The 94,325-nt window shown below is 62.9% G+C and carries 86 protein-coding genes, 1 tRNA gene and 3 pseudogenes; 37 read left to right on the top strand and 53 right to left on the bottom strand.

All coding sequences use genetic code 11. The features are described 5' to 3' along the window. Nucleotides 1-231: pseudogene (locus O7A61_RS02950) on the top strand (aldo/keto reductase); the annotation flags it as partial. A 27-nt stretch (nucleotides 232-258) separates the two neighbouring features. Here the strand turns inward: O7A61_RS02950 and O7A61_RS02955 are convergent. Together O7A61_RS02955 and O7A61_RS02960 are read right to left on the bottom strand one after the other, a co-directional pair. Continuing rightward, complete coding sequence (locus O7A61_RS02955) at nucleotides 259-1,230, bottom strand: glycosyl transferase family 90 (protein ID WP_337128277.1); 972 nt, start codon at nucleotides 1,228-1,230, stop codon at nucleotides 259-261. A gap of 250 nt (nucleotides 1,231-1,480) precedes the next feature. Beyond that, nucleotides 1,481-2,452: a glycosyl transferase family 90 gene (locus O7A61_RS02960; protein ID WP_027146690.1), complete on the bottom strand. Its 972-nt coding sequence runs from the start codon at nucleotides 2,450-2,452 to the stop codon at nucleotides 1,481-1,483. 198 nt (nucleotides 2,453-2,650) lie between these two features. Between O7A61_RS02960 and O7A61_RS02965 the strand changes: the two genes are divergently transcribed. Next, complete coding sequence (locus tag O7A61_RS02965; RefSeq protein WP_337128278.1) at nucleotides 2,651-2,797, top strand: hypothetical protein; 147 nt, start codon at nucleotides 2,651-2,653, stop codon at nucleotides 2,795-2,797. Between the two features lie 60 nt (nucleotides 2,798-2,857). Here O7A61_RS02965 and O7A61_RS02970 read toward each other — a convergent pair whose 3' ends face one another. Both O7A61_RS02970 and O7A61_RS02975 read right to left on the bottom strand, forming a co-directional pair. Next, nucleotides 2,858-3,241, bottom strand: coding sequence for a DUF982 domain-containing protein (locus O7A61_RS02970; protein ID WP_246684179.1), 384 nt, complete (start codon nucleotides 3,239-3,241; stop codon nucleotides 2,858-2,860). Further along, a complete protein-coding gene (locus O7A61_RS02975; protein WP_337128279.1) occupies nucleotides 3,222-3,887 on the bottom strand; it encodes a GntR family transcriptional regulator in 666 nt (221 codons plus the stop codon). The genes O7A61_RS02970 and O7A61_RS02975 overlap by 20 nt, the downstream gene beginning before the upstream one ends. Nucleotides 3,888-4,003: 116 nt before the next feature. On the opposite strand from O7A61_RS02975, the gene O7A61_RS02980 reads away from it, so the two are divergent. Beyond that, a complete protein-coding gene (locus O7A61_RS02980; protein ID WP_337128280.1) occupies nucleotides 4,004-5,263 on the top strand; it encodes a multidrug efflux MFS transporter in 1,260 nt (419 codons plus the stop codon). A gap of 36 nt (nucleotides 5,264-5,299) precedes the next feature. Beyond that, nucleotides 5,300-5,665 (top strand): DUF423 domain-containing protein, encoded by a 366-nt coding sequence (locus O7A61_RS02985; RefSeq protein WP_337128281.1) that lies wholly within the window; start codon nucleotides 5,300-5,302, stop codon nucleotides 5,663-5,665. A 15-nt stretch (nucleotides 5,666-5,680) separates the two neighbouring features. On the opposite strand, the gene O7A61_RS02990 is transcribed toward O7A61_RS02985, so the two are convergent. Next, on the bottom strand, nucleotides 5,681-5,830 hold the full coding sequence (locus O7A61_RS02990) for a hypothetical protein (protein WP_337128282.1): 150 nt from the start codon (nucleotides 5,828-5,830) through the stop codon (nucleotides 5,681-5,683). Between the two features lie 56 nt (nucleotides 5,831-5,886). Next, entirely contained in the window at nucleotides 5,887-6,030 is a 144-nt protein-coding gene (locus O7A61_RS02995; protein ID WP_337128283.1) for a hypothetical protein, read from the bottom strand. Between the two features lie 166 nt (nucleotides 6,031-6,196). On the opposite strand from O7A61_RS02995, the gene O7A61_RS03000 reads away from it, so the two are divergent. Further along, nucleotides 6,197-7,273, top strand: a complete 1,077-nt coding sequence (locus O7A61_RS03000; RefSeq protein WP_337128284.1) for a LacI family DNA-binding transcriptional regulator — start codon at nucleotides 6,197-6,199, stop codon at nucleotides 7,271-7,273. A gap of 18 nt (nucleotides 7,274-7,291) precedes the next feature. Here O7A61_RS03000 and O7A61_RS03005 read toward each other — a convergent pair whose 3' ends face one another. Continuing rightward, nucleotides 7,292-8,533 (bottom strand): OpgC family protein, encoded by a 1,242-nt coding sequence (locus O7A61_RS03005; protein ID WP_337128285.1) that lies wholly within the window; start codon nucleotides 8,531-8,533, stop codon nucleotides 7,292-7,294. A 201-nt stretch (nucleotides 8,534-8,734) separates the two neighbouring features. On the opposite strand from O7A61_RS03005, the gene O7A61_RS03010 reads away from it, so the two are divergent. After that, complete coding sequence (locus O7A61_RS03010) at nucleotides 8,735-9,397, top strand: alpha/beta hydrolase (protein WP_337107521.1); 663 nt, start codon at nucleotides 8,735-8,737, stop codon at nucleotides 9,395-9,397. An 86-nt stretch (nucleotides 9,398-9,483) separates the two neighbouring features. On the opposite strand, the pseudogene sthA reads toward O7A61_RS03010, so the two are convergent. Next, nucleotides 9,484-10,860 (bottom strand): annotated as a pseudogene (gene sthA / locus O7A61_RS03015) (Si-specific NAD(P)(+) transhydrogenase); the annotation flags it as partial. Between the two features lie 202 nt (nucleotides 10,861-11,062). On the opposite strand from sthA, the gene O7A61_RS03020 reads away from it, so the two are divergent. From O7A61_RS03020 to O7A61_RS03030, 3 genes are all read left to right on the top strand, one after another. Then, nucleotides 11,063-11,533 (top strand): RDD family protein, encoded by a 471-nt coding sequence (locus O7A61_RS03020; RefSeq protein WP_140506561.1) that lies wholly within the window; start codon nucleotides 11,063-11,065, stop codon nucleotides 11,531-11,533. 139 nt (nucleotides 11,534-11,672) lie between these two features. Next, nucleotides 11,673-12,431, top strand: a complete 759-nt coding sequence (locus O7A61_RS03025) for an arginyltransferase (RefSeq protein WP_015318275.1) — start codon at nucleotides 11,673-11,675, stop codon at nucleotides 12,429-12,431. Between the two features lie 133 nt (nucleotides 12,432-12,564). Continuing rightward, on the top strand, nucleotides 12,565-13,455 hold the full coding sequence (locus O7A61_RS03030; RefSeq protein WP_337128286.1) for a DMT family transporter: 891 nt from the start codon (nucleotides 12,565-12,567) through the stop codon (nucleotides 13,453-13,455). A gap of 15 nt (nucleotides 13,456-13,470) precedes the next feature. Here O7A61_RS03030 and O7A61_RS03035 read toward each other — a convergent pair whose 3' ends face one another. Then, on the bottom strand, nucleotides 13,471-14,688 hold the full coding sequence (locus O7A61_RS03035; RefSeq protein ID WP_337128287.1) for an AI-2E family transporter: 1,218 nt from the start codon (nucleotides 14,686-14,688) through the stop codon (nucleotides 13,471-13,473). A 250-nt stretch (nucleotides 14,689-14,938) separates the two neighbouring features. Then, the gene (gene parC / locus O7A61_RS03040) at nucleotides 14,939-17,191 is read right to left on the bottom strand and encodes a DNA topoisomerase IV subunit A (RefSeq protein WP_337128288.1); all 2,253 of its coding nucleotides are present in this window, start codon (nucleotides 17,189-17,191) and stop codon (nucleotides 14,939-14,941) included. Between the two features lie 331 nt (nucleotides 17,192-17,522). On the opposite strand from parC, the gene O7A61_RS03045 reads away from it, so the two are divergent. Beyond that, entirely contained in the window at nucleotides 17,523-18,713 is a 1,191-nt protein-coding gene (locus O7A61_RS03045; RefSeq protein WP_140507228.1) for a hypothetical protein, read from the top strand. 110 nt (nucleotides 18,714-18,823) lie between these two features. On the opposite strand, the gene aspS is transcribed toward O7A61_RS03045, so the two are convergent. Beyond that, a complete protein-coding gene (gene aspS / locus O7A61_RS03050; protein WP_337128338.1) occupies nucleotides 18,824-20,614 on the bottom strand; it encodes an aspartate--tRNA ligase in 1,791 nt (596 codons plus the stop codon). Nucleotides 20,615-20,836: 222 nt separating this feature from the next. Between aspS and O7A61_RS03055 the strand changes: the two genes are divergently transcribed. From O7A61_RS03055 to rnd, 3 genes and pseudogenes are all read left to right on the top strand, one after another. Continuing rightward, on the top strand, nucleotides 20,837-21,211 hold the full coding sequence (locus tag O7A61_RS03055; protein WP_337128289.1) for an avidin/streptavidin family protein: 375 nt from the start codon (nucleotides 20,837-20,839) through the stop codon (nucleotides 21,209-21,211). Nucleotides 21,212-21,225: 14 nt separating this feature from the next. After that, nucleotides 21,226-21,498: pseudogene (locus O7A61_RS03060) on the top strand (MFS transporter); the annotation flags it as partial. 75 nt (nucleotides 21,499-21,573) lie between these two features. Then, complete coding sequence (rnd, locus tag O7A61_RS03065) at nucleotides 21,574-22,725, top strand: ribonuclease D (protein ID WP_337128290.1); 1,152 nt, start codon at nucleotides 21,574-21,576, stop codon at nucleotides 22,723-22,725. Nucleotides 22,726-22,777: 52 nt separating this feature from the next. On the opposite strand, the gene O7A61_RS03070 is transcribed toward rnd, so the two are convergent. The 5 genes from O7A61_RS03070 to O7A61_RS03090 all read right to left on the bottom strand — a co-directional run bounded on the left by O7A61_RS03070 (nucleotide 22,778) and on the right by O7A61_RS03090 (nucleotide 26,214). Beyond that, the gene (locus tag O7A61_RS03070) at nucleotides 22,778-23,197 is read right to left on the bottom strand and encodes an MAPEG family protein (protein WP_337128291.1); all 420 of its coding nucleotides are present in this window, start codon (nucleotides 23,195-23,197) and stop codon (nucleotides 22,778-22,780) included. A 25-nt stretch (nucleotides 23,198-23,222) separates the two neighbouring features. Next, nucleotides 23,223-23,765, bottom strand: a complete 543-nt coding sequence (locus O7A61_RS03075; RefSeq protein ID WP_337128339.1) for a hypothetical protein — start codon at nucleotides 23,763-23,765, stop codon at nucleotides 23,223-23,225. A 31-nt stretch (nucleotides 23,766-23,796) separates the two neighbouring features. Next, nucleotides 23,797-25,299 (bottom strand): IMP dehydrogenase, encoded by a 1,503-nt coding sequence (gene guaB, locus O7A61_RS03080; protein ID WP_140507237.1) that lies wholly within the window; start codon nucleotides 25,297-25,299, stop codon nucleotides 23,797-23,799. 229 nt (nucleotides 25,300-25,528) lie between these two features. Next, complete coding sequence (locus O7A61_RS03085; RefSeq protein WP_337128292.1) at nucleotides 25,529-25,978, bottom strand: PIN domain-containing protein; 450 nt, start codon at nucleotides 25,976-25,978, stop codon at nucleotides 25,529-25,531. Then, nucleotides 25,975-26,214: a type II toxin-antitoxin system Phd/YefM family antitoxin gene (locus tag O7A61_RS03090; protein ID WP_337128293.1), complete on the bottom strand. Its 240-nt coding sequence runs from the start codon at nucleotides 26,212-26,214 to the stop codon at nucleotides 25,975-25,977. The genes O7A61_RS03085 and O7A61_RS03090 overlap by 4 nt, the downstream gene beginning before the upstream one ends. Nucleotides 26,215-26,425: 211 nt before the next feature. On the opposite strand from O7A61_RS03090, the gene O7A61_RS03095 reads away from it, so the two are divergent. Beyond that, nucleotides 26,426-27,847 (top strand): MFS transporter, encoded by a 1,422-nt coding sequence (locus O7A61_RS03095; protein WP_337128294.1) that lies wholly within the window; start codon nucleotides 26,426-26,428, stop codon nucleotides 27,845-27,847. Between the two features lie 38 nt (nucleotides 27,848-27,885). On the opposite strand, the gene O7A61_RS03100 is transcribed toward O7A61_RS03095, so the two are convergent. Together O7A61_RS03100 and O7A61_RS03105 are read right to left on the bottom strand one after the other, a co-directional pair. Further along, complete coding sequence (locus tag O7A61_RS03100) at nucleotides 27,886-28,599, bottom strand: RlmE family RNA methyltransferase (RefSeq protein ID WP_337107507.1); 714 nt, start codon at nucleotides 28,597-28,599, stop codon at nucleotides 27,886-27,888. Between the two features lie 25 nt (nucleotides 28,600-28,624). Then, a complete protein-coding gene (locus tag O7A61_RS03105) occupies nucleotides 28,625-30,046 on the bottom strand; it encodes a Ppx/GppA phosphatase family protein (protein WP_442921036.1) in 1,422 nt (473 codons plus the stop codon). Nucleotides 30,047-30,403: 357 nt separating this feature from the next. On the opposite strand from O7A61_RS03105, the gene O7A61_RS03110 reads away from it, so the two are divergent. The 3 genes from O7A61_RS03110 (at nucleotide 30,404) to O7A61_RS03120 (ending at nucleotide 31,572) form a co-directional block, all read left to right on the top strand. After that, complete coding sequence (locus tag O7A61_RS03110) at nucleotides 30,404-31,336, top strand: lysylphosphatidylglycerol synthase domain-containing protein (RefSeq protein WP_337128295.1); 933 nt, start codon at nucleotides 30,404-30,406, stop codon at nucleotides 31,334-31,336. Nucleotides 31,337-31,350: 14 nt separating this feature from the next. Then, the gene (locus tag O7A61_RS03115) at nucleotides 31,351-31,488 is read left to right on the top strand and encodes a hypothetical protein (RefSeq protein ID WP_337128296.1); all 138 of its coding nucleotides are present in this window, start codon (nucleotides 31,351-31,353) and stop codon (nucleotides 31,486-31,488) included. Between the two features lie 10 nt (nucleotides 31,489-31,498). Beyond that, nucleotides 31,499-31,572, top strand: a tRNA-Gln gene (locus tag O7A61_RS03120). Nucleotides 31,573-31,972: 400 nt separating this feature from the next. Here O7A61_RS03120 and O7A61_RS03125 read toward each other — a convergent pair. After that, entirely contained in the window at nucleotides 31,973-33,346 is a 1,374-nt protein-coding gene (locus O7A61_RS03125; RefSeq protein ID WP_337128297.1) for a calcium-binding protein, read from the bottom strand. Nucleotides 33,347-33,585: 239 nt separating this feature from the next. Here O7A61_RS03125 and O7A61_RS03130 point away from each other — a divergent pair, with 239 nt between their 5' ends. Both O7A61_RS03130 and O7A61_RS03135 read left to right on the top strand, forming a co-directional pair. Further along, nucleotides 33,586-33,774 carry a hypothetical protein gene (locus tag O7A61_RS03130; RefSeq protein WP_337107503.1) on the top strand — a complete coding sequence of 63 codons (189 nt, stop codon included), beginning with the start codon at nucleotides 33,586-33,588 and terminating at the stop codon, nucleotides 33,772-33,774. Between the two features lie 71 nt (nucleotides 33,775-33,845). Beyond that, entirely contained in the window at nucleotides 33,846-34,475 is a 630-nt protein-coding gene (locus tag O7A61_RS03135) for a hypothetical protein (protein ID WP_337128298.1), read from the top strand. 39 nt (nucleotides 34,476-34,514) lie between these two features. Here O7A61_RS03135 and O7A61_RS03140 read toward each other — a convergent pair whose 3' ends face one another. After that, entirely contained in the window at nucleotides 34,515-34,907 is a 393-nt protein-coding gene (locus O7A61_RS03140) for a hypothetical protein (protein ID WP_337128299.1), read from the bottom strand. Between the two features lie 70 nt (nucleotides 34,908-34,977). Further along, nucleotides 34,978-35,664, bottom strand: coding sequence for a D-lyxose/D-mannose family sugar isomerase (locus tag O7A61_RS03145; protein WP_337128300.1), 687 nt, complete (start codon nucleotides 35,662-35,664; stop codon nucleotides 34,978-34,980). 186 nt (nucleotides 35,665-35,850) lie between these two features. Here O7A61_RS03145 and O7A61_RS03150 point away from each other — a divergent pair, with 186 nt between their 5' ends. After that, nucleotides 35,851-36,909 (top strand): D-TA family PLP-dependent enzyme, encoded by a 1,059-nt coding sequence (locus tag O7A61_RS03150; protein ID WP_337128301.1) that lies wholly within the window; start codon nucleotides 35,851-35,853, stop codon nucleotides 36,907-36,909. A 4-nt stretch (nucleotides 36,910-36,913) separates the two neighbouring features. Here the strand turns inward: O7A61_RS03150 and O7A61_RS03155 are convergent, their stop codons facing one another. From O7A61_RS03155 to hutI, 8 genes are all read right to left on the bottom strand, one after another. Next, nucleotides 36,914-37,675 carry a heme ABC transporter permease gene (locus O7A61_RS03155; protein ID WP_027143103.1) on the bottom strand — a complete coding sequence of 254 codons (762 nt, stop codon included), beginning with the start codon at nucleotides 37,673-37,675 and terminating at the stop codon, nucleotides 36,914-36,916. 217 nt (nucleotides 37,676-37,892) lie between these two features. Continuing rightward, nucleotides 37,893-39,665, bottom strand: coding sequence for a glucan ABC transporter ATP-binding protein/ permease (locus O7A61_RS03160; protein WP_337128302.1), 1,773 nt, complete (start codon nucleotides 39,663-39,665; stop codon nucleotides 37,893-37,895). Nucleotides 39,666-40,037: 372 nt separating this feature from the next. Continuing rightward, the gene (locus O7A61_RS03165) at nucleotides 40,038-48,626 is read right to left on the bottom strand and encodes a GH36-type glycosyl hydrolase domain-containing protein (protein ID WP_337128303.1); all 8,589 of its coding nucleotides are present in this window, start codon (nucleotides 48,624-48,626) and stop codon (nucleotides 40,038-40,040) included. A 287-nt stretch (nucleotides 48,627-48,913) separates the two neighbouring features. Continuing rightward, complete coding sequence (locus O7A61_RS03170; RefSeq protein WP_337128304.1) at nucleotides 48,914-49,492, bottom strand: HutD/Ves family protein; 579 nt, start codon at nucleotides 49,490-49,492, stop codon at nucleotides 48,914-48,916. Nucleotides 49,493-49,503: 11 nt separating this feature from the next. Beyond that, nucleotides 49,504-51,177 carry a urocanate hydratase gene (gene hutU / locus O7A61_RS03175; protein WP_337128305.1) on the bottom strand — a complete coding sequence of 558 codons (1,674 nt, stop codon included), beginning with the start codon at nucleotides 51,175-51,177 and terminating at the stop codon, nucleotides 49,504-49,506. A 25-nt stretch (nucleotides 51,178-51,202) separates the two neighbouring features. Continuing rightward, nucleotides 51,203-52,018: an N-formylglutamate deformylase gene (hutG, locus tag O7A61_RS03180; protein ID WP_337128306.1), complete on the bottom strand. Its 816-nt coding sequence runs from the start codon at nucleotides 52,016-52,018 to the stop codon at nucleotides 51,203-51,205. Then, nucleotides 52,015-53,550, bottom strand: coding sequence for a histidine ammonia-lyase (gene hutH, locus O7A61_RS03185; protein WP_337128307.1), 1,536 nt, complete (start codon nucleotides 53,548-53,550; stop codon nucleotides 52,015-52,017). The genes hutG and hutH overlap by 4 nt, the downstream gene beginning before the upstream one ends. After that, nucleotides 53,547-54,779, bottom strand: coding sequence for an imidazolonepropionase (gene hutI / locus O7A61_RS03190; protein WP_337128308.1), 1,233 nt, complete (start codon nucleotides 54,777-54,779; stop codon nucleotides 53,547-53,549). The genes hutH and hutI overlap by 4 nt, the downstream gene beginning before the upstream one ends. 98 nt (nucleotides 54,780-54,877) lie before the next feature. On the opposite strand from hutI, the gene O7A61_RS03195 reads away from it, so the two are divergent. Together O7A61_RS03195 and hutC are read left to right on the top strand one after the other, a co-directional pair. Next, a complete protein-coding gene (locus tag O7A61_RS03195) occupies nucleotides 54,878-56,242 on the top strand; it encodes a formimidoylglutamate deiminase (protein ID WP_337128309.1) in 1,365 nt (454 codons plus the stop codon). Nucleotides 56,243-56,244: 2 nt separating this feature from the next. After that, nucleotides 56,245-56,985 carry a histidine utilization repressor gene (gene hutC, locus O7A61_RS03200; protein ID WP_337128341.1) on the top strand — a complete coding sequence of 247 codons (741 nt, stop codon included), beginning with the start codon at nucleotides 56,245-56,247 and terminating at the stop codon, nucleotides 56,983-56,985. Between the two features lie 51 nt (nucleotides 56,986-57,036). Here the strand turns inward: hutC and O7A61_RS03205 are convergent, their stop codons facing one another. After that, a complete protein-coding gene (locus O7A61_RS03205; protein WP_027143113.1) occupies nucleotides 57,037-57,381 on the bottom strand; it encodes a RidA family protein in 345 nt (114 codons plus the stop codon). A 229-nt stretch (nucleotides 57,382-57,610) separates the two neighbouring features. On the opposite strand from O7A61_RS03205, the gene aztA reads away from it, so the two are divergent. From aztA to O7A61_RS03225, 4 genes are all read left to right on the top strand, one after another. Continuing rightward, nucleotides 57,611-58,423 carry a zinc ABC transporter ATP-binding protein AztA gene (gene aztA, locus O7A61_RS03210; RefSeq protein WP_337128310.1) on the top strand — a complete coding sequence of 271 codons (813 nt, stop codon included), beginning with the start codon at nucleotides 57,611-57,613 and terminating at the stop codon, nucleotides 58,421-58,423. Beyond that, nucleotides 58,423-59,298, top strand: coding sequence for a zinc ABC transporter permease AztB (gene aztB / locus O7A61_RS03215; protein ID WP_140714263.1), 876 nt, complete (start codon nucleotides 58,423-58,425; stop codon nucleotides 59,296-59,298). The genes aztA and aztB overlap by 1 nt, the downstream gene beginning before the upstream one ends. A 26-nt stretch (nucleotides 59,299-59,324) precedes the next feature. Further along, nucleotides 59,325-60,266, top strand: a complete 942-nt coding sequence (aztC, locus tag O7A61_RS03220; RefSeq protein ID WP_027143116.1) for a zinc ABC transporter substrate-binding protein AztC — start codon at nucleotides 59,325-59,327, stop codon at nucleotides 60,264-60,266. A gap of 150 nt (nucleotides 60,267-60,416) precedes the next feature. Beyond that, entirely contained in the window at nucleotides 60,417-60,755 is a 339-nt protein-coding gene (locus O7A61_RS03225) for a TIGR01244 family sulfur transferase (protein ID WP_337128311.1), read from the top strand. Here the strand turns inward: O7A61_RS03225 and O7A61_RS03230 are convergent. Then, a complete protein-coding gene (locus tag O7A61_RS03230; protein WP_027054987.1) occupies nucleotides 60,752-61,219 on the bottom strand; it encodes an Lrp/AsnC family transcriptional regulator in 468 nt (155 codons plus the stop codon). The genes O7A61_RS03225 and O7A61_RS03230 overlap by 4 nt on opposite strands. A 137-nt stretch (nucleotides 61,220-61,356) precedes the next feature. Between O7A61_RS03230 and hppD the strand changes: the two genes are divergently transcribed. Then, nucleotides 61,357-62,469: a 4-hydroxyphenylpyruvate dioxygenase gene (gene hppD, locus O7A61_RS03235; protein WP_337128312.1), complete on the top strand. Its 1,113-nt coding sequence runs from the start codon at nucleotides 61,357-61,359 to the stop codon at nucleotides 62,467-62,469. A 51-nt stretch (nucleotides 62,470-62,520) separates the two neighbouring features. On the opposite strand, the gene O7A61_RS03240 is transcribed toward hppD, so the two are convergent. The 4 genes from O7A61_RS03240 to hmgA all read right to left on the bottom strand — a co-directional run bounded on the left by O7A61_RS03240 (nucleotide 62,521) and on the right by hmgA (nucleotide 66,384). After that, the gene (locus O7A61_RS03240; protein WP_337128313.1) at nucleotides 62,521-63,063 is read right to left on the bottom strand and encodes a DinB family protein; all 543 of its coding nucleotides are present in this window, start codon (nucleotides 63,061-63,063) and stop codon (nucleotides 62,521-62,523) included. Nucleotides 63,064-63,078: 15 nt separating this feature from the next. Next, complete coding sequence (locus tag O7A61_RS03245; RefSeq protein WP_337128314.1) at nucleotides 63,079-64,092, bottom strand: fumarylacetoacetate hydrolase family protein; 1,014 nt, start codon at nucleotides 64,090-64,092, stop codon at nucleotides 63,079-63,081. Nucleotides 64,093-64,204: 112 nt separating this feature from the next. Continuing rightward, nucleotides 64,205-65,059 carry an MBL fold metallo-hydrolase gene (locus tag O7A61_RS03250; RefSeq protein WP_337128342.1) on the bottom strand — a complete coding sequence of 285 codons (855 nt, stop codon included), beginning with the start codon at nucleotides 65,057-65,059 and terminating at the stop codon, nucleotides 64,205-64,207. Nucleotides 65,060-65,070: 11 nt separating this feature from the next. Further along, nucleotides 65,071-66,384, bottom strand: coding sequence for a homogentisate 1,2-dioxygenase (hmgA, locus tag O7A61_RS03255; RefSeq protein ID WP_337128315.1), 1,314 nt, complete (start codon nucleotides 66,382-66,384; stop codon nucleotides 65,071-65,073). An 86-nt stretch (nucleotides 66,385-66,470) separates the two neighbouring features. Here hmgA and O7A61_RS03260 point away from each other — a divergent pair, with 86 nt between their 5' ends. Further along, nucleotides 66,471-66,908: a MarR family winged helix-turn-helix transcriptional regulator gene (locus O7A61_RS03260; RefSeq protein ID WP_337128316.1), complete on the top strand. Its 438-nt coding sequence runs from the start codon at nucleotides 66,471-66,473 to the stop codon at nucleotides 66,906-66,908. Nucleotides 66,909-66,968: 60 nt separating this feature from the next. Here O7A61_RS03260 and tdh read toward each other — a convergent pair whose 3' ends face one another. Both tdh and O7A61_RS03270 read right to left on the bottom strand, forming a co-directional pair. Further along, entirely contained in the window at nucleotides 66,969-68,003 is a 1,035-nt protein-coding gene (tdh, locus tag O7A61_RS03265) for an L-threonine 3-dehydrogenase (protein ID WP_337128317.1), read from the bottom strand. A 52-nt stretch (nucleotides 68,004-68,055) separates the two neighbouring features. Next, nucleotides 68,056-69,243, bottom strand: a complete 1,188-nt coding sequence (locus O7A61_RS03270; protein WP_337128318.1) for a glycine C-acetyltransferase — start codon at nucleotides 69,241-69,243, stop codon at nucleotides 68,056-68,058. Nucleotides 69,244-69,552: 309 nt separating this feature from the next. On the opposite strand from O7A61_RS03270, the gene O7A61_RS03275 reads away from it, so the two are divergent. From O7A61_RS03275 to O7A61_RS03285, 3 genes are all read left to right on the top strand, one after another. After that, nucleotides 69,553-69,816: a hypothetical protein gene (locus O7A61_RS03275; protein WP_337128319.1), complete on the top strand. Its 264-nt coding sequence runs from the start codon at nucleotides 69,553-69,555 to the stop codon at nucleotides 69,814-69,816. A gap of 104 nt (nucleotides 69,817-69,920) precedes the next feature. Then, the gene (locus O7A61_RS03280; RefSeq protein ID WP_337128320.1) at nucleotides 69,921-71,624 is read left to right on the top strand and encodes a putative bifunctional diguanylate cyclase/phosphodiesterase; all 1,704 of its coding nucleotides are present in this window, start codon (nucleotides 69,921-69,923) and stop codon (nucleotides 71,622-71,624) included. Nucleotides 71,625-71,698: 74 nt separating this feature from the next. Continuing rightward, entirely contained in the window at nucleotides 71,699-72,439 is a 741-nt protein-coding gene (locus O7A61_RS03285; protein WP_337128321.1) for a polysaccharide deacetylase family protein, read from the top strand. An 18-nt stretch (nucleotides 72,440-72,457) separates the two neighbouring features. On the opposite strand, the gene O7A61_RS03290 is transcribed toward O7A61_RS03285, so the two are convergent. After that, complete coding sequence (locus tag O7A61_RS03290) at nucleotides 72,458-72,856, bottom strand: MarR family winged helix-turn-helix transcriptional regulator (RefSeq protein WP_337107417.1); 399 nt, start codon at nucleotides 72,854-72,856, stop codon at nucleotides 72,458-72,460. Nucleotides 72,857-73,031: 175 nt separating this feature from the next. Between O7A61_RS03290 and O7A61_RS03295 the strand changes: the two genes are divergently transcribed. Further along, a complete protein-coding gene (locus O7A61_RS03295; protein ID WP_337107416.1) occupies nucleotides 73,032-73,439 on the top strand; it encodes a hypothetical protein in 408 nt (135 codons plus the stop codon). A gap of 100 nt (nucleotides 73,440-73,539) precedes the next feature. On the opposite strand, the gene O7A61_RS03300 is transcribed toward O7A61_RS03295, so the two are convergent. Then, entirely contained in the window at nucleotides 73,540-75,585 is a 2,046-nt protein-coding gene (locus O7A61_RS03300) for an NADH:flavin oxidoreductase (RefSeq protein ID WP_337128322.1), read from the bottom strand. A 56-nt stretch (nucleotides 75,586-75,641) separates the two neighbouring features. Here O7A61_RS03300 and queF point away from each other — a divergent pair, with 56 nt between their 5' ends. Next, nucleotides 75,642-76,103, top strand: a complete 462-nt coding sequence (gene queF / locus O7A61_RS03305; protein WP_063171865.1) for a preQ(1) synthase — start codon at nucleotides 75,642-75,644, stop codon at nucleotides 76,101-76,103. A gap of 8 nt (nucleotides 76,104-76,111) precedes the next feature. Here the strand turns inward: queF and O7A61_RS03310 are convergent, their stop codons facing one another. The 5 genes from O7A61_RS03310 to O7A61_RS03330 all read right to left on the bottom strand — a co-directional run bounded on the left by O7A61_RS03310 (nucleotide 76,112) and on the right by O7A61_RS03330 (nucleotide 82,696). Then, entirely contained in the window at nucleotides 76,112-76,720 is a 609-nt protein-coding gene (locus O7A61_RS03310; RefSeq protein ID WP_337128323.1) for a hypothetical protein, read from the bottom strand. Between the two features lie 4 nt (nucleotides 76,721-76,724). After that, the gene (locus O7A61_RS03315; RefSeq protein WP_337128324.1) at nucleotides 76,725-77,204 is read right to left on the bottom strand and encodes a DUF3828 domain-containing protein; all 480 of its coding nucleotides are present in this window, start codon (nucleotides 77,202-77,204) and stop codon (nucleotides 76,725-76,727) included. 145 nt (nucleotides 77,205-77,349) lie between these two features. Further along, a complete protein-coding gene (locus O7A61_RS03320; protein WP_337128325.1) occupies nucleotides 77,350-79,332 on the bottom strand; it encodes an oxidoreductase in 1,983 nt (660 codons plus the stop codon). A gap of 117 nt (nucleotides 79,333-79,449) precedes the next feature. Then, a complete protein-coding gene (locus tag O7A61_RS03325; RefSeq protein WP_337128326.1) occupies nucleotides 79,450-81,099 on the bottom strand; it encodes an ABC transporter substrate-binding protein in 1,650 nt (549 codons plus the stop codon). A 46-nt stretch (nucleotides 81,100-81,145) separates the two neighbouring features. After that, a complete protein-coding gene (locus O7A61_RS03330; protein WP_337128327.1) occupies nucleotides 81,146-82,696 on the bottom strand; it encodes a trimethylamine methyltransferase family protein in 1,551 nt (516 codons plus the stop codon). A gap of 91 nt (nucleotides 82,697-82,787) precedes the next feature. Here O7A61_RS03330 and O7A61_RS03335 point away from each other — a divergent pair, with 91 nt between their 5' ends. Beyond that, complete coding sequence (locus O7A61_RS03335) at nucleotides 82,788-83,690, top strand: LysR substrate-binding domain-containing protein (RefSeq protein ID WP_337107559.1); 903 nt, start codon at nucleotides 82,788-82,790, stop codon at nucleotides 83,688-83,690. A 43-nt stretch (nucleotides 83,691-83,733) separates the two neighbouring features. Then, nucleotides 83,734-85,623, top strand: coding sequence for a DNA mismatch repair endonuclease MutL (gene mutL, locus O7A61_RS03340; protein ID WP_337128328.1), 1,890 nt, complete (start codon nucleotides 83,734-83,736; stop codon nucleotides 85,621-85,623). Nucleotides 85,624-85,645: 22 nt separating this feature from the next. Here mutL and O7A61_RS03345 read toward each other — a convergent pair whose 3' ends face one another. Both O7A61_RS03345 and O7A61_RS03350 read right to left on the bottom strand, forming a co-directional pair. Next, on the bottom strand, nucleotides 85,646-86,374 hold the full coding sequence (locus O7A61_RS03345) for a hypothetical protein (protein ID WP_337128329.1): 729 nt from the start codon (nucleotides 86,372-86,374) through the stop codon (nucleotides 85,646-85,648). A gap of 159 nt (nucleotides 86,375-86,533) precedes the next feature. Then, a complete protein-coding gene (locus O7A61_RS03350) occupies nucleotides 86,534-87,427 on the bottom strand; it encodes a DMT family transporter (protein WP_337128330.1) in 894 nt (297 codons plus the stop codon). A gap of 90 nt (nucleotides 87,428-87,517) precedes the next feature. On the opposite strand from O7A61_RS03350, the gene O7A61_RS03355 reads away from it, so the two are divergent. Further along, nucleotides 87,518-88,444, top strand: coding sequence for a LysR substrate-binding domain-containing protein (locus O7A61_RS03355; protein WP_337128331.1), 927 nt, complete (start codon nucleotides 87,518-87,520; stop codon nucleotides 88,442-88,444). A 62-nt stretch (nucleotides 88,445-88,506) separates the two neighbouring features. On the opposite strand, the gene O7A61_RS03360 is transcribed toward O7A61_RS03355, so the two are convergent. After that, nucleotides 88,507-89,109 carry a hypothetical protein gene (locus O7A61_RS03360; protein ID WP_337128332.1) on the bottom strand — a complete coding sequence of 201 codons (603 nt, stop codon included), beginning with the start codon at nucleotides 89,107-89,109 and terminating at the stop codon, nucleotides 88,507-88,509. A gap of 114 nt (nucleotides 89,110-89,223) precedes the next feature. On the opposite strand from O7A61_RS03360, the gene O7A61_RS03365 reads away from it, so the two are divergent. Next, complete coding sequence (locus tag O7A61_RS03365; RefSeq protein WP_027143200.1) at nucleotides 89,224-89,457, top strand: DUF2093 domain-containing protein; 234 nt, start codon at nucleotides 89,224-89,226, stop codon at nucleotides 89,455-89,457. On the opposite strand, the gene lpxK is transcribed toward O7A61_RS03365, so the two are convergent. The 6 genes from lpxK to O7A61_RS03395 form a co-directional block, all read right to left on the bottom strand. Continuing rightward, nucleotides 89,454-90,479: a tetraacyldisaccharide 4'-kinase gene (gene lpxK, locus O7A61_RS03370; RefSeq protein WP_337128333.1), complete on the bottom strand. Its 1,026-nt coding sequence runs from the start codon at nucleotides 90,477-90,479 to the stop codon at nucleotides 89,454-89,456. The genes O7A61_RS03365 and lpxK overlap by 4 nt on opposite strands. A 1-nt stretch (nucleotide 90,480) precedes the next feature. Then, a complete protein-coding gene (waaA, locus tag O7A61_RS03375) occupies nucleotides 90,481-91,797 on the bottom strand; it encodes a lipid IV(A) 3-deoxy-D-manno-octulosonic acid transferase (RefSeq protein ID WP_337128334.1) in 1,317 nt (438 codons plus the stop codon). Continuing rightward, a complete protein-coding gene (locus tag O7A61_RS03380) occupies nucleotides 91,794-92,585 on the bottom strand; it encodes a lysophospholipid acyltransferase family protein (RefSeq protein ID WP_140714217.1) in 792 nt (263 codons plus the stop codon). Before O7A61_RS03380 ends, waaA begins: the two co-directional genes overlap by 4 nt. A 5-nt stretch (nucleotides 92,586-92,590) precedes the next feature. Beyond that, nucleotides 92,591-92,836: a DUF4170 domain-containing protein gene (locus tag O7A61_RS03385; RefSeq protein WP_337128335.1), complete on the bottom strand. Its 246-nt coding sequence runs from the start codon at nucleotides 92,834-92,836 to the stop codon at nucleotides 92,591-92,593. Nucleotides 92,837-92,912: 76 nt separating this feature from the next. After that, on the bottom strand, nucleotides 92,913-93,716 hold the full coding sequence (locus O7A61_RS03390) for a 3'(2'),5'-bisphosphate nucleotidase CysQ (protein ID WP_337128336.1): 804 nt from the start codon (nucleotides 93,714-93,716) through the stop codon (nucleotides 92,913-92,915). Further along, on the bottom strand, nucleotides 93,703-94,325 hold a 623-nt coding region (locus O7A61_RS03395; RefSeq protein ID WP_337128337.1), incomplete at its 5' end, for a metallopeptidase TldD-related protein. The genes O7A61_RS03390 and O7A61_RS03395, both read right to left, overlap by 14 nt.

Here is a 94,325-nt window from a genome sequence, read left to right on the forward strand (position 1 = left end):
GCCTGGCTGCTCGGCCGCGCTGCCGTCTCGTCGCTGGTGATCGGCGCCCGCAACGACGTCCAGCTGAAGGACAATCTCGCGGCCGCCGCCCTGGAGCTCGGCACCGAGGAACGCCAGCGCCTCGACGCCGTCAGCCGACCGCCTCTGCTCTACCCCTACTGGCACCAGCAACTGACGGCGAAGGATCGCTTCGGCCCCGCCGACATGGTTCTCGACCGCAGCGACATCTGATCAGCGGCGTCGGGCCGAGCACAAGAGCTAGGTCCCGATGAACCGCCAGAGCTCGGGATCGGGTTCGATCTGGCCGCTGAGCACGAAATATTTGTAGAGGACGAGGAGGGAGATCGCCTGCTCGTCCCGTTCATTGGAAAATTTGCGGCAATAGGCATTGGCCGCGGCGATGATGCGCTCCGCCGCGGCCGGATGCTGCTCGAAATAATCTACTTTTTCACGAAGATCGGAGAAGTCCGGGTCGAGCGGCGCATAGTGGACACCGGCCTCGAGCTGGCTCTCGCCAAACCATGTTTCGTAGGTCGGCGGCGGCATCAGACAGAGCGAGTTGGAATTCATGATCCATTTGAGGTTGGTCGCCACGTCATTGCCCTCCAACGAGACGATGTAGCGATAGCGCAGATGCTGGCTGATGCGGAGGAAAGGCTTGCTGTACTCAGCCGGAGCACTGCGCTTGTGCGAACCGACGTCGCAGAACGGCAAGCCGCGCGCGACATCCAGGAACCGTGTCCTGATCGGATTGTTGAGGTCGCCGCGCCAGACCACGACCGGGCGTTTATCGGCGAAGGCGACGGTGTCGACGGGCATGTGGAAGTGGCGAAACTTGTTGAACTTCATAACGACAGCGTTGCCGTTGTCGACGCTGATCGGCCGATCCTTGACGAGCGTCGGCAGCTTGGGCACGCCTTTGACGTCGCCGAACTTCAGGTCGATGAGCAATGACGGATCGAAATAGCGGGCAAATTCCTTCAGGTCGTAATAATACATGCTCGGTTCAAACGGCATCTTGTCGATGCGCACGGCATCCGGGCTTGGCGTAAAAGCGTTCTGCAGCTTGTTGTAGTGATGAAGCCGTCGGCGCACGGCTTCATCCGAGAGCCTGGCCTGTTCCAGGCGGCCCGCCAACCGTCGTCGGAAGATCGCCTGGGGTGCGATATCGCGCATGACGTTTCGCGCGTAGTAGAAGACCCTTGCCGTCGTCCGTTGTATGGTGGCCATCGTTCTCCTAGTCTAAAACAAGCGCCACTAAACAGACAACAGCCGGGATGGTTCCCGCGGCGTGATTGCGCATCGTTAGGGCACGCATTCCGGCAGTGCCCGAACACGTGATGGCCGGCCTCGACGAGACGCGCCGGGGATGCCGCAGCAACTACAGCATGTCGCGGCGAATAGGATTCGCCCAACCTTCCGTAAGCTTCTGATTTTATGGCGTTATCCTGGAACCGAGGACCCTTCCGGGCGACATGCATTAGCCCGTTATGTAGCGCCACACCTCGGCATCAGGTTTGATCTGGCCAGAGAGCACGAAGTATTTGTAGAGCACCAGCAGGGAGATCGCCTGTTCGGTCCGCTCGTCGTCGAATGTCCGGCAATAGGCGTTCGCGGCGGCGATGATGCGCTCTGCCTTGGCCGGGTGCCGCTCGAAATAGGCGACGTTTTCGGCAAGATTGGAGAAGTCTGCCTCTAGCGGCACATAGTGGACATTGGCTTCGAGCTGTCGCTCGGCAAACCATGTCTCGTAGGTTGGCGGCGGCATCAGGCAAAGCGACTTCGAGTTCATGATCCATTTGAGGTTGGTCGCCACATCATTGCCCTCGAGCGAGACGATGTAGCGATAGCGCTGGTGCTGGCTGATGCTGAGAAAAGGCTTGGCGTATTCCGCCGGCGCGTTCGGCTTGTGCGAGCCGACATCACAGAACGGCAGGTCGCGCACGGCTTTCAGGAATCTTGTCCTGATCGGATTGTTGAGATCGCCGCGCCAGACCACGGCCGGCAGCTTGTCGGCGAACGAGATGGCGTCAGCCGGCATCTGGAAGTGGCGAAACTTGTCCAGCTTCATGATGATCGCATTCTTGTCGTCGTCACGGATCGGCCGATCCTTGACGATCGTCGGCACCTTCGGCACACGCCTGACGTCGCCGTATTCGAGATCGATGAGCAAATCCGGATCGAAGTAGCGGGCGAATTCCTTCAGGTCATAATAATACATGGTCGGCGTGAAGGGCAGCTTGCTGATGCGCTTGGCATTGGCGCTTGGCGCGAAACCTTCCTGCAGTTTGTTGTAGTAATTCAACCGCTGGCGCGCCGCCCCACCGGAAAGCCTGGCCCTTTCGAGACGGCTGGCCAGCCTGGCGCGAAACAGCGCTTGCGGAGCCACGTCGCGCGCGACGTTTCGCGCATAATAAAAAACTTTTGCTGCGGTCCGCGAAATTGTGGCCATCGGTCACTTGATCAAAACAAACAGGCAGCTCTCAATTCATTGGCGCCCCGGGTTTCCTACATCATTGTGGCGCCCATCTGGCAAGCCCCGCATCTCTTCGACACCAGCGTCCACGCATTGTCGCTTCGGCTGTTGTGTTTGACGGCTAATGCTCCTAGGCAGGTCCAGGGCCGCAAGGCAGTGACCAAAGGAGCCGATATGGCGCGAGCACCAAACTACGATCAGGAACGCAAGGAGCGCGACCGCCAGAAGGCGGCCAAGAAGGCTGAAAAACTGGCGGCCAAGGTTGCGGCGCGCGAGCGTTCGAAGCCTGACACCGAGACGGAGAACGAAACCGAGGAATAACGGCATGCGGCCCGCGAATGCGGGCCGTGCCTCAATCCGAATTGTCGGTATCAGCCTATGTCAGGCTGGCGCCTTGTCGCTGATGAAAACATCCACCTCCCGCGCCGCGGCGATGAAAGCGCGTCGGGCATTCATCGCCGGCTTGTCGCCGGCGAGTGCGTCGTGGCAGGCCTGCAGCGCCGCACGATGCTTGGCGCTGCGCTTGCCCGGCCAACTGTTGAGGAGGTAATCGGAAGCCTCCCTTGCCGAACGCAAGAGCTGAGTGCTTCCCGCCGTGACGGATTTGACGGTCACGGGTGTTTCAAAGCGATTGTTTTCCATCGCCGCTCTTACGCCATCGGCTTGCATGAAGCGAGGCTGAAAGTGCGCTTCGCGTCGGATGCCGCCTGTTTTCCGGCGAGCGGGCTGCCGCGCATAGGCCGTACTAAGCGGCGACGACGGCAAATCCCCTCGCGCGAAGGCCACGTCGGTCGTTGGCAAGCGACGTCACCAGCCGGTCGCGGCTGCCGACGATGTGGGCCGACAGGAGCCGCGCGGCTTCATCGGCCTGAGTAAGGCGTGTAGCGGCTAGGATGGCGCGATGCTCGAGCCAGGCACGGCCAAGGGCCGTTTCGTCACGCACTTCCAGCCAGCGGGCGCGCGACAGGCGCGTCATGGCGTCACGAACCGCCCGGAACAGGAATTCGTTGCCGGAGAGCCGCGCCAGTTCGATGTGAAAATCCATGCCGACACGATGCCATTCCTCGCGCGGGGTGTTTTCGTCGCAGGAATCGAGCATCGCCTCGATGACATCGATGGCGCTCTTGTCCGCTTGCCCGCATGTCAGCCGCAGCGCCGCGACCTCGACCGCCTCGCGATAGACCGCAATCTGCTCGAGCTCGGCCAGGTTGATTGGCGAGACCGTCCAGCCGCGCCCGTCCCTGCCGACCAGCCCCTCGGTCTCCAGCCGCAGAAGTGCCGCCCTGACCGGCGTGCGCGAGGCGCCGAAACGGCCTTCGATCCAGCGTTCGGTCAGCCGCTCTCCCGGCCCGATCTCGAGCGCCAGGATCATCTCGCGAAGCTGCCGTTCGACATTCCGCATCTGCGACATCGCGCACCCTTTCCGAAGCCGCATTGACAGCGACCGGCTTGAAGTTCATGACGGATCCCAGGTTGGTATCCCAAAATGGTATCCGCAACAAGCACTGATACCGGGGCAGGCAGGACATGACGCAGGAAGACACGCGGCAAAGCGGCTACAACATCCATTGGCGGCGCAATCTCGCCGTCTGTTTCGCGGGGTCGTTCAGCACGCTCATCGCCATGACCCTGCTCTTGCCCTTTTTGCCGCTCTACGTCGAACAGCTCGGCGCACAGGGTCATGCCGCCACCGTACAATGGTCCGGCATCGCCTATGGCGCCACCTTCTTCGCCGCGGCGATGGTCGCGCCGTTGTGGGGACGCCTGGGCGACCGCTACGGCCGCAAGGTGATGCTGGTGCGCGCCTCCTTCGGCATGGCGATCTGCATGTCGCTGACGGGCATGGTCGAGACGGTCTGGCAGTTGGTGCTGCTGCGCCTGCTGATCGGCTTCGCCGGCGGCTATTCCTCGGGTTCAACCATATTGGTGGCCATGCAGACGCCGAAGGAGCGCTCCGGCTGGGCGCTTGGCGTCCTGTCGGCGGGCATCACGGCGGGCTCGCTGGTCGGCCCGCTGCTCGGCGGCGTGCTGCCGCCGGTGATCGGGATTCGCGCCACCTTCCTCTTGTCGGGCGGGGTGATCTTCCTCGCCTTCCTGGCGACGACCTTCCTCATCAAGGAGAGTCCGCGCCCGAGCCCGAGGGCTGCCAAAGCCACGTCGGCGACAAAACCGAAAAGCGGCTGGTCGCAGATCCCGGACAAGCGCCCGGTCGTGGCCATGCTGACCACCGGCATGCTGCTCGCCTTCGCCACGATGTCGATCGAGCCGATCATCACCGTCTATGTGCAGCAGCTCATCGAGGACCAGAACCGGGTGACGCTCGTCGCCGGCGTGGTAATGTCGGCGGCCGCCCTCGGCACCATCTTGTCGGCGTCCTGGCTCGGCAAGCTCGCAGACCGGATCGGGCACTGGAACGTTGTCGTGGGAGCGCTGGCTGTCTCGGCGCTGTTGCTCATCCCGCAGGCTTTTGTCACCAACAGCTGGCAGCTTATCGGCCTGCGTTTCCTGATGGGCCTGGCGCTGGGCGGCCTCCTGCCCTGCATCACCAGTGTCATCAGGCACAACATCCCCGACGGCGTCGGCGGCAACGTGCTTGGCCTTGCGATCTCGGCACAGTATGTCGGGCAGGTCGCGGGGCCACTGGCCGGCGGTTTCGTCGGGGGCCATTTCGGAATGCCGGCGGTGTTTCTCGGTACGTCGGTGCTGATGGCGCTCGGTGCCGCCTACAACTGGATCGTCCAGTCGCGGCGGACGCGGCATATGGCGCTGGAAGCGGGCAAGCCCTGAGCTTGCCTGACCTGCAAAAGAAGGAGCACGCCGACCATGAACCTCGCCAATCCAAACGGCAGCCGGCTCCTCGTGCTTGCCGGCGGTCTCGTCGGCGCGGCGGGAGTGGCGCTTTCGGCAGCTGCCGCGCATCGCGGCGGCGCCTTCACCGGCCCGGCCGCGTCATTCCTCCTGATGCATGCGCCGGTCTTTCTCGCCATTGGCCTTATCGGAGCAAACCGCTGGCTGCGCATCGCAAGCCTCGTTCTGCTCGCCGGGCTGCTGCTCTTCGCGGGTGATCTTCTCGCCCGCGATTTCTGGGGCTCAAGACTGTTTCCGATGTCGGCGCCGATCGGCGGCACCCTGCTCATTGCAGGCTGGCTTGCGATAGCGATTTCGGCCGTAGCGCGTCCACGACCCTAAAAGGATTGCTCCAGGTCAATCCCGGCGGCGTTCCGGGCGGACCCAAAGTTCGCGATTGCGCGCGGCGGGTTTTGTCCGGCGCCGCGCCTCCGGTCGCTCCGTGGCCGGCGCGATGCCCCAGTAGTTGCGATAGATGTCCTCGAACAGATGTTTGATGGGGTGCATGACTCATCCTCCTTGTCTTTGAATCGATCCAATTCACGGGTGCGAAAAAATGTTGATCAGCCCCGCTTGCGGGCCACGAGGAAGCGAAGGTCGCGAACCCATGGACCGGCTTCACCACGGCGCCTGACTTCGTTGGCGGTTGTCCTGATATTCCAGTCGTTGCGATAAATGTCGTCGAACAGATAGTTGACGGGATGCACGGCGCTCCTCCCCTTCGGTTAAACAAGCAGGCCAAGCCTGCCAACTTGGATCGATTCAAGCATATGACTCCAGCCATCGCCGGTCAAGCTAAATTTGAATCGATCCAACGGAAATGCTAGATGCAGCCCAGGAACGTGCTAAATGCATGTCAGGAGGCACGCGCAAATGGCGTCACTCACCGCAGGCAATCGACGACCCGTCCGACTGGCCGATATCGCAAAGGCCGCCGGTGTTTCGCACGGCACCGCGTCCAATGTATTCAGCCGCCCCGAGATCGTGCGCGAGGAAGTTCGCGACCGGGTTCGCGCGGCAGCCGAGGCAATGGGTTATGGCGGACCCGATCCAAAGGGGAGGCTGCTGCGGGCCGGCAAGGTCAACGCCATCGGCGTTGCCACCGCCGAGCCCCTCTCCTATTTCTTCGACGATCCGTTTGCGCGCGTTATGATGGCAGGCATCTCGCAGGCTTGCGATGCGACGGGAGCCGGCATTTCCCTGGTCTCGGCCGCCAACAACGAGCAGCTTGCCTGGAACATCCAGAGCGCCCTGGTCGACGGCTTCATCGTCTTCTGCATCGAAGGCGGCTCGCGCCTGGTGGAGTTGGCACGCGAGCGCAAGCTTCCCTTCGTCGCGCTCGACCTCGATTCCGAGGACGGGTCGGTCGCCGCGATCGGTGTCGACAACATCGCCGGCGCCGGCATGGCGGCCCGCCATCTCACCGATCTCGGACATCGCCGCTTCGCCGTTCTGGCCCTGCCCTTCGCCGACGACAGGACAGGCCTTGTTTCGGCCGAACAGGTCCGGCAGGCAACCTATGCAGGGACGCGCGACCGCCTCACCGGCTATCTCCGGGAGCTTTCGCGGGTTGGCGTCGATACATCCAAAGTACCCGTCTACGAGACCGCCAACGACGTGGCGAGCACGAAGGCAGGGCTCGAAACCATCTTCGCCTCCGACGCACCGCCCACCGCCATCCTGGCCATGTCGGACAGAATAGCCCTGGTGGCGCTCGAATGGCTGAGCGCACGCGGGCTCAACGTGCCTGACGATGTTTCCGTCGTCGGGTTCGACGGTGTTCCGGAAGCAGCGGTGTCCGAGCCGCCATTGACCACGATCGCCCAGCCGATTGCCGAGATGGGCCGCCTTGCCGTCAGGGCGATCCTGGAGAGCGACGCGCCGGTCAGCCGGCAGCAGCTGCCGGTCGAACTGATCGTGCGGGGCTCGTCGGGTCCGCCCCGCGGTTGAACCGCACGCCCGAACCGACTACCGATTGGCTCTTGCCATGGCAGAGAGGCCCAAAGGCGCACGAACCGGCGCGGGATCCTTTTGGGCCGTGTGGGCCTTGCCCGAACCGCCGATGGCCGACAGCCATTCGAGATAGAAGGCGAGCGCGAACTGCATGGCAATGCCGGCCGATATCAGCAGGCCGTCATAGACGAACCCGCCCGGATTGATCACCTTCATCACCTGCGCGACCATGGCGATCACCGTGCCGGCGATGAAGACCGGCAGCGATCGTTTGCCCAGTATCGCCAGCGGATGGTCGGGGCTGGTGCGCAACAGGCCGGACAGCGCCGGCAGGGCGACGACGAGATAGCTGACCGCCAGGATGTGCAACAGCCGCGGCAGCGACAGGAAGGTCTTGTCGAAGCCGCCGATCACCACCGGCAGGTTGAACCACGTTATATGTCCCCAGAGCGGGCTATGCACCCACACCAGCGCCGCCAGCACATAGGCGGCGGCCGCGCCGATCATCCAGCGGTTGACCGGAATGATACCGCCGCGCCTGACATGCAGCATGGCGGCAAGGCCGATGTTGAACAGGAACTGCCAGGACAGCGGATTGAGGAACCAGAAACCGGGCTCGGGATAATTGGGCGGTGCGATCTGCCAGATTCCGGCAACGAGCCACAGCATGCCGGACAGGAGAAGGGCCGCGACGGGCCTGTAGCTGACAAACAGCACGAAGGCCGGCGCCATCAAAAGCAGCGCGGCATAGACCGGCAGGATGTTGTTGTAGCCGAGCTGGTGGCCAAGCGTGACGATGCCGACCAGCACTTGCGGCGTGTCCTTCATCAGCGGCTCGATATTGATGAGCTTCAGCAGTTCCGGCCGCTTGGCAAACACCGACACGGCGCAGAACAGGGCCATCACCACCATTGTCGTGACGATATGGGCGATGTAGAGCAAGCCCGCCCGCCGCCACATCTTCAAGGTCGCCAGAAGCCGGCCTCCCGGCCGGAATTTCGTGCCGTAGGCGAGCGCGACCGAGATGCCGGAAATCAGCACGAACGCTTCGGCCGCATCAGAAAAACCGAAATTCTTGTAGGTCAGGGCCTCGAAAGCCGTGCCCGGCACATGGTCGATGAAGATCGTGAGCAGGGCCAGCGCGCGCAGTACATCAATACGCGTGTCGCGTTCCAAGATACGCGAATCGCGATTTGGGATACGCAAATCGCGATCTGGGATACGCGAATCGCGATCTGGCGAAACAGGGGTGGTCATCGACAAAAGGCCTCAAAGCTGGTTGTTCATGTCCAGCAATGCGACCCCCGACGCACCGCTTCGATTCCTCCCGCAGGGAGTATATCGGCGCAGAAACGGGCTGGAATGCGCCTGGTTCAATCAACTTTCGCGGAGCATGAAAATATTGCGTTTTGAAGCCGGCAAATTGAGCGAAACCTCATATAATCAACGGGATGCGATATGATTGGCGCCAGTGTCGAAAATGGTCCGCCGATGCTGGACCTGGCCTTTCCCTATCGTCTCCTCGGCGCCGGCGGAGGCGGCCGTGAATGCCTGTTCCTGCTGCATGGATCGGGTGTCGACGAGACAAGCATGGTGGCGCTGGCGAGACGCATGGCACCAGATGCCGCACTGGTCGCGGTGCGTGGCCGTATCCCCCAGGAGGACGGTTTTCGCTGGTTCGAGCGAATCACGCCGACGCGCTTCGACCAGGAAAGCATCCGTGTCGAAACCGCCGCGTTCGCGGCATTCGCAACCGAAGCCGCCGCGCGCCATGGGCTTGATCTCGGTCACGCGACATTCCTTGGCTATTCGAACGGCGCCAATCTAATTTCAAGCCTCATGCTGCTCCATCCCGGCATCGTCCGGAACGCGGCGCTGCTGAGGCCAATGCCTGTGCTCGACAAGGCCCCGGCGACGGACCTTGCGGAGACACGAACGCTGATCATTGCCGGAGCCGCCGACGAGACCTACGGGCCTTTCGCGCCGGCGCTGGTGACGCTGCTCAGCCGGCACGGCACGGAGATCGACGCCCGGATTGTTCCATCGGGCCACGAAATCGGTGACCCCGACGCAGCAATTATCAGGCACTGGCTGGCGGGATCGGCGGTGCTGCGCAGGTAGGCTGACTGTCTTTCGGACCGCTCCCTTCGCAGGTGCGCAGCGTGATCGAGCCAGCGACCGCTGAATAGCCGTCGCGCCCTACCCGCCATTCTGTTCCAGGCATCGAGGCCGGCGATTTTGTAGGCCTCGGCCAGCGTTGGGTAGTTGAAGGTATTGTTGACGAAGAAGTCGACCGTGCCGCCGAGGTTGATCACCGCCTGGCCGATGTGAATGAGTTCGGTGGCGCCCTCGCCGACGATGTGCGCGCCGAGCAGGCGTCGCGTCTCGATCGAGAACAACAGCTTCAGGAAGCCGGTGTCGACGCCCATGATATGGCCGCGCGACGTCTCGCGGAAGCGCGCGACACCAACCTCATAGGCGCCGCCGCTTTGACGTACCTGTTCCTCGGACTGGCCGACCGTAGATATCTCCGGCACCGCATAGATGCCGTACGGAAAGGTCTCCGGCGGCGCAGGCAGGGTCACGCCAAAGGCATGGCAGGCGGCCACCCTGCCCTGCTCCATCGAGGTGGAGGCGAGGCTCGGAAAGCCGATGACGTCGCCTGCGGCGTAGATATTGGCCACGCTGGTCTGGAAGGTCTGCGGATCGACCTTGATACGGCCCCTGGAGTCGGCTTCGATGCCGACCACGTCGAGGCCGAGGCTGCCGATATTGCCGGTGCGGCCGGCGGCGTACAGCACGACCTCGGAGCGGATGGTTCGGCCATCGGCCAGTTCCACCTCGGCGGCTTCCGGCTTGGAGCGGATTTCCTTGACCGCGCTGCCCAGCCTTATCGTCATGCCGCGGTCGCGCATCTGGTGGATGAAATCGTCGACGATCTCCCGGTCGACGAAATCGAGGATGGAGTTGCGCGGCTCGACCAGCGTCACCGGTACGTCGAGCGCGGAAAAGATCGTGGCGTATTCGACGCCGATGACGCCGGCACCGATCACCGTCAGCGTGCGCGGCAGCCGGTCGAGTTCAAGCATCTCGTCGCTGTCGAAGACACGGGTCTTGTCGAAGGGCACGTCGCGCGGCCGATGCGGCCTGGTACCGACGGCAATCAGCGCGTTGGCAAAGCCGACTTCGCTGTAATCGCCATTGTCCGATGTCAGACTGACCTTGTTGGGGCCGAGAAATTTCACCGCCGCGCGCGCACTTTTGACCGTGTTTCGCATGAACTGGTGTTGCAGCACCTCGACCTCGTGGTCGAGCGTCTTGTGCAGGCGCTCGATCAGGTCGCCGACCGCGATATCCTGCTTGACCCGATAGCCGCGTCCATAGAAGCCGCGCTCGCGCCAGCCCGAGAGATTGAGCACAGTTTCGCGCAGCGTTTTCGAGGGGATGGTGCCGGTGTGCACAGAGACGCCGCCAAGACGCCGGCCCCGGTCGACCACCAGCACCGATTTGCCGAGTTTGGCCGATTGCACCGCCGCGCGGCGGCCCGAGGGGCCGCTGCCGATGACCAGCATGTCATAGTCCATATTACCCCGTCCCCTCGGCGTCTTGTTGCGCCGCAGCAAGCTAACGCCATCCACGCTGCAAATTCAACCGGTTCAGACCGTCAGCCCATTCTACCCTGCCCGGTGCGCGGCGAAACGGCCCGATCTTGATTCCACCATCAGCCTTCACCATTTCTGATGAGGTGGGCGCAGGCTAAGCAGGCCCCTGTTACGAGGAAATGACATGGACGCTCGCGTTCTCGACGGCGAAATCATCGACACCCGGCTTGACGATGTCAGGGCTTATGAAGGCGTGCGCACAAGGCGCATCCTGGCCTTCGTGCTCGACTATATCATCGTCGCCCTGCTTACCATTCCGTTCGCCATCCTGGTGTTCTTCCTCGGGCTTTTGACCCTCGGTCTTGGCTGGATGCTGTTTGGCGTCCTGGTGCCGGCAGTCGCCATCCTCTACATCTGGAACACACTTGGCAGCGCCGACCAGGCTACTACGGGCATGAAGATGATGGGCATCCGCCTCGACCGTCTCGACGGCAGGCCGATCGACGGCCTCACGGCGGTCGTCCATTCCGTGCTGTTCTGGGCCGGCAATGTCATCCTGTCGCCGCTGGTCCTGCTGGTGACCCTGTTCTCCGACCGCAAGCGCACGCTGCACGATCTTTTGCTCGGCACGGTCGTCAGCCGCACTGGCCGCTAAAACCGACCCTCAAGAGAAACCGCAGCCCCTTGAGCGCAAATGTGAAGGTGTTCAGTCAACCGCACCTTCACTACCCTATTGAATTTTTCGCCGCCGGAGCCAAAGGTAGAGCGATTCGAAGGAGTGTTTCCAAGGCTCGATGACGCAGCACCCGACCCAGTCGCCGCAGTTTTTCCTGACCGCGCCGTCGCCGTGCCCCTACCTCGACGGCCAGTTCGAGCGCAAGGTGTTCACGCATCTGGTCGGCGACAAGGCCTCGGAGATGAACGACCTGCTCACGCAAGGCGGCTTCCGGCGCTCGCAGAACATCGCCTACAGGCCAGCCTGCGAGACCTGCCGCGCCTGTGTATCCGTGCGTATCCTGGCCCAGGAATTTACCGCCAGCCGCAACATGAAGCGCGTGCTGCAGCACAATTCCGACCTCGTCGGCGCCATGCACAATGCCGAGCCGTCGACCGAACAATATTCGCTGTTCCGCGGCTATCTCGATGCCCGCCATCGCCGCGGCGGCATGTCCGACATGACGGTGCTCGACTACGCCATGATGGTCGAGGATACGCATGTCGACACCAAGGTAATCGAATACCGGCGGCGCGGACCCGATACCTTCATCACCGGCAAGGGTCAAGGTGAACTCATCGCCGTGGCACTCACCGACAAGATGGCCGACGGCCTGTCGATGGTCTATTCCTATTTCAATCCCGATTTCGAAAGCCGATCGCTCGGCACGTTCATGATCCTCGACCACATCGCCCGTGCCAAGGCGATGGGACTGCCCCATGTCTACCTTGGCTACTGGGTCAATGGTTCGCGCAAGATGAATTATAAGATGCGCTTCATGCCGCAGGAGCATCTCGGCCCAAAAGGCTGGGAGCGCTATACCAACGAAGCGGTCTGACGCTGAGTTTTCCCACGATCCACGCTTAACTGTTTCAAGGCAGGGGATGCTGGTCTTTCAGCCGCTCGGATGGAGAGAGTGCGCGATTGCGCCGATCGGCCACCGCCTGCAATTCAATTGCGAAAGTTCCTGCATGTCCTCTCACCATGACCACCAGAAGGGCCTTCTGATAACCGCCATCGGCGGACTGATACTGACTGTCGACATACCGTTGATCCCCCTTGCGGATGGCGGCGCGTGGACGATCCTTTTGCTGCGGACCGGAACTACTTTCATCGCCGCGATGATCATCTGGTCGGTCTGGCGCGCGCTGAGCCGGAATGTGCCGCCGCTCATCCCCGGCTGGTCCGGGCTGATCGTGGCGATATGCTATGGGCTGACCTCGATCACCTTCGTTACCGCGGTCTTTCATACTTCGACCGCCGATCTGGTGTTTATCCTGGCCTTCAACACCGTGTTCGCCGCACTGCTGTCCTGGATATTCCTGAAGGAAAGACCGCGGGCGGTGACGATCGTGGCGATGCTGGTCATGATCCTCGGCGTGCTGGTCATCGTCGGCGGTTCGGTCGGCACCGGCAAGCTGTTCGGTGACTTCATGGCGCTCTGCTCGGCTTTCTTCATCGCGGTCGCCATCACCATCTCGCGCGCCAGCGGCAAGGATATGGGATTCACCTCGCTCATAGGCGTCCTTCTGCCGCTTGGACTGGCCGCCTTCATGGTGACAGGCTTCCACGTGAACGCGCCATGGTGGATCATCTTCAACGGCGCCGTCATCATGCCGATCTCGTTCTTCTGCCTCGCCGCAGGGCCGAAATACATTTCGGGACCGGAAGTGGCGATGTTCTACCTGCTCGAAACGGTGCTGGCGCCGATCTGGGTGTGGATGATCTTCGCCGAGACACCGACGCGCAACAGCCTGATCGGCGGCGGCATCCTGATCGTCACACTGGTCGCCCATTCGCTCTGGCAGCTGCATGATGGGCGGAGGCGCCGGGGCGACCTTGCGGTGCACCATCCGGCCTAGATTTGTCCGAAATCCCTATCCGGCGCTCGCCTTCTTCGCGGCGCTTGGTTCGGGCAGGACGTCGATCTGCGGACCCGCCTCGATCTCGGCGGCAGAGCCGTCCGCCGTCTGGTCTGCCAGTTCCACCTCACGCAGCCACTCGCGCCAGATCGCGACCAGCAGCGCCATCAGCACCGGGCCGATGAACAGGCCGAGAAAACCCATCGTCTTGACGCCGCCGATCAAGCCGAAAAAGGTTGGCAGGAAGGGCAGTTTTATCGGTCCGCCCACGAGCTTGGGGCGCAATGTCTTGTCGACGATGAACAGCTCGACCGTTCCCCATATGAACAGCGCTAGGCCGGCCATCGGCGAGCCGCTGGCGGCGAGGTAAATCGACACCAAGGTAAAAGACAGCGGCGCACCGCCGGGGATGAGCGCCATCACGCCTGTCAGCGCGCCCAGCGTCACAGGCGACGGCACACCGGCCAGCCAGTAGGCGACGCCCAGCACCAGACCCTCGCCGATGGCAATCACGGTCATGCCGGTCACGGTCGAGGAGATGGTCGCCGGCACGACGCGCGAGATCCGCTCCCAGCGGGTCGGCAGGATGCGCTCGCCGAGGCGGTCGATCTGGCCGGCGAAATTCTCGCCATCGCGATAGGCGAAAAACAAGGCGATCATCATGAACAGCAGCGTCAGAAAGAGGCTGAAAGCGCTGCCGCCGGCGGCGAGCGCGCCGCGGTAGATGCTGCCGATATTGGCACCGCTGACCAGCTGGATCAGTTCGCCGATGCCGCCGGGATGGCCGAGATTGGTCGTCCACTGCTCGTTCAGCCACTCACCCATCACAGGCAGGGTGGCGATCCAGTGCGGCGTCACCGCACCGTGCCGATTGGTCTCTATCGCCCAGCCGACCCATTCGCGCACCTCGTTGATAGCATAGGTGCCGGCAAGCGCGATCGGTATCACCAGGAAGGCGAGGATGAACAAGATGGCAAAGGTGGCGGCGATGGTGCGGTTGCCGCCGACGCCGACCAGCAGGCGACGATAGAGCGGCCAGCTGGCGAAAGCGATGACGAGCGCGGCCAGCACCGGGAACAGGAAACCATGGAAGAAATAGACACCAGCGGCAACGATCAGCACCAGCAGCCAGCGCGCCGCCGACAGCGGCGGTATGACGGCCGACCGGAGCGGTGTGGACAGCCCGAAGAGGCGCTGCTGCCGTTCCGGTTTCTGGATCTTTGCTTCCTTCAAATGCCCTTCTCCCCGACCCGTCCGGTCAGTTATGCACTGATATAGTGCAGCAATCGTGACGATAGTCCAAATGGTGATGGTGAAGCTGTGTTCCCTTCTCCCCCTGTGGCAGAAGGTGTCGCCGAAGGCGACGGATGAGGGGTGTTCCAGCGGAGCGAGGCGTTGGTGTTCCCTGGAACACCCCTCAACCGTCTCGGCGCTACGCGCCGATCCACCTTCTCCCACAAGGGGAGAAGGAAGAAGCGCCCCGTTACCCGAACTTGCCAGTCCTTGGGAAACCCTTCGGCACCATACGCCCTGCCGATGCCCTCGCGCCGATCCACTCGGCCAGTTCTTCGCGCGACCGCGTGAAGGTGCGGTCGGCCGAATCCTGCCAGGAAAGACCGGTCTCCAGCGTGAACGGCTTGAGGTCGAGAAGGCCGCCGTCCTTGTATTTCTGCAGCCGCACGCCCTTACCGCGACCCATCTCCGGAATTTCCGAGAGCGCGAACACCAGCATCTTGCGGTTCTCGCCGACGATGGCCAGATGATCGCCAGTGACCGGCACGCAGCGCTTGGCTTCGTCCGGGGCCTTGACGTTCATCACCTGTTTGCCCTTGCGGGTGTTGGCGACCACCTCTTCCTCCGCAACGATGAAGCCGTTGGCCTCGAAAGAGGCGAGCAGCAGCTTGCGCTTGGGATCGTGGACGAAGGCGGTGACGATGTCCTGGTCATTGTCCATGTCGACGATGATGCGGATCGGCTCGCCATGGCCGCGGCCGCCGGGCAGCCGGTCGGCGCCGATCGTGTAGAATTTGCCGCCGGTGGTGAAGACCAGCACCTTGTCTGTCGTCTGGGCATGGAAGGCGAGCTTGAGACTGTCGCCCTCCTTGAAGGTCAGCGTCGAAAGATCGGCCAGATGGCCCTTCATTGCCCGCAGCCAGCCTTTTTCCGAAACCACGACGGTGACCGGCTCGCGCTCGATCATGGCATGCGCAATGTCGGTCAGGTCGTGCTCGGGCGCATCGGCGAACTGGGTACGGCGCTTGCCGATCTCGGTCTCCGGGCCGAACTTGTCGCGGACCTGAGTGACTTCCCACTTGATCGTCGACCACTGCTTTGCATCGGACGCCAGCAGCGCCTCGATCTGCTTCTTCTCTGCGGTCAGGCCATCGAATTCCTTGCGGATCTCGAATTCCTCCAGCTTACGCAACGCGCGCAGCCGCATGTTGAGGATCGCTTCGGCTTGGATGTCGGTGAGCGACCAGCGGGCCATCATGACCTGCTTTGGCTCATCCTCCTCGCGGATGATCCTGATCACCTCGTCAATGTTGAGATAGGCGATCAGGTAGCCGGCGAGGATTTCCAGCCGCCTCTCGATCTCGCCAAGGCGATGTTTCGAGCGACGGATGAGGACGTCGCGGCGGTGATCCAGCCATTCCTGCAGCACGCCTTTCAACGACAGCACGTTGGGCACCTTGCCGCGCGACAGCACATTCATGTTGAGCGGGAAACGGCTCTCGAGCTCGGTGAGCTTGAACAGTGATTCCATCAGGATGCCGGGGTCGACGGAACGGCTCTTGGGCACCAGGACGACGCGGATGTCCTCGGCACTTTCGTCCCTGATATCCTCGAGCAGCGGCAGCTTGCGGGCCATCAACAGCTCGGCGATCTTCTCGATCAGCCGCGCCTTCTGCACGCCATAGGGGATTTCGGTGACGACGATGCTCCAGGTGCCCCTGCCCTGGTCCTCCTGGTTCCATTTCGACCGCACGCGAAAGCCGCCGCGGCCGGTCTCATAGGCTTCGAGTATGGAGGCGCGGCTGTCGACGATGATGCCGCCGGTCGGGAAATCCGGGCCCTGGACGAAATCCATCAGCTTCGCCACGGGCGCGTCGCGATGCTCGATCAGATGCAGTGCGGCGTCGCAAAGTTCGGCCGCGTTGTGCGGCGGGATCGACGTCGCCATGCCGACCGCGATGCCGGACGAGCCGTTGGCCAGCAGATTCGGGAAGGCGCCGGGGAGCACGACCGGCTCCTCGTCCTCTTCATTGTAGGTCGGCCGATAGTCGACGGCATCCTCGGTGATGCCGGCAAGCAATTCGGTCGCCACGTCGGTCATGCGCGCTTCGGTGTAGCGCATGGCGGCGGCGTTATCGCCGTCGATGTTGCCGAAATTGCCCTGGCCGTCGACCAAGGGGTAGCGCATCGAAAAATCCTGCGCCAGCCGTACCAGCGCATCATAGATCGACTGGTCGCCATGCGGGTGGAACTTGCCCATCACCTCGCCGACGATACGGGCGCATTTGGCAAAACCCTGGTCGGGATTGAGGCGCAGCAGTCGCATGGCGTGCATGGTACGGCGATGGACCGGCTTCAGTCCGTCGCGAACGTCGGGCAGCGCCCGGTGCATGATGGTCGACAGCGCATAGGCGAGATAACGCTCTTCCAGCGCCTTCTTCAGATCGACCGGTTCAATATGATCGCCGCCGCCATTGTCAGGCGGCAAAAGCCTTTTTCCCATGGGCTGGGACTAGCCGAGCGGGTGATTCGCGGCAAGGGGCGCGCACCGGACCGGTCGATTTGCGCACTTTTCTGCAACAGGAGACCGCAAGATCGAGCTTGCCGGCCAACATCAGTCTGTTACATGCCGCATCTATTGCGAAGCACGCAGGCGGCCCGACCTTCATGCCAAATTCACCGCATTGTCCAATAGCGTTCGGATCGGGTTTGCCTTTCACCGCGATTTTCGACCATTGTGCCGGGACACGCCTTTTTCCCGTCCAGTTCGTCACGGAATGGTGATGGCGCAAAGAATTGAAAAATAATTTCAGGACACTCTCAGGGACCTTGCGATGACAATCAACCGCTCAACTCTCCGGAAATTCGCTCTTTCGACCTTCTTGCTCACACTGCCGCTGAATGCTGCCCTTGCCCAAGACGCCGCGGTCGCGGACCGGCTGAAGGCTGCGCTCTCCGCACAGGGCGTCGACATCTCCTGGACCGGCGTGACCGGCGACAACACCAGCATGGTGCTGCAGGGCGTGTCGGTGAAACCGGCCGCGGAAAAGGAAGCGCTGACGATCGGCGACGTCAAGCTCGAGAACATCACCGAAGCCAATGGCGGCTATGATATCGGCACCGTGTCGACCTCGGCCTTCGAACACAGCAAAGACGGCGTCACCCTCGATCTCAGCCCCTTCATCATCCACGACATGACGGTGCCGGCCGACGGCTCCACCAGCCCGCTTGGCTCGCTGATGATGTATAAATCCGCTGAACTGTCGAACATGACGGTCAAGGTCGCCGACAAGACCGCATTCTCGATGGACGGCCTTGCCATCGAGATCACGCCGCCCGCCGACGGCAAGGCGATGGAATTCACCGCCAATACGGAGAAGTTCACGGCCGATCTCTCGCTGGTCGACGATCCCAAATCCAAGGAGGTCATCAGCGCGCTCGGCTACCAGAACATCTCGGGCAATCTCGAAATGGCCGGCACCTGGCAGCCATCTGACGGCAAGATGGAACTGTCGAAATACGACATCTCCGTCGAGAATGCCGGCACGCTCGGCATGACCTTCGACCTCGGCGGCTACACGGTCGACTTCATCAAGTCGCTGCAGGAAATGCAGAAGAAGATGGCCGCACAGCCGGAAGGCGCCGACAATTCGGCGCAAGGCATGGCTATGCTCGGCCTGTTGCAACAGCTTTCGTTCAACAGCGCCTCGATCCGCTTCGACGACGATTCGCTGACCGGCAAGGTGCTGGACTATGTCGGCAAGCAGCAGGGCATGTCGGCCAAGGACATCGCCAACCAGGCCAAGGCGATCGTGCCGTTCGGCATGGCGCAACTCAACAATCCGGAACTCACGGCTCAGGTGACCGCCGCGGTCAGCAAATATCTCGACGATCCGAAGAGCCTCGAAATCTCGGCCGAGCCGCCGGCATCGGTGCCGTTCGCGCTGATCATGGCGGGCGCCATGTCGAACCCGCTGGACCTGCCGAAGACGCTCGGCGTCAGCGTCAAGGCGAACGAGGACTGAGCGAAACGGCCTCAGGACACGAAAAAACCGGCATCGCTGCCGGTTTTTTTGTTGGCGAATCGGAAGAACCGGTTCGAGCAAGTTCCTGAAGTAAAGCCCGAAGCTTCCGGTCAGGCGTCCTTCTTGGTCGGCGCGACGCGCAACGCCAAATCGCGAAGCTGCTGCGGGCTCGCTTCCGAGGGCGCGTTCATCAACAAATCATAGGCCTGCTGGTTCATCGGGAACATGGTGATTTCGCGCAGGTTCTTGGCGCCGACCAGAAGCATGACGACGCGGTCGACACCGGCGGCCATGCCGCCATGCGGCGGCGCGCCATACTGGAAGGCGCGATAGAGGCCGCCAAAGCGCTCCTCGACCGTGGCGCGGTCCAGCCCGACCGTCTCGAATGCCTTGACCATGGTTTCGGGCAAATGGTTGCGGATGCCGCCGCTGGCGATCTCGAAACCGTTGCAGACCATGTCGTACTGGAAGGCCTTGATGCCGAGCAGGTCCTCGCCGTTCAGCGCATCGATGCCGCCCTGCGGCATCGAGAACGGATTGTGGGCGAAGTCGATCTTCTTCTCCTCCTCGTTCCATTCGAAGAACGGGAAGTCGACGATCCAGCACAGTTCGAAGCGCTCGCGGTCGACAAGGTTCAGCTCCTCGCCGGCGCGCGTGCGCGCGGCGCCCGCAAAGGAGACGAACTTCTTCGGGTCGCCGGCGACGAAGAACGCGGCATCACCATCGGCAAGGCCAAGCTGAAGGCGGATCGCCTCGGTGCGCTCCTCGCCAATGTTCTTGGCGAGCGGGCCGGCGCCTTCGAGCTTGTCGCCCTCCTTGCGCCAGAAGATGTAGCCCAGCCCCGGCTGTCCCTCGCCTTGCGCCCAGCTGTTCATGCGATCGCAAAAGGCGCGGCTGCCGCCGGTTTTTGCCGGAATGCCCCACACCTCGGCCTTCGGGTCGTTGGCCAGGATGTTGGCGAACACCTTGAAGCCGGACTCGCGAAAATGGTCGGAGACGGCCTGCATCTCGATCGGGTTGCGCAGGTCCGGCTTGTCGGAACCGTATTTGCGCATGGCGACATCGTAAGGGATGCGCTGGAATTTCTGCGTCACCGGCTTGCCGTTGGCGAAGGTCTCGAAGACGCCGCGCATCACCGGTTCCATGGTCGACAGCACATCGTCCTGCTCGACGAAACTCATTTCGAGGTCGAGTTGGTAGAATTCGCCAGGCAGACGGTCGGCGCGCGGGTCTTCGTCGCGGAAGCACGGCGCGATCTGGAAATAACGGTCGAAGCCGGACACCATGATAAGCTGCTTGTACTGCTGCGGAGCCTGCGGCAGCGCGTAGAAGGTGCCAGGATGGATGCGCGACGGCACCAGGAAATCGCGCGCGCCTTCCGGCGACGAGGCGGTAAGGATCGGCGTCGAGAATTCGGTGAAGCCGACCTCGCCCATGCGCTTGCGCATCTCGGCGATGATTTTCGTGCGCGCCACGATGTTCTTGTGCAGCATCTCACGGCGCAGGTCGAGGAAGCGGTATTTCAGCCTGATGTCCTCGGGGTAGTCCGGTTCGCCGAATACCGGCAGCGGCAATTCCTTGGCCGCCGACAGCACCTCGATCTCGCGGGCGAAAATCTCGATCTCACCGGTCGGCAGGTTGGCGTTCGTGGTTTCCGGCAGGCGTGCCTTGACTTCGCCGTCGACGCGGATCACCCATTCGCCGCGCAAGGTCTCGGCGACCTTGAAGGCAGGCGAATCCGGATCGGCGACGATCTGGGTCAGGCCGTAATGGTCGCGCAGATCGATGAACAGCAGGCCGCCATGGTCGCGCACGCGATGCACCCAGCCCGACAGGCGAACGGAATTGCCGACGTCGCTCTTTCGCAACTGGGCACAGGTATGGCTGCGGTAACGGTGCATGGTCATGGATAAAAGTCCGGGATTGTGGGTTGCGGGCCAAAGCATCGCAGCCCGGCCCAAAATTTGCGCGAAAAGCGCATGAGAGGCATGGTTTGTCAAGGCAAACGGATGGAGCGGCAGTCTCTCGGTTTGGAACTTCGGGTTTCAATCCATAGCCGGTCATGTGGCGGAACCGTAAACCGCCTCTCGCGTTGGCGCATGATGGAGTGAGAGGAGGCAAACATGTTTTCCTGGAAGGGCACTTGGCGCAATCAATACGGTTCGGTTGTAGTTATCGAAGAAGATAGCGATGGTTTGATCCGCGGTGTCTTCAAGACAGCATTGCCCGACAGCAGCTTTTCCGGGATGGAAGTGCCTCTCCACGGGGCCGCTCATGGAGATGTGATTGGCTTTACTTCCGCGGCGTCAGGAAAAACGGGCCCGGCGGCGGTCAGCTACACCGGCATTTTTCGGGACGGCAAGATCGAGATGTTGTGGCACACAGTGGCTGGACTGGCACTTTCAGCCGATGCCGAGGGTGAGCCCGCAAAGCTGACCCAGGTTGGAACATGGCGCGCCTTCGGGACCAGCCTAGACACTTTTGAGCGCGTCGATTGAATACTCCGACCGCCGGCGAGTTCGTGCTGATCAACGCGGCCCTGATGCTGTTCTATTCCTTCAACGCCATTGGCGGCCCGTTCGCGGCCTCGACAGCGATGCAGTATTTCGGGCCAAACGCGCTGTTTGTCTTCAGCGCCGCGGTCTACGCGGTCTTCACCGCCGTCATCCTCTCCGGCGTGCCGGCCGGCAAGCGCAGCCGCTTCACCGCGCTGTTGCGCACCTCGACCATTTTTGCGCGGCTGGCGAGGAGAAATAGTGATCCAGACAGTCCGGAAGGGCCGTGACGGTGGCGCCACAGCTTGACGAAAGCCTTCCCGGCTGAAATCTAGGAAGACCCTACTCCTGCCAAAAGCGATTTGATGCACGTCATCACCACCCAGAAAGAACTCGAGACCGTTCTCGCCGCTTTCGAAAAGTCGGATTTCGTCACTGTCGACACCGAATTCATCCGCGAAACGACCTTCTGGCCCATCCTGTGCCTGATCCAGATGGCCGCGCCCGGCGTGACGGCGCTGATAGATCCGCTTTCACCTGATATCGACCTCGCTCCCTTCTTCAGGTTGATGGCCAACGAGGCGGTGGTCAAAGTCTTCCACGCCGCCCGGCAAGACATCGAAATCATCGTCCATCTCGGCGATCTCGTTCCGCACCCGGTGTTCGACACACAGGTGGCGGCGATGGTCTGCGGCTTCGGCGACAGCGTTTCCTATGATCAGCTCGTGCAGCGCATAACCGGCGCCCGGCTCGACAAGTCGTCGCGCTTCACCGACTGGCGCCACCGCCCGCTGTCCGACAAGCAGCTCGACTACGCGCTGGCCGACGTTACCCATTTGATCAAGGTCTATCAGCACCTCAACGCCGAGCTGGCGCGGGAAAACCGCGCCCACTGGCTGAATGAGGAGATGGATGTCCTGACCTCGCGCGAGACCTACGATCCGCATCCCGAGGATGCCTGGAAGCGGCTGAAGATGCGGCTTCGCAAACCGCAGGAGCTGGCGATCGTGCAGACCGTGGCGGCATGGCGCGAACGCGAGGCGCGCGAGCGCGACGTGCCGCGCGGCCGCGTGCTCAAGGACGACGCGATCTACGAGATCGCGCAGCAAGGGCCGCGCGATGCGGCAGCCCTTGCCAAGCTGCGCACCACGCCCAAGGGCTGGGAACGCTCCTCGACGGCGACGGCACTGCTCGGCGCGGTCAACACCGCGCTCGCCCTGCCCAAGGAGCAGATGCCGAAACTGCCGAAAAGCTTCCAGCCGCCCGAGGGCTCGAATGCGGCCGCGGAGCTCTTGAAAGTGCTGCTCAGGATCATCGCCGAAAAACAGGGCGTCGCCTCGAAGGTGCTCGCCTCCAGCGACGATATCGATCGCATCGCCGCCGAAGGCGAGGATGCCGATGTGCCGGCGCTGCAAGGCTGGCGGCGCGCCGTGTTCGGCGAACAGGCGCTGAAACTTGTGCGCGGCGAGATCGGCATCAAGTTCGACAATCGAAAAATAGCAGTGTTCGACCTGTAGGTTCAGTCTCTCTTCTTCCGTCGCGGGAGAAGAGAGCTGACGCCAATTCTGCTCAAATCACCCCGAGCAGGTGAAGAGCGAGCCAGATCCAGCCCAACAGGACAATGACTGCTCCAAGGAAGAAAGAGCGGCTGCGCCAGCGCAGATCGTTGCTGGTCAGGTGAACCCAGGCGTGGAAGTAGCGGGTCACCACGAAAGCCCACATCAGCGCCAGTGTCAGATAGTTGACGCCATTGGTGACGTGCAGTGCCAGGCACAGCACATAGAAAAGCACCGGCAGTTCGAACTGATTGCTGAGATTGCCGGCAACGGTCGCGCAGGAGGCCGGTTCTGTCGAGCGGGCCTTGTACTGGCTCGCCTTCGCCTCGCCCGACTTGACGGCAACATATCGGCGCCGGCCCAGTACGCAATAGACGGTATAGATCAGCAGCACGTGGGCGAGCACCGGCCAGAAGATCGCGGTCTGGTTCATGCAGTCGCCCCTGCCCTGTTCGGCTTCAATTCTGACGTCTTTGGCCGGCCAGCCAGAAAGCGGCAATGACGATGACCGGGACGGCGAGAAACGCGAATTTGGTGACGATCAGCGCCGAGGCGAAAGACAGCGAATCCGGGTTGGCGTAGAGGAAATCGGATAGAAGCCGCGCCACGGCGATGTTCTGGGCGTAGTCGGCGAGCGTGTAGGGCAGCACCAGGACCAGCGCGAAGATCGCCTGCATCTGAGCCGGCAACACGCGGAAATTCTTCAGGCAGCGGCCAGTTGCAAGGGTCAGGCTGACCAGCGTCAGCGACAACAGCGCCGGAAACAAAAGATCGAAGGTCAGGTAATGCCAGACCAGGATGATCTCGCTGCCGCGCCGGCCAAGCGCCGTCAGCCAGGCCATGCCTTCGTCGGGCGTGAATCCGAAATAGCGCATGTCGAGCGAGGCCAAGCCCCCGCTCAACTGGCGGAAATAGAAGAACTCCATGCCCGTCATGGCGATGAAAACCGCCGCCGAGAGAAAGCAGAGCGCCCCGACATGGCGCGACAGGCGCAGCACCATGGCGGTCAAGTTGCGCCAAAGCCCGGAAGAATCAGGCTCCGCCGGGATAGTTGGGGCTTTCGCGGGTAATCGTGACGTCATGGGCGTGGCTTTCACGAAGTCCAGCGTTGGATATGCGCACAAAAGTGGCGCGGTCGCGGAAATCGGCAAGGTCGCGGCCACCAACATAACCCATAGCGGCTTTCAGCCCGCCTGCAAGCTGGTGCAACACGCCAGACACAGGTCCTTTGTAGGGAACCTGCCCTTCAATGCCTTCCGGCACCAATTTCAGCGTGTCGCGCACCTCGGCCTGGAAGTAGCGATCGGCGGAGCCCCGCGCCATGGCGCCGACCGAGCCCATGCCGCGATAGGCCTTGAAGGAGCGGCCCTGGTGCAGATAGACCTCGCCCGGGCTTTCGTCGGTCCCGGCAAGCAGCGAGCCGATCATGGCGGCACTGGCGCCGGCGGCGAGTGCCTTGGCGAGATCGCCGGAATATTTGATGCCGCCGTCGGCAATCACCGAGGCGCCCGATTTATGCGCTGCCTCGACCGCCGACATGATGGCCGAAAGCTGGGGAACGCCGACCCCGGCCACGATGCGGGTGGTGCAGATGGAGCCCGGACCGATGCCGACCTTGACGGCGTCGGCGCCGGCGTCGATCAGCGCCCGCGTGCCTTCCGCGGTGGCGACATTGCCGGCCAGGATGCGCACGGAATTGGAAAGCTTCTTCGCCCGCGTCACCGCGTCCAGCACCCGCTGTGAGTGGCCATGCGCGGTGTCGATCACCAAAAGGTCTACGCCGGCCTCGATAAGGCGCTCGGCGCGTTCGAAGCCGTCATCGCCGACGCTGGTGGCGGCCGCGGCGCGCAGGCGCCCCTGCGCATCCTTGGTGGCATGCGGGTTGAGCTGCGACTTCTCGATGTCCTTGACGGTGATCAGCCCGACGCAATTGCCCGTTTTGTCGACCACCACCAGCTTCTCGATGCGGTGCTGGTGCAGAAGCCGCTTGGCCTCGTCCTGGTCGACATTCTCCTTGACCGTGATCAGGTTCTCACGGGTCATCAATTCGTAGACCTTTTGCGCCGGATCGGAAGCGAAGCGCACGTCACGGTTGGTCAGGATGCCGACGAGCCGGCCAGTCTTGTGGCCGCCGGCGCCGCCATTCTCGACCACCGGAATGCCCGAAATCGAGTAGGTGCGCATCAGCGACAATGCGTCGGCGAGCGTGGCGTCGGGACCGATCGTGACCGGGTTGACCACCATGCCGGATTCGAATTTCTTGACCTGCCGCACCTGCTCGGCCTGTTCGGCGGGCGAGAAATTGCGATGGATGACGCCGATGCCGCCGGCCTGCGCCATGGCGATGGCAAGCCTTGCCTCGGTGACCGTGTCCATCGCCGCCGACAGGATCGGCACGTTGAGGTCAATGTCGCCGGCGATGCGGGTGCGGATGTCGGTCTGGCCGGGCATCACCTCGGAATGACCGGGCTGCAAGAGCACGTCGTCAAAGGTCAGCGCCAGTGCGCCGGTGGAGGTTTCGATGATTTTTGCCATGGCCAGTCCCTTGAATGCAGAAAAAGCGCTGGACCGGAATGGACAGCGCCGACTCGTTATTCCCTTTCAGGATTGGCGGTGGCTGGTAACACGTCGCGGCGGCGTTGAAAAGCCGATCGTTGAGTGGGCGTTAAGGATCGGTTCAGTGTCGACAGGGTCGCGGAACCGATCCAACTTCCTGTTTCTACGCAGCTCCAGATTGAAAACCGTTTCACACTTTTCCTGGAGCCTAGTCCGCGCCCAGCAGGGTATCGAGCAATTCATGACGTGGCGATGCGAAAGGATTGACAACGGTTACGCCACCCCAGGTGAAGCTATGTTGCAGATCTTCCGACAGGAGCAGCCGGCAACTCGATTGGGAGGCTGCTGATAGGATGACCGCATCCCAGATACTGAAATGGTGGTCGGCCGCAAGATCGACCGCCATCATCATGACCTCGGGCGACGTTCCAGCGACCGGGAAGGCGTCGCGCCAGCCCAGGAGTGCGTCCCGGGCTTCCTGCGAAGATCGTCCAGCCTTGCGAACAAGCACGTTGAACAGTTCGCCAAGCACTTGAACCGGAATGACAGCTGCCTCTTGCGGAACGTTGCGCAGCAACTCCAGAACAGCGTCACGCTTGTCGGCGTTATTCACGCCTTCGGCATAAGCAAGGATGTTGGTGTCGAGCGCGACCTTCACCGGTCGTAAAGCTCGTCGCGGGTCCATTGCTCGGTGTCGACGACAGGCTGCCGCTCAAGCCGTGACAGCAGCGCGGTGCGCGAGCGCGAGGCCACCTGACCGCGATTGTCCGCGGGCACGATCCGCGCAACCGGCCGCCCGTGACTGGTCACCACAAAGTTCCGCCCTTCCCGCACACCACGAAGAATGAGCGAAAATTTTCGATTGGCGTCGGCGGCTGAAACGGATTCGTCCATGATTGCATCAAAGTAGTTATTTTAACTAGAATAGCTATAGCTTGGCTCCTTGGCAAGCTATCTCTGATCGCTGCCCAGGCCTTCCGCGGCGTCGAAGTCGCACAAAAGTGACAGCAAATTAATGCGACATCGGCCCAAAGGCATGATAACCGCCCATTGTATCGGCATGCCCCCGGCCGGCAGGCAATTTCGACCAATTCGGACGTGTTCGTTGAACCGCACCATCCCGCTTATCCTTGCGGTCGCTCTCTTCATGGAAAACATGGATTCGACCGTCATCGCAACGTCGCTGCCGGCGATCGCGACCGACATCCATACCAGCCCGATCGCACTCAAACTGGCGCTGACGGCCTATCTGGTGTCGCTGGCGATCTTCATTCCGATCAGCGGCTGGATGGCCGATCGCTTCGGCGCCAAGAACATCTTTCGTGCCGCGATCGCGGTGTTCATTGCCGGTTCGGTCGCCTGTGCCCTCTCCGGTTCCCTGCCGGCCTTCGTAGTGTCTCGCTTCCTGCAAGGCATCGGCGGCGCCATGATGACCCCGGTCGGACGCCTGGTTCTGGTACGTGCCACGCCCAAAAGCGAACTGGTCGCCGCCATGTCCTGGCTGACCGTTCCCGCACTGGTCGGGCCGCTGGTAGGCCCGCCGATCGGCGGCTTCATCACCACCTACTTCACCTGGCACTGGATTTTCCTGATCAACGTGCCGATCGGCCTGATCGGCATCTGGCTGGCCACCCGCTTCCTGCCGGAAACTGAATCGATGGAGACGCCGCCGCTCGATTTCGTCGGCTTCGTGCTGAGCGGGCTGGCCGCATCCGGCGTCGTCTTCGGCCTGTCGGTGGTCAGCTTGCCTTATTTGCCGCCGGCGACCGGCTTCATCACGATCGCCGTGGGGCTGCTGTCGGGCGCGCTCTACCTGATGCATGCGCGCCGCGCCAGGAATCCGCTGCTCGCGCTTGAGTTGTTCCGCAACCAGGTGTTCCGCTCGTCGGTGCTCGGCGGCAGCCTGTTCCGCATCGGCATCGGCGCGGTGCCGTTCCTATTGCCGCTGATGTTCCAGATCGGCTTCGGGCTGACCCCGTTCCAGTCCGGCATGATCACCTTCGTCTCGGCGATCGGCGCCATCGGCATGAAATTCGTCACCGCGCTGATCTTCCGCGTTGTCGGCTTCCGCCGCGTGCTGATCCTGGGCTCGCTTGTCGCCGCCGCATCGATCGCCATCTATGGTCTCTTCACCCCAGAGACGCCCTATGCGTTGATGCTGGCCATATTGCTGGTCGGCGGCTTCATCCGCTCGATGTTCTTCACCGGTGTCAACGCACTCTCCTATGCCGAGGTGTCGGCCGAGGATACCAGCAAGGCGACCCCGATCACGGCGGTGTTCCAGCAACTCTCGATCGCGCTCGGCGTGGCGCTCGCCGGCGGCGTTCTGGAAGTCTCGACGTCGATCCATGGCGGCCCGCTGACGCTGGGCGACTTCCATATCGCCTTCTTCATCGTGGCGGCGGTATCGGCGGCGGCATCGCTGTCGTTCATGCGGCTGGCACCCGATGCCGGCAATGCCGTCTCCGGCCATGGCCGGCTGACAACGCCCAAGACACTGGAACAGGTGAGATCGCCGGGAGAGTGAGGCTCTCTCCCTCCTCCCCAAGAGGAGAAGGGAAGGTGTTACTCCCTACTCGGCTCTCGCCCCTTGAAGTCCTTGGCCAACAGATAAAGCTCCACCGACTCATCGCGCGATGCCGGTGGCTTGACGTGGTGGACGGAGCGGAAATTCTTCTTGAGCATGGAGAGCAGCTCGTTCTCGGCGCCACCCTGAAAAGTCTTGGCCAGGAAATGGCCGCCGGGCTTCAAGACCGACAGCGCGAAATCGGCCGCCACCTCGCACAGATGCATGGTGCGAATATGGTCGGTCCGCTTGTGGCCGGTGGTCGGTGCGGCCATGTCTGACAGCACGACATCCGGATCCCCGCCCAGCGCTTCGGAGAGTTTTTGCGGAGCCTGCGGATCGAGAAAATCCAGCAGCAGCACCGGCGCGCCAGGCACGGCGTCCATTTCGAGATAATCGATGCCGACGACATGCGGATGCTCGGCCGTCGATTTCGTGCGCGCGGCCGCGACCTGACACCAGCCGCCGGGGGCGGCACCGAGGTCGATTACCTTCATGCCGGGCTTCAAGAGGTGGTGCTTGTCATCGATCTCGATCAGCTTGTAGGCCGCGCGCGAGCGATAACCGTCGGCTTTGGAGCGCTGGACATAGGGATCGTTGATGTGGCGCTGCAGCCAGCGGCGCGACGATTCCTTCAAGCCGCTTTTCTTCTTGATCCGCGTTTTCAGCACGCGAATGCTGGCGGACCCTGGTTTTTCCGGTTTCTTGGTCATTGCCTGATTTCTTGTTTGAGCATGATCATGCCCTAGCACGCCCATCGTTGCGCCAGACGCCGTCATCGGCCATCAGTTCGCTCAATATGCCCTCGCGCAGGCCCCGGTCGGCGACGCGCAGCCGCTCCGAGGGCCAGACGGCGCGGATTGCCTCGAGGATAGCACAGCCGGCGAGCACGAGATCGGCGCGGTCGGCGCCGATGCAGGGGTTGGCGCAGCGCTGCTGGAAATCCCAGCCGACCAGTCTCTCCACCATGCGGTCGACGCTGTCGCGGTCCATCCACAGGCCGTCGACCCGGCGGCGGTCGTAGCGTTCGAGGTCGAGATGGACGCCGGCCAGCGTCGTCACCGTCCCCGAAGTGCCCAACAGATGAAAATTCGGGCTGGCCTTGAGATGGCTCAGCCGATCGCGGCCATCGAAAGCGGCCAGCCTGCCGGCGACGTCGTCGACCATGGCGGTGAAGATCTCGCGCGTTACGGTGCGGCCGCCAAAGCGTTCCGCCAATGACACGACGCCGACCGGCAGCGATGTCCACGAAACGATATGATTGGCGAGGCGTGGCGAACGGCGGCCGGTGAGATCGATCAGCGCTATTTCGGAGGAGCCGCCGCCGATGTCGAACAGGACGACGCCTTGCGTGTCGCGCTCGACCAGCGAACCGCAGCCGGAAACCGCAAGGCGGGCTTCGGTCTGGCGGTCGATGATCTCGAGCTTCAGGCCGGCTTCGCGTTCGACACGATCGAGGAACTCGACGCCGTTTTCGGCGGTGCGGCAGGCTTCGGTGGCGATCAGCCTTGCCTTCCTGATCTTGCGGCCGCGCAGTTTGTCACCGCAGACCTTCAGCGCCTCAACCGCGCGGTCCATCGCCGGCTGGCCGAGCCGGCCATTGGCGGTGAGCCCCTCGCCCAGCCTGACGATGCGCGAGAAGGCATCGATGACGCGGAACTGGCCGTGACGCGTGGGGACGGCGACCAGCAGCCGGCAATTGTTGGTGCCGAGGTCCAGCGCCGCGAAGACCGGAAGCTCGTGCACCGGCGGCCGGCGGTGGCCTTGTTCGAGGCGCGGCATTGGAACGACGGGCGAGATCGCTGCAGCGGCAACAGGCTTCAGCTCTACTGCCGCGACAGCGGCCTTGCCTTGTGCCGGCGATCGATTGTCCCCGGGGCGCGCATCGTCGCGCGCAAAAACCTTGCGCCCACGCCTTCGCTTGCGCCGCTTCTTGGGCTTGCCCTTCTGGTTGTGGGTCGCGTCGCCTGCCTGCCCGTTCACGGAGCGAGGCTCCGTCGGGCGGCGTTGCTGCCAACCGGCTGTGCCCGAGCCTGACGATCCCGGGGAAGCGCTGGACGCGCCCACCTCCGGCGCGCCTGCGCCGGTGTCGCGGTCTTCCACTGTCGTTCCTTCCGGCGCCGCGCGAACCGGTGACGGACGCAGCAGGCGCTTTGGCATGTTTCAAGTTGCGGCCAGACTAACAGTGCTGTGGCCGATCACCAAGGGCCGCATGCTGAATTTTGCCGGCCGGGGCGCGAACCGCCTTTTTCGCTGCACCGCCGTAATGTACCCGCAAGGCTGGATTGATAACGCGACGCCAGCGGAGACCGCGCCCGTCGAAGCCGATGCCCTAGCCGCTTGTCAGCGTTTTGCGCCCCGTCCAGTGCAGGCAGGTCTTGCCGGCATCAGGCGCGACAAGTGTTCGCGGTTGAATAGCCGGCTTCAATGAGGCATTTCTGAAATGAATGGGGAATGCGGGGCGGTTGGCCTCTCGACAGAAAAGGAAGCGGATACACAAGGCATGGCAGTCGGGCAATGAACTGGAAACGCTATTTCTGGCCGGTCGTCGGCATCGGCGCGGTGATCTTCTCGCTGCTGCTGCTCTGGCATCAATTGCGCGGCATCTCGCTGGATGACGTCTGGGACGGGCTGGCGGCCATTCCGGCTCGCGACTGGATACTGGCAGGCTTGAGTTCGGTCGTTGCCTATGCCGCGCTCGCCGGCTACGATCACATCGCGCTGCTGCATATCGGCAGACGAGTGTCGTGGCTGTTCGTCACGCTCTGCTCCTTCACTACCTATGCGCTGTCGCACAATATCGGCGGCTCGGTGTTTTCCGGCGCCGTCATCCGCTACCGCGCATATGGCACCAAGGGCCTGACCGGCCAGGAAGTCGGCGTGCTGGTGGCGGTCTGCTGGATAACCTTCGTGCTGTCGACGATACTCGCCTCGGGCCTTGTGCTGGTGTTCGAGCCGCAGATTATCGACCGATTCTCCGGCATCGCCCATCACGGCCTGTCGGAGGCCGCAGGCATCGCGATGCTAATCCTCATCGCAGCCTATATATTCGGCAGTTGGCTGCATCTGCGCCCGTTGACGATCGGCAGCTTCCAATTGCACTATCCGGCGCTGCCGATCGTCGCACGGCAATTGCTGATCGGCCCGATCGAACTGCTCGCCGCCGCGGCGATCATCTTCTTCGCCTTGCCCGGAGTGCACAATCCAGGCTATTTCGTCGTGCTGGGCGTCTTCCTCGTCTCCTTCTCGGTCGCCCAGATCTCGCACGCGCCGGGTGGCCTCGGCGTGTTCGAGGTGGTGTTCCTGGCCGGGCTTTCCGACATGGACCCGGTCGGCGTGCTGGCGGCGCTGCTGGTGTTCCGGCTGTTTTATCTGATCATCCCGCTGTTTCTGGGCCTGGGCATCGTGCTGTTCTTCGAACGCTCGCAATTCAGCCGCAAGGAGAGCTGAGCCCCGGAGTTCGCATGTCACTGGAAAAGGTGGCGTTTGAAACCGGTGATAAAACCTGGCGATTGAACCGCAGAGCAGGCTTGACTATTTTCCGCTGGCGGCTACAAGGCAGCGCTCAAGCGGCTCAGCCGTTCGGCCCGCGCGGTCCATGACCGCGCCTGCTGGGGAATAGGTTAACGGTAGACCCACGGACTCTGACTCCGTTAGTCCTGGTTCGAATCCAGGTTCCCCAGCCACTTCTCTTTTTAACAACAAAATCAAGCAGTTAAGGCGCGTTCGAAAACGCTAAGTGTTACATGCTGGTTGACTAATTTTGCTAATGCTGCTGCGGCCGCCGTTTCCGCAAGTCAATCAAACAGTTGCCTGAAGGCGGCACAGACTTCGCCTCGGTTCCATTCGCAGCACCAGATGTAGGAGCTTCTCGTTAGGAGGCTGCCGGACGAACAGTCGGCTGGCTTCGCGACCCAATCCAGGAGCCAAACGCCGTCGTCCATGGATAATTCGTCACGTTGCCCATAAACGTCGGCCACGTTGATCGCGACAGACGCACATGCGCCGGCCCTTGCAATCAGCGGTGCCATCACCAGTTCCGGGCCGATGGCGGCGACACCATTATCGGTGCGATCGCAGAAGCGATCAAACGACGAACACGTCGTGATAGGTCAGGGCCGCCCCGGGCTCCAGATGGGCGATTTCCACCTGCGGGGCCGATTTCGAGCCGTCGGGATCATAGGACAGAACGCCCGTGGTCCGGTTGTAGAGCAGGTAATCGTTGCTGTGGGCGGCGTGTTCTTGCAACTCGAAATACGACGAGTTCACCTGTGTCGGGCTGGACAAGGAACCGGGGCCGAGCTTGGTGAAGACGGCACTGTCGAGATATAGCGCGTCATGTTCCGCGTCGAAGTCGGTGATTGTGGCGACATTGCCGGGGCCATAGGCCGTGTCAAACACGAAGGTGTCCTCGCCCCTGCCACCGGTCAGCACGTCGTTGCCACCCAGGCCCCGCAGTGTATCGTTGCCAGCCTGGGCGTCAAAGGTATCGGCCGCGCCAGTGCCGATAAATGTATCGTTCCCGGCCGTTCCGTGGGTCGGGTCGGTCGGAGGTGGCGGTGTCGGGTCGGTCGGTGGGGTCGGAGGTGACGGTATCGGGTCCGTCCCGTCATGGGCTGCGTGCCAGGCCGCCTTGGCGTGGTCCCAATAGTCGCGGGCCGCCTGGCCTTGAAGGATCGTCCAGCCGGCGGGCGGCTTTGGATAATCCGCCGGCAGCGGCGTGTCGGAGAGGTTGAGATAGTAATTGCCGTGCGACTCGACCGTCTTGTCCCAGGCGTGCTGCAGCCGCCCCTGGCCGTTGTGGTGAACGTCGGTGATCGCCACCACGCAGTCGATAAAGTGCAGGCTGGGCGAGATATCGTTGGCGCCTGTGCCGTCGTCGAGTTTGAATGGCGAACCGTGGGTGATCACGCCTTTGCGAAGGTACTCTCCCATGCCCAGAAGCATGCCATCCATGACGACCGTGTTGTGAGACCCATTCACTTCACCGTCGCCAAGGCTCACTCCGGAAAACACGTGGTCGAATAGGGAATCCTTGATGGTGCCGCCGATGACGTCGTCGTCCTCGACCGCGTCGTCTCGTGAGTTGCCGACATAGCTATCCTCGATAAGGAAGGTGCCAGTGCCGCCGACACGGATGCCATCCCAGGGCTGGGTGATCGTAAAGTCGTCGATGACAAAGCTGTGGGCTGAATTCACACGGACTGCGGCGGAGTTGACGTAGATGTTCTCCCAGTCGCCGGTTTGGGAGACCGTGCCGTTGATCGTGCCGCCCAAAGCCGTGAGGTTGTCGCCGGGGTTGACGACCGCGAAGGGATAGAGGTTGGTGGGGCTTCCCTGATTGGCAACGATCCACGAGGCGCTGGTGGCATCGATTGTGGTATCGGCGGGCAGACCGGATACCTTGTATTGGCGGTAGCCGTAGTCGTCACTCAAGACAATGGTGTTCGTATTGGCCATGTTCGGCCACCTTTCACACCCCCGCCCTTTTTTCTGCCCAAACGCCTGAAGCCAGAAAGGCCTGCACCTACCAGAGCCCCGTTAACCATATCGTGCAAATCACAAAATGTAAAAATAATGGACGTCCCTCGCAAAAAAGCTGTCGCGCAGCGATTTCAGCGGGGCCCGACGTCCTATATGCCTATATGCTTGGCGCATTAGCACGGGAGAAAGGTGTGTCCCGAGAGCGTGACGCGCATATGTGGCGCGAAGCCGGGAAGCTTGCGGCGTCTGGCGACTATGAAGGATGGCTTGCCATTGAATGGGAGCTTCGTAGCAGAGGATTCTCACGCGCCAAGCTGCTGTTTGATAACGACCGGGTCCGCGAAAAATTGGATGACATCTGTAAGAAGGCACAGGAGCAACGCGCCCACACCAACCGGACCTAAAGGCCAGAAGCGCGGCGATCTTGCCCTTCACCGATCGCATGTGGGCTGCCATTCCCGTATAAGGCCGCCTGATGGTCACTGACACCGAGTTCATCCGCGAAAGCATCAGCCAAGGCTGCGTGATGCTGGCCGATGGCGAGTCCTTCATCGACAGGTTGGTGAAGTATGTCGGCAACGGGAGGGTCCGGTGGCACGTCGAATTTCGTGGACATCGAATCGAGCTGACGACCGGCCAGCTCAAGAAGCAGCCTACCTTCCGAAGGAAGATGCTCGAACAGGCCGGCGTGCTGCCGGCTCAGCGTACCGGGGCCAATTACAGGCGATGGGCTATCGATCTGAGGAAGAACGCTATCGAGCTTCCTTGGCGCGATAGACCGGTCGATGCCGGATTCGCCGTCGACAGGCTTGTCAGCCATGGGAGCGACCGGTGGATAGTTGAATACCAAGGCAAGGCAATCAAATTCACCACCACCAAACTGCGCAGGCAAACCAGTTTTCGCAAGAGGATGCTGCTCAAGGCCAAGGTGCTGCCGCCCCAACTTGACCCGGTTGCCTATCGGAAGTGGATGGATTGGCTGATTCGAAACGCCACGGTGGCGGCACCGCAGACCAGCGATGCCTTAATGACCGAGAAAAGTTGGCTTGACGACCTGCCCGAGCTAGCCGGCTGGCAAAAAGAAGCGCCACCCGAAAGCGACTAACAGGGCGCCGGCCGACCTTCCCGGGCGGTTAATTTCCGATCATGGAATGCTGAAGGGCACCGATTCCGCAACCGTTCCATCAATGGCCAAATCAACACGATAGGTGCCCTCCGGCCATCCCGCCGTAGGTTTGGTGAGTTGTGAATCAGCCTCGTTGTTCGCTCCGACGTCGAGGTCGACCTTGTCGATAGTATAGTTTTCCGGTGCGGCGCCGTGGGAATCGACCGAGACCCAGGAGAATGTGATTTTCGATGTGGGCGCGATATCCACCAAATCGGCCGACACATAAATCACCGGTGTGTCGACAGGGAAGCTGCTCTGAGGCGTTCCCCCGTCCTTCGTCCCGGAAAGGACAATGTTATCGAAGCCGGCCGCATGGGCCGGCAAGCTGAGGGCCGCCAAGGCGGCAACGGCAACTAGAACTGATTTCAAGACTTACTCCTCGGACTTGGTTACTGGCCCGCAAATCTGGGGGGCGAATTGGCGCTAAGGGCGGATGCCTTCAGCCCAGCCATTTGTCATAGTCGGCCACCAGCAAGTGCAGTGGCTGCGTGTCTTCCTCGATATCGGCGAAACGGCCGATCGGCTCGCGGAAGACATTGTCGGTGCGATCGTCATTGACGGTCGATACCTCGCCGATCAGGACATCCTTGCCTTCGGCCCAGAAGGCGTGCCAGACGCTGGGCAAAAGCGTGACGCTCTGGCCCGGATCGAGCTTCAACAGCCCGCCCGCCGGCAGCCTGTGGATGGTTCCGTCGACCGGCACCGACACCTCGGCCTTGGGGTCGATACCGCCATCGCGATCATGCATGAACAGTTCAAGCACCAGCTTGCCGCCGCCGCGGTTGATGATGTCCTCGGCCTTGATGTTGTGGCGGTGCATCGGCGACATCTGCTCCTTGCGCGAGATCATGATCTTCTCGGCATAGAGCATGCCCATGCCCTTCTTCATGTCCTCGTAGCGACCGTTGCGAACGGTGAACAGGAACAGGCCGAGATCGTCGAACTTGCCCTGGCCGTAGTCGGTGATGTCCCAGCCGAGCCGTGAGGTGAAGATGGCCGAGGAATCGACCTGGCGCGCCTTCATCTCTTCCGGCGACCAGTATGCGAAGGGCGGCATGATGTAGCCGAACGAGCGGATGAAAGCGTCGGCTTCGCGGATGATATCGTTGATTGCGGAGCGTTTCATGATCATGACCCCTTGTCTCGGTTTTTCCGATAGATCGCATAGCCGAACGCCGGTGCGGTGTCGATCCATTCTGCTTATTCGAGCCTTGCGCGTTCCCGACCATGGCCCACCGATCGGGTTCGCCTGCGGCGTGACATCGCTTGCTTTCAGGCTCATAACCCCTGCGAATTTTCACAGAGATAGCCGATGCCGACCATCCATGATCTCGATACGCCGTCGATCCTCATCGACGTCGCACGCGCCGAAGCCAACATCGCCAGAGCGCAGGCCCATGCCGACAAGAACGGACTGAAGCTCAGGCCGCACATCAAGACGCACAAGCTGCCTTATTGGGCGAAGAAGCAGATGGCGGCTGGCGCCGTCGGCATTACTTGCCAGAAGATCGGCGAGGCCGAGGTGATGGCCGATGCCGGGCTGACGGATATCTTTCTCCCCTACAATATCCTTGGGCGCGCCAAGCTCGAACGGCTGAAGGCGCTGCATGGTCGCGTGAAGCTGTCGGTGACGACTGACAGCGCGCAGACGCTGGAAGGGCTCGCCGCCACCTTCATCGATGCCGGGCACCCGCTATCGGTATTGGTCGAATGCGACACCGGCATGGGACGCTGCGGCGTGCAGACGGCCAATGAAGCGGTTGCGCTGGCGAGGGTGATCAATAACGCAGGCGGCCTTGCCTTCGGCGGGCTGATGACCTATCCGGCGGCCGGCCGGGCCGTGGAGGCCGAAGCCTGGCTTGCCGACGCCAAACAGGCGCTGGCCGCTTCAGGGCTCGCCTGTGAGCGCATCTCCAGCGGCGGCACGCCTGACATGTGGCGTTCCGCCGATGCCTCCGTCGTTACCGAATACCGGCCCGGCACCTATATCTATCTCGACCGTTACCAGGTCGCCAAAGGCGTCGGCACAATAAACGATTGCGCGCTGACGGTGCTCGCAACCGTGGTCAGCCATCCAACAGCGACGCGCGCCATTCTCGATGCCGGCAGCAAGGCCTTGTCCAGCGACACGCTGGGGCTAAAGGATTTCGGAGAGTTGATGGGCGTGCCGGGAGCGCTGGTAACGGGCCTGAGCGAGGAGCACGGTACGGTCACGCTGTCGGGCGATGGCAAGCTGCGCATTGGCGAACGCGTGCGTGTGGTGCCGGACCATTGCTGTGTCGTCACCAACCTGTTCAACGAGGTCAATCTGATCGACGGTGAGAAGGTGCTGGGAACGCTGCCGGTGGCGGCACGCGGACTAATGGGGTGAATTTCTAGGCCGGACGCTCCGCCTGCCGCGCCGCCACCCGCCGCATGGCAATGACGCGGCGGCGCCGGATTTCGGTGCGCATGGCCATCAGATGCAGCGTGAAGAAGAGCGCGGTGAAGCCGACGGCCATCACCAGCAGCGGCCAGAGCAGGCTGGGATCGATGGTCGGACCCCCGAGCCTGAACACGGAAGCCGGCTGGTGCAGCGTGTTCCACCAGTCGACCGAGAATTTGATGATCGGGATGTTGATGAAGCCGACCAGCGTGATGATGGCGGCGGCCCAGGCGGCACGGCTGGCATCATCCAGCGCACGGGTCAGCGCGATGATGCCGAGATACATCAGGAACAGCACGAAGACCGAGGTCAGCCTTGCGTCCCAGACCCACCAAGTGCCCCACATCGGCTTGCCCCAGATCGAGCCCGTGATCAGCGCCAGCGCGGTGAAGACGGCACCGATGGGGGCCGCTGATTTGAGCGCGACATCGGCTAGCGGATGGCGCCAGACCAGCGTGCCGAGGGCAGACAGCGCCATCAGCGTGTAGCACATCATGGCGAGCCAGGCGAAAGGCACATGGATGTACATGATGCGAACGGTGATGCCTTGCTGGAAATCCTCGGGCGCGGTGAAGCTCATATAGAGGCCGACGGCGAGGACGAGCGCGGCGAGCGCCGCCAACCACGGTACAAGCTTGTCGGCCATCCCGACGAACCGCGTCGGATTGGCAAGATCGGCCCAGCCGCCCAGGCGTGAGGTGGTGTCACTCATGCGACTTTACATAGACCGCCGATGCGTTTGGGGCAATCGAGCGGTGGTGTCGCAGGCGTAGAAGCGTCTTCCTTCCCTCTTGTGGGGAAGGTGGATCGCCTGGCGGCGGCAAGACGGATGAGGGTGAGCGGAATGAAACGTTGGCGTTCCCTGGAACACCCCTCATCCGTCGCCTTCGGCGACACCTTCTCCCACAAGGGGAGAAGGAAAAAACCGCTCAGGCGGCCTCACCCTGTACGGAGCGGCTCAGGCGGCGGACTTCCTCGTCATTGAGCAGGCCGCCGGCGCGCAGCAGGCTGGCGAAGCGGCCGTTGCGGAGCGACAGTTCGGCGAAGCCACCCATCTCCACCACCTTGCCCTTGTCCATGAACACGACCAGATCGGCGTCGCGGACGGTGGTCAGGCGGTGGGCGATGATGAAGGTGGTGCGGTCGCGGCGCAATTCGTCGATCGCTTCCTTGACGCGATCCTCGGTCTCGACGTCGAGTGCGCTGGTCGCCTCGTCGAGCACCAGGATCGGAGCATCCTTCAGCACGGCACGGGCGATGGCGATGCGCTGGCGCTCGCCGCCAGACAGCTGGCCGCCCCGTTCGCCGACCACCGTGTCGTAGCCGTTGCTCTTGGCCAGGATGAAATCCTGCGCCGCGGCTGCGGTGGCGGCGGCATGGATCTCGTCGTTGGTCGCGTCGGCACGGCCGACCCGGATGTTGTCTTCGATCGAGCGGTTAAGAAGCCCGGCGTCCTGGAACACGGTGGCGATCGAATGGCGCAGCGACTTGCGGGTCACGGTGCGGGTATCGATGCCGTCGATCAGGATACGGCCGCTGGACGGCGAGAAGACGCGCTGCAGCAAATTGATGAGCGTGGTCTTGCCCGCACCCGTCGGCCCGACAATGGCGACGGTCTGGCCCGCCTGCACCTCGAAGGACACATCGCTGACGCCCTGCCCCGAATTGGCGAATTCGAAGCTGACATCCTCGAAACGGACATGGCCGGTGACGTTGGCAAGGTCGCGCAGACCATCGGGCTCGGCGGTATCGGCGGCCGAGTCTTCGAGCCTATAGAAATCCTCAAGCTTGGCGCGGGCTTCCGAAATCTGAGTGGTGAAGGCCGACATCTGGTCGAGACGGGCGATCAGCATTCCGGCAAAGCCGGTGAAGGCCACGACATCGCCGACGCGGAGCTGGCCACGGGTGACGAGATACGCGCCGATCGACAGCACGATCATCATCGAAATGGTCGAGGACAGGCGGTTCAGCGCATTGGCAATCGCCCACCAGTCGAGCACAGGATTCTGCGCGTCGAGCAGGCCCTTGACGTAACGCTTCAACGCCGCGGTCTCATGGCCGATGCGGTTGTAGCTCTGCAGCACGGCGACATTGCTGACGCTGTCGGTCACATGGGCAAACACGGCATGATAGTGACGCTCGACGGCAGTCTGCCCTGCCTTGGTGCGGCGCATGACGATACGGCCGATGCCCACGTAAAGGACGCCAAGGCCAAGCAGCACAATGGACATGCGGACGTCCATCGCAAGCGCGGTCGGCACCAGCAGCACCAGCGCGATGGCCGTCGAAAGATGCACGCGCATGAATTCGAGCCACAAGCTGAAAAGGGTTTCAACGGCGCGCAGCAGCGTGTGCAGCGAATTGGAAGTGCCGCGCTGGTGATGCCAGGCGAGCGGCATGGTGATTACGCGCTCGAAGGACTGGCACAACACTTCCGAACGACGGGCATGGGCGAAGCGATCGGCGCCACGCGCCACCAGCACGAAGGCCATGACATTGAAGAGACCGAGAGCTGCCCAGACCGCGAGCGTCGAAAACACCGGACCTTTTTCGGAAATAGCGCCGATCACCCGGCCTAAAAGGATCGGCTCAAGGATCGCGATGGCTGCAAGCGCGACGTTGGCCGCACAGATCAGCGCGACGCGCTTCTTGTCGGCAGCCAGATATCCCAGCGCTCTCCAATAGATCTGCAGAAGTGACACTTTAGCTACTCCGCCAACTTTCTATTGTGCCCAATACCAATATTGTGCACTGCACCATTTCGTAACACCTAACGGTTGATGCGTCGCAAAACAATGCCCGTCTATCGTTTCCGTTCCCGTTTAGCGAACAAAAGATGACGACGATACGAAATCTGACGTGATCACCTAACGGTTTGAGATAAAAGGTGAAATGTCAGCCTTGCGGCAAAATCGTGGCAGCAGCGGAGCACTGCCACATTTTTAATCACCGCGAGCTTGCACGGTCGGTTTCGCGCGTCTTTGGCGGACGCCCCACAGATCGCGCGCAAGTAAACAGGACGCGGCGGCGCGCGTCCGGAAGGACGCGCGCGCTTCTGACATAACCTGCTGATTTTACGCTGGTATCTTGACCACGACCTCGGTCTGGCCGCCGGCTTTGGGTTCAAAGGACGCCGCTTTTGTCTTCGATCCGTTGACTTCGAGCGAGATCGTCTTGGCCTTTTTGTCGCGAACGACCTGGACCTTGATGTCGGCGCCCAGCATCTTGAGCGAAGCCTGGTAGCCATCCCAGTGGCTGGGCAGCTTCGGCCGGAATGTGATCTGCTTGCCGCGCCGTTCGATGCCCAGGATGCCTTCGACCGCCGCCCGGTAGAGCCAGCCCGCCGAGCCGGTATACCAGGTCCAGCCGCCGCGCCCACCCTTGTCGTCCCCGGCATAGATATCGGCCGCCACTACATAGGGTTCGACGCGGTAGTGCTCGGTCGACGCCTCGTCGAACGCGTGGTTGACCGGGTTCAGCATCGAGAAGCAGCGATAGGCTTCATCGGTCTGCCCCATCTCGGCGAGCGCAATGACGAACCAGGTGGCGGCATGGGTGTACTGGCCGCCATTCTCGCGCACGCCAGGCGGATAGCTCTTGATGTAGCCGGGGTCCTTCTGCGTCTTCGAGAAGGGTGGAGTGAACAGTTTGACGATCTTGAGATGATCGTCGACGAGCAGCTTCGTCGCCTGCTGCATCGCGGTGGTCGACCGCGCCGGGTCGCCCTCGCCCGAAAGCACGCTCCAGGACTGGGCGATGGAGTCGATCTTGCACTCTTGCGATGTACGCGACCCCAAAGGCGTGCCGTCATCGAAACTGCCGCGCCGGTACCATTCGCCATCCCATGCCGTGCTTTCGAGCGCTCGCTTCAGCGCGTCGGCATGTTTTGTCCAGGCCTGTGCGCGCTTGGTGTCGCCCTCGGTCCTGGCGACCGCGGCGAAGTCGCCCAGCGTCTTCAGCAGGAACCAGCCCAGCCACACGCTCTCGCCCTTGCCGTGCTCGCCGACACGGTTCATGCCGTCGTTCCAGTCGCCGCCGAGAATCAACGGCAGGCCGGCTGGACTGCTGCGCTTGATGGCGAGGTCGAGCGCACGCGCGCAGTGGTCGTACAGCGACACCGTCTTCTTCGAGATTTCCGGGGTGAAAAAGGCGTCGTGCTCGCCTTCGCCCAGCACCTGTCCGTCGAGGAAAGGCAGTTGTTCCTTCAGGATGGTGGCGTCGCCGGTCACCAAGAGATAGCGGGCCGTGGCGTGGGCGAGCCACACCACGTCGTCGGAGATCAGGGTACGCACGCCGGCGCCGGTGCGCGGCAACCACCAATGCTGCACGTCGCCTTCCGGGAACTGCCGCCGCGCGGCGTTGAGGATCTGGTCGCGCGCCAGCGTGGGATCATGCGCCAGCAAGGCGAGTGTGTCCTGCAACTGGTCGCGGAAGCCGAAGGCGCCGCTTGCCTGATAGAAAGCCGAGCGGGCGCGGATGCGGCAGGCAAGGCTCTGATAAGGCAGCCAGTGATTGACCATGGCATCGAGCGCCTTATCGGGCGTCTCGACCTGGATGGTGTCGAGGAAGGCGCGCCATTCGCGCTCATTGTCGGCCAGGCGCTGGTCGAAATCCTTGCCCCGATGCTTCTGCACCAGCGCGCTCGCCTGCGCCGAAGACTCGGCATCGCCAAGCAGCCAGATGAGCGTGACGTCGCCGCCAGCCTGAATCTCGATGTCGCGGGCGATCGCCGCGCAAGGATCATCACCGGCCTCGACGCGGCCTGAGAGAGCCGCGCCGCTCAGCACCGCCTGCGGCAACTCGCTGGACCCGTGCCGGCCGAGGAACTCGGCCCGGTCTGATGTCACCGAGTGGACGCCGGTGTCGGCGGCGAGGAAGGCCACCCGCTCGCTGAAATCGAGCCCGTAGGGATTTTGCGCCAGCAGCGCGCCGGTGGCACCGTCGCGGGACGGCACTATAGTTGCCGCGGTGCGCGACCGATGCCCGCCAAGCACCCATTCGGCATAGGCGTAAACGCGCAGCCGGGCCGGTACCGGGCCGGAATTCTGGATGCGCAGCCGCGTGATCTTCACCGGATCGATGGGATCGACGACATGGGTCAGGTCCATCGACAACGGTCCGCGCTTCGAGCGGAAGGTCGAGAAGCCCTGGCCATGCCAGGCTTCGTAGGTCATCGAGGGATCGCGCACCACCGCGGCGATCGGCGAGAACGCCTTGCCGCTGGCTTGATCATAGATATAGACCCCCTCGCCCGGCCGGTTGGAAACCGGGTCGTTCGACCATGGCGTCAACTGGTAGTCGCGGCTGTTGCGGCTCCAGGTGAAGGCAGCACCTTCGGCCGAGGTGTGGAAGCCGAACGAGGCGTTGGAGACGACGTTGATCCACGGTTGCGGCGTGGTGCGCCCGCCAGTCAGGCGCACCACATAGTGCCGCCCGTCGCCGTCGAAGCCGCCAAAACCGTTCCACTGGCTAAGGCCGGAGCCATCGGCACTGACATCGGCCCCCGCCTGCGAGGCAAATGCATGCATCTGCGGTGCGGGCGCCGGAATTTCGCGCGGGCCTGGCAGCCCTGCCGGCTGCAGGCCATCGCGTGCCTGCAGTGCGGCCGCCTCGGCCCGTTCGATCTGGTCGAAGATGGTGCCATTGCGCGTATGCAGCACAACCCGGGCGACGGCGAGCAGCGTCTTATAGGTGGTTTCCTCCATCAGGTCGCGGCGCACCGCGAAAATGTGCTGGCGGGGTCCGAGTTCCTTGCCACGCAAGCGGCTGTTTTCGCAAAGCGTTTCGACCGCGCGCTGCAGATCCTGGACATAGGAGGAAGCCTGCTCGTTGACGACGACGAAGTCGATCATCATGCCGCGGGTGCGCATATATTCCTGGAAGCGCAACGCCTGGGCAACGATCTCCAGATCGGCAACGTCGCCGATCCTGACCAGGAAGATCGGGTAATCGCCCGAAATGCTTGTCGGCCACAGGCTCGACTGCTTGCCCAATCCGGAAGCAACGGACTCGGCCGGCAGCCGCAGGAACGGGTCGGGATAGATCAGATAGCGCGCCAGTTTCTGCACATTGGCCGCATCGGTCAGGCTGAGGCCCATATGGCGGGTCTGCACCTGGCTGCGCGTCCAGGCAAGCATGGCCTGGCGAGCAAAGCTCTCCTGATGGTCGAGCCGGCTTATGGCCTCTTCCAGTTCGGCGCGGTTGGCCCCGACGACTGTCCAGAAGGTCAGCGATACCTTCTTGTTGGCGGGCACGCGCACCTGACGGCGCAGCGAGGCGATGGGATCGAGCGTGAAGCCGGAATGGCCACCCAGCCTGGCGCCTGGATCGAAAGCGGCGGCATCGACGATGGTGCGGCCACGGCCGATGAAGGCGCGCCTGTCGGTCTCGGCCTCGGCATCACGCGCCGGTCCCGATGGATCGGTGACGAAATGCACCAGGGTGACATCGGGCTCGCTGGTTTCGCGCTTGCGGCGCGTGGCGAAGATCGCGCCATTGTTGGCGGCGATCTCGGTTTCCACGAACATCTTCGAGAAAGCCGGATGCGCGTTGTCGGAAGCCTCCGAGCCCAGCACCAGCTCGGCAAAGGACGTCACTTCGATGTGACGGTCTGACGTGCTCTCATTGTAGAGCGTGATCCGGCGGCCCTCGCCATTGCCCTCGGAAACAACGATGCATTCCACCTCGGAGCGCAGCGTGCCGGCGGTTTTGACAAAGCTCGCCTTGTCGTCGGAAAACAAGGTTTGCGTCTTTTCCTCGGCGGCGCGTCTGGGCTCCGATGTCGCCGACCACCAGTCGCCGGTGGCAACGTCGCGCAGGAAGATGTAGGAGCCAAGCCGGTCCTCGACGGGGTCGGGCTGCCAGCGGGTGACGGAAAGATCGCCCCAGCGGCTGTAGCCGGAGCCGGTCGCGGTCACCATCACCGAATAGCGGCCGTTCGACATCACATTGGTCGAACGCAGCGCCCGCACGGGATCGAGCACGATGCGGGTATCGGGGCTCTCGGTTTCGGTCTCGTCCTTAGAGCGCTCGTCGGCCTCGGTGCGGACGGTGGCGGTCGGAATATCGCGCGGCGCCCTCTCCTGCAGCAGCAGTTCGGCCGATTCAATGACCGGATCGCTGTGGAAGCGATCGCGCAGGCGACCTTCGAAGATGGCGTCGGCGACGGCGGCGATCGACATGCCCGAATGGTGGGCATAGTAGTTCAGCACGACCGCTTGGTTGGTGCCTTCCGGCACGCGCTGCGGCGTGAAGTCGACCGCATCATAATAGCCATGACGGCCAAGCGCGCCGATCTCGCGCAGGCGGGCCAGATTCTGCACCGCTTCGCGCGGGTTGAACTGCGCCGCCATGATAGTCGCGTAAGGCGCGATTACTGTGTTCTGGCCAAGGCCGCGCTTGAGCCCAAGCCCCGGCACGCCGAAATTGGTGTACTGATAGGTCAGTTCGCGGTCGCGGGCGTTGTAGGCCGCTTCCGAGATGCCCCACGGCACGTTCTTCTGGCGGCCGTACTGCATCTGGCGCTTGATGATCAGCTTGCTGGTCTGGTTGAGGATGGAGCCTTGCGGCTCCTTCATCACCAGCGGCGGCATCAGGTACTCGAACATCGAGCCGGACCACGACATCAGCGCGCCCTGGAAGCCGATCTCGACGATGGGGCGGCCGAGCCTGAACCAGTGTTCGGTTGGCAGATCGCCCTTGGCGATGGCAAACAGGCTGGTCAGCCGCGCCTCGGAAGCCAGAAGATCGTAGCAGCTTTCGTCGAGCTGATGTTCCTCGACCCGGTAGCCGATCGACAAAAGCTTGCGCTCCGGCCGCATCAGGAAGGCGAATTCCATCTCGAAGGCGAAACGACGGGTGCGCTCGCGCAAGGTGAGCAGCTTGGCACGCAGAGCCTCGACAGCGTTTTCGTCGCTGTGGGCGTCGTGGACGTGCGCCTCGCAGGTGGCTTCGAGCCTTGCCGCCCAGTCGACGATGACGTCACTCTGCGGTGATGCGGCCTCGGTGTGAATGGCGGTGGCGAGCTTGCGGATTTCGCCGGCCAGCACCGCCAGGTTGATGGTGCGGATCGACGCCATTTCCGGCTGGGCCTTGATCGTGTCGACGGCACGCCGCATGCCGTCGAGGCGATCGACAAGCCGTTGGCGCAACGGGCGCAACTGACGGCGGTCGTCGGGCAGTTCATCGAGGCTTTCGCTCAGGATGGTCACCGTGTCGAGAATGCCTTCGAAATCGCCCTGCAGGTGGACGGAAGGCGCTTCCGCCCATTCGGCGCAGGCCGCCGCCACCGCCACCAGGTGACCGGCGAGATTGCCGCTGTCGACAGCGGAGATATAGAGCGGATAGAGCGGCTTGAGCGTCGTGGTGTCGTACCAGTTGAAGAGATGGCCGCGGCTGCGCGGCATGCTCTCGATGGTCGTCATGGTTGCATCGACGCGGGTGATGGCATCGGAAAGGCTGATCCAGCCGAAATCGCGCGCCGAAACGACCGAGAGCAGGTAGACGCCGATATTGGTCGGCGAGGTGCGAGGCGCCACGACGGGCGCCGGGCTCTCCTGGAAATTATCCGGCGGCAGATTGTGATGTTCTGCCGTGACGAAGGTTTCGAAATAGTGCCAGGTGCGCCGCGCCACGGTGCGCAGCGTATGGATGTCGGCTTGCGATATGCGCAGCCGGTCCTCGGTTTCGGCGGAGCGGCTGATCCAGCTGGCGATCGCTGGCGAACCGATCCAGAACAAGGCAAAGAAGAAGGCGACGAAGGCACCGGTGGAATCGGCCAGCACCGGAATGGCGAGGCCGACAAAGCCGATGATCACGGCGCCATACATCATGCCATAATAGGAGCCGACATCGTTGTCGCCCGCCTTGTGCGCCTGAGAGGCGGTGCGCCACTCCAGGAGGTTCTGCCGGCTGACGAACAGCCGGTACAGCGTGCGCACAATGGCATCGCCCATCATCCAGGCGTTATGTGCCATCAGCACGATCTTCAGTGCCACCATGGCGGTGCCGAAGGCGACGTCGCGCGCCAGCGCCGAGAAATGGCCGCGCGGCGTCTGGTCGCCGCTCTTGGGCAGGATGGCGTTGACCACGTCGAAGGTCGGCGCCATGAACAGGCTGAGGATCAGCAAGGCCTGCCACTGCGCGGCCTGCGTGAACGGCAGCAAGGTCCAGCCGGCGATCGCCGCCATCACCCAAAAGATCGGCGTCAGCGAGCGGCGCAGATTGTCGACCATCTTCCAGCGCGACAAGGCCGGAACGCCGGAACGAGGATTAAAGATGTAGCCCAAAAGCTGCCAGTCGCCGCGCGCCCAGCGATGGTGGCGCGAGGCATCGACCGAGTAGCGGGTCGGGTAATCCTCGACCAGTTCGACGTCGGTGACCAGTGCGGCGCGCGCCAGGGCGCCTTCGAGCAGATCGTGGCTGAGGATGGTGTTTTCCTCGATGCGGCCCTGCAAGGCGACCTCGAAGGCATCGACATGATAGAGGCCCTTGCCGGTGAAGGATCCGTCGCTGAAGACGTCCTGATAGAGGTCCGAAACAGCGAAGACATAGGGATCAAGGCCGCGATTGGCCGAGAAGACGCGCTGGAAGAACGAGGCTTCGTCGCCGCTGGTGAGTGAAGCGGTGATGCGCGGCTGCAGGATGGTGTAACCGGCGGTCACGACGCGCCTCGTGGCGTCGAAATGCGGACGGTTGAGCGGATGGCAAAGCTTGCCGACCAGGCTCGATACCGCATCGCGGGTGGTGCGGGTATCGGCGTCGAGCGTCATCACATGGACGACCTTTTCCGGCAGCGGGACTTCGAGCGGCAGGAAGGTGGTATCGCTGTCGCCGCGCAGCAAGAGGTCGAGTTCGTGCAGCTTGCCGCGCTTGCGTTCCCAGCCCATCCAGCACCCTTGACCGGCATTGTAGAGCCGGCGGCGGTGCAGGATATAGAAGCGCGGCGCGCCGTCGGAGGGATAGCGCGCGTTGAGACGGGCGATTTCGGCGCGGGCGAAGTCTAGGATCTCGGTGTCCGCCGCATCGATCTCGATCTTGCTGTCGGGCCAATCCGAAAGCAGCGCGAAATGGATCTCGTCCGCCAGATTGGCAAGGTAATGCACTTCGATGTTGCGGATGTTTTCCTCGACATCGTCACGCGAGCCGATCAGCGACGGCACGACCACCAGGGTGCGCGCCTCGGGCGGCACACCGTGCCTGTAGTCGTAACCGATAAGGCGGGTCGGCTTAAGGAACAGCGAGACCACGGTGTTGAAGAAAGCGAGCGCGCCTTCGCTGGCCGGCACGGCAAACAGAGCCAGCATCAGCACGATCGATGGCACCGACAGGCCGAGATTGGAAAGGGCGTTGCCGGACAGGACAAGCAGCAGGACGGTCAGCGCGAAGACGGGCAGGACGATGCCCAGCCAGCCGGTCTTGGCGAAGGTCCGCTTGACCGTCTGGCTGATCGTGGGCCGGTAACCGATCGCCTTTTCCAGTTCTAGCCGGCGCGGGCCAACGACGTAAAAACCGACATCGGTATGAGCGGATGCAACCTGGGCGTCCACTCCTTCACCGCTCTCCGGGGCGGTTTCACCGACGGCGTGGCCGGCCAGTTCAATGGCTTTTTCGGCGACACGGTACTCCGAAAGGTTCGAGCGGCGAGCCAGTTCCTCGATCGCGGTGCGGTATTGATCGCGCGAGAAGAAGTCGAGCGCGGCAAAATCGGTGCGCTCGCGCAGCACGGTATCGATGCGGCTGACGCCTTCGAACCACACCGTCCAGTCGACGTCGTTGATGAGGCGCAGGCCGCGGACGATGTTGCCGGTGGTCACATTGCCGCTGGACAGCGTCTGGTGCTCGGAAATGATGATTTCCTCGGCATCCGAGCCGGTCTTCTCGAGTTCGCCTTCCAGCCACTCCAGCGCCTTGCCGGCGTTCTGCGATCCGTCACGCAGGCGATAGAGAAGCTGAGTGGCAAAGGTGGTGTCCTGCGCATGCGCGCTGAAATTGGCGAGGATCGCCTGCCGATCCGGATTGTCGTCGGTCGCCAGCACCTTGTCGGCCACGTCATTGGCGATCTGGCGCATCTGGCGGGTGCGGTTGACCCTGACCGCCAGGCGACGGAGGTTCTCGATCAGCACGAAACGCAGAAGGGACGGCAGTGCCCAGAGTTCACCAATCTTCAACGGTTCGACCGACTGAAAACCCTGGACGATAGACTTGAACATGGTCGCCGAGACGGAACTGTCGGAATGCGCGACATAAGTCCAAGCCAGCGCCAATGCGCGCGGCACGGTGCCGCCATCGGGCAGCTTCAGGGTCGGCAATTGCCGGTAAAAGCGGCGCGGCAGGTCGCGTTTGACCTGGAAAATGGTTTCCTCGATCAGATAGTTGTTGTCGAGCAGCCACTGCGCGGCCGGCGTGATGGTTTCGCCCCTCGCCTGCGCGGCATTGGTAGACCGGTAGACTTCGAGGATCTTCTTGGCGCTGTCACGGATACGGGCTTGAAAGTCGAATGGTATCAGGCCGAACAGATCCGTCAGATCGCCCTTGGCCAGGCTTTCGCCAAGCAGCCGGAGCCGTTCCTCCGGCAGGAATGTGGATCTTATCGGCTCTTCCGTGATGACTGGGAAGCTCGCGCTTGTCTTCTCGATCTGGGCTAGGTTCGTCTGAATATTCATTGAAAATTCCGTAAGCGGGCACTCAGCGGCGTCACCGCCACGGCAATGGCCCTAAAACCGGTTCGAATGCAATCGGTTGCATCAACCCTAAGCCGAAAGTTTATTTCCGCACCACGACGGAGCGTCATCTTTCGACCAATTCAAAGACGAGCGCCTCTCGCTCCCGTCGGGATCGATCGACGGAGAGGATTCGGGCTTTTTCGTGATGCCAGTGCCAGCTTACGCTATATTTCGCCAGCGTCGCGATCATGTTTGGAAACAGGCGGTAACCGTTGGGGCGAAGCGCGTCAGGCGGCAGCGATTATCCGGATCACGAAAAGGGTCGCATCCGGTGCGGGCTGAACCCGCAAGACAGAGGCGTCCGGCCCGAGCAGCAGGGTGTCGAGCGGTCCGACACGAATAGGCGCGGCGCCGGGGAAAATGGCATGGCCTCTGTGACAAAGGATAAGGGTGGGACCGGCCTCGGCTGGGATTTCCGCAGGCGTCGAAATCGCCAGACGCTCGACCGAATGCAATATGCGGCCGCGGCGGGTCATGACGTTGAGATCGGTGATCGGGCCGGCGATCAGCGCGGCACTCGTCGGCTGGTCGGCTGGAAAGGAAAATGGCTGGGAAGCCGCTGTCACCCGCTGCGGCGGACGGCCCGCGACATCAAGCACGATCCCCTCACCTTCCAGCACCGACAGCGTGCGGTCGATGCCGGCAAAATTGGAGAACGGCCCGCTGCGTTCGACCCGGGCCATCGAGACGCGCCAGTCGAAATCGTCGAGCCCGGCACCATCGGGCGAGACGGCGATCTCGGTCGTCGTACCGCCGCCGTTCTTCCACGGCATGACGCGGTAATCGGTGGCACGAAGGACACGCATCACGTCAGCCGCTATCCGAGAATGCCCGGCAGATTGAGCTGGTGCTCCTTGGCGCATTCGATCGCGATGTCATAGCCGGCGTCGGCATGGCGCATGACGCCGGTCGCCGGGTCGTTCCACAGAACGCGCTCCAGCCGCCTTGCCGCGTCCGGCGTGCCGTCGGCAACGATGACCATGCCGGCATGCTGGGAGAAGCCCATGCCGACGCCGCCGCCATGGTGCAGCGATACCCAGGTCGCGCCCGAAGCCGTGTTGAGCAGCGCATTGAGCAGCGGCCAGTCGGAGACGGCATCGGAACCATCCTTCATCGCTTCCGTCTCGCGGTTCGGCGAAGCGACCGAACCCGAATCGAGGTGATCGCGACCGATGACGACCGGCGCCTTGAGTTCGCCCTTGGCCACCATTTCGTTGAAGGCGAGGCCCAATCGGTGGCGATCGCCAAGACCGACCCAGCAGATGCGCGCCGGCAACCCCTGGAAGGAAATCCGCTCGCGGGCCATGTCCAGCCAATTGTGCAGATGGGTGTTGCCGGGGGTGAGTTCACGCACCTTGGCGTCGGTCTTGTAGATATCCTCTGGATCGCCGGAGAGTGCTGCCCAGCGGAACGGGCCGATGCCGCGGCAGAAGAGCGGGCGGATGTAGGCTGGCACGAAGCCGGGGAACGCAAAGGCGTTTTCAAACCCTTCGTCCTTGGCGACCTGGCGGATGTTGTTGCCATAGTCGAGTGTCGGCACGCCGGCGTTCCAGAACGCGACCATCGCCTCGACATGCTCGCGCATGGAGGCGCGCGCCGCCTTCTCGACCGCGCGGGGGTCGCTGACGCGCTTTTCGCGCCACTCGGCCATCGTCCAGCCCTTCGGCAGATAACCATTGATGGGGTCGTGCGCCGAGGTCTGGTCGGTGACCATATCGGGGCGAATGCCGCGCTTGAACATCTCGGGCACGATCTCGGCGGCATTGCCCAGCAGGCCGACGGACTTCGCCTCGCCGGCCTTGGTCCAGCGCTCGATCATTTCCATGGCCTCGTCGAGCGTCTCGGCCTTCTCGTCGACATAGCGGGTGCGCAAGCGGAAATCGATCGAATCCGGATTGCATTCGATCGCCAGGCAGCAGGCGCCAGCCATGACGGCGGCCAATGGCTGGGCGCCGCCCATGCCGCCCAGGCCGCCGGTCAGGATCCATTTTCCCTTGAGGTTGCCGCCATAGTGCTGACGGCCGGCTTCGACGAAAGTCTCGTAGGTGCCCTGCACGATGCCTTGCGTGCCGATGTAGATCCAGGAGCCGGCCGTCATCTGGCCGTACATCATCAGGCCCTTCTTATCGAGCTCGTTGAATTTCTCCCAGGTCGCCCAGTGCGGCACCAGGTTGGAGTTGGCGATCAGCACGCGCGGCGCATCGGGGTGGGTGCGGAACACGCCGACCGGCTTGCCGGACTGCACCAGCAGCGTCTCGGCCTCGCCAAGCGTCTTCAGCGACGCAACGATCTGATCGAAATCGTTCCAGGTACGCGCCGCCCGGCCGATGCCGCCATAGACGACCAGTTCATTGGGGTTCTCGGCGACATCAGGGTCGAGATTGTTCATCAGCATGCGCAGCGGCGCTTCGGTCGTCCAATACCGGGCATTGAGCTTGTCGCCGCGGGGGCTGCGCACTTCGCGGATGTTGTGACGGGGGTCGGTCATCATTGTCCCTTTCGGATGAGGCGGCGCGTCAGCGCCCGGCCCAGTCAATGGCGGTTTGGAGAATCCGCGTCAGCGTGGCGCGGATCGGCGCGGCGAACGCGGCATCGTAAGGCGCGGGCCAATTGTCCGGTGTGCCCTTCCCGTCCGGCTCGCGCATATAGCCGCGGTTGGAGAGCTCCATCTGCAGCGCATGCACGCCCTGATGCGGCTGGCCGAAATGGCGCGTGATCCAGCCGCCCTTGAAGCGTCCGTTGACGACAAAGGTCTCACCGGTTTCTGCCATGATCTGATTGACCATCGCCTGCAACGCCGGATCAGCGCTCCTGCCGTCGTTCGTGCCGAGGTTGAACACCGGCAGCGTGCCCTCGAACAAGCGTGGCAGCACCGATCGGATCGAATGGCAGTCATAGAGGACAATCTTGCCATGCAAGGTGCGCAACCTGTCGATCTCGGCCTGCAAGGCCGCGTGATAGGGTGCAAAGAACTTCTCGCGACGCTCGTCGATCTCCGACGGTCCCGGCTCTTCACCCTCGCGATAGAGCGGATCGCCGTCGAAGGTTTCGGTCGGACATAGACCGGTGGTTGCCTGGCCGGGATAGAGCGAGGCGCCGGATGGATCGCGGTTGACGTCGATGACTGTGCGCGAGATCGCGGTGTGCACGACGGTAGCGCCCAGACCGCCGGCGAAATCATAGAGATTGTCGATCCACCAGTCGCAATCGCGCCGACCAAGCCATGGCGAGATAAGCCGGTTTTCGAGCCCAGCGAGGTCGATGCCGGTATGCGGGATCGACACCAGAAGCGGCGCCGTGCCTTGTTTTATCGTCAGCCAAGAAGGTGTCATCGCGCAATCCCCGGCAGCGCCACGGCGCTCGCGGCCTTCGCGACTGCACCGCTACGTACGATGGCGATCGCCTTTTCCATGTCGGGGTGGAAGTGCCGGTCATTGTCGAGATGCGGCACCTCGGCGCGAACCAGCTTGCGCACGGCTTCAAGCGCCGCACTCGAGGCCAGCGGCGCATGGAAATCGCACCCTTGCGCGGCGGCCAGCAATTCAATGCCGATCACCGCCGTTGCATTCTCGACCATGCCAATCAGGCGGCGCGCGCCATGCGCGGCCATCGAGACGTGGTCTTCCTGGTTGGCCGAGGTCGGGATGGAATCGACGCTGGCCGGATAGGCCTTCTGCTTGTTTTCCGAGACAAGTGCCGCCGCCGTCACCTGCGGGATCATGAAGCCGGAGTTCAGGCCGGGCTTGGGCGTCAGGAAGGCGGGCATGCCTGACAGCGCGGGGTCGACCAGCATGGCGATGCGGCGTTCCGACAGCGAGCCGATCTCACAGACGGCCAGCGCGATCATGTCGGCGGCGAAGGCGACCGGCTCGGCGTGGAAATTGCCGCCGGAGAGCGCCGTGTCGTCCTCGGCGAAGATCAGCGGATTGTCGGTAACGCCATTGGCCTCGGTTTCGAGCGTATCGGCGGCCTTGCGCAGGACATCGAGCGCAGCGCCCATGACTTGCGGCTGGCAACGCAGGCAATAGGGATCCTGTACACGCTCGTCGCCGAGCCGGTGCGACTCGCGGATGGCGCTGCCGGCCATCAGATTGCGCAGCGCATCCGCGGTCTCGATCTGGCCGCGATGCTTTCTCAACATATGGATGCGCGGATCGAAGGGGGCGTCGGAACCCTTTGCCGCGTCGGTCGAGAGCGCGCCGGCGACAAGCGCCGACTGGTAGAGTACTTCGGCCTCGAACAGGGCGGCCAGCGCATAGGCCGTCGAAAATTGCGTGCCGTTGAGCAGCGCAAGGCCTTCCTTGGCGCCCAATGTCACGGGCTCCAGCCCATGCGAGACGAACGCGACCTTCGCCGGGAAGCGGCCATGCGGGGTAAAGCATTCGCCGACACCGATCAGCACCGCCGTCATGTGCGACAGCGGCGCAAGGTCGCCGGAGGCGCCGACCGAACCTTGCGCCGGCACCACCGGGATGACGTCGTTGGCCAGCATCGCTTCGAGCAACTCGATGGTTTGCGGGCGCACACCGGAGGCGCCCTGCGCCAGGCTCGCAAGTTTCAGCGCCATCATCAGCCGGGCAACGGCAGCAGGCATCGGCTCGCCGACGCCCGCGGCATGCGAAAGCACGATGTTGCGCTGCAGGGTCTCGAGATCCTCGGCGGGGATGCGCACGCTGGCCAGCTTGCCGAAACCGGTATTGATCCCATAGACCGGCTCACCCTTGGCGACGATGCGCGCGACAGCTTCGGCGCTTGCCTTGATTTTTGGGCGGCAGGCACCGTCCAGTTTCGGCACGGCGCCACGGTAGATGGCGCGCCAGTCGGCCAGCGTCGCATTGCCGGGCTTCAGCGTCAGTTCTGTCATTGTCCTCTCCAGATGCGGGCATGCAGCGGGTTGAAGCCCATGCGGTAGACGAGTTCGGCAGGACGCTCGATGTCCCAGATCGCCAGGTCGGCTGATTTGCCTGATACGAGCGTGCCGGTCTCTTCCAGCAGGCCCAGCGCACGCGCGGCTTCGCGGGTGACGCCGGCAAGGCATTCGTCGACCGTCATGCCGAACAGGGTCGCCGCCATGTTCATGGTCAGAAGCAGCGAGGTCAGCGGCGAAGTGCCGGGATTGTTGTCGGTGGCCACCGCTATTTTGACGCCAAGCTGGCGGAACAGGGCGATCGGCGGCTTCTTGGTCTCGCGGATGAAGTAGTAGGCGCCGGGCAGGATCGTCGCCACTGTCCCCGCCTTGGCCATCGCCATGGCGCCAGCCTCGTCCGTGTATTCGAGATGATCGGCCGACAATGCGCCATAATGGGCGGCGAGTTCGGCGCCATGCAGGTTGGACAGCTGGTCGGCGTGGAGTTTTACGGGCAAGCCGAGCGCCCTGGCCTTGTCGAACACGCGAGACATCTGCTCGGGCGAAAAGGCGATGCCTTCACAGAACCCGTCGACGGCATCGGCCAAGCCTTCCGCGGCGACGCCGGGAAGGATCGTTTTGGCGACGAGATCGATGAAAGCGTCCTTGTCGCCCTTGGCTTCCGGCGGCAGCGCGTGGGCTGCGAGACATGTGGCGCGGACCGTCACCGGGCGTTCATTGCCCAGTTGCCGCGCGGCGCGCAGCGATTTCTTCTCGTTGTCGAGATCGAGACCATAGCCCGACTTTATTTCAACGGTGGTGACGCCTTCGGCGATCAGCGCATCGAGGCGCGGCAGCGTCTGGGCAACCAGGTCGTCCTCGCTGGCGGCACGCAAGGATCTGACCGAGGAAACGATGCCACCGCCGGCCCTGGCGACCTCTTCATACGTGGCGCCGGCCAGCCGCATCTCGAACTCGTTGGCGCGGTTCCCGGCATGAATAAGATGGGTGTGGCAGTCGATCAGGCCGGGCGTGATCCAGCGGCCCTCGCAATCGATGATCTCGCCCTGGGCAAACGCCGACGGCATCTCGGATTGCGAACCCGCATAGACAATGCGGCCGTCGCGCGCGGCGAGCGCGCCTTGCTCGACGATACCCAGTCCGGCAGAATTTTCAGCCATGGTCGCCAGACGCGCATTGCGCCACAGGCGAAGCCCCCCTGCCCGGTTTTTGCTCTCTACGGCCATCATCTTTTCCGTTTCAATCGGTGGCGATTATGTATATACATATTGAAACGCACTGCAAGTGTCATCATCGCACACGAGACCGGGAAGCGGAGAGAAAAGTGACCGATATCTTTGCGGAACAGGCGCTTCTTCCCAACGGCTGGCACGACAATGTGCGGATCACTTTCGCCAATGGGCGCATTGCGGCCGTAGAGCCTGGGAGCACCGCGTCGCCTGGTGACGAACGCCATGCCATTCTCCTTCCCGGCATGGCCAATCTGCACAGCCACGCCTTCCAGCGCGGCATGGCAGGGCTCGCCGAGGTGCGCGGGCCCTCCGCCGACAGTTTCTGGAGCTGGCGCGAGGTGATGTACCGCTTCGCGCTGTCGATGACTCCGAACCAGGTCGAGGCGGTGGCGGCGCAGCTCTACGTGGAAATGCTGGAGGCCGGTTTTTCGCGCGTCGGCGAATTTCATTATCTGCACCATGACCGTGATGGACAACCCTATGCCAACCCGGCCGAGATGGCCGAGCGCATCGCTGCCGCGGCCGGCGAAACGGGGATCGGCCTGACGCTGCTGCCGGTGTTTTACGCACATTCCTCCTTCGGTGGTGCCGCGCCAAACGAAAGCCAGCGCCGATTCATCAACGATGTGAATCGGTTCGCCCGGCTTGTTGAGAAAAGCCGGGAATCTGTTCGCTCTTTGAATCAAGCGATTGTCGGCGTTGCCCCGCACAGTTTGCGGGCCGCGACGCCTGAGGAACTCACGGCGGTTGCGGCTATGGCGCCAAACGGGCCGATCCACATCCATGTCGCCGAGCAGGTGAAAGAAGTCGAAGACTGCCTTGCCTGGTCCGGCGCGCGTCCGGTCGAATTTCTGCTTGGGGCTGCCGATGTCGACCAGCGCTGGTGCCTGATCCATGCCACCCACATGACCGATGCTGAAACCATCGGCATGGCCAGGAGCGGCGCCATTGCCGGCCTTTGCCCGATCACGGAGGCCAATCTCGGCGACGGCACCTTTGCCGCGCCTTTGTTCAGGGAGCATGGCGGCCGCTTCGGCGTCGGCTCCGATTCCAACGTGCTGATCGGCCTGCCCGACGAATTGCGACAGCTCGAATATTCGCAGCGCCTCGCGCACCGCGCCCGCAATGTGCTGGCCGTGGCTGGCGGCTCGACCGGCCGCGCGCTGTACGACGCAGCGCTCGACGGCGGCAGCGTCGCGCTTGGCGCCGGCGCATCGCAAATCGCGCCTGATGCATCCGCCGATCTCGTCTCGCTCGACGCCGGCAACCCCTCGCTGGCCGGCAAAACCGGCGATGCGATCCTCGACGCCTGGATTTTCGCCAATGGCAGCAAGGTCGATTGTGTCTGGGTGCATGGCAAGAAACAGGTCAGCGATGGCAGACATGCCAAGCGCGAGGCCATCGCCGAACGGTTTCGCGGCGTGATGATAGCGCTTTCCGAGGGTCCACCCAGATGAGCATGGCTGAACCGACGGAGATAGACGACAGCGAGACCGTCTCGCTGCATCAGCGCATCCTTTCCGATATCCGGGAAAGAATTCTTTCCGGCACCTGGGTGCCCGGCCACCGTATCCCGTTCGAACATGAGCTGACGGCCGAATACAAATGCTCACGCATGACGGTGAACAAGGCTCTGTCCCAGTTGGCCAAGGCAGGTTTGATCGAACGCCGCCGCCGGTCGGGCAGCTTTGTCCGCCAGCCGCAATCGCAGGCAGCCGTGCTGGAACTTCACGACATCAGGATCGAAGTCGAGGCGCTCGGCCTGCCCTATCGCTACAAGCGGCTGGAACGCCTGAAACGGCGCAGCAATGGGGAGGACAGGACGTTGCTCGAACTGTACGCCGCAGGTCCAGTGCTGTGGCTCGAAGGTCTTCATTTTGCCGGCGAACGGCCATTCGCGCTCGAGCAACGTCTGATCAATCTTTCGGCGGTTTCGGAAGCCGGGGACGAAGAGTTTCTGGAAATCGCTGCCGGGCCTTGGCTGATCGACCGCGTGCCGTGGAGCGAGGCCGAGCATCGGATACGCGCCATGAGCGCTGACGAAGCCATTGCCGATGCGCTCGACATCGATCCCGGGGCACCTTGCCTGGTGGTCGAACGCCGCACCTGGAGTGCCGAGCACCCGGTCACCCACGTGCGCTTCATCTATCCGGCGGAAAGCCATACGCTGGTGGCAAGGTTCACGCCGTCGCAGGGGTGAGTGATCTCCCCCTCGTCGTGGGGGGAGATCGGCAGTTCTGGCGTCGCGCCTTTACAGCGCCGCGGTGATAATAATCTCGACCAGATATTCCGGGCCGGCGAGCTTTGCTTCGCCGGTGGCGCGGGCCGGCGTGTGGCCCTGCGGCACCCACTTGTCCCATTCGGTATTCATCTCGGCGAAGGTGCCCATGTCGGCCAGCCAGATGATCGCCTGGACGATCTTGGTCTTGTCGGTGCCGGCCTTGGCCAGCAATTCGTCGATGGTCGCCAGAATATCGCGGGTCTGCGCGGCGACGTTGCCGCCGGGTTCGCCGACCTGGCCGGCCAGGTAGACGGTGTTGCCGTGGATGACGATCTGGCTCATGCGCGGGCCAACATCGATGCGACGAATGCTCATTGCGAGTTCCTTCCGTTGTGGTCGCGCCTCTTTAGAGTCGCCGTCCGCTTCGGGCAAGGCCGGCTGAACCGAAACCGCTTGAGCCAATTGCTCCATCCAGGGCCAGGCGCCTACACGGCGAGTTGAGCACCGCGACGCAATTCCGCCGGATTGGCTTGTTGACTAATGTAATAACATCACATATCCAAACGGCCGCACCTTAGCCGGATTTGGTTTCCCACGGAACGATATGACCCAGACCTGCCTGACATTCCGTGACCTGACGTTAGGCTACAACAGCCATCCCGCGATCCATCACCTCGATGGCGCGATCCGCAAGGGCTCGCTGACGGCCGTGGTTGGGGCCAACGGCTCCGGCAAGTCGACGCTGATGAAGGGTATTGTCGGGGTGCTGAAGCCGATGGCAGGCGAGGTCATTCGCGCGCCGGGCGTGCGGGCGGCCTACCTGCCGCAGCAATCGGAACTCGATCGCTCCTTTCCCGCCCGCGTTGTCGATCTGGTCTCGCTCGGCCTGTGGCCGAAGCGCGGCATGCTTGGCCGCTATACCGGGGAAGATCGTGAGGCCGTCAGCCAGGCTTTGATGGCCGTCGGCCTCGGCGGCTTCGAGAAGCGGCCGATCGACACGCTGTCGGGTGGCCAGTTGCAGCGCACGCTGTTTGCCCGCGTGCTGTTGCAGGATGCCGACCTGATCCTGCTCGACGAACCGTTCAACGCCGTCGACGCCAAGACGGTCGGTGACCTCATTGCCTTGATCAAGCGTTGGCACGGCGAAGAGCGCACCATCATGGTGGTGGTCCATGATCTCGATCTGGTGCGCCAGAATTTTCCCGAAACACTGCTGCTTGCCCGTCAGCCGGTTGCCTGGGGCGAGACCCGGGAGACGCTGAAACCGGAGAACCTGCTGCGCGCGCGCCGCTTCCACGAAGCCTGGGAAGAGAACGCGCCCTGGTGCGAGCCTGACGAGCACGCTCATGACCACGACCATGACCATCATGGCCACGACCACGATCATCACCACGGCGCCGGACCGAGGGCTGCCTGATGGATGCGCTCTACAGTCTTTTCATCGCCCCTTTCGCCGATTTCGGCTTCATGCAGCGGGCGCTGTTCGGCTCGCTGATGCTGTCGCTCGGCGCCTGCCCGATCGGCGTCTTCCTGATGCTGCGGCGCATGAGCCTGTCGGGCGACGCGATGGCGCATGCCATCCTGCCGGGTGCGGCCGCGGGTTTCCTGTTCTACGGGCTGGAAATCCTGCCGATGACCATTGGCGGCCTGATCGCCGGCATCATCGTGGCGCTCGGCGCCGGTGCCGTGTCGCGCTTCACCATCCAGCGCGAGGACGCCTCGATGGCGGCCTTCTACCTGATTTCGCTCGCCATCGGCGTGCTGATGGTGTCGATCCGCGGCTCCAGCGTCGACCTCATGCATGTGCTGTTCGGCACGGTGCTGGCGCTCAACAACGAGGCTTTGACGCTGATTGGCGGCATCGTCGCGGTGACGCTGGTCAGCCTTGCCATCTTCTGGCGGGCGCTGGTGGCCGAATGCCTCGACCCGCTGTTCCTGCGTTCGGTCAGCCGCATGGGCAGCCCGGTGCATTTCATCTTCCTCGGTCTCGTCGTGCTCAACCTCGTCGGCGGCTTCCAGGCGCTCGGAACCTTGCTTTCCGTCGGATTGATGATGCTGCCGGCGGCAGCCGCGCGCTTCTGGACGACGCGCGTCGAACCGATGTGCGTGCTGGCCGTACTGATCGGTTTTGCCTCCTGCATCGCCGGACTGCTCTTGTCCTATCATGCGTCGCTGCCATCCGGCCCTGCCATCATCCTGTCGGCCGGCGTCGTCTATTTCGCCTCGATCCTGTTTGGCACGCGCGGCATCCTGCGCGCCCGCATCATCCATCACCGTCACAGAACGGCCTGATCCCCCGCCCTAAAGGAGACCCGCTTATGCTCAAATCGATCCGTGCCGCCCTGACGATGAGCGTTATAACATTTGCCGCCTTTAGCGCGTCATCGGCTTTCGCCGCGCCGCTGAAAGTGGTCGCCAGCTTCACAGTCATTGCGGATTTCGCCAAGAATGTCGGCGGCGACCGCATCGCGATCACCACGATCGTCGGCCCAGACGGCGACGCCCATGTCTACGAGCCGAGCCCTGCCGACGCGGTGGCCATGGCCAAGGCCGATATCGTGCTGGTCAACGGCCTGCACTTCGAAGGTTTCCTGCAGCGCCTAGTCGATGCCAGCGCCACCAAGGCCTCCATTGTCACCTTGACCAAGGGCGTGACGCCGATCGACTTCAAACCTGAATTCGCCGACGCCGATGCGGCCGAGGGTGCCGGCACCGGCGGCGGCAAGACGGTCACCGATCCGCACGCCTTCCAGTCGATCGCCAATGCCAAGATTTATGTGAAGAACATCGCCGAAGCCTTTTGCGCGGCCGACAGCGACGGCTGTGTCAGCTACCAGACCAATGCCGCCGCCTACACCAAGAAGCTCGATGCGCTGGAAGGCGAAGTGAAGGCGGCGATCCAGTCGATCCCCGAAGCAAAGCGCGTCGTCATCACCTCGCACGACGCCTTCGGCTATTTCGAACATGAATACGGCCTGACCTTCCTCGCTCCGCAAGGCATCTCGACCGATTCCGAACCGTCGGCCGCCGATGTCTCCAAGCTGGTCGAGCAGGTGAAGCAGGACAAGGCCGCGGCCATCTTCGTCGAGAACATCACCAACCCGCGCCTGATCGAGCAGATCGCCAGCGAGACCGGTATCAAGGTCGGCGGCACGCTCTACTCGGACGCGCTGTCGCAGCCCGACGGCCCGGGCTCGACCTATATCGACATGATGCACAACAACATTCGTCAGATCAAAGGTGCCATTCTAGGCAGCTGAATTTGATCCGCACCCAACCGGGCCGTATCGGCCTGGTTGGATTTTCTGGCGCGCCATGTCTATTTGGCAGAGAATTCCGTCGATGCGGATTGCCGTGCCCACCGGGCAATGGCAAGACTGCCGTCAAACCAGATTGCGAGGACATGAGCCATGGAATATCGCCAGATCAGCGAGGACTATTCGGTCTCGGGTCAGATCCAGCCCGAAGATGTCGCCACCATCAAGGAAGCCGGCTTCAAGAGCGTGATCTGCAACCGGCCGGACGATGAGCAGCCCGGCCAACCTTCGGCGGACACGCTCAAGGCAACGGTCGAAGCCGCTGGCCTCGCCTTCCGCTACATCCCGGTGATCAGCGGCCAGATGACCGCCGAGAATGTCAAGGACCAGGCAGAGGCGCTCGACGAGCTCCAAGGCCCGGTGTTTGCTTATTGCCGGTCCGGCGCGCGCTGCACCAATCTGTTCCTGGCGATACAGCAGTCGAAGGGTTAGATCGGCAGCGCCCCGGTTTCCTTCAGCGTCTCCAGCACGATCGCGGTCTTCACATGCTGCACGGATTCATGCGGCAGAAGCACGCCGTTGACGAATTCGGACAATGATTTGAGATCGGGCGTCACCACCTTCAGGATGTAATCCATCTCGCCGGTCAGCGCATGCGCCTCCTGCACTTCCGGCAGGCGCGCCACCAATTCACCGAAGCGCCGCGCATTGTCGCGGTTGTGGGTGGCCAGCGTCACCGAGATGACATTGACCAGCGAGAAGCCGAGCCTGTCGCGGTCGAGCACGGCGCGATAGCCCTTGATATAGCCGTCCTCCTCCAGCCGCTGCCGGCGGCGCGAGCATTGCGATGCCGACAGGTTCACCCTTTCGGAAAGGTCGTTGTTGGTGAGCCGCGCGTCGCCCTGCAAGAGCGCCATTATCTTGCGGTCAAATTGGTCAATGCGCGTTTCATCCATGGTTTTTTCTCACATCATGCATGCTTCACGCATGACATCACCATTTCAAGCGTTTGAATGCAAGCACCATGCACAGGCCCCGCGCTATGATGGTGTTGGATGGCCTTTTAGGCCAAGCAGCTTCCGGAGGAATTATCATGGGTCCCTTCCCACACGACGCCCCGCCCGCCACGATCAGCAAGGACAACCCTGCCGGCACCGATGGTTTTGAGTTCGTCGAATTCGCGCATCCGGAGCCCAAGAAGCTAGCCGAACTGTTCACCCGCATGGGTTATGTGGCGGTAGCCAGGCATCGCACGAAGGACATCACCGTCTGGCGCCAAGGCGACATCAACTATGTCGTCAATGCCGAGCCCGGCTCGCACGCGATGAAGTTCGCCGACAAGCATGGCCCTTGCGCGGCCTCGATGGCCTGGCGGGTGGTTGATGCCAAACATGCCTTCGAGCATGCGGTGTCGAAGGGCGCCACGCCTTATGAAGGCGACGACAAGGCGCTCGACGTGCCGGCCATATCAGGCATTGGCGGTTCGCTGCTCTATTTCATCGAGGCCTATGGCAAGAAGGGCTCGGCCTATGATGCCGAGTTCGAATGGCTGGGCGAACGCGACCCGCGACCGCAGGGCGTCGGCTTCTATTACCTCGACCACCTGACCCACAATGTCTATCGCGGCCAGATGGACAAATGGTGGGACTTCTATCGCAATCTGTTCGGTTTCAAGCAGATCCATTTCTTCGACATCGACGGCAGGATCACCGGCCTGGTCAGCCGCGCCATCACCTCGCCCTGCCGCAAGATCCGCATTCCATTGAATGAGTCCAAGGACGAGACCAGCCAGATCGCCGAATACCTGAAGAAGTACAATGGCGAAGGCATCCAGCACGTCGCTGTCGGCACGGACGACATCTACGCCGCCACCGACAAGCTCGCCGAAAACGGGCTGAAATTCATGCCCGGCCCACCCGAGACTTATTACGACATGTCGTATGACCGCGTGAACGGCCATGACGAGCCGATCGAGCGGATGAAGAAGCACGGCATCCTGATCGACGGCGAAGGCGTGGTCGATGGCGGCACGACCAAGATCCTTCTGCAAATCTTCTCGAAGACCGTTATCGGGCCGATCTTTTTCGAGTTCATCCAGCGCAAGGGCGACGAAGGCTTTGGCGAAGGCAATTTCCGCGCGCTGTTCGAATCGATCGAGCAGGATCAGATCAAGCGCGGCGTGATCAAGGTCCAGGCTGCGGAATAGGCTTCAGGTCGGGCGGATTGTGCGTGGCCCTTCCACGGGCCATGCGCAAGATCAGATTTTGAGCCCCAGCCGCCCGACCTCTTTCTCCCTCAGCTTCATATCATAATCGAGCAGGAACTCGTCCAACTGGGGCGGCGCGACCGAGGTACCCGAGAGCATCGCATGGACCTGGCCGCGATGATGGATGTCGTGCAGGAAGACGTGCGCCAGGATATCGCCAATGCGTTCTGGGATCATGCCGTCCTCGCGCCGGTCGGTGATGACGCTGCGATCGAGATCGGTCTCCGACAGGCCGTCGCAGAAGGCGATCAGCCGCCGGTCGGCCGCAAGCTGAGCCACGCAAAGCTCCGGCGCAGCATCGAAAGGCACGAAGTCATGGTAGGCAGCGGCACCGACGCCGCCTTCTTCGAGAAAATCGAGGTAGAGATGGTCGACCGCGAGGATGTGGTTAAGCGTCTCCTTGATCGACGGAAAAAAGCTGGTGCGTTCGGCTTCGAACTCGCCGGGCTTCAGCGCAAGCACGGCGCGATAGAGCCGGCCGTTCGACCACAAATTGTTGCGCGCCATGCGGCGAAGATGCTCGAGCAGGGTCATTCTGCCTCCTTGCGCTCACCGCTCGTATTTCTCCACCGTCTGCTCGATGGCGCCGAAGATCGAGGCTCCGGTCTTCGACTTCATCTCGATGCGCACCGTATCGCCGAAGCGCAGGAACGGCGTCTTGGGCTCGCCCCCTTCAATGGTCTCGATCATGCGCAGTTCGGCGATGCAGGAATAGCCGGCGCCGCCCGCCGAGACTGGCTTGCCCGGGCCGCCGTCGAGTTTGTTGGATACCGTACCCGAACCAATGATGGTGCCTGATACCAGTGGCCTTGTGCGGGCGGCGTGAGCGATCAGGGCCGGGAAATCGAAGGTCATATCGATACCGGCATTGGCGCGGCCGAACGGCTTGCTGTTGATGTCGGCGAGCAGCGGCAGGTTGACCTTGCCACCATCCCAGGCGTCGCCCAGCTCATCCGGCGTCACCGCGACCGGAGAGAAGGCGGAGGACGGTTTCGATTGGAAGAAGCCGAACCCCTTGGCGAGTTCCGGCCCGGTGAGCGCGCGTAGCGTGACATCGTTGACCAGCATGACCAGCCGGATCGCGGCGCGTGCCTGATCGAGGCTGGCGCCCATCGGCACGTCATCGACGATGACGGCGATTTCGGCCTCCATGTCGATGCCGAAGGCCTCATCCGCCATGCGGATCGGATCGCGCGGCGCTACGAAGGAGTCCGAGCCACCCTGGTAAATCAGCGGATCGGTCCAGAAGCTCGCCGGCATTTCGACGCCCCGCGCTTTCCGCACCAGTTCGACATGGTTCACATAGGCGGAGCCGTCGGCCCATTGATAGGCGCGCGGCAGCGGCGAATGCGCATCGTGTTCGTGGAAGCGAGCTGCCGGCATCGCATTGTTCTCCAGCGATTCCGCGATTGTCGCGAGATGCGGCGAGATCCTGCGCCAGTCGTCGAGTGCCGCCTGCAGCGTGCGCGCTAGGAACGAGGCGTCGGTGTATTGCGTCAGGTCGCGCGAAACCACGACGAGTTTCCCGTCGCGCGTTCCATCCTTCAGCGTGGCAAGCTTCATGCGGTTCCCTCTCCTGAGGCGGCCTTGGCGCCGCTTTGATTTCTTGTCTCACGCATGATCTTTTCCGAAAACCGGTTCGCATTTTTCGCTGACGCGGTCCTTCGGTTCGGGATCATGCTAGCTCCACAACAAGGCCGTCCCGGGCGATCGTCAAGTCGCCGATCCATGTTTTCCTGACGGCGTCGATCCAGTCCGCCTCTCTGATCTCTGCATCGTCGGCCGGAATGAGGTGATTGAGCACCAGCCGCTTCACGCCGGCATCGCCGGCGATACGACCGGCCTCCTCGGCAAAGCTGTGGCTGGCGAGCAGATGTTCCCTGAGCCGCGCGCCATTGCCGGTTCTGGCGACCAGCCGTTCGATGCCTTCTTCCAGCATGGCTTCATGGACCAGGATATCGGCACCTTCGGCGAAATCGGCGAGCGGCGGGAAGAACGCCGTGTCGGCCGAGAACACCACGCTTTTTGCGCCATGCTCGAAGCGCAGGGCAAAGCAGTCGGTCACTGGTGGGTGGTCGACGCGCAGCGCCGTCACCTTCAGGCCGCGTTGCTCGACCACAGGGCCCTCGCCGAATTCGTCTACAGAAACCAATTCGCGAATGTCGGGCCGGCCTTCATCGACGATGCGGATCTCGATATCGAATTCCATTGACTGACAAAAGCGCCGCCAGTGGTGGCCGACCCCAGGCGGGCCGAACACAGTGACCGGCCTCGCCAGGCCAGCCGTCCAGGCGGTGTGGATCAGCGGACCCAGTTCCAGCACATGGTCGGAATGCAGGTGTGTGATGAAGATCAAGTCGAGCGCCTTCAGGCTGACACCGGCATCGACCAGGCCGCGCGTGACGCCAAGCCCGCAATCGACAACGATTGATCGCCCGCCGATCTCGAGCAGCGACGAACTCGGCCACGGTCCGCCCGGCCGCAGCGCAGGACCGCCTTTCGAGCCCAGCAGCACCAGCCGATCCGGTATTGGCTTGCCGCTCAAGACCAGTCGCCCTCGGGCGTGCCGTTGAAGCGTTTCTTCAGGTCGGCCCAGCAATCGATGTAATTGTCCTGCCGGGTTTCGAGTTCGGCGCCGTAGCGGGTGAGCATCTGCGGAAAGCGGGTCTCGAACATGAAAGCCATGGTGTTGTCGAGCTTGACCGGTTTCAGGTCGCCGCGCGAGGCTTTTTCGAAGCCAGGCGCATCCGGGCCATGGGCCAGCATCAAATTGTGCAGGCTGATGCCGCCGGGGACGAAGCCCTCCTCCTTGGCATCGTACTGGCCGTGGATCAGCCCCATGAACTCGCTCATGATGTTGCGATGGTACCAGGGCGGCCGAAACGTATCCTCGGCCACCAGCCAGCGCGGCGGGAAGATGACGAAATCGATATTGGCGGTCCCTTCCTCGCCGCTCGGCGCGGTGAGCACGGTGAAGATCGAGGGGTCGGGATGGTCGAACAGCAGCGCGCCGACCGGCGAAAAGGTCGCCAGATCATATTTGTAGGGGGCGTAGTTGCCGTGCCACGCCACCACGTCGAGCGGCGAATGGCCGATCTCTGTGACGTGAAAATTGCCGCACCATTTCACGATCAGCCGGCACGGCGTCTCCTTCTCCTCGAACCAGGCGCAAGGCGTCTTGAAGTCGCGCGGATTGGCCAGGCAATTGGCGCCGATCGGTCCTCGATCGGGCAGCGTCAGCTTGGCGCCGTAATTCTCGCAGACATAGCCGCGCACTTCGGCGTCGACCAATTCGACCTTGAAGACGAGGCCGCGCGGCAGCACCGCGATCTCACCTGGCCTGAGTTCAATGACGCCCATTTCGGTGACGAAGCGCAAGCCGCCCACCTGCGGCACCACCAGCAACTCGCCATCGGCATTGAACAAATGATCGTCGACCATCGATGTGTTGGCGACATAGACATGGGCGGCCATGCCGGTCTGCCCGAGCACGTCACCGGCCGTGGTGATGGTGCGCATGCCCTGGATGAAATCGGTCGGTTCGTTCGGCATCGGCACCGGATTCCAGCGGTACTGGCCAAGCGCCAGCTCATGATCGCCGACATTGGGGGCGGTCTTCCACAGGGGGTAGCTGGCGGCTTTGAACCGGCCCGTATGCTTGACGCTCGGCCGGATGCGATAGAGCCAGGAGCGCTCATTGGTGCCGCGCGGCGCGGTGAAGGGCGAACCGGAGAGCTGTTCGGCATAAAGGCCGTAGGCCGGCCGCTGCGGCGAGTTGCGCCCCTGCGGCAGCGAGCCAGGCAGTGTCTCGGTCTCGAAGTCGTTGCCGAAGCCCGGCATGTAGGAAAAGGCCATCGCTTCCTCCCGGATTGACCAAACTGGTTTCATTTGTAACCATTGAAAATGTAACTATCAATCTTCCGTTTTCCCGGGTGCGGACAATGGACATTCTCGAACTCGAAAGCTTCCTGCCCTACCGGCTCTACCGTCTTGCCGATGCCGTCAGCCGCGAATTCTCGAAGGTCTATAAGGACCGCCATGGCCTGACCCGGCCCGAATGGCGCACGTTGTCGGGATTGGGACAGCGCGGCACGATGTCCGCGACGGAACTTGGCGAGCAGTCGGCCATGCACAAGACCAAGGTCTCGCGCGCCGTGGCCGAGTTGGAACGGCGGCGCTGGCTGATGCGAACGGCTGACGAGAACGACCGCCGCGTCGAGCACCTGACACTGACCAAGACCGGGCTTGCGGCCTATCGCGAGATGGTGCCGCTGGCGAAGGCGTTTGAGAGGGAATTGCTGGCGAAGTTTGGCGTGGACGAACGTGCGGCGATTATGAGCGGGATGGCGGCACTGGAGATGGCGTTGGAAGGAAAATAGAGTTGATAGGCTGGCAGGACAGAGGGGGGCGAAGGAACTCCACGTCTCTGTCGACGCGTCTCACCAGTCCATCACCACCTTGCCCGAACTGCCGCTCCTCATCGCATCGAACCCAACCTGGAAATCATCGACGCCGATGCGATGCGTGATTAGGCCGGTCACATCGAGCGGGCCCTGCACCAGGGCGATCATCTTGTACCAGGTCTCGAACATTTCGCGGCCATAGATGCCCTTCAAGTGCAGCATCTTGAAGATGACCTTGTTCCAGTCGATCTCGAAGCCGGTCGGCGCTATGCCGAGGATGGCGATCTTGCCGCCATTGTTCATGGTGTCGATCATGTCGCGGAAGGCGGGCGCGGCGCCCGACATTTCGAGACCGACGTCGAATCCCTCGGTCATGCCGAGCACCGGCATGACATCGCGCAGCTTTTCCTTCGAGGCATCGACGACATGCTGGACGCCGAGCTTTTTCGCCAGCGCCAGCCGCACCGGGTTGATGTCGGTGATGACGACCTTGCGCGCGCCGACGCACTGCGCCACCAGCGCGCCCATGATGCCGATCGGCCCAGCGCCGGTGACCAACACATCCTCGCCTACCAGATCAAAGGACAGCGCCGTGTGGACGGCATTGCCCAAGGGGTCAAAGATCGCGGCAATCTCGTCCGGAACATCGTCGGGAATCGGCACGACATTGTGCTGCGGGATCGCCAGATATTCGCCGAAGGCGCCAGGACGGTTGACGCCGACGCCGAGCGTGTTGCGGCACAGATGCCCCCTGCCCGCACGACAGTTGCGGCAGTGGCCGCAGACAATGTGGCCCTCGCCCGACACGCGCTGGCCGACCTTGTATTCGGCAACCGCAGCACCAAAGTCGGCGACCGTGCCGACGAATTCATGGCCGGTGACCATCGGCACCGGCACGGTCTTCTGCGCCCACTGGTCCCAATTGTAGATATGCACGTCGGTGCCGCAAATCGCCGTCTTCTTGACCTTGATCAACACGTCGTTGGGGCCGATCTCCGGCACCGGCACCTCTTCCATCCAGATGCCCGGCTCGGCCTTGGCCTTCACCAGCGCCTTCATCATGTTCGACATTCTTTTGTCCCTCGAATCTCTTGATCCGGAATCGCTTCTCGGCGCCGGCCGTTCAGGAAATCACGCCCAATTCCCTACCGACCGCACCGAATGCCTCCACCGCGCGGTCGATATCAGCGCTGGAATGCGCCGCCGACATTTGGGTGCGGATGCGCGCCTGGCCTTTCGGCACGACCGGGAACGAAAAGCCGATGACATAGATGCCACGCTTCAGCATGCGCGCGGCCATTTCCTGCGCCAGCGTCGCATCACCGAGCATCACCGGTATGATCGGATGATCGGCGCCTGCCAGCGTGAAGCCAAGCTTACCCATCTGGGACCGGAACCGCGCCGCATTGGCATATAGGCGCTCGCGCAAGGCATCACCATTGCGGATCAGGTCGAACACCTTGATCGAGGCGCCGGCGATCGCCGGCATCAGCGTGTTGGAAAAGAGATAGGGCCGCGAGCGCTGGCGCAGCCAGTCGACGACCTGGCTTTTGCCAGAGGTATATCCGCCGGAAGCGCCGCCGAGCGCCTTGCCGAGCGTGCCGGTGATAATGTCCACCCTGCCCTCGACGCCGCAATGTTCGGCCGAGCCGCGGCCGTTTGCACCGACGAAACCAACTGCATGGCTGTCGTCGACCATCACCATCGCGTCGTATTTCTCGGCGAGATCGCAGACACCTCGGAGATTGGCGATGATGCCGTCCATGGAAAACACGCCGTCGGTGGCGATCAGCCGGAAGCGGCAATCCTTCGCTTCCTGCAATCGCGCCTCGAGATCGGCCATGTCGTTATTGGCGTAGCGGAAGCGTTTGGCCTTCGACAGCCTGACACCATCGATGATCGAGGCGTGGTTCAACGCATCCGAGATAACAGCATCCTCTTCGCCAAGCAACGTCTCGAACAGGCCGCCATTGGCGTCGAAGCAGGAGCCGTAGAGGATGGTGTCTTCCAGGCCGAGGAAGGATGAAATTGTCGCCTCGAGCTGTTTGTGCTCTTCCTGCGTGCCGCAGATGAAGCGCACCGAGGCCATGCCGTAGCCGTAGCGATCGAGCGCCTGCGTGGCCGCCGCGCGCAGGTCCGCGCTGTCGGCAAGGCCGAGATAATTGTTGGCGCAGAAATTCAATACTTTCTCGCCGCCGACCTCGATTTCGGCCGACTGCATCGAGGAAATCACCCGCTCGGACTTGTAAAGGCCGGCGGATTTCAGCCCTGCAAGCTCGCTGTCGATATGGGAGAGAAATGCTGCGGTCATGATCAGGCCTCGTTTGACGTGGGCAGACTGTCGTCCCGCCGGCGCAAAAAATCCATCGCAAAAGCGACCGGATCAGGTGGCCGGGCAGCATCAGCCGGGATGCAATGGACGTTGCCCAAGTGACGGCCCGGGAACGCATGGACTGACGAATGCTCAAAAGCGGGCTTGCGGCGAAAGAAGCCGATAACCATTTCGCGATTTCTCCGCGCCTCCCTCTTGCCGGCCGGCCGTCGACTTCCGGTCCTGTTAACGTTTGCAGTTCAATGGTGCTCATACAGAAATCCGTTGGCGAGAGGACCGCCCCCAAACATGTCTCAGCAGCCGGTGCAAACCGTTTCAGGCAAGCTCATACTGCTGATCAAAGCTGGCTACTGGCTGGCGCTGCTGATCATTGCCGCCATGGTGGCGGCCTCCTTCGTCCTGCTGCAGCAGACGATGGCCACGCAGCAGCACAACAACACGCTGCTCGACATCGTCGGCACGCAAAAAACGTTGTCGCAGCGCATCGTTTCCTTGCCAGCGCAACGGGCGCCGCCTCGCGCGACAAGCAGCCAGCGCTGGTCAGCGCGCTGAAGCAGGCCACGGCTGAGTTCGAGACAAGTTATGATCTGCTGCTCAAGCAGACAGGCGCGGATCCGCAATCGCCTGCCAAGCTCGATCCGAAGTCGATCGAGAGCGTGCTTTTCGCCAAACCCTTCCATCTCGACTATTTCTCGGTTGGCCTGATCGCCAATGGCGATCGGCTGGTCTCGGCCTTTGAATCGCAACTCAACCAGCTCGACAATGGGGGCTACAAGGGCGGCGCCGAACGAGTCAACCTCGATGCCTCGGTCGCCAATGCCACGCTGTCGGGCTATGCCGCGCTCGGCCAGCGCATCAGTGCGGATGCCGACGAGCGCTCCGAGAAGCTGCTCACCCTCCATCGCACGCTGTTCTACGCCACCCTCGGTGTCATCCTGCTGGTGGCGCTGTTCATCTTCAGGCCGATGTCCAACGCGATCCTGCGCAAGACACGTGAACTGGTCGATGCGCGCAATTCGATGGCCTTCATCGCGGTGCATGACGGCCTCACCGGCCTGCACAACCGCACCTTCCTGACCGACCATTTCGAGACGCTGATCAAGGGCGCGCATCGCCGGCGCGAACGCCTGGCCGTGGTCCAGCTCGACCTCGACCGCTTCAAGCAGATCAACGATACGCTGGGCCACGCCGCCGGCGACTATGTCCTGGTGGTGACCGCACAGCGCATGCGCGATTCCTGCCGGGCGTCGGATCTGTGCGCGCGGCTTGGTGGCGACGAATTCGTGATGATCCTCAACGGAGCCGGCAACACCGAGGACATCAACATGCTGGCACGGCGCATCCTGGTGCACATCAATGAGCCCATCGTATTCCAGGGCACCACCATCCTTCCGGGCGCCAGCGGCGGCATCGCCGTCTATCCGATCGATGCCGACAATGCGCAAGACCTGCTCGTCCATGCCGATCTGGCGCTTTACTCCGCCAAAAAAATGGGTGGCGGCAACTTCTCGTTCTTCTCAGAGGAACTGCGCCGCGAGCTCGACTACCGGAAGCAGCTCGAACACGACATCAAGGTCGCCATTTCCGAAAAGGCGTTCCAGGTCTATTTCCAGCCGCAGGTCTCGCTGACCGACGGCACCATCAGCGGCATCGAAGCGCTCGTGCGATGGAACCATGCCGAGCGCGGCATGATCTCGCCGGGCGAGTTCATTCCGGTCGCTGAGAAATGCGGCTTCATGCCGGAGATCGGTCGCATCGTGATCAGCAAGGCGATCAACGAGGCCGCTGAATGGAACCGTGCCGGGATTGCCTTCGGGCGGCTTGCCGTCAATGTCTCGGGCACCGAGCTGCGCGAACATGATTTCGATGCGTTTCTGTTCGAGACGTTGGAGAAGGCCGGACTACCGCCACAGAAACTGTCGCTGGAAATCGTCGAATCCGTCATTCTCGACGACGAGAAGACAGGCATCGCGGCGAAGCTGCGCCACATCAGGGCGGCCGGCGTGCATCTGGAACTCGATGATTTCGGCACCGGCTATGCTTCGCTCAGCCACGTCAATCCCAACGAGATCGACCGGCTAAAGATCGACCGCCGCTTCGTCCAGAACATCCACGAGAATGGAGACAACTCCAAGATCGTGCGCGCCATCACGGAGCTTGCCCGGGGGCTGGGCATCTCCATCGTCGCCGAGGGCGCCGAAACAGAGGCGGAACTCGATTCGCTGATGGCAATCGGCTGCGACCAGGTGCAAGGCTATTCGATCGCTTTTCCAATGCCGCATGACAAGGCGCTGGAATGGCTGACCGCCCGCATGCCGAAGAAAGCCAGGCTGACGGTATTGCAGGGAAGTCTGGCGTAGGTAGAGCCCGGCCAGCCTTGACAAGCAGCCGCGGAAATGGCGGCCTGCCCTGATCGCAATGGGATAGCGGCCCCATGACATTCCTTCGGTTTGCCCTGGCAGCCATGTTGATGTCGGCGTTGCCGGCCTATGGCGCGGATCGCACCATCTATCTCACCTTCGACGACGGTCCGCTGAACGGCACAAGCAACATCCTCGACGTCTTGGAGGCAGCGCAGGTTCCGGCAACGCTGTTTATGGTCGGCATGCATGCCGAAGCCAGTTCGTCCAACAAGGCGTTGGTACGGCGCGCCAAGGCGATGCCGCTGGTGACGATCGGCAACCACAGCTACAGTCACGCCTACAATCACTACCGGCACTTCTATGGCGATACGGAAGGCGTGGTTGCCGACATGCTCAAGGCCAATGCCGTATTGGGCCTGAAGCCGGCGGTGCACGCCCGCCTGCCGGGACGCGATGTGTTCCGGCTGCCTTCGATGTCGAAGAACGACAATTCGCTTGGACAGGCGCAAGCCGGGCGTGAGGATCCCGACTATGAGTTTGTCGCGGCGTCCGGCTTTTATCTCTATGGCTGGGACCATGAGTGGGTGCACAAGGATAGCGGCGAGCCGGTCCAGAGCGTCGACCATCTGGTCAGCGAGATCGATCATTTGTTCGGCTATGGCCATTTCGCCAAACCGGGCAAGTTGATCCTGCTCATGCACGACGAGATGTTTCAGGACGGCTTTGACGGCAAGACGCAATTGACCAAGCTGATCACCGCATTGAAACTGCGCCACTATGCGTTTGGAATAATCCAGAGCTATGACGACTGAGCCATCAGGTCGGCACTGCTAGCTCCCCACATTCTCCCGCAACGCCGCGAGCACCTGTGCAAACTCAGCCAGACGCTCGTCGGATAGTCCGGTGCGAAGCCGCTTGTCGAAGACGAGCGCTGCTTGCCGCAACCTCTCGAACAGCGCTTCTCCCGCCGCGGTCAATTCGACCATGTGAACCCGTCGGTTGACGGGGTCGCGCCGCCGCGTCAGCAGGCCCTGCACCTCCATCGCATTGAGATGATGGGTCAGCGTCGCGCCCTGGATGCCGATCATGCCGGCAAGTTCGCGCTGATTGGCAAGCTCGCTCGACTTGACCGACAGCAGCGTGAGCCAGACCGGCAAGGTCCCCCCCGCTTCAACCAAGGCAGCGTCGAAGGCCTGGGCAACAAGCTTGGCGGTGCGGCCGAGATTCATGCCGACCGGCGGGCGTTCAAACGGTGTCATGATCTGACAGTAGAGCAAGCAATGGAAACGTGAAACTCGGCTTCATGATTGACATCTAACCGTTAGATATCTAACTTTGTCTTATTGATGGCATCGCGACATGGTTGCGGCGCGCAGGCGGCGGGCGAATGAGAGGAATGCGGTCATGCAATATGTTTATATCGTCGTCATCGGCCTGCACGTCATGGCCGGCGTCTTCTGGGCCGGCACGACCATCGCGGTTGCCCGGGATTCGGACATCCGGGCAGAGCGGTTCTTCCGGCCGCAAATGGGCGCTGCCGGTTTGGCTTTCCTGACCGGTTTGCTGCTCTGGTATTTCTTTCATGAGGGTGCTTTCGGCTCGATGGAGAAGGTACTGGCGCTCGGCATTTTGACGGCGCTGATCGCCGCTGGCGTGCAAGGCGCGCTTGTGGGCTCCGCCAGCAGGCAGCTTGCCGCCGCCGATGCCGCGACCCAAACGGAGCTGCGCGCGAAAATGACCAGGGGCGAACGCATCGCCGGCGGGCTGCTGGTCATCACCGTGCTTTGCATGGCGACCGCCAAGATGTTTTAGAATCGCACGGCCGGTGAAAGCCGATCATGCGCGGCGCGCAACGGACCAGAGCGGCAGGTGGCTCTCCTTGCAAAGGCCGTTGCGCGCCACCTGATCGTGATCAAATCCTGATCCCGAACCTTATGCCGTCATAGATGGCGGCATGGATGTTGCGCGAGGCGACCGCATCGCCGATGCGGAACACGACGAAGCCACCTTCCGAATTGCGCGATGGGAAGATATCGCCGCCGTTCACCAGCCGCTCATAATCGATCGCGCCGCCATTCCTCGACAGCGGCTTCAGCGACAGATAGAGGTCGTCAAGCGGCGCCGTGCCGTGCTCGACCACCACCTGGTCGACCCTGCGCTCCCCGCGCCAGCCATCGGCAAAATCCGAAGCGAGTTCCGCGACCAATTGATTGCCCTCGCGCCGCACAGAGCGCAGGCGTGTGTTGATGGTGATGGTGACGCCCCTTTCCTGGAAGGCGCGCATGTACGGCACATGGTTCATGCCGCCCATTTCGGGGGCGAAGAACCGCTCTGGCGAAACCAGTTCTAATTTCGAGCCGCTGTTGGCAATCAGTTCGGCCGCGCCCATGCCCTGATGGCCGCCATTATCGTCAAAGAGAAGAACATTCTCGGCCGGCTTGACGCTGCCAGCCATGATGTCCCAGCTCGAGGTGACGAGATTGTCGCCGGAGGCCAGCGGCGGGTTCTGCGGCAGGCCTCCGGTGGCGACGACCACCACGTCAGGCGCCAGGGCCAGGACGTCGTCCTGCTCGGCCCAGGTGTCGTAGCGGATCTCGACACCGAGCCGTTCGAGTTCGGCCAGACGCCAGTCGATGATGCCGATCAATTCCTTGCGGCGTGGGTTCTGGGTCGCCAGACGGACCTGGCCACCCGCTTGTGATGATGCTTCCAGGATCACGACCTGATGGCCGCGTTCGGCCGCGACGCGCGCCGCCTCCAGTCCGCCGGCGCCGGCGCCGACGACCACGACTTTCCGCTTAGGCCCTTCTGTCTTGGCGATGATATGCGGGATATCCGCCTCGCGGCCGGTCGCCGCATTGTGGACGCACAGCGCCTCGCCGCCTTCGTAGATGCGATCCAGACAATAGGTGGCGCCGACACAGGGACGGATCTCGTGCTCGCGGTCCTCCATCACCTTCCTGATGATGTGCGGATCGGCGATGTGGGCGCGGGTCATGCCGACCATGTCGAGCTTGCCGGTGGCGATCGCATGGCGCGCGGTGGCGACATCGGAAATGCGCGCCGCGTGGAAGGTCGGGAACTTCGTCGCCGCCCTCACCTCGCCGGCGAAATCGAGATGCGGCGAAGACCGCATGCCGGTCACCGGGATAACCTTGGTGAGTGCCGCGTCGGTCTCGATCGAGCCACGGATGATGTTGAGGAAATCGATCTTGCCGGAGCCGGCCAGCCGCCTGGCGATCTCGACGCCCTCCTCCTTCGACAGGCCTTTCTCGAAATCCTCGTCGGCGACCATGCGGATGCCGACGACGAATTTCTCGCCGACCGCCGCTCTCACCGCATCAAGCACCATGTTGGTGAAGCGCAGGCGATTGTCGAGCGAACCGCCATATTCGTCACCGCGATGATTGGTGGCAGGCGACCAGAAGCCGTCCATCAGATGGCCGTAGGATTCGAACTCGATGCCGTCGAGCCCGGCTGCCTGGCAGCGCTGGGCCGCCGATGCATAGTCGGCGACGATGCGCTCGATATCCCATTCCTCGATGGTCTTGGGGAAAGCACGATGCGCGGGTTCGCGCACCGGCGAGGCTGACAGCACCGGCAGCCAGTCGGCCTTGTTCCAGCCGGTGCGACGGCCAAGATGGGTGATCTGGATCATCACCTTGCAATCGTGCTCGTGGCAGGCGTCAGCGAGTTCGGCCAGCCACGGCACGATGCGGTCGTCATAGACATGCAAATTGCCGAAGGCGGCCGGGCTGTCGCGCGAAACGATGGCCGAGCCTGCGGTCATGGTCAGCGCCATGCCGCCCTTGGCCTTTTCGGCATGGTAGAGGCGATAGCGCTGCTTCGGCATGCCGTCCTCCGAGTAGGCCGGCTCGTGGCTGGTCGACATCACCCGATTCTTCAGCGTCAAATGCTTGAGCTGGTAAGGTTGGAGAAGCGGGTCGTTGTTGATCATCGTCTTCCTGCCGTTTTAATTTGTGCTAATGAGCGGCAAATCCAAGGAAACCGCTTATGATCGATACCAAAACCCTCACCCAGCTCGGCACGCACGTCGAGACGCCACAGAGCCCCGAAGCTGCGGTCCTGGAAACCGTGCCGTTTTCTCGCGGCGACGGACCGCCGGCGATCGTGCGCTTCACCTGCCCGGAATTCACCTCGCTCTGCCCGGTGACCGGACAGCCCGATTTCGCTCATATCGTCATCGACTACGCACCCGATGCCGCCCTGGTGGAATCGAAGTCGCTGAAGCTGTTCATGACCTCGTTTCGCAACCATGGCGCTTTCCACGAAGACTGTACGGTGATGATCGGACGTCGCATCGTGGCCGCGACCAAGCCGCTCTGGTTGCGCATAGGCGGCTATTGGTATCCGCGCGGCGGCATTCCGATCGACGTGTTCTGGCAGACCGGCGCTCCGCCGGAAGGCGCCTGGCTGCCGGATACCGGCGTCGCCCCCTATCGCGGGCGCGGCTAGTTCGGCCATCATTCGCACTGGTACTGGCTGAGCGCCCATTCGCCGGTCACCGACAAAAGGTCCGATATCTTCCATTCGCCGCCGACCTTCCTGAACTTCCATTCGAGGCGGTGCGGGTTGCCGCCGACGACGAAGGCGACGATGACCTTGGCCTGATCGCCATTGATCGCTTCGAGCGTCTTCAGGCTGTTGTCGATCTCGGCCTTGTCGTAGTCCGCATTGTCGAGCGCCATATTGGGGTCCAGGCACTCGCCCTGCCCGGATTTGCGCAAGGCATCGCTCTTGTCGAGCACGGTTCTGGCCGGGTCGGTGAAATGGCCGCGCTGGGCCGGATCGACCTCCAGGCCGACCTGATCGTAAAACGGCCGCACCACCGCTGTCGGCGATCCCGGCTGGATGGGGGCGGCAGGCTCGCTCGGCGGCCAGGCGACAGGTGGCATCGCCGGCCCCGCGACTCCGCCAGGGGCGGTTGCCGGCGGTGTCCGGCCGTCATCAGGCGCGGTCCCGGCCGGAGCATTTGCCGGCGGCGCGCCCAACAGGCCCTGTGCGGATGCGCCGTTCAAGCCAGCCGCCAGCAGGCACATGGCCGACAATGACAGGAGCGCGCGACCGGCCATTGCTTCACTCCGGATCTTGGCCCGCCATGCATTCGAGCTGGCTCAGCGTCCAGTCGCTGGTCTTCGATGCAATGTCCGATATCTTCCATTTGCCGTCGACCTTCTTCAACGACCAGTGCATTTCGCGCTGCGCATCGTCTCCTTCCGGAAAAAGACTGAAGTTCGCCACCACTTGCGCCGTGTCGCCATCCACCGTCTCGGACAGCTTCAGTGTCCTGGAAAGGGTCTTCTGGTCGAAATCCTGCGCATCGAGGCCGGGGTCGAAGTCGATACAGGCGACCTGATCCGGATTCTTCTTGGTCGCCTGGTCGTTGAGGTCGAACAGTTTCGTCACCGGCTCGGTGAAGCGATCGCGGTATTGTGCGTCGGCCTCGAACTTGACCTGCGGGACATAGAAGAACTTCACGGCGTCGGAAGCCGGACCGGCCACGGCGGCGGCGGGCAAGGCTATCGAAAGGGCGGCAAGGAGCACTGTCGGTCTCATGCAGAATCTCCGGCTTTTCATGGCTTGAAGCAACCCATACCACGCATCCTGCATATCGGCTTTTTTGCGGTTCATGAAGCCCGCTTGCGCACGCATCACGGCGGAAGCGGGTCATCTCGACGGGACGTGCAGGCGAAGCTTGCACTCAGAGGCCGAGCGCTGCCTTGCGTCCGTCATGGATGGCGAATGCCACCTGCCTGGAAGCGGTACAATCACCAATCGAAGTGTGGGCAATCTTGCGCCTTTCGAGTTCGATGGAAAGCATGTCGGCGGCCATATTCGTCGTGGCGAAGACCAGCGCATCGGCTTCGATCTCCTGCTCGGTTTCATCGAGCAGCGAAGCGACCCTGGCCATCCTGCCATCCCAGTGAACGACGGCGCTCTCGGTCACAAACCGCACCTTCAGCTTGGCGAGCGCCCGCCGCAGCGGCGCGTCGACGGCCATTCGCTGAAGCTCTTTGCCAACCAGGGCGTCCGGTGTCACAAGCGTCACATTGTGACCGTCCTCGGCGAGTTTCCAGGCGGTGCCGCAGCCTTTCCAATTGCCGCCATCGTCCAGCAACAGAACATTTTTTCCCGGCCTCGCCTCACGGGCCATCACCGCTTCGGCCGAGAGCACCGGCCCGCCGCCTGGAATGCTGTCCCACTGTGGCAAGGCCCGCTGGAAAGCGCCGTCTGGCGGCATCGAGCCGGTCGCGACGATGACGTGATCCGCGCCTTCGCGCTCGACATCGTCGGCTTCGACATACTGCCCGTAGCGGATGTCGACCTGAAGCTGGCCGAGCTGGCGCTCGTACCAGTCCATCAGATCCAGAATCTGGGCACGGCGCGGCTGCAGGCCCGCAAGACGGAACTGCCCCCCAAGGCGATCGGATGCCTCGGCCAGTGTCACCCGGTGACCGCGCTCGGCCGCGGCGCGCGCCGCTTCGAGCCCGGCCGGGCCGCCGCCGACGACCAGCACGCGCTTCGGCTGGGCGGCCGGAGCGAAGCGGTCTCCGCCCCACTCCCATTCCCGCCCCGCGGATGGATTGATGACGCAGCTGATCCAGTAATCACGGCTGCGCCGGCCCCAGCACATCTGGTTGCAGGACAGGCAGCCGCGAATGTCCTGCGGCCGCCCGGCGGCGGCCTTTGCAGCCAGATGCGGATCGGCGATCTGGCCGCGCACGATGGAAACGAGATCGGCACGGCCTTCGCTCAACACACTCTCGGCGTTCTCGGGGGTGCGGATATGGCTCTCGGCGGTGATCAGCGCGTGACGCACGGTGGATTTGAGCACGGACGCCAGGTCGGCACCGAGCTTTTCCGGGTAAACAAAGGTCGGCATGATCTTGTAGAAGTCGAAGTAGGAACCCGTTCCGCAAGTCACATAGTCCATCAAGGTATCGCGGTCGTGGAGGTCGATTATCTCGGCCAGCGCTTCGCGCTTCAGCGCCACTTCGACTTCCGGCTCATCGTTGATCGCAAGACCGATGATGAAATCGTCGCCGCATTCCCGGCGAATCCTGGTCATCACCTCACGGCTCATCCGGGTGCGGTTTTCAAGGCTGCCGCCCCATCGGTCGTCCCGGCGGTTCGACCAGGGTGTCCAGAACTGGTCCAGCATCGAATGGTACGCCGCCCAGACCTCGACGCCGTCGAAGCCGGCTTCGCGGCAACGGCGCGCCGCCTGGACAAAGCCGTCGATCGTTTCTTCAATCTCGGCTTCGGACATCCGATGCGAACCGTCGGAATCGTGGTAGCTCGGCAGGCCGGAAGGCGACCAACCGGGGTGAAACGAGTTGTCCGCGTCCGCGTGCTGGCCGACATGGTAGAGCTGCTGGATGGCGACAGCGCCGTTGCCGCGAATTGCCTCCGTCACCTTGCGAAAATGCGGGATGACGCGGTCATCGGACGGGCTGAAGTTGCCACGGGTAAGCACGGCGGCCTGATGCACAGGCATCGGCTCGACCACGATCATGCCGGCTCCGCCGATGGCGCGTTCCGCGTAATAGCCGACATGCCGCGCGGTCGGCAGCCCCTCCACCGCCATGTTGGCGGTATGGGCTCCGAACACGATCCTGTTGCGTAACGTCTTGCCGCGCAGAGTGGCCGGCGTGAACAGCCGGTTGAAGACCCGCCCAGACATGCACCGCTCCTTCAAAGCCTTGGCGGCGGCACCCAGGCGCCAGCGCTCGCAACCAAAGTCGATTCTTGCCGGAAAGCCGGCACCTCGGGGGTGCCGGCTTTGCCGCGATCCTTGAAGCTAGGCGTCCAGCCAGACGTTCTGGAGATCCATTTCGAAGGTCTGGTGGACGCCGTAGTTCTTCACCTTCTTGTTCGTATGGCTGTAGAGCTTCTGCCAGAACGGCTGGATGATGACGCCGGAGTCCTGCAGGATCTGCTCGACATCCTTCATCACCTCCTTGCGCTTGGCGACGTCGATCAGCGAGAGCGCCTGCTTGAGCTTGGCGTCGAAATCGGGATTGGAATAAGCCGATTCATTCCACGCCTCGCCGGTGCGATAGCCCAGCGCCAGCACTTGGACACCGAGCGGGCGCATGTACCAGATGGTCATCGAATAGGGATATTTCGTCCAGTCGTTCCAGAAGGTCGAGCCCGGCAGCACGGTGCGCTTGACCTTGATACCGGCGTCGCGCAGCTGGCCGGCAATCGCGTCGCCGGTGTTCTTCTGCCAGTCGTCCTCGATGGTGATCAGCTCGTGCTCGAAGTCGGCCTGGCCGGCGTCCGCCATCAGCTTCTTGGCGCCGGCTGCATCGCGCTCCTTCTTGGGCAGGGCATAATATTCGGGATGGATCGGGCTGACATGGTGGTTCTCGCCGACCGTGCCCCGGCCATTATAGCCGAGTTGCAGCACCGCGTTGTTGTCGACCGCCATCTGCAGGGCATTGCGAACACGCTGGTCGTCATAAGGCTTGTGCGTAATGTTGGTGCGGGCAACCAGCGTGGTGGCGGTCGCGACCTCCGATTTCTGCAGCCCCATCTTGTCGAGAATGTCGATGAAGTCGGCGGGCGACTCGAAATTGACATCGACCTCGCCGGAGTCGAAAGCGTTCACCGTGGCGTTGAAATCGGTGCCGTAATCGATGAACTCGACGCTGTCGAGCGGGGCTTCGCCACCCCACCACTTGCCGTTCTCGCGGCGCTTGACCACCGCCTTCTGGCCGACGTCGTAAGAGACCAGCTCGAACGCTCCCGTGCCGATCGGCTTCTTGATCGGATCGGCGCCATCGGCATCGAAATTCCGGTGCACGATAAGGGCGGGGTAATCGGTGAAGTTCGGAATGAGCGAAATGTCGGGCTCGCTGAGCTTCAGCTTGACCGTATTGTCGTCGACCTTGGTGATGGCACCGTCCCTGGCCTTGCCGGTCTTGGCATCGATCAGCGCACCGACCCGCGCCGCCATCGAGTTGCCGGCGACCCCCTTCTCGCACCAGCGCGTCACATTGTGCACCACGTCATCGGCATTGAAGGCATCGCCATTGTTCCAGGTGACGCCCTTGCGCACATGCAACGTGTATTCGGTGGCGTCGTCGTTGATGTCCCAGCTTTCGAGCAGCACCGGCTCGAAGGTAAACTGTCTGGTGTAGCGAACCAACGGCTCCAGCCAGCTGCGCGAGATGTTGGCCAGTTCCACCCAGTCGTAAGTACGCGGATCCTTCTGCGCTTTCACCGCCATCGAGACGTGTAGCGTCCCGCCCTTCTTCGGCTCCTCGGCCAGAGCTTGCGTCGGCGCGGCGAGGCCGATCATGCCATAGGCAAACGCCGTCGATGCGCCAAGCGCGCTGGCCAGCGCCAGGAACTCGCGCCGGTCCATGCGACCCGCCCGCGCCTCCGTTGCCATCGCTTCGATAGCCTGCGGCACACGATCGCCATTGCTTCTGAAAACCGTCATGTCACTCTCCCCTTGTTGTTCCCGTCAGGTCTTTGTCTGTTGTTTTTCAACTAACGCTGTCGGGCAATTTTTCCTCGCGCCGCGCGATCAAATCCTTGAGACCGTCGGCGATGCCTTCGTCGAGTTTCGGCTCCTCATAATCGGCGAGCATGTTGCGCGCCTTCTCGCGGCCGCGCGTGTCGTGGTCCTTCGCCCCTTCCGCCTTCCATTGTTCGTAGGAGTTGAAGTCCATGATGCTCGGCATGAAGAAAGCCTTCTCGAAATGCTCGAGCGTGTGCTGGGTGCCGAGGAAATGGCCTTGCGGCCCGACCTCGCGGATCGCCGCCATCGCCTCCTTGAAATCGTCGAAAGGCAGGCCGCCCGCGTATTTGTACCAGCCGACGAGCTGTTCGCAGTCGGTGGCGAATTTCGAGTAACCGCAGGTGAGACCTGCTTCCAGCCAGCCGGCCGAATGCCAGATGTAGTTGGCGCCGGCAAGGATGGCGGCATGCATCAGCATGTTCGCCTCGTAGCCGGCCTGGGCATCGTTGAGCTTCGAGCCGACATGGAAGCCTGACGTGCGCCACGGCAGTTTGTATTTCCGCGCCAGAGCACCCATCAGATACATCATCTGGGCGGCCTCCGGCGTGCCGCCCATCGGAGCGCCGGTCTTCATGTCGACCGTGACCATGAATTGGCCGTAGATCTGAGGTGAACCCGGACGGATGAGCTGGGTGAAGGCCACCCCGGCAAGCGCCTCGGCGTTGACCTGCGCAACCGCGCCGACGGCCGACGCCGAGGTCGAGGCGCCGCAGAGCGCGAAGGGCGCCAGGATCAGCGGCTGATTGTGGCGCGCATACACCCTCATGGCGTCCAGCATGGTGGCGTCCCAGACCAGCGGCGAATTGCAGTTGGTGATTGCAACCAGTACCGGATTATCGCGGACGAATTCCTCGCCGAACACGATGCCGGCCATCGCCATCGTATCTTCCGCCCGCTCCTTGGACGTCACGATGCCCATGAACGGTTTGTCGGAATACTTCAGCGCCGAATGGATGATGTGCAGGTGCCGCTTGGGCACGGCGATTTCCATCGGCTCGCAGATGATCGAACTCGACGAGTGCAGCGCCGGCGCCATGTAGGCGAGCTTGTGGAAATTGTTGAGGTCGGCAAGCGTGCCGTAGCGCCTGTTGTTGTCGAGGTCGCGCACATAAGGCGCGCCATACATCGGCACGAAGATCGAGTTCTTGCCGCCGACGCGCACCGTGCGCTGGGGATTGCGCGCGTTGAGCGTGAACTCGGAGGGAACCTTGGAGACGAGTTCCATCAGCAGCGCGCGATCGATGCGGACCCGCGTTTCCCGGACATCGGCACCGGCCGCCTTCCACAAGGCGATGGCCTCGTCGTCGCGGAATTCGCAGCCGACCTCTTCCAGGATCGAAAGCGACTCCTCGTGGATCAGTTCCACCGCCTCGTCCGGAACCAGTTGGTACACCGGGATCTGGCGAACCAGGGTTGGGAACGACGCGACCGGAGCCCCACGAAGCGCCTTGCGCCCGAGACGGCCACCGCCACGGCGATGGGTCGGTTCGGTCAATTCAGCGGCGGGTGCGTTCATGAGACCTCCTGGCGTCCGTTCCAGCCAAGTTAGCGAGGTGAAATATAGCTGTGACGCTGGAAAATCCTGATCTCTTGTATAAGCTGTGCTTATGCGAAGCCTGCGCCACCTCCTGCCGTCCGCCGGCAGCCTGATCGTCTTCGAGGCGGCGGGCCGGCTGTCGAGCTTCACCGCCGCCGGGCGGGAGCTCGGCATGACGCAGGCGGCCGTCTCCTATGCGGTGCGCGGACTGGAAGAGCAGCTCGGCGCCAAGCTGTTCCAGCGCCGCCACCGGCAGGTCAGCCTGACGGAAGCCGGCGAGCGGTTCCATGCCGACGTCTCGCTGGGCTTGTCGCATATCCGCAAATCCGCCGAGGATCTGCGCCTGCAGGCGACCGGTGGCCATGTGACGCTTGCCGCCTCGACCGCTTTCGGTTCCTTCTGGATGATGCCGCGCCTGCAGCAGTTCCGCGACGAATTGCCGGGCATCGACCTGCGCATCCAGACCGCCGACCGCGATCTCGACATCATCGCCGAAGGCATCCCGCTGGCGGTGCGCGGCGGCGAGCCCAGGGAATGGCCGGACTACCACTCGCTGCCGCTCGCCGACGAGGAGATCTTCCCCGTCGCCGGCACCAGCTATCTGGCCAAATTCGGCATGCCGGGGAGCGTCGAGGAACTGGCCACGCACCGTCTCATTCACCTCGAGGAGCCGTATCGTGAAGCGGCAAGCTGGGACGAATGGTTTCAGTCGGCCGGCGGCAGCCTCAGCAATACCGCGCGAGGCCTGCGCATCAATGATTATGGCCTGGTGATCCAGGGGGTCATGGAGGGGCAAGGCATTGCGCTGGGCTGGCGGCACCTTGCCGAGCGGCTGCTGGCGACGGGCCTGCTGGTACCGGTGACGAACCACGTGCTCAAGACCGGCAAGGCCTTCTATGTCGTGTGGCCGAAGAACCGCGAGCTCTCGGACAATGCCCGCAAGGTAAGAGACTGGCTGGTCGCGCAGGCGTAAAGTAGCCTCGCACGCACCGACCGAATCCGTGTAAGATCAGATCATGCCCATCCGACAGCTTTCCGAAACGATGATCAACCAGATCGCCGCCGGCGAAGTCATCGAGCGTCCGGCAAGCGTGGTCAAGGAACTGGTCGAGAACGCGCTCGATGCCGGTGCAAGCAAGGTAGAGGTCGTCACATCGGGCGGCGGGCTGAATCTTATCCGCGTCACCGACGACGGCTCCGGCATTCCGGAGCAGGAGCTGGCGCTGGCGATCGCGCGTCACTGCACGTCCAAGCTTGCCGAGGACATCCACGACATCCGCTCGCTCGGTTTTCGCGGCGAGGCGTTGCCGTCGATCGGCTCGGTGTCGCGGCTGTCCATCCGCTCGCGCACGGCCTCGGGCGACAGCGCCGCGGAGATTGGCATCGAGGGCGGTCGCGTCCTGCCGGTGAAGCCGGCGGCCGCCAATCGCGGCACCACCGTCGAGGTGCGCGACCTGTTCTTCGCCACGCCGGCACGGCTGAAGTTCATGAAAGGCGAACGCGCCGAAAGCTCGGCCATCAGCGACATCGTCAAGCGCATCGCCATCGCTTTCCCCACAGTGCGTTTCAACCTGGCCGGGTCCGACCGCACGACGCTGGAACTGCCGGCGACCGAGTACAGCGCGGAAGGCAGCCTGCGCCGCGTCGCGCAGGTGATGGGCGCCGACTTTCCCGACAATTCCATTGCCATCGACGCGATGCGCGAAGGCGTGCACCTGACCGGCCATGTGTCGATCCCGTCCTTCACCCGCGCCAACGCGCTGCAGCAATACGCCTATGTCAATGGCAGGCCGGTGCGCGACAAGCTGATCGCCGGCGCCATTCGCGGCGCCTTCGCCGATGTCCTGCCGCGCGACCGCCACGCCGTGACCGTGCTGTTCCTGACGCTCGATCCGGCCATCGTCGACGTCAACGTCCATCCGGCCAAGGCCGATGTCCGCTTCCGTGACCCGGGTCTCGTGCGCGGACTGATCGTCGGCGCGATCCGGCAGGCGTTGGCCGATGCCGGCATCCGCTCCGCCACCACGGGTGCCGCCGGCATGATGGCTGCGTTCCGTCCGGGCGCCGCACCCTATGATCACGGCGGCCCGACAAATGGCCATCGCAGCTACGAAGCAGCCTTCCGCGCGTCCGGCCCCGCGGGTTTCGACCCTTCGCGCTCGCCGCAGCGACCGCTCGACATGCAATTCTCAAGCGCCGGCTTTGAACGCGGCAATGCAAGAACCGCCGGCTTCGGCGAGAGCGACCAGGCGGCGTTCGATGCCGACCCGCTCGCCAGCGCCGATGCGCGTGCCGGGCAGAATGAGGCAACCGAGACGCTGCTCGGCGCGGTGCTGGGTGCGGCGCGCGCCCAGGTGCACGAGAACTACATCGTCGCCCAGACCAGGGATTCGCTCGTCATCGTCGACCAGCACGCGGCCCATGAGCGGCTGGTCTATGAAGCGCTGAAGAACGCCCTGCACTCGCGGCCAGTGCCCTCGCAGATGCTGCTTCTGCCCGAGATCATCGACTTGCCGGAAGAGGACGCCGAGAGGCTCGCCATGCATTCCGAAACGCTCGCCCGCTTCGGCCTCGGCATCGAGCGTTTCGGCCCGGGCGCGGTTGCCGTGCGCGAGACGCCGTCGATGCTGGGCGAGACCAATGTCCAGCAATTGGTGCGCGACCTCGCCGACGAGATCGCCGACAACGACACGGTCGAGACGCTCAAAGGTCGGCTGGACAAGATCGCGGCGACCATGGCCTGCCACGGCTCGGTGCGCTCCGGCCGGCTGCTCAAGGCCGAGGAGATGAACGCGCTGCTGCGCCAGATGGAGGCGACGCCGGGCTCAGGCACCTGCAATCATGGCCGCCCCACCTATATCGAGCTGAAGCTGGCGGATATCGAAAGGCTGTTCGGGCGGCGGTGAACCGGCCCCAACGGGCCAGCCCTCATTTCATCTGCTGATATTTCCTTGTCCGTGAATTGAAGACGTAATCGACCACGGTTCCGGCACCGCCGCCTCGAAAATTCACGGAAATGACGTCCTTGCCTTGCTCCACCCATTTCTGGACGTTCATGTAGATGATCGTCTTCAGCATGCCGGCACTGCAAGCGTCGTCATCGGCGAAGGTAATTTCCTGGACAACCTTGCGGCTGCTCTTTCTGATGATCTGCACTTTTTCCATGCAAAGGCCGCCACCGGTATTCGTGTAAATTCCCGAAAACCTGTGGATGGCTGTCTGCGCCCAGAAGGGAATCTCGACAGTGCCGTCGATCTTTTCCTCGCCGGTGTCATCCAGGCTCGCGATTTTCTTGAGCGTGACGGGATATCTATCCGTGCCCTTGCTCCAGCTTCCCGTCGCAACGCCATCGTTGAGGTCCAGGGAGAATGGGCACCTTGTGGTGTCGACAGGGGGCGTCGGTCCCTGCACTATTATCCGATAAAGCTCCTTATCGTCTGAAATCTCGCAAAGCGCGAACCTGGTACCACTGACCGTGCCATACAGCGCAATCGGGATTTGCTTCGCGTCGTAGAAGTAACTTCCATGGACCTCTGGCGCGCTGCCTAAGCTGTCATATGTCTGTATGGAGAAATGGATAGGAGATGGCCCGAGGAAACCCTCGTAGTTTTCCACGTGGTACCAACCCGCAACGGCTTTTGCGTTGAGCAGCAACAAGCAAACGACCGTTGAGATAAAACGTCTTCCCATCCCAACCCTGCTGCGCTCCGCGACGGCAATCCGCCAAGACTGCGTGACAGTTGCCTTGCGTCGCGGCAGCCGTCAACTGAAATCCGTGGTTCCTGATAAGTCAGGGAAAGATCGCAACCTTTTGAATTAGCGTTTCAAATTCACCACGATAACGCCGCCGAGCGCCAACGCGCCGCCGAGAATGCCGAGCAGCGTAGGCACTTCGCCCAGCCAGAAGAAGCCGATCAGGGCCGACATCGGCGAGACCAGGTACAAGAAGTTCGAGGCACGCGCCGCCGGCAGACGCGACAGCGCGGTCGCCCAGGCCGCATAAGCGATCAGGCTTGGCACGATGCCGAGATAGATGACGGCGCCGAGGCCGGCGGTGTTCGCGACGGCGGCCTGCTGCAGAGCAGCGGGCAGGAAGGGCGCCAGGCAGAGCGCGCCGAGCACCATGTTGGACGCCGCGATGGTCAGCGGATTGTGGCGGGCAAACAGCGGCTTCTGGACGATGGTGTTGACGGCCGAGCAGAGTGCCGAGCCAAGCACCAGCAGCGCGCCGGCATTAAAATGAAGGCCATGCCCGTCGGCGACGGCGATGATGCCGATGCCGGCGAAGGAAATGACGGTACCGATCCAGGCCAGGCCCGAGAAGCGCTCGCCAAGCAGCGCCATCGCCATGATGGCGGTGAAGATAGGGCTGACATTGATGATGAAGCCGGCTGCTCCGGCCGAGACGGTCTGCTCGCCGAAATTGAGCATCGCCGTGTAGAGCGCGACGAAAATGGCGCCGCCGAAGGCGAAGCGCCAGAAATCGGCGATCCTGGGCAGCGCCGGACGCTTGACGGCAAGGAAGATGGCAGCAGGCACGGCGGCTATGGCAAAGCGCAGGGCGCCAAGCTCCAACGGCTGGAAAGCGGCGAGCCCGGCCCGGATCGCCGGGAAGGCGGAGGCCCAGCCGATCACCGTCAGCGCCACGGCGATGGCGGCCGTGGTGTCCATCCGCTGTGTCGAATTCAACGTGCCTGTGGTTGCGCTCATCTCATTGCCCTCGGATTCTTCAGTCTCGGCAGCAGAAAACGCCCTTTCAGGTCAATTGACAAACGACCAAATCGAGGGTCACCTGTGAGCATGGATCACAGCTCGAACAGTATGCTGCCGCTGGAGACATTGCGCGCCTTCGACGCGGCGGCCCGGACGGGAAGCTTTTCGGCCGCCGCTGAAAAACTCAACCTCACCCATGGCGCCGTCAGCCGGCAGATCGCCAAGCTCGAGGACTGGCTTGGCCTGAAGGTTTTCGAACGCGGCGCGCGCGGCGTGTCGCTGACCAACGAAGGCAATCGCCTGCATCTCAGGACCACCGAAGCCTTTGCGCTGATATCGGTCAATTCGGATCGGTGGGTGGAGCCGCGCGGCACCGCCGTGGTGCGCCTGGCCTCCATTCCATCGGTGAGCGGCTTGTGGCTGATGCCGCGCATGGCAACGCTGGAAAACGACCCTACCCGCCTGCGCATCGTGCTCGACGTCGACAATCGTCAGGCCGATCTCGCCGACGAAGGCATCGATCTGTCGGTCCGCTGCGGTCGCGGCCGCGTCCCGGGCCGTGTCTCGGTGCAACTGTTCGAAGAACTTCTCTTCCCGATCGCCTCGCCGGGCCTCGCACGAGAGATCGGCGGTGGCGACCCGGCCCGGTTGCTCAAATTCCCGCTGATCAACGATTCCGACGCTTCGGGCTGGCGCGCCTGGTTCGCCGCGCAAGACATGGATTACCGGCCGCGCCCGCAAGACCGCCGCTTCGAGGACTACAATCTGGTGCTCGATGCCGCAGCCCATGGTCTCGGCATCGCGCTGGCGCGGCCACCGCTCACCGAGCACCAGATAGAATCGGGGCGCCTCGTCGCCGTCGACGATCGCACCGCGCTCAATCCCGTTTCCTACTGGCTGGATCGTCCGGTCGGCCGACCGCGGGCGGCCGCCGCCGATCTCGCCAGGCGCATTGCCGAACAGGCCGGGCTTGCTTCGACAAGGCTGGAAGCTTTCCTGCAGGATAACGATTAGGCTGCGACAGGTCTCGGACATAATGCGTGGCGGTCCCCTGTCGGAAATCGCGTGATACCTGCTTAACGGAACAGAAAAAGCACAATCATGGTGGTCGCGGCCGAGACGATGGCCGTCACGATCGATATCGTCCACAGCGACGACGGAGCTGGCTCGGATCGTGGAGCATGGCCCGCCGGTCGGATGGAGGCGCCGCGCGGTTGCGGCGCGTTGGCGTTGGCCGCGACCAGCACCGCGGCGGAAGCGACCGCGGGCGAAAATGTGGACGAGGCCGAGGCCGGCGCCAGTTTGGGCGTGCTGTCGGTGTCCGTTGTCTGCGGCGGGGCGAAGCCGCGCGAAGCCTGATCGGTGTCCGTCCCTGTTCCACCCGTCGAGGCTCGTGGCGGTGCATGGTGGGTGGCGGCGTCAAGTTCCATGACGGCCCGGTAAGCATCCTCGATCTCGAAGGATGACAGGCGTTGCGACGTCTGAGCGGCCGGTCGCGGCAGCGAGCCTTGCAGCGCCTGGGCGGCGAACTGCGCCGATTGCACCATCGCGGGCGCTGGCGGCTGGACGAGCGCCTTGACCAGCGCCGCGGTCGCCGGGTCGGCCTTGAGGGAAGGCACCGGCTGGAGCGTGAGTGCTTCTTTCAGCAAAGACGGCATGCTTGCATTGGCGATGTCCATGGCGCTTCCTGACAACCATTGTGCCAAAGGGCAATATTACATGAGCATTGCGCCAAGCTTGACCTTGCCCACGATTTATGGCGATTGAATCCCAATGAACTCAAGTACCACCGCATGATGAACCGTTTCGAAGGCCCGGGCGGCAAGGAAGCCCGCATCCGCTATCTCGATGGCGATTTCCAGGTCACCAGCCCCGGCTCGTTCGTACGCTGCGCGGTGACAGGCGAAAACATCCCACTGGACGAGCTGAAATACTGGAGCGTTGCCAGGCAGGAGCCCTACGTGAACGCGAGCGCATCGCTGCGCCGCGAAATCGAGGTGCATCCGGAACTGCGCAAGCGGGGTTAGCCTCTCAGCTTACGCTGGCGCCAGGCATCGAGCGTTTCCTCGATGATGCGTTCGGGAACGTGATCAAGCTCGAAAATCGTGTCGATTTCCAGCACGTCGAGACGGCCGAGAAAATCCTGCGGGGCGCCATGGCGCAACCGGGCGGCGTCCTTGGCGGTGGTGATCAGGCCAAGGCCTTCGGCCCGCGCCGTCGCGGCCAGTTCGGCGAGCTCGTCCTCGGCGTAAAAGTGATGGTCCGGAAAGGGCCTGGACAGGATCACTTCGCCGCCGGCCTCGCGCACCGTGTCGAAGAACTTTTCGGGATGACCGATGCCGGCAAAGGCCAGAAACCGCTTTCCGGCAAGCCCCGCCTTGCTGCTCGGCTCCGTGTGGGCCTCGAAGATCGGCCGGCCGGCACGCGCTGCCCGGCGGACCACGGCATCGGCGGCGGTGCCCTCGCCCATCTTCAGCAGCCCGCTGGTGAAGACCAGCTGGTCGACGATTTTGGCCCTGAGCGGACCGCCCGGGATGACGCGGCCATTGCCGATCCCATAACGGGCATCGACCACGACCAGCGCATAATCGATGTGGATGCGCGCGCTCTGGAAGCCGTCGTCCATGATCAGGAAATCACAGCCGTGCTTTTCCAGCAGCAGCCGGGCGCCGGCGGCACGGTTCGGCGTCACTGCAACCGGGGCATGTTCGGCCAACAGAAGCGGCTCGTCGCCGACGTGCTTGGCGCTGTCATGACGGATATCGACGACATGCGGTTCGGCGAAGGAACCGCCATGGCCGCGCGACAGGAAACCCGGTTTCAGCCGCATGCGCTTGGCCTGTTGGGCGAGCGCGATCGCCACCGGCGTCTTGCCGGTGCCGCCAACGGTGAAATTGCCGACGCACAGAACCGGCGCCTGGATCTTCTCGCGTCGGGCCCGCCGCATGCCGCGACCGGCGACCAGCGCATAGACAGCCGACAGCGGCGATAGCGCCAGGACTTTCCAGTCCGGCTCTTCCCACCAGAATGGTGGTGCCTCCGAGGCCACGCTAACGCCCGTTCGCGCCCTTCAGGCGCGCCTTGACCACCAGCGGCTGGATATAGGGTTCGAGCGATTTGAGTGTGCGTGCCAGTGCGCCGCGCATCTCATCGACAGTCGCGATTCCCGCCGCCATCATCTCGTGGCGCGCCACTTCGTTGGTCAGGAGGAAATTGACGGCGCCAGCCAGCATGTCGCGGTCGCGCACCAGCTTGGCGCCGCCGCTGTCGAGCAGGCGTTGATAGGCCTCGCGAAAATTCTGCACGTTGCGACCGGCGAGAACCGCCGTGTCGAGCATGGCCGGCTCGAGCGGGTTCTGGCCGCCTTCGGAGGTCAGCGAACGGCCGACGAAAGCGATTTCGGTCAGGCGGAGATAAAGCCCCATTTCGCCGATCGTATCGCCAAGCAGGATATCGGTGTCGGGACCGATACGGTCACCCTTGCTGCGCCGTGCGACCTTCAGCCCCATGCCGGAAATCTGCGCGGCAAGGGCTTCGGCCCGATCGGGATGGCGCGGAACGACGATCGTCAAAAGGCCCTGGTGACGCTTGTGCAGCGTCGCGTGGACTTCCGCGGCGACAACTTCCTCGCCATCATGGGTCGAGATCGCCGCCCAGGTCGGCCGACCGCCGATCTGCCGCTGCAAAGTGCCGAGCGCCCGTAGGTCGACCGGCGGCGGGTTGGTGTCGACCTTAAGATTGCCCGACACCGTGACCGGCCGGGCGCCGAGCGCGCGAAAACGCTCGCCGTCGACGTCGGATTGCGCAACGACATGGGCCAGATTCTCGAACAGCGCCTCGGCGATGTTGGCCCGCTTCTTCCACGACGTGAACGAGCGATCAGAGAGCCTGCCATTGACCAGCACCTGCGGCACGTGGCGGGCACCGAGTTCAAGGATGGTCATCGGCCAGATCTCGGATTCGGCGATGATCGCCAGATCAGGTTTCCAGTGGTCTAGGAAGCGGCTGACCGCCGGCTTCAGATCGAGCGGCACATATTGGTGGATGATGCGGTCGCCGAGCCGCTCATCCACGACCTGGGCGGAGGTCACCGTGCCGGTCGTCAGCACGATGTTGACGCCGTAGTCGAGGATGCTTTCGACCAGCGGCACGACGGCCAAGGTCTCTCCGACGCTCGCGGCATGGATCCAGATCACCGGCCCCTCGGGGCGCGGGCGGCCGGCGACGCCATAGCGCTCGCGCCTTCGATTGCGGTCTTCCTTGCCGCGCGAGGTGCGCCAGGCGACGTAAGGCCCGACCAGGGGATAGGCGGCTGCGCCGGCAAAACGGTATGCCGACAGCATGGTACGTGCCCAGCGGCCGCTCACCGCGGACCATCCACGAGACGGTAGGCCTCGGCGGTCGCGGCGTTGAGGGCGGCCGTCACTTCCTGGCGCTTGCGTTCCATTTCGGCATCGTCGGCATCCGCGGCCACAAAGATCGGCGTGCCGATGGTCACGGCGGAGCGGCCGAAGGGCAGGTTGATGGTGGTTTTATCCCAGCTCTTTTCCAGCACCTTGCGGCGGCTGGTGGCGATGGCGACGGGCAGCAGTGGCCGGCCGGAGAGGCGAGCCAAAAGAACGATACCGAGCCCTGCATCGCGCGGGGTACCGTGGGGAATGTCTGCGATCATGGCGACGTTCTTGCCTGCGGTGAGCGACTTTTTGAGGGCGATGAGGGCCTTGGCCCCGCCCTTGTCGAGATGCCTGGCATTCTCGCGCCCGCCCGAACCGCGCACCGCCTCGATGCCGAATTTCTCCAGCATCAGGGCGTTGAGTTCGGCATCGGCGCTGCGCGACACCATCGCGACCAGCGGCTTGCGCTTGGGGTAATAGGCCGGCGTCAAAAGATGCTGGCCATGCCACAGAGCAATGATCCCCGGCTCGAACTCGGCATAGGCGCCGCCCGCAAAGCGGGCCGATCCGGCGACCAGGGGGCTGGTCAGGCGAACCAGCCGCACGAACTGCGCGAGCAGGCTGGCAATGGCGTTCTTGACGAATCGGGATTGCGCGAGCGGCTCGCGAATCCTGCGCCAGAAGGCCTTGGTCGTGCGGCTGCCGCCCCTGCCCGTGGGCGCGGCCTCGCTGGCTGGCTCTTTCGCCAGATCACGCTCCATCGAACTCAACCGATGACCTTGCTATCGGGATCCAGCAGACGGTGCAGATGAACGACGAAATAACGCATATGGGCATTGTCCACGCTGGCTTGTGCCTTGGCTTTCCACGCGGTGTGCGCGGATTGATAGTCGGGATAGACACCAACGATGTCGAGCGCGTCGAGATCGCGGAACTCGGTGCCGCCAAGCTTCTTGAGTTCGCCGCCGAACACCAGATGCAAAAGCTGTTTCTTTCCGTCTTCCGCGGCCATGTCGGTCCTTCACATATCGTGAGTTTGTCACAGGTCTAGACCAAAGCCGCCGACTTTGGAACCTTCGAAAATGCTTTCAGCCATCCAGCCCGGCGATGACATCGACAAGCACCGCCAGCAGGTCCCCGCTGCCGGCGGCGAGCGCGCCGTGACGGATCACCTCGCCGGCATAGAGCGGCGCCCGGCCATTCGGGTCGAGCAGCTGGCCGCCCGCTTCGCGCAGGATGAGATCGGCGGCGGCAATGTCCCAGTCATGCGCGTTCGGCTTGACGAACGTTGCGTCGAGCGTCCCGTTGGCGATCATCGCCAGGCGGTAGGCGAGCGAGGGGATGTAGGGTGCCCGCTGCAGCCGCTTCTGCCAGCCGGCAGGCACCATGTCGATCAACTGCTTCAACCCCGAAATTTCAGCCTTGTCCTCAGGCTTGCGTACCGCGATGCGCTTGTCGTTGCGGAAGGCGCCCTGGCCGGGTAGCGCCCAGTAGGTCTCATCCATCGCCGGACATTCGAGCACGCCGGCGAGCGTGCGGCCAAGCTCAACGACGGCAACGCTGACGCACCATGTGGGCTGGCCTTCGAGGAAGCCGCGCGTGCCGTCGATCGGGTCGACAACGAAGGTGCGGCGCGCCGAAAGCCGTGCCGGATCGTCGGTCGTCTCTTCCGACAGCCAGCCATAATCCGGCCGTGCCGCAAGCAGCGTCTGGCGCAGGTACGCATCGGCGGCATGATCGGCTTCACTGACCGGCGAGGTACCGCCCTTCATCCAGACCTGCGGATTGTTGCCGAAGTAGCGCATGGCGATAAGACCGGCCTTGCGGGCGGCGTCGCGCAGCAGCGGCAGGTCCTGATCGGCACCGGCAGTGGTCAGGTCATGCTCCGGCAAGGGTCATGCCTTCGATCAGGAGAGTCGGGGCGGCAGTACCGAAATTTCGGTCGAGGTCATTCGCCGGCACCATGTTGAGGAACATCGTCTTCAGGTTCGAGGCGATGGTGACTTCGGCGACCGGATAGGCAAGCGCGCCATTTTCGATCCAGAAGCCGGAGGCACCGCGGCTGTATTCGCCGGTGAGCATGTCGACGCCCTGGCCAAACACTTCGGTGACGTAGAAGCCGGTCTTGAGCGAGCCGATCAGGTCTTCCGGCGAGCGCTCGCCCGCCTCGATGGCAAGGTTCGTCGACGACGGCGAGACGGAGGAACCGCTGCGTGCGCCGCGACCGTTGGTGACGAGGCCGAGTTCCCGGGCCACCGATGTCGACAGGAACCAGTGGTTGAGGACACCCTTTTCAACCATCAGGAGCTTCTCGCCCTCGACGCCTTCGCCATCGAATGGGCGCGAGGCCTGGCCACGGCGCCGCAACGGGTCATCGGTGACGGTGATCGCGGCAGCGGCCACCTGCTTGCCCATCATGTCGCGCAGGAACGAGGTTTTGCGGGCGACGGAAGCGCCGTTGATGGCGCCGGCGATATGGCCGGCAATGCCGCGCGCGACGC

Source organism: Mesorhizobium sp. Cs1321R2N1 (genome assembly GCF_037179725.1).
Taxonomy (GTDB): domain Bacteria; phylum Pseudomonadota; class Alphaproteobacteria; order Rhizobiales; family Rhizobiaceae; genus Mesorhizobium; species Mesorhizobium salmacidum.

Excerpts from the sequence above, each read along its gene's own strand:
- O7A61_RS02955 (WP_337128277.1), bottom strand. The coding sequence starts at position 1,230 with ATGGCCACCATACAACGGACGACGGCAAGGGTCTTCTACTACGCGCGA.
- O7A61_RS02960 (WP_027146690.1), bottom strand. The coding sequence starts at position 2,452 with ATGGCCACAATTTCGCGGACCGCAGCAAAAGTTTTTTATTATGCGCGA.
- O7A61_RS02965 (WP_337128278.1), top strand. The coding sequence starts at position 2,651 with ATGGCGCGAGCACCAAACTACGATCAGGAACGCAAGGAGCGCGACCGC.
- O7A61_RS02975 (WP_337128279.1), bottom strand. The coding sequence starts at position 3,887 with ATGTCGCAGATGCGGAATGTCGAACGGCAGCTTCGCGAGATGATCCTG.
- O7A61_RS02980 (WP_337128280.1), top strand. The coding sequence starts at position 4,004 with ATGACGCAGGAAGACACGCGGCAAAGCGGCTACAACATCCATTGGCGG.
- O7A61_RS02985 (WP_337128281.1), top strand. The coding sequence starts at position 5,300 with ATGAACCTCGCCAATCCAAACGGCAGCCGGCTCCTCGTGCTTGCCGGC.
- O7A61_RS02990 (WP_337128282.1), bottom strand. The coding sequence starts at position 5,830 with ATGCACCCCATCAAACATCTGTTCGAGGACATCTATCGCAACTACTGG.
- O7A61_RS03000 (WP_337128284.1), top strand. The coding sequence starts at position 6,197 with ATGGCGTCACTCACCGCAGGCAATCGACGACCCGTCCGACTGGCCGAT.
- O7A61_RS03005 (WP_337128285.1), bottom strand. The coding sequence starts at position 8,533 with ATGACCACCCCTGTTTCGCCAGATCGCGATTCGCGTATCCCAGATCGC.
- O7A61_RS03010 (WP_337107521.1), top strand. The coding sequence starts at position 8,735 with ATGATTGGCGCCAGTGTCGAAAATGGTCCGCCGATGCTGGACCTGGCC.
- O7A61_RS03020 (WP_140506561.1), top strand. The coding sequence starts at position 11,063 with ATGGACGCTCGCGTTCTCGACGGCGAAATCATCGACACCCGGCTTGAC.
- O7A61_RS03025 (WP_015318275.1), top strand. The coding sequence starts at position 11,673 with ATGACGCAGCACCCGACCCAGTCGCCGCAGTTTTTCCTGACCGCGCCG.
- O7A61_RS03030 (WP_337128286.1), top strand. The coding sequence starts at position 12,565 with ATGTCCTCTCACCATGACCACCAGAAGGGCCTTCTGATAACCGCCATC.
- parC (WP_337128288.1), bottom strand. The coding sequence starts at position 17,191 with ATGGGAAAAAGGCTTTTGCCGCCTGACAATGGCGGCGGCGATCATATT.
- O7A61_RS03045 (WP_140507228.1), top strand. The coding sequence starts at position 17,523 with ATGACAATCAACCGCTCAACTCTCCGGAAATTCGCTCTTTCGACCTTC.
- aspS (WP_337128338.1), bottom strand. The coding sequence starts at position 20,614 with ATGCACCGTTACCGCAGCCATACCTGTGCCCAGTTGCGAAAGAGCGAC.
- O7A61_RS03055 (WP_337128289.1), top strand. The coding sequence starts at position 20,837 with ATGTTTTCCTGGAAGGGCACTTGGCGCAATCAATACGGTTCGGTTGTA.
- rnd (WP_337128290.1), top strand. The coding sequence starts at position 21,574 with ATGCACGTCATCACCACCCAGAAAGAACTCGAGACCGTTCTCGCCGCT.
- O7A61_RS03070 (WP_337128291.1), bottom strand. The coding sequence starts at position 23,197 with ATGAACCAGACCGCGATCTTCTGGCCGGTGCTCGCCCACGTGCTGCTG.
- O7A61_RS03075 (WP_337128339.1), bottom strand. The coding sequence starts at position 23,765 with ATGGTGCTGCGCCTGTCGCGCCATGTCGGGGCGCTCTGCTTTCTCTCG.
- guaB (WP_140507237.1), bottom strand. The coding sequence starts at position 25,299 with ATGGCAAAAATCATCGAAACCTCCACCGGCGCACTGGCGCTGACCTTT.
- O7A61_RS03090 (WP_337128293.1), bottom strand. The coding sequence starts at position 26,214 with ATGGACGAATCCGTTTCAGCCGCCGACGCCAATCGAAAATTTTCGCTC.
- O7A61_RS03100 (WP_337107507.1), bottom strand. The coding sequence starts at position 28,599 with ATGACCAAGAAACCGGAAAAACCAGGGTCCGCCAGCATTCGCGTGCTG.
- O7A61_RS03105 (WP_442921036.1), bottom strand. The coding sequence starts at position 30,046 with ATGCCAAAGCGCCTGCTGCGTCCGTCACCGGTTCGCGCGGCGCCGGAA.
- O7A61_RS03110 (WP_337128295.1), top strand. The coding sequence starts at position 30,404 with ATGAACTGGAAACGCTATTTCTGGCCGGTCGTCGGCATCGGCGCGGTG.
- O7A61_RS03115 (WP_337128296.1), top strand. The coding sequence starts at position 31,351 with ATGTCACTGGAAAAGGTGGCGTTTGAAACCGGTGATAAAACCTGGCGA.
- O7A61_RS03125 (WP_337128297.1), bottom strand. The coding sequence starts at position 33,346 with ATGGCCAATACGAACACCATTGTCTTGAGTGACGACTACGGCTACCGC.
- O7A61_RS03130 (WP_337107503.1), top strand. The coding sequence starts at position 33,586 with ATGTGGCGCGAAGCCGGGAAGCTTGCGGCGTCTGGCGACTATGAAGGA.
- O7A61_RS03135 (WP_337128298.1), top strand. The coding sequence starts at position 33,846 with ATGGTCACTGACACCGAGTTCATCCGCGAAAGCATCAGCCAAGGCTGC.
- O7A61_RS03145 (WP_337128300.1), bottom strand. The coding sequence starts at position 35,664 with ATGAAACGCTCCGCAATCAACGATATCATCCGCGAAGCCGACGCTTTC.
- O7A61_RS03150 (WP_337128301.1), top strand. The coding sequence starts at position 35,851 with ATGCCGACCATCCATGATCTCGATACGCCGTCGATCCTCATCGACGTC.
- O7A61_RS03155 (WP_027143103.1), bottom strand. The coding sequence starts at position 37,675 with ATGAGTGACACCACCTCACGCCTGGGCGGCTGGGCCGATCTTGCCAAT.
- O7A61_RS03165 (WP_337128303.1), bottom strand. The coding sequence starts at position 48,626 with ATGAATATTCAGACGAACCTAGCCCAGATCGAGAAGACAAGCGCGAGC.
- O7A61_RS03170 (WP_337128304.1), bottom strand. The coding sequence starts at position 49,492 with ATGCGTGTCCTTCGTGCCACCGATTACCGCGTCATGCCGTGGAAGAAC.
- hutU (WP_337128305.1), bottom strand. The coding sequence starts at position 51,177 with ATGATGACCGACCCCCGTCACAACATCCGCGAAGTGCGCAGCCCCCGC.
- hutG (WP_337128306.1), bottom strand. The coding sequence starts at position 52,018 with ATGACACCTTCTTGGCTGACGATAAAACAAGGCACGGCGCCGCTTCTG.
- hutH (WP_337128307.1), bottom strand. The coding sequence starts at position 53,550 with ATGACAGAACTGACGCTGAAGCCCGGCAATGCGACGCTGGCCGACTGG.
- hutI (WP_337128308.1), bottom strand. The coding sequence starts at position 54,779 with ATGGCCGTAGAGAGCAAAAACCGGGCAGGGGGGCTTCGCCTGTGGCGC.
- hutC (WP_337128341.1), top strand. The coding sequence starts at position 56,245 with ATGGCTGAACCGACGGAGATAGACGACAGCGAGACCGTCTCGCTGCAT.
- O7A61_RS03205 (WP_027143113.1), bottom strand. The coding sequence starts at position 57,381 with ATGAGCATTCGTCGCATCGATGTTGGCCCGCGCATGAGCCAGATCGTC.
- aztA (WP_337128310.1), top strand. The coding sequence starts at position 57,611 with ATGACCCAGACCTGCCTGACATTCCGTGACCTGACGTTAGGCTACAAC.
- aztB (WP_140714263.1), top strand. The coding sequence starts at position 58,423 with ATGGATGCGCTCTACAGTCTTTTCATCGCCCCTTTCGCCGATTTCGGC.
- aztC (WP_027143116.1), top strand. The coding sequence starts at position 59,325 with ATGCTCAAATCGATCCGTGCCGCCCTGACGATGAGCGTTATAACATTT.
- O7A61_RS03225 (WP_337128311.1), top strand. The coding sequence starts at position 60,417 with ATGGAATATCGCCAGATCAGCGAGGACTATTCGGTCTCGGGTCAGATC.
- O7A61_RS03230 (WP_027054987.1), bottom strand. The coding sequence starts at position 61,219 with ATGGATGAAACGCGCATTGACCAATTTGACCGCAAGATAATGGCGCTC.
- hppD (WP_337128312.1), top strand. The coding sequence starts at position 61,357 with ATGGGTCCCTTCCCACACGACGCCCCGCCCGCCACGATCAGCAAGGAC.
- O7A61_RS03240 (WP_337128313.1), bottom strand. The coding sequence starts at position 63,063 with ATGACCCTGCTCGAGCATCTTCGCCGCATGGCGCGCAACAATTTGTGG.
- O7A61_RS03245 (WP_337128314.1), bottom strand. The coding sequence starts at position 64,092 with ATGAAGCTTGCCACGCTGAAGGATGGAACGCGCGACGGGAAACTCGTC.
- hmgA (WP_337128315.1), bottom strand. The coding sequence starts at position 66,384 with ATGGCCTTTTCCTACATGCCGGGCTTCGGCAACGACTTCGAGACCGAG.
- O7A61_RS03260 (WP_337128316.1), top strand. The coding sequence starts at position 66,471 with ATGGACATTCTCGAACTCGAAAGCTTCCTGCCCTACCGGCTCTACCGT.
- tdh (WP_337128317.1), bottom strand. The coding sequence starts at position 68,003 with ATGTCGAACATGATGAAGGCGCTGGTGAAGGCCAAGGCCGAGCCGGGC.
- O7A61_RS03270 (WP_337128318.1), bottom strand. The coding sequence starts at position 69,243 with ATGACCGCAGCATTTCTCTCCCATATCGACAGCGAGCTTGCAGGGCTG.
- O7A61_RS03275 (WP_337128319.1), top strand. The coding sequence starts at position 69,553 with ATGTCTCAGCAGCCGGTGCAAACCGTTTCAGGCAAGCTCATACTGCTG.
- O7A61_RS03285 (WP_337128321.1), top strand. The coding sequence starts at position 71,699 with ATGACATTCCTTCGGTTTGCCCTGGCAGCCATGTTGATGTCGGCGTTG.
- O7A61_RS03290 (WP_337107417.1), bottom strand. The coding sequence starts at position 72,856 with ATGAATCTCGGCCGCACCGCCAAGCTTGTTGCCCAGGCCTTCGACGCT.
- O7A61_RS03295 (WP_337107416.1), top strand. The coding sequence starts at position 73,032 with ATGCAATATGTTTATATCGTCGTCATCGGCCTGCACGTCATGGCCGGC.
- O7A61_RS03300 (WP_337128322.1), bottom strand. The coding sequence starts at position 75,585 with ATGATCAACAACGACCCGCTTCTCCAACCTTACCAGCTCAAGCATTTG.
- queF (WP_063171865.1), top strand. The coding sequence starts at position 75,642 with ATGATCGATACCAAAACCCTCACCCAGCTCGGCACGCACGTCGAGACG.
- O7A61_RS03310 (WP_337128323.1), bottom strand. The coding sequence starts at position 76,720 with ATGGCCGGTCGCGCGCTCCTGTCATTGTCGGCCATGTGCCTGCTGGCG.
- O7A61_RS03315 (WP_337128324.1), bottom strand. The coding sequence starts at position 77,204 with ATGAGACCGACAGTGCTCCTTGCCGCCCTTTCGATAGCCTTGCCCGCC.
- O7A61_RS03320 (WP_337128325.1), bottom strand. The coding sequence starts at position 79,332 with ATGTCTGGGCGGGTCTTCAACCGGCTGTTCACGCCGGCCACTCTGCGC.
- O7A61_RS03325 (WP_337128326.1), bottom strand. The coding sequence starts at position 81,099 with ATGACGGTTTTCAGAAGCAATGGCGATCGTGTGCCGCAGGCTATCGAA.
- O7A61_RS03330 (WP_337128327.1), bottom strand. The coding sequence starts at position 82,696 with ATGAACGCACCCGCCGCTGAATTGACCGAACCGACCCATCGCCGTGGC.
- O7A61_RS03335 (WP_337107559.1), top strand. The coding sequence starts at position 82,788 with ATGCGAAGCCTGCGCCACCTCCTGCCGTCCGCCGGCAGCCTGATCGTC.
- mutL (WP_337128328.1), top strand. The coding sequence starts at position 83,734 with ATGCCCATCCGACAGCTTTCCGAAACGATGATCAACCAGATCGCCGCC.
- O7A61_RS03350 (WP_337128330.1), bottom strand. The coding sequence starts at position 87,427 with ATGAGCGCAACCACAGGCACGTTGAATTCGACACAGCGGATGGACACC.
- O7A61_RS03355 (WP_337128331.1), top strand. The coding sequence starts at position 87,518 with ATGGATCACAGCTCGAACAGTATGCTGCCGCTGGAGACATTGCGCGCC.
- O7A61_RS03360 (WP_337128332.1), bottom strand. The coding sequence starts at position 89,109 with ATGGACATCGCCAATGCAAGCATGCCGTCTTTGCTGAAAGAAGCACTC.
- O7A61_RS03365 (WP_027143200.1), top strand. The coding sequence starts at position 89,224 with ATGATGAACCGTTTCGAAGGCCCGGGCGGCAAGGAAGCCCGCATCCGC.
- O7A61_RS03380 (WP_140714217.1), bottom strand. The coding sequence starts at position 92,585 with ATGGAGCGTGATCTGGCGAAAGAGCCAGCCAGCGAGGCCGCGCCCACG.
- O7A61_RS03385 (WP_337128335.1), bottom strand. The coding sequence starts at position 92,836 with ATGGCCGCGGAAGACGGAAAGAAACAGCTTTTGCATCTGGTGTTCGGC.